Annotated in this window: 103 protein-coding genes, 2 tRNA genes and 3 pseudogenes (1 of these 108 running past the window's edge); 57 read left to right on the forward strand and 51 right to left on the reverse strand. The window is 73.1% G+C overall.

The genetic code is table 11. The features are described 5' to 3' along the window. A partial coding sequence (locus OP18_RS37655) for a sigma factor (protein ID WP_281179558.1) occupies positions 1-376 on the reverse strand: 376 nt, incomplete at its 3' end. A gap of 212 nt (positions 377-588) precedes the next feature. Then, entirely contained in the window at positions 589-1,851 is a 1,263-nt protein-coding gene (locus OP18_RS37660; protein ID WP_081971446.1) for a glycosyltransferase, read from the reverse strand. A gap of 187 nt (positions 1,852-2,038) precedes the next feature. On the opposite strand from OP18_RS37660, the gene OP18_RS37665 reads away from it, so the two are divergent. Beyond that, positions 2,039-4,606 (forward strand): SpoIIE family protein phosphatase, encoded by a 2,568-nt coding sequence (locus OP18_RS37665; RefSeq protein ID WP_033363959.1) that lies wholly within the window; start codon positions 2,039-2,041, stop codon positions 4,604-4,606. 12 nt (positions 4,607-4,618) lie between these two features. Here OP18_RS37665 and OP18_RS37670 read toward each other — a convergent pair whose 3' ends face one another. After that, on the reverse strand, positions 4,619-5,332 hold the full coding sequence (locus OP18_RS37670) for an NUDIX hydrolase (protein ID WP_033363960.1): 714 nt from the start codon (positions 5,330-5,332) through the stop codon (positions 4,619-4,621). Positions 5,333-5,491: 159 nt separating this feature from the next. Here OP18_RS37670 and OP18_RS58850 point away from each other — a divergent pair, with 159 nt between their 5' ends. Together OP18_RS58850 and OP18_RS58855 are read left to right on the forward strand one after the other, a co-directional pair. Further along, positions 5,492-7,195 (forward strand): hypothetical protein, encoded by a 1,704-nt coding sequence (locus OP18_RS58850; RefSeq protein ID WP_162189882.1) that lies wholly within the window; start codon positions 5,492-5,494, stop codon positions 7,193-7,195. Beyond that, on the forward strand, positions 7,192-8,124 hold the full coding sequence (locus OP18_RS58855) for a 5'-methylthioadenosine/S-adenosylhomocysteine nucleosidase family protein (protein ID WP_052387926.1): 933 nt from the start codon (positions 7,192-7,194) through the stop codon (positions 8,122-8,124). Before OP18_RS58850 ends, OP18_RS58855 begins: the two co-directional genes overlap by 4 nt. A 129-nt stretch (positions 8,125-8,253) precedes the next feature. On the opposite strand, the gene OP18_RS37685 is transcribed toward OP18_RS58855, so the two are convergent. Then, positions 8,254-8,862, reverse strand: a complete 609-nt coding sequence (locus OP18_RS37685) for a hypothetical protein (RefSeq protein ID WP_033363962.1) — start codon at positions 8,860-8,862, stop codon at positions 8,254-8,256. Between the two features lie 98 nt (positions 8,863-8,960). Here OP18_RS37685 and OP18_RS37690 point away from each other — a divergent pair, with 98 nt between their 5' ends. Both OP18_RS37690 and OP18_RS37695 read left to right on the forward strand, forming a co-directional pair. Next, the gene (locus tag OP18_RS37690; protein ID WP_245635661.1) at positions 8,961-11,108 is read left to right on the forward strand and encodes a TRAP transporter permease; all 2,148 of its coding nucleotides are present in this window, start codon (positions 8,961-8,963) and stop codon (positions 11,106-11,108) included. Next, positions 11,105-12,112: a TAXI family TRAP transporter solute-binding subunit gene (locus tag OP18_RS37695; RefSeq protein ID WP_052387927.1), complete on the forward strand. Its 1,008-nt coding sequence runs from the start codon at positions 11,105-11,107 to the stop codon at positions 12,110-12,112. The genes OP18_RS37690 and OP18_RS37695 overlap by 4 nt, the downstream gene beginning before the upstream one ends. Before the next feature lie 67 nt (positions 12,113-12,179). On the opposite strand, the gene OP18_RS37700 is transcribed toward OP18_RS37695, so the two are convergent. Both OP18_RS37700 and OP18_RS37705 read right to left on the reverse strand, forming a co-directional pair. Further along, positions 12,180-12,512 carry a hypothetical protein gene (locus OP18_RS37700; RefSeq protein ID WP_033363963.1) on the reverse strand — a complete coding sequence of 111 codons (333 nt, stop codon included), beginning with the start codon at positions 12,510-12,512 and terminating at the stop codon, positions 12,180-12,182. A 1,017-nt stretch (positions 12,513-13,529) separates the two neighbouring features. Next, positions 13,530-15,854 (reverse strand): M28 family peptidase, encoded by a 2,325-nt coding sequence (locus OP18_RS37705; protein ID WP_313900927.1) that lies wholly within the window; start codon positions 15,852-15,854, stop codon positions 13,530-13,532. A 163-nt stretch (positions 15,855-16,017) separates the two neighbouring features. On the opposite strand from OP18_RS37705, the gene OP18_RS37710 reads away from it, so the two are divergent. Next, a complete protein-coding gene (locus OP18_RS37710; RefSeq protein ID WP_033363965.1) occupies positions 16,018-16,398 on the forward strand; it encodes a DUF6401 family natural product biosynthesis protein in 381 nt (126 codons plus the stop codon). Positions 16,399-16,414: 16 nt separating this feature from the next. On the opposite strand, the gene OP18_RS37715 is transcribed toward OP18_RS37710, so the two are convergent. The 3 genes from OP18_RS37715 to OP18_RS37725 are packed head-to-tail and all read right to left on the reverse strand — an operon-like array spanning position 16,415 to position 17,522. Continuing rightward, positions 16,415-16,693, reverse strand: coding sequence for a Smr/MutS family protein (locus OP18_RS37715; RefSeq protein WP_033363966.1), 279 nt, complete (start codon positions 16,691-16,693; stop codon positions 16,415-16,417). 5 nt (positions 16,694-16,698) lie between these two features. Further along, complete coding sequence (locus OP18_RS37720; RefSeq protein ID WP_211273805.1) at positions 16,699-17,073, reverse strand: rhodanese-like domain-containing protein; 375 nt, start codon at positions 17,071-17,073, stop codon at positions 16,699-16,701. After that, positions 17,067-17,522, reverse strand: a complete 456-nt coding sequence (locus OP18_RS37725) for a cysteine dioxygenase (protein ID WP_033363968.1) — start codon at positions 17,520-17,522, stop codon at positions 17,067-17,069. Before OP18_RS37725 ends, OP18_RS37720 begins: the two co-directional genes overlap by 7 nt. Positions 17,523-17,667: 145 nt before the next feature. On the opposite strand from OP18_RS37725, the gene OP18_RS37730 reads away from it, so the two are divergent. Both OP18_RS37730 and OP18_RS37735 read left to right on the forward strand, forming a co-directional pair. Next, positions 17,668-18,624, forward strand: coding sequence for a daunorubicin resistance protein DrrA family ABC transporter ATP-binding protein (locus tag OP18_RS37730; RefSeq protein ID WP_033363969.1), 957 nt, complete (start codon positions 17,668-17,670; stop codon positions 18,622-18,624). Continuing rightward, positions 18,621-19,412 (forward strand): ABC transporter permease, encoded by a 792-nt coding sequence (locus tag OP18_RS37735; RefSeq protein WP_033363970.1) that lies wholly within the window; start codon positions 18,621-18,623, stop codon positions 19,410-19,412. Before OP18_RS37730 ends, OP18_RS37735 begins: the two co-directional genes overlap by 4 nt. Here OP18_RS37735 and OP18_RS37740 read toward each other — a convergent pair. The 3 genes from OP18_RS37740 to OP18_RS37750 form a co-directional block, all read right to left on the reverse strand. Further along, on the reverse strand, positions 19,394-22,444 hold the full coding sequence (locus tag OP18_RS37740) for an AfsR/SARP family transcriptional regulator (RefSeq protein WP_033364126.1): 3,051 nt from the start codon (positions 22,442-22,444) through the stop codon (positions 19,394-19,396). The genes OP18_RS37735 and OP18_RS37740 overlap by 19 nt on opposite strands. A gap of 55 nt (positions 22,445-22,499) precedes the next feature. After that, entirely contained in the window at positions 22,500-23,534 is a 1,035-nt protein-coding gene (locus OP18_RS37745) for a S1 family peptidase (protein ID WP_033363971.1), read from the reverse strand. A gap of 116 nt (positions 23,535-23,650) precedes the next feature. Next, positions 23,651-24,439 (reverse strand): phosphatase, encoded by a 789-nt coding sequence (locus OP18_RS37750; RefSeq protein WP_211273799.1) that lies wholly within the window; start codon positions 24,437-24,439, stop codon positions 23,651-23,653. Positions 24,440-24,499: 60 nt separating this feature from the next. Here OP18_RS37750 and OP18_RS37755 point away from each other — a divergent pair, with 60 nt between their 5' ends. Next, positions 24,500-25,141 (forward strand): hypothetical protein, encoded by a 642-nt coding sequence (locus OP18_RS37755; RefSeq protein WP_033363973.1) that lies wholly within the window; start codon positions 24,500-24,502, stop codon positions 25,139-25,141. A gap of 167 nt (positions 25,142-25,308) precedes the next feature. Here OP18_RS37755 and OP18_RS37760 read toward each other — a convergent pair whose 3' ends face one another. Then, positions 25,309-25,905 carry a TetR/AcrR family transcriptional regulator gene (locus OP18_RS37760; RefSeq protein WP_033363974.1) on the reverse strand — a complete coding sequence of 199 codons (597 nt, stop codon included), beginning with the start codon at positions 25,903-25,905 and terminating at the stop codon, positions 25,309-25,311. A gap of 103 nt (positions 25,906-26,008) precedes the next feature. On the opposite strand from OP18_RS37760, the gene OP18_RS37765 reads away from it, so the two are divergent. Beyond that, complete coding sequence (locus tag OP18_RS37765) at positions 26,009-27,136, forward strand: FAD-dependent oxidoreductase (RefSeq protein ID WP_033363975.1); 1,128 nt, start codon at positions 26,009-26,011, stop codon at positions 27,134-27,136. Here the strand turns inward: OP18_RS37765 and OP18_RS37770 are convergent. From OP18_RS37770 to OP18_RS37780, 3 genes are read right to left on the reverse strand one after another with little or no spacing between them, the layout of a single operon-like run. Then, a complete protein-coding gene (locus tag OP18_RS37770) occupies positions 27,085-28,122 on the reverse strand; it encodes a winged helix DNA-binding domain-containing protein (RefSeq protein WP_033363976.1) in 1,038 nt (345 codons plus the stop codon). The two genes, OP18_RS37765 and OP18_RS37770, sit on opposite strands and share 52 nt — an antisense overlap. 18 nt (positions 28,123-28,140) lie before the next feature. Continuing rightward, positions 28,141-28,689, reverse strand: coding sequence for a Clp protease N-terminal domain-containing protein (locus OP18_RS37775; RefSeq protein WP_033363977.1), 549 nt, complete (start codon positions 28,687-28,689; stop codon positions 28,141-28,143). Further along, the gene (locus tag OP18_RS37780; protein WP_033363978.1) at positions 28,689-28,928 is read right to left on the reverse strand and encodes a hypothetical protein; all 240 of its coding nucleotides are present in this window, start codon (positions 28,926-28,928) and stop codon (positions 28,689-28,691) included. The genes OP18_RS37775 and OP18_RS37780 overlap by 1 nt, the downstream gene beginning before the upstream one ends. Before the next feature lie 62 nt (positions 28,929-28,990). On the opposite strand from OP18_RS37780, the gene OP18_RS37785 reads away from it, so the two are divergent. The 4 genes from OP18_RS37785 to OP18_RS37795 all read left to right on the forward strand — a co-directional run bounded on the left by OP18_RS37785 (position 28,991) and on the right by OP18_RS37795 (position 32,912). After that, on the forward strand, positions 28,991-29,965 hold the full coding sequence (locus OP18_RS37785; protein ID WP_052387929.1) for an isopenicillin N synthase family dioxygenase: 975 nt from the start codon (positions 28,991-28,993) through the stop codon (positions 29,963-29,965). Positions 29,966-30,081: 116 nt separating this feature from the next. Beyond that, entirely contained in the window at positions 30,082-30,207 is a 126-nt protein-coding gene (locus OP18_RS62085; protein ID WP_260709903.1) for a hypothetical protein, read from the forward strand. A gap of 388 nt (positions 30,208-30,595) precedes the next feature. Then, entirely contained in the window at positions 30,596-31,648 is a 1,053-nt protein-coding gene (locus OP18_RS37790) for an LCP family protein (RefSeq protein ID WP_052387930.1), read from the forward strand. Positions 31,649-32,063: 415 nt separating this feature from the next. Then, positions 32,064-32,912, forward strand: a complete 849-nt coding sequence (locus OP18_RS37795; protein ID WP_033363980.1) for an NAD-dependent epimerase/dehydratase family protein — start codon at positions 32,064-32,066, stop codon at positions 32,910-32,912. Between the two features lie 923 nt (positions 32,913-33,835). Here OP18_RS37795 and OP18_RS37800 read toward each other — a convergent pair. Then, the gene (locus OP18_RS37800; RefSeq protein ID WP_033363981.1) at positions 33,836-35,074 is read right to left on the reverse strand and encodes a M48 family metalloprotease; all 1,239 of its coding nucleotides are present in this window, start codon (positions 35,072-35,074) and stop codon (positions 33,836-33,838) included. 141 nt (positions 35,075-35,215) lie between these two features. Between OP18_RS37800 and OP18_RS37805 the strand changes: the two genes are divergently transcribed. From OP18_RS37805 to OP18_RS37870, 14 genes are all read left to right on the forward strand, one after another. Beyond that, complete coding sequence (locus tag OP18_RS37805; protein ID WP_245635662.1) at positions 35,216-36,865, forward strand: GspE/PulE family protein; 1,650 nt, start codon at positions 35,216-35,218, stop codon at positions 36,863-36,865. A 46-nt stretch (positions 36,866-36,911) separates the two neighbouring features. Beyond that, on the forward strand, positions 36,912-37,997 hold the full coding sequence (locus OP18_RS37810; RefSeq protein WP_052387970.1) for a type IV pilus twitching motility protein PilT: 1,086 nt from the start codon (positions 36,912-36,914) through the stop codon (positions 37,995-37,997). 5 nt (positions 37,998-38,002) lie between these two features. Then, on the forward strand, positions 38,003-39,235 hold the full coding sequence (locus OP18_RS37815; protein WP_033364128.1) for a type II secretion system F family protein: 1,233 nt from the start codon (positions 38,003-38,005) through the stop codon (positions 39,233-39,235). Positions 39,236-39,315: 80 nt separating this feature from the next. Further along, positions 39,316-39,813 (forward strand): prepilin-type N-terminal cleavage/methylation domain-containing protein, encoded by a 498-nt coding sequence (locus OP18_RS37820; RefSeq protein WP_033363984.1) that lies wholly within the window; start codon positions 39,316-39,318, stop codon positions 39,811-39,813. Positions 39,814-39,910: 97 nt separating this feature from the next. Further along, positions 39,911-40,687 carry a prepilin peptidase gene (locus OP18_RS37825; protein ID WP_033363985.1) on the forward strand — a complete coding sequence of 259 codons (777 nt, stop codon included), beginning with the start codon at positions 39,911-39,913 and terminating at the stop codon, positions 40,685-40,687. 21 nt (positions 40,688-40,708) lie between these two features. Next, positions 40,709-41,731: a type IV pilus assembly protein PilM gene (gene pilM, locus OP18_RS37830; protein WP_033363986.1), complete on the forward strand. Its 1,023-nt coding sequence runs from the start codon at positions 40,709-40,711 to the stop codon at positions 41,729-41,731. Continuing rightward, positions 41,728-43,869, forward strand: a complete 2,142-nt coding sequence (locus tag OP18_RS37835) for a PilN domain-containing protein (RefSeq protein WP_033363987.1) — start codon at positions 41,728-41,730, stop codon at positions 43,867-43,869. Before pilM ends, OP18_RS37835 begins: the two co-directional genes overlap by 4 nt. Beyond that, a complete protein-coding gene (gene pilO, locus OP18_RS37840; protein ID WP_033363988.1) occupies positions 43,869-44,414 on the forward strand; it encodes a type 4a pilus biogenesis protein PilO in 546 nt (181 codons plus the stop codon). The genes OP18_RS37835 and pilO overlap by 1 nt, the downstream gene beginning before the upstream one ends. 8 nt (positions 44,415-44,422) lie before the next feature. Beyond that, positions 44,423-46,147, forward strand: coding sequence for a prepilin-type N-terminal cleavage/methylation domain-containing protein (locus OP18_RS37845; RefSeq protein ID WP_033363989.1), 1,725 nt, complete (start codon positions 44,423-44,425; stop codon positions 46,145-46,147). After that, positions 46,144-46,752, forward strand: a complete 609-nt coding sequence (locus tag OP18_RS37850) for a hypothetical protein (protein WP_156090074.1) — start codon at positions 46,144-46,146, stop codon at positions 46,750-46,752. Before OP18_RS37845 ends, OP18_RS37850 begins: the two co-directional genes overlap by 4 nt. Continuing rightward, positions 46,749-48,314, forward strand: a complete 1,566-nt coding sequence (locus OP18_RS37855; protein ID WP_156090075.1) for an RICIN domain-containing protein — start codon at positions 46,749-46,751, stop codon at positions 48,312-48,314. The genes OP18_RS37850 and OP18_RS37855 overlap by 4 nt, the downstream gene beginning before the upstream one ends. Positions 48,315-48,419: 105 nt before the next feature. After that, positions 48,420-49,181: a phosphatase PAP2 family protein gene (locus tag OP18_RS37860; RefSeq protein ID WP_052387931.1), complete on the forward strand. Its 762-nt coding sequence runs from the start codon at positions 48,420-48,422 to the stop codon at positions 49,179-49,181. A gap of 16 nt (positions 49,182-49,197) precedes the next feature. Next, entirely contained in the window at positions 49,198-50,100 is a 903-nt protein-coding gene (locus OP18_RS37865; protein ID WP_033363992.1) for a methyltransferase domain-containing protein, read from the forward strand. Continuing rightward, on the forward strand, positions 50,097-50,657 hold the full coding sequence (locus tag OP18_RS37870; RefSeq protein ID WP_052387932.1) for a VanZ family protein: 561 nt from the start codon (positions 50,097-50,099) through the stop codon (positions 50,655-50,657). Before OP18_RS37865 ends, OP18_RS37870 begins: the two co-directional genes overlap by 4 nt. On the opposite strand, the gene OP18_RS37875 is transcribed toward OP18_RS37870, so the two are convergent. Both OP18_RS37875 and OP18_RS37880 read right to left on the reverse strand, forming a co-directional pair. Next, on the reverse strand, positions 50,589-51,464 hold the full coding sequence (locus OP18_RS37875) for a hypothetical protein (protein ID WP_033363993.1): 876 nt from the start codon (positions 51,462-51,464) through the stop codon (positions 50,589-50,591). The genes OP18_RS37870 and OP18_RS37875 overlap by 69 nt on opposite strands. Beyond that, positions 51,461-51,973 (reverse strand): SigE family RNA polymerase sigma factor, encoded by a 513-nt coding sequence (locus OP18_RS37880; protein ID WP_033363994.1) that lies wholly within the window; start codon positions 51,971-51,973, stop codon positions 51,461-51,463. The genes OP18_RS37875 and OP18_RS37880 overlap by 4 nt, the downstream gene beginning before the upstream one ends. A 75-nt stretch (positions 51,974-52,048) precedes the next feature. Here OP18_RS37880 and OP18_RS37885 point away from each other — a divergent pair, with 75 nt between their 5' ends. The 5 genes from OP18_RS37885 to OP18_RS37905 all read left to right on the forward strand — a co-directional run bounded on the left by OP18_RS37885 (position 52,049) and on the right by OP18_RS37905 (position 57,645). Further along, a complete protein-coding gene (locus OP18_RS37885) occupies positions 52,049-54,100 on the forward strand; it encodes a M3 family metallopeptidase (RefSeq protein WP_033363995.1) in 2,052 nt (683 codons plus the stop codon). 51 nt (positions 54,101-54,151) lie between these two features. Continuing rightward, positions 54,152-54,841: a hypothetical protein gene (locus tag OP18_RS37890; protein ID WP_156090076.1), complete on the forward strand. Its 690-nt coding sequence runs from the start codon at positions 54,152-54,154 to the stop codon at positions 54,839-54,841. 490 nt (positions 54,842-55,331) lie between these two features. Next, positions 55,332-56,057 (forward strand): FadR/GntR family transcriptional regulator, encoded by a 726-nt coding sequence (locus tag OP18_RS37895; RefSeq protein ID WP_245635663.1) that lies wholly within the window; start codon positions 55,332-55,334, stop codon positions 56,055-56,057. A gap of 110 nt (positions 56,058-56,167) precedes the next feature. Next, positions 56,168-56,995: a sterol desaturase family protein gene (locus OP18_RS37900; protein ID WP_033363996.1), complete on the forward strand. Its 828-nt coding sequence runs from the start codon at positions 56,168-56,170 to the stop codon at positions 56,993-56,995. Beyond that, positions 56,992-57,645, forward strand: a complete 654-nt coding sequence (locus OP18_RS37905) for a lysoplasmalogenase (protein ID WP_052387935.1) — start codon at positions 56,992-56,994, stop codon at positions 57,643-57,645. The genes OP18_RS37900 and OP18_RS37905 overlap by 4 nt, the downstream gene beginning before the upstream one ends. Positions 57,646-58,017: 372 nt before the next feature. Here OP18_RS37905 and OP18_RS58860 read toward each other — a convergent pair whose 3' ends face one another. Continuing rightward, positions 58,018-58,209, reverse strand: coding sequence for a hypothetical protein (locus tag OP18_RS58860; RefSeq protein ID WP_033363997.1), 192 nt, complete (start codon positions 58,207-58,209; stop codon positions 58,018-58,020). A 127-nt stretch (positions 58,210-58,336) separates the two neighbouring features. On the opposite strand from OP18_RS58860, the gene OP18_RS58865 reads away from it, so the two are divergent. Together OP18_RS58865 and OP18_RS37920 are read left to right on the forward strand one after the other, a co-directional pair. Beyond that, positions 58,337-60,178 carry a histidine kinase gene (locus OP18_RS58865; protein WP_052387936.1) on the forward strand — a complete coding sequence of 614 codons (1,842 nt, stop codon included), beginning with the start codon at positions 58,337-58,339 and terminating at the stop codon, positions 60,176-60,178. Further along, positions 60,175-60,834, forward strand: a complete 660-nt coding sequence (locus tag OP18_RS37920) for a response regulator (protein WP_033363998.1) — start codon at positions 60,175-60,177, stop codon at positions 60,832-60,834. Before OP18_RS58865 ends, OP18_RS37920 begins: the two co-directional genes overlap by 4 nt. Here the strand turns inward: OP18_RS37920 and OP18_RS51585 are convergent, their stop codons facing one another. From OP18_RS51585 to OP18_RS37940, 4 genes are all read right to left on the reverse strand, one after another. Then, positions 60,835-61,809, reverse strand: a complete 975-nt coding sequence (locus OP18_RS51585) for a DUF1996 domain-containing protein (RefSeq protein WP_156090077.1) — start codon at positions 61,807-61,809, stop codon at positions 60,835-60,837. A gap of 68 nt (positions 61,810-61,877) precedes the next feature. Next, positions 61,878-62,516, reverse strand: a complete 639-nt coding sequence (locus OP18_RS37930) for a LuxR C-terminal-related transcriptional regulator (protein WP_033363999.1) — start codon at positions 62,514-62,516, stop codon at positions 61,878-61,880. A gap of 61 nt (positions 62,517-62,577) precedes the next feature. Further along, complete coding sequence (locus OP18_RS53610; RefSeq protein WP_052387938.1) at positions 62,578-63,759, reverse strand: sensor histidine kinase; 1,182 nt, start codon at positions 63,757-63,759, stop codon at positions 62,578-62,580. Then, positions 63,759-64,403 carry a hypothetical protein gene (locus tag OP18_RS37940; RefSeq protein WP_033364000.1) on the reverse strand — a complete coding sequence of 215 codons (645 nt, stop codon included), beginning with the start codon at positions 64,401-64,403 and terminating at the stop codon, positions 63,759-63,761. The genes OP18_RS53610 and OP18_RS37940 overlap by 1 nt, the downstream gene beginning before the upstream one ends. A 182-nt stretch (positions 64,404-64,585) precedes the next feature. On the opposite strand from OP18_RS37940, the gene argS reads away from it, so the two are divergent. Beyond that, positions 64,586-66,271, forward strand: a complete 1,686-nt coding sequence (argS, locus tag OP18_RS37945; protein ID WP_033364001.1) for an arginine--tRNA ligase — start codon at positions 64,586-64,588, stop codon at positions 66,269-66,271. 23 nt (positions 66,272-66,294) lie between these two features. Here the strand turns inward: argS and OP18_RS37950 are convergent, their stop codons facing one another. Next, on the reverse strand, positions 66,295-67,503 hold the full coding sequence (locus OP18_RS37950; protein WP_033364002.1) for a glycosyltransferase family 2 protein: 1,209 nt from the start codon (positions 67,501-67,503) through the stop codon (positions 66,295-66,297). Positions 67,504-67,593: 90 nt separating this feature from the next. Further along, positions 67,594-68,688 carry a glycosyltransferase family 4 protein gene (locus OP18_RS37955; protein ID WP_033364003.1) on the reverse strand — a complete coding sequence of 365 codons (1,095 nt, stop codon included), beginning with the start codon at positions 68,686-68,688 and terminating at the stop codon, positions 67,594-67,596. Positions 68,689-68,862: 174 nt separating this feature from the next. Here OP18_RS37955 and OP18_RS53615 point away from each other — a divergent pair, with 174 nt between their 5' ends. From OP18_RS53615 to OP18_RS37990, 8 genes and pseudogenes are all read left to right on the forward strand, one after another. Continuing rightward, the gene (locus OP18_RS53615) at positions 68,863-69,258 is read left to right on the forward strand and encodes a hypothetical protein (RefSeq protein ID WP_156090078.1); all 396 of its coding nucleotides are present in this window, start codon (positions 68,863-68,865) and stop codon (positions 69,256-69,258) included. Beyond that, positions 69,258-70,382, forward strand: a complete 1,125-nt coding sequence (locus OP18_RS37965; RefSeq protein ID WP_033364004.1) for a sensor histidine kinase — start codon at positions 69,258-69,260, stop codon at positions 70,380-70,382. Before OP18_RS53615 ends, OP18_RS37965 begins: the two co-directional genes overlap by 1 nt. Continuing rightward, positions 70,379-70,657: pseudogene (locus tag OP18_RS62695) on the forward strand (response regulator); the annotation flags it as partial. The gene OP18_RS37965 and the pseudogene OP18_RS62695, both read left to right, overlap by 4 nt. A gap of 163 nt (positions 70,658-70,820) precedes the next feature. Then, positions 70,821-70,985 carry a response regulator transcription factor gene (locus OP18_RS62700; RefSeq protein WP_425388686.1) on the forward strand — a complete coding sequence of 55 codons (165 nt, stop codon included), beginning with the start codon at positions 70,821-70,823 and terminating at the stop codon, positions 70,983-70,985. 423 nt (positions 70,986-71,408) lie between these two features. Next, positions 71,409-72,821 (forward strand): DUF1996 domain-containing protein, encoded by a 1,413-nt coding sequence (locus OP18_RS37975; RefSeq protein WP_033364005.1) that lies wholly within the window; start codon positions 71,409-71,411, stop codon positions 72,819-72,821. A 96-nt stretch (positions 72,822-72,917) separates the two neighbouring features. Continuing rightward, positions 72,918-74,078, forward strand: coding sequence for a sensor histidine kinase (locus OP18_RS53620; RefSeq protein ID WP_156090079.1), 1,161 nt, complete (start codon positions 72,918-72,920; stop codon positions 74,076-74,078). Next, positions 74,075-74,722 carry a LuxR C-terminal-related transcriptional regulator gene (locus tag OP18_RS37985; protein WP_033364006.1) on the forward strand — a complete coding sequence of 216 codons (648 nt, stop codon included), beginning with the start codon at positions 74,075-74,077 and terminating at the stop codon, positions 74,720-74,722. The genes OP18_RS53620 and OP18_RS37985 overlap by 4 nt, the downstream gene beginning before the upstream one ends. Continuing rightward, positions 74,704-75,375 carry a carbohydrate-binding protein gene (locus OP18_RS37990; RefSeq protein WP_033364007.1) on the forward strand — a complete coding sequence of 224 codons (672 nt, stop codon included), beginning with the start codon at positions 74,704-74,706 and terminating at the stop codon, positions 75,373-75,375. Before OP18_RS37985 ends, OP18_RS37990 begins: the two co-directional genes overlap by 19 nt. A 19-nt stretch (positions 75,376-75,394) precedes the next feature. Here the strand turns inward: OP18_RS37990 and OP18_RS37995 are convergent, their stop codons facing one another. Continuing rightward, a complete protein-coding gene (locus tag OP18_RS37995; RefSeq protein ID WP_033364008.1) occupies positions 75,395-76,768 on the reverse strand; it encodes a DUF1996 domain-containing protein in 1,374 nt (457 codons plus the stop codon). An 80-nt stretch (positions 76,769-76,848) separates the two neighbouring features. Next, positions 76,849-77,271, reverse strand: a complete 423-nt coding sequence (locus tag OP18_RS38000) for a MerR family transcriptional regulator (RefSeq protein WP_033364009.1) — start codon at positions 77,269-77,271, stop codon at positions 76,849-76,851. A gap of 57 nt (positions 77,272-77,328) precedes the next feature. On the opposite strand from OP18_RS38000, the gene OP18_RS38005 reads away from it, so the two are divergent. Further along, positions 77,329-78,180 (forward strand): SDR family NAD(P)-dependent oxidoreductase, encoded by an 852-nt coding sequence (locus OP18_RS38005; RefSeq protein ID WP_052387941.1) that lies wholly within the window; start codon positions 77,329-77,331, stop codon positions 78,178-78,180. Here the strand turns inward: OP18_RS38005 and OP18_RS38010 are convergent. Both OP18_RS38010 and OP18_RS38015 read right to left on the reverse strand, forming a co-directional pair. Then, the gene (locus OP18_RS38010; RefSeq protein WP_211273807.1) at positions 78,161-78,802 is read right to left on the reverse strand and encodes a response regulator; all 642 of its coding nucleotides are present in this window, start codon (positions 78,800-78,802) and stop codon (positions 78,161-78,163) included. The two genes, OP18_RS38005 and OP18_RS38010, sit on opposite strands and share 20 nt — an antisense overlap. Before the next feature lie 179 nt (positions 78,803-78,981). Further along, positions 78,982-80,211: a sensor histidine kinase gene (locus OP18_RS38015; protein ID WP_245635664.1), complete on the reverse strand. Its 1,230-nt coding sequence runs from the start codon at positions 80,209-80,211 to the stop codon at positions 78,982-78,984. Between the two features lie 113 nt (positions 80,212-80,324). On the opposite strand from OP18_RS38015, the pseudogene OP18_RS61190 reads away from it, so the two are divergent. From OP18_RS61190 to OP18_RS38040, 6 genes and pseudogenes are all read left to right on the forward strand, one after another. After that, a pseudogene (locus OP18_RS61190) lies at positions 80,325-80,450 on the forward strand (transcriptional regulator); the annotation flags it as partial. 929 nt (positions 80,451-81,379) lie between these two features. Further along, positions 81,380-81,469: pseudogene (locus OP18_RS61195) on the forward strand (transcriptional regulator); the annotation flags it as partial. 1,386 nt (positions 81,470-82,855) lie between these two features. After that, positions 82,856-83,194: a VOC family protein gene (locus OP18_RS38025; protein ID WP_033364140.1), complete on the forward strand. Its 339-nt coding sequence runs from the start codon at positions 82,856-82,858 to the stop codon at positions 83,192-83,194. A 29-nt stretch (positions 83,195-83,223) separates the two neighbouring features. Continuing rightward, positions 83,224-85,158: a hypothetical protein gene (locus tag OP18_RS38030; protein WP_033364012.1), complete on the forward strand. Its 1,935-nt coding sequence runs from the start codon at positions 83,224-83,226 to the stop codon at positions 85,156-85,158. A 76-nt stretch (positions 85,159-85,234) separates the two neighbouring features. Further along, the gene (locus OP18_RS38035) at positions 85,235-86,614 is read left to right on the forward strand and encodes a UDP-glucose dehydrogenase family protein (RefSeq protein ID WP_033364013.1); all 1,380 of its coding nucleotides are present in this window, start codon (positions 85,235-85,237) and stop codon (positions 86,612-86,614) included. 52 nt (positions 86,615-86,666) lie between these two features. Further along, a complete protein-coding gene (locus OP18_RS38040; RefSeq protein ID WP_033364014.1) occupies positions 86,667-87,200 on the forward strand; it encodes a hypothetical protein in 534 nt (177 codons plus the stop codon). Between the two features lie 8 nt (positions 87,201-87,208). On the opposite strand, the gene OP18_RS38045 is transcribed toward OP18_RS38040, so the two are convergent. The 4 genes from OP18_RS38045 to OP18_RS38060 are packed head-to-tail and all read right to left on the reverse strand — an operon-like array spanning position 87,209 to position 89,184. After that, positions 87,209-87,733 (reverse strand): hypothetical protein, encoded by a 525-nt coding sequence (locus OP18_RS38045; RefSeq protein ID WP_033364015.1) that lies wholly within the window; start codon positions 87,731-87,733, stop codon positions 87,209-87,211. 2 nt (positions 87,734-87,735) lie between these two features. Continuing rightward, positions 87,736-88,161 carry a YbaB/EbfC family nucleoid-associated protein gene (locus OP18_RS38050; RefSeq protein ID WP_033364016.1) on the reverse strand — a complete coding sequence of 142 codons (426 nt, stop codon included), beginning with the start codon at positions 88,159-88,161 and terminating at the stop codon, positions 87,736-87,738. 13 nt (positions 88,162-88,174) lie between these two features. Next, positions 88,175-88,876, reverse strand: a complete 702-nt coding sequence (locus OP18_RS38055) for a hypothetical protein (protein ID WP_033364017.1) — start codon at positions 88,874-88,876, stop codon at positions 88,175-88,177. 8 nt (positions 88,877-88,884) lie between these two features. Next, positions 88,885-89,184: a hypothetical protein gene (locus OP18_RS38060; protein ID WP_033364018.1), complete on the reverse strand. Its 300-nt coding sequence runs from the start codon at positions 89,182-89,184 to the stop codon at positions 88,885-88,887. A 354-nt stretch (positions 89,185-89,538) separates the two neighbouring features. Between OP18_RS38060 and OP18_RS53625 the strand changes: the two genes are divergently transcribed. The 4 genes from OP18_RS53625 (at position 89,539) to OP18_RS38075 (ending at position 97,197) form a co-directional block, all read left to right on the forward strand. After that, positions 89,539-90,174 carry an Rv1352/Rv1906c domain-containing protein gene (locus OP18_RS53625; protein WP_156090080.1) on the forward strand — a complete coding sequence of 212 codons (636 nt, stop codon included), beginning with the start codon at positions 89,539-89,541 and terminating at the stop codon, positions 90,172-90,174. A 48-nt stretch (positions 90,175-90,222) separates the two neighbouring features. Further along, on the forward strand, positions 90,223-90,384 hold the full coding sequence (locus tag OP18_RS57985; RefSeq protein WP_156090081.1) for a hypothetical protein: 162 nt from the start codon (positions 90,223-90,225) through the stop codon (positions 90,382-90,384). 139 nt (positions 90,385-90,523) lie between these two features. Then, positions 90,524-95,440: an AAA family ATPase gene (locus OP18_RS38070; RefSeq protein WP_162189884.1), complete on the forward strand. Its 4,917-nt coding sequence runs from the start codon at positions 90,524-90,526 to the stop codon at positions 95,438-95,440. 92 nt (positions 95,441-95,532) lie between these two features. Next, on the forward strand, positions 95,533-97,197 hold the full coding sequence (locus OP18_RS38075; protein WP_156090082.1) for a hypothetical protein: 1,665 nt from the start codon (positions 95,533-95,535) through the stop codon (positions 97,195-97,197). Between the two features lie 55 nt (positions 97,198-97,252). Here OP18_RS38075 and OP18_RS53630 read toward each other — a convergent pair whose 3' ends face one another. The 3 genes from OP18_RS53630 to OP18_RS38090 form a co-directional block, all read right to left on the reverse strand. Next, a complete protein-coding gene (locus tag OP18_RS53630; protein ID WP_052387944.1) occupies positions 97,253-98,422 on the reverse strand; it encodes a hypothetical protein in 1,170 nt (389 codons plus the stop codon). After that, positions 98,415-98,936: an RNA polymerase sigma factor gene (locus tag OP18_RS38085; RefSeq protein WP_033364144.1), complete on the reverse strand. Its 522-nt coding sequence runs from the start codon at positions 98,934-98,936 to the stop codon at positions 98,415-98,417. Before OP18_RS38085 ends, OP18_RS53630 begins: the two co-directional genes overlap by 8 nt. A gap of 173 nt (positions 98,937-99,109) precedes the next feature. Further along, complete coding sequence (locus tag OP18_RS38090; protein ID WP_156090083.1) at positions 99,110-99,304, reverse strand: hypothetical protein; 195 nt, start codon at positions 99,302-99,304, stop codon at positions 99,110-99,112. A 69-nt stretch (positions 99,305-99,373) separates the two neighbouring features. Between OP18_RS38090 and OP18_RS57990 the strand changes: the two genes are divergently transcribed. Further along, a complete protein-coding gene (locus OP18_RS57990) occupies positions 99,374-99,514 on the forward strand; it encodes a hypothetical protein (RefSeq protein ID WP_156090084.1) in 141 nt (46 codons plus the stop codon). A 549-nt stretch (positions 99,515-100,063) separates the two neighbouring features. On the opposite strand, the gene OP18_RS38095 is transcribed toward OP18_RS57990, so the two are convergent. Further along, positions 100,064-100,137, reverse strand: a tRNA-Ile gene (locus tag OP18_RS38095). A gap of 92 nt (positions 100,138-100,229) precedes the next feature. Then, a tRNA-Asn gene (locus tag OP18_RS38100) sits at positions 100,230-100,302 on the reverse strand. Positions 100,303-100,545: 243 nt separating this feature from the next. Here OP18_RS38100 and OP18_RS38105 point away from each other — a divergent pair. Then, positions 100,546-100,899 (forward strand): hypothetical protein, encoded by a 354-nt coding sequence (locus tag OP18_RS38105; protein ID WP_033364021.1) that lies wholly within the window; start codon positions 100,546-100,548, stop codon positions 100,897-100,899. Between the two features lie 69 nt (positions 100,900-100,968). On the opposite strand, the gene OP18_RS38110 is transcribed toward OP18_RS38105, so the two are convergent. The 12 genes from OP18_RS38110 to OP18_RS38165 all read right to left on the reverse strand — a co-directional run. Then, complete coding sequence (locus OP18_RS38110; protein WP_033364022.1) at positions 100,969-101,976, reverse strand: sugar phosphate isomerase/epimerase family protein; 1,008 nt, start codon at positions 101,974-101,976, stop codon at positions 100,969-100,971. A 380-nt stretch (positions 101,977-102,356) separates the two neighbouring features. After that, on the reverse strand, positions 102,357-103,907 hold the full coding sequence (locus OP18_RS38115; RefSeq protein ID WP_033364023.1) for a ThuA domain-containing protein: 1,551 nt from the start codon (positions 103,905-103,907) through the stop codon (positions 102,357-102,359). A gap of 188 nt (positions 103,908-104,095) precedes the next feature. After that, entirely contained in the window at positions 104,096-105,274 is a 1,179-nt protein-coding gene (xylA, locus tag OP18_RS38120) for a xylose isomerase (protein WP_033364024.1), read from the reverse strand. Positions 105,275-105,359: 85 nt separating this feature from the next. Further along, entirely contained in the window at positions 105,360-106,496 is a 1,137-nt protein-coding gene (locus OP18_RS38125; RefSeq protein WP_033364145.1) for a Gfo/Idh/MocA family protein, read from the reverse strand. Between the two features lie 81 nt (positions 106,497-106,577). Beyond that, positions 106,578-107,630, reverse strand: a complete 1,053-nt coding sequence (locus OP18_RS38130; RefSeq protein ID WP_033364025.1) for a substrate-binding domain-containing protein — start codon at positions 107,628-107,630, stop codon at positions 106,578-106,580. A 144-nt stretch (positions 107,631-107,774) separates the two neighbouring features. Beyond that, the gene (locus OP18_RS38135; protein ID WP_033364026.1) at positions 107,775-108,833 is read right to left on the reverse strand and encodes an ABC transporter permease; all 1,059 of its coding nucleotides are present in this window, start codon (positions 108,831-108,833) and stop codon (positions 107,775-107,777) included. Beyond that, the gene (locus OP18_RS38140) at positions 108,830-110,389 is read right to left on the reverse strand and encodes a sugar ABC transporter ATP-binding protein (RefSeq protein WP_052387945.1); all 1,560 of its coding nucleotides are present in this window, start codon (positions 110,387-110,389) and stop codon (positions 108,830-108,832) included. The genes OP18_RS38135 and OP18_RS38140 overlap by 4 nt, the downstream gene beginning before the upstream one ends. Beyond that, entirely contained in the window at positions 110,386-111,504 is a 1,119-nt protein-coding gene (locus OP18_RS38145; RefSeq protein WP_389249047.1) for an ROK family protein, read from the reverse strand. Before OP18_RS38145 ends, OP18_RS38140 begins: the two co-directional genes overlap by 4 nt. 637 nt (positions 111,505-112,141) lie before the next feature. Then, entirely contained in the window at positions 112,142-112,606 is a 465-nt protein-coding gene (locus OP18_RS38150; protein WP_033364027.1) for a hypothetical protein, read from the reverse strand. Between the two features lie 317 nt (positions 112,607-112,923). Further along, complete coding sequence (locus OP18_RS38155; RefSeq protein ID WP_033364028.1) at positions 112,924-113,742, reverse strand: ABC transporter permease; 819 nt, start codon at positions 113,740-113,742, stop codon at positions 112,924-112,926. Further along, positions 113,742-114,509 carry an ABC transporter permease gene (locus OP18_RS38160; RefSeq protein WP_033364029.1) on the reverse strand — a complete coding sequence of 256 codons (768 nt, stop codon included), beginning with the start codon at positions 114,507-114,509 and terminating at the stop codon, positions 113,742-113,744. The genes OP18_RS38155 and OP18_RS38160 overlap by 1 nt, the downstream gene beginning before the upstream one ends. Continuing rightward, positions 114,509-115,343: the 3' portion of an ABC transporter ATP-binding protein gene (locus OP18_RS38165; protein ID WP_033364030.1), read on the reverse strand. 98 nt of this gene lie beyond the right edge of the window; 835 of the gene's 933 nt are visible here — the last part of the coding sequence; the start codon falls outside the window, past its right edge; its stop codon occupies positions 114,509-114,511. Before OP18_RS38165 ends, OP18_RS38160 begins: the two co-directional genes overlap by 1 nt.

A 115,343-nucleotide genomic window follows, 5' to 3' on the forward strand; every position in this document is an offset into this window, starting at 1 on the left:
AGTGCCGCTTCAGCTCGCCGACGATCATCGGGATGGCGTAGCTGGTGAACGCGGCGCCGCGGGCCGGGTCGTAACCGTCGACGGACTTGATGAGGCCGACGCCGGCGACCTGGACGAGGTCGTCGAGGGGCTCGCCGCGGTTGCGGAACCGCCGGGCCAGGTACTCGGCCAGGGGCAGGTGCAGCTCGATGAGCCGGGCGCGGACGCCGTCGCGTTCGGCGCCGCCGGCGGGCAGGTCCGCCAGCCGCAGCAGCAGCGCGCGGGCCTCCAGCTCCACGTCGCGGTACTGCGGGCGGGCGCCGGACCGGGCCCGTGGGCGCGCGGCGGCGACGGTGACGGTGGACTCGGTCGCGAACGGGTGGGTGGTGGCGGTCATGGGGGATCCCCCTGCCTGCTGCCATGGCCGTCCGCCACGGATTGCGGGCTGCGGCCACGTGAGGATTGTCGCCAGCTGACGCCCTGGTCTCGAACGTCCGGCGCACTCCGCCGGCGGCTGGTCGCGACTGTTTCACGACCGCGGCCTCATCGGCCGTTCAACCGATGCTGCGGGTCATACAAACGTACGCCTGTCGCTGGGTGATGACAAGGTTACGAACTGACGTCCGTCAGTGCCTCGTCGTCGGCGTCCGCGTCGCTGTCCGCCTCGCCGGTCCCGGCGCCCTGCCCCGTGACCGCCCCGTACACCCGCTCGACGTCGGTCGCGGTGCGTTCCCACGTGTACCGGGAGCGGACCCGGTCGATCGCGGCGCTGGCGTAGCTCATCCGGCGCACCTCGTCGCCGAGCAGCCCGCGCAGCGCGCCCGCCATCGCCGGCACGTCCCGCGGCGGCACCAGCAGCCCGGTGACGTTGTCGATGACGCTCTCCGCGATGCCGCCGACCTCGTACGCGACGACCGGCACCCCGCACGACATCGCCTCCAGCGGCGTGAGACCGAACGGCTCGTACCAGGGCGCGCAGGCCAGCACGTCGGCGGAGCGGTACCAGCCGGGCAGCTCCTGCTGCGGGACGGCGCCGATGAGCCTGACCCGGTCGCCGACGCCGCACCGGTCGGCGAGCTCCATCAGCCGGCGCGCCTGCGGGTCACGGTCGATGCGGTCCGGCGCCGGCCCGCCGACGACGACCAGCTCGGCTCCGGGGACGCGGCGCAGCGCCTCGACGAGGTCGGCGAAGCCCTTGCGCGGCACGAGCGGCCCGACGCTGAGGATCCGGCGCATGCCGGGGCGCAGGTGGTCGGCGCGGGGCCCGCTCGGCGCGAACAGCTCGCCGTCGACGCCGGACGGCACGATCACGGTGTCGGCGCGGCGGATGCCCAGCCGGCCGAGCTCGGTGACCTCGTCCTCGCACTGCGCGACGACCCGGTCGACCATCGTGCCGAGCGTGCGCTCCAGGCCGATGCGGGCCTCGGGGCTGCCGTCGTGGTCCTTGAGCACGCGCCGCTTCACCGTGCCCAGGCCGTGGTAGGTCTGCACGACGGGGATGCGGTGCTCGGCGGTGGCGGTCAGGGCGGCGAGGCCGCTGAGCCAGAAGTGGCTGTGGATCACGTCCGGGCAGGCCGCGTCGTCGCGCCAGCGGGCGGCGAGCGCGCGGCCGAAGTCGCCGACGAACGGCAGCAGCGCGTCGGCGGGCAGTTCCTCGGCGGGCCCGGCGGGCACGTGCTCGACGGTGACACCCTCGGCGGTCGTGACGACGTCGTCGAGGTCCGCGGCGGCGCGCCGGGTGTAGACCCGCACGTCGTGCCCACGCCGGCCGAGCGCCGCGGCGAGGGCGGTGACGTGGGTGTGCTGTCCACCGGTGCCCGAGCCGCCGAGCGCCAACGGGCTCGCGTGCACGGACACGATCGCGATCCTCAACCCGCACCCGCCCGCGACGAAGATGCCTCTTGCACTGCGCGCACCTCCACGTGGCCGACTGCGCTGACCTGCCAACGCCCCTACCCGGGCCCGATGGTGGTAAACATCAACGGTCGAGTCACAACCGGCTCGGTGACACACCGGATCCGCCCGTTCACGGCGGCTCGGGGCGAAGACGTTGGAGGACATGGTGGCCAAGCCGTCGGGCGCTGGTCGGTCGGGTGCCGGACCGGCCGGACAGGCGCGGCCGTCCACGTCGGCCGCGCCGACGCAGCCCGCCGCTCCCGCTGGTCCCGCTGCGGCGGCGGCCGACGGGGGCAGCGCCGAGCCGGCCGAGGCGCTCGCCGCGCTGGTGGCCAAGCTGCGCGCCGAGCTCACCGGCGTCCGGACCGCGATGCGCAACCGCGCCGTGATCGAGCAGGCCAAGGGTGTGCTCGTGGAGCGGCTCGGGGTCAGCCCCGACCAGGGGTTCGACCAGCTGGTCCGGCTGTCGCAGCGCACCAACATCAAGCTGATCGAGGTCGCCGCGGCGATCGTCGGCACCACGTCGCCCGACCCCGACGCACCCGATGTGGTGAACCTCATCGACGACGAGCTGCGCCAGCACGTCGCGCGCAGCCGCACCCGCGCCGCCGCCACCTCGGAGGCGCCCGCGCCGGCCGTGGAGAAGCCGCGCCGCCGGGCCAGCCGCACCCCGGAGGTCGAGGCGCTGCAGTCGCAGCACCAGCTGCTCAGCGCCCGCATCGCGGCCGCCCGCGGCTACGACGAGATCGCCGAGGTCCTCGGCACCGCGCCGACCGCGTGGCCCGGGCCGAGCTCCATCATGATCACGCTGCTCGACCCGGACGGGGCGCAGCGCGGCGTCGGCACGTACGGCATTCCCGGTGAGGTCCGCAGCCGCTGGTCGCGCATCCCTCCGGACCCGGCGCTGCCGCTGGTCGTCGCCGTGCAGGAGGTCGAGGCGATCTGGCTGGTCGGCGGCGAGGAGGTCACCCGCCGGTTCCCGGTGATGGACCAGCTGCCGTTCAGCGGCGACACCGTGCTCGCCTCGCCGTTGATCTCCGGTGAGCGGGTCCTCGGCGGCATCATCATGAGCTGGGCCGACGGCCTGCCCGACGGCGACGAGCTGCGGCGGTACGTGGCGGCGCTGCTGGAGCCCGTGGCCCGGCAGATCGACACGCTCATCGGCGACGAGATCGCCAGCGCCTGGTTCCACGTCGAGGGCGAGGAGACCGCGCAGGCCGCCCCGGCGCAGGTGTGGCTGCCGACCGTCGTGGACGTGCTGCACAATCCCGCGGCCCTGCTGTCCCCGGTCACCGTCGACGGCCAGCTCGTCGACTTCCGCGTCGAGTACGCCAACGTCATGGCCCGGCAGGTTTTCGCCGCCGCCAGGGTCGACCCCGACGAGGCGACGCTGCTGGCCGCGTACCCGACGCTGGGCAGCACGACCCTGCTGCCGGAGTTCGCCCGCATGCTGCACGACGGCCAGCCGCGCCGCCTGGAAGGGCTGCGCGCCGACCCGCGCACCGACGGGGTGCCGGCGGCGCAGACCATCTCCGTGCACGCGGTGCGGCTGTGGGACCGGGTGTTCGCGGTGTGGCGCATCGCGACCGAGGCCGACCTGCTCTACGACCAGCTGCTGCAGGCGGAGCGCATCGCCGGGGTCGGTTCGTTCTGCTGGGAGCTGCGCGACCCCGAGCCGCGCTGCTCACCGGAGCTGATCCGGCTGTTCCACGGCGGCCGCGACGCCGCCGGCGTCCCCGTCGACGAGCTCACCGCCAGCGTCCACGCCGACGACCTGCTCGCCGTGCAGGACGCGGTCCGGCGCACGGTCGTGGAGGGCAAGAACCTGCTGGCCGAGGTCCGCGGCGCCGGCCGCGTCAACGGCCGGCGGCTGCGCCTCACCGCCGAGCCGCTCTTCGACGACACCGGCAACGTGTACGCGGTGCGCGGCACCGTCCAGGACGTGACCGAGGAGCGCGCGATCGAGGCCCGGCTGCGCCGCGCCGAGGAGGCCCTGGCCGCGCAGCGGCACCGCCTCGCCGACGAACGCCGCGCCGCCCAGGCCCTGCAGAAGGCGCTGCTGCCCACCGACCCCGAGCTCGGCCACATGCAGGGCGTCGAGATCTGCGGGCACTGCCGCTCCCCCGAGCGGGTCGGCACCGTGGACGGCGACTGGTTCGACGCCACCTCCCTGCCCGACGGCGGCACCATCCTCGTCCTCGGCGACGTCGACGACCGCGGCCTGTCCTCCATGACGACGGCGGCGCGGCTGCGGTACGCGGTGCGCGCGTACGCGGCGCTCGACATGCCCCCCGGCGACATCCTCAGCGCCGTCAACGGGATGCTCTGCGCGATGGAGGTCGAGCACACCGCCTGCCTCGTCGTGGCCCGCTACTCCCCCGCGACCCGCGAGCTGCGCTGGGCCGCCGCGGGGCAGGTCGCGCCGGTCCGGTACACGGCGGCCGGGCAGGGCACCGTGCTGTCCGGCCCGCTCGGCCTGCCGCTCGGCGAGGTGACCGAGATGCGGTACTCCGACACCATGGTGACCCTCGACCCCGGCGACCGGGTCCTGCTCTACACCGGCGGCCAGGCCCGCGTCGACCGGCGCCGCGGCGGCGGCCTGGACCTGGTCCGCCGCGCCGGCGAGCACATCGACCTGAGCGACTTCGACGCGGTGGTCACCCACCTGGTCACCAGCCTCAACATCCCCGACGACGAGGACGTCTGCGCGATGCTCGTGCACGTGCCCTGACCCGGGCGGCGGTCAGCGGGGCCTGGCCTGCGGCTGCGGGCGCAGCATCGGCGGGGTGAGGACGGTGGCGGGTCCGCGGCGGTACAGGTTCGCGGGCCGGCCGGTCTCCGGGAGGCGCTGCTGCCCGGTCGCCTCCAGGAACCCCTCGGCGCCGAGCACCTTGCGGTGGAAGTTGCGGGGATCGACGGGCTGGCCCCACACCACCTCGTACACCTGCCGCAGGTCGCCGATCGTGAACTGCGGCGGGCAGAAGGCCGTCGCCACGGTCGTGTACTCCAGCTTCGCCCGGGCCCGCTCCACCGCGTCGCACAGGATCGCGTCGTGGTCGAAGGCGAGGCCGCCGCCGGTGAGGAACGGCTCGACCGGCCGCCAGTGCGCGTCGGCGGCGTCCGTGCCGGCGGACGGCTCCGGCAGGAACCCCTGGATCGCCAGGTAGGCGACGGTGACGACGCGCCCCCGAGGGTCGCGGCCCGGGGTCGCGTAGGTCCGCAGCTGCTCGAAGTACAGCCGGCCGGCGTCCAGGCCGGTCTCCTCGGTCAACTCGCGCGCGGCGGTGTCGTCAAGGTCCTCCTCGGCCCGGACGAACCCACCGGGTAGCGCGAGCTGCCCTCTGAACGGCTCGTTGCCGCGCTCGATCAGCAGGACGTGCAGGGTCCCGTAGCGGACAGTGAGCACCACAAGGTCGACGGTGAGTGTCGTTGCGGCCCGCCCGGCATGGTTGGTCATCGTCACACGATAGCTATACGTCATCTTGACGCGAACTCCGTCACGGGCTTAACGTCACTTGTACATAAAGACCGTGTGCGATGCGTTGCGGTGCGTGACGCGCCCACCCTGCGCCGGTCCGGCTCATCCGACGGCCCACCGACACGCTGTGGAGCAACGATGACGACCAGCACGCGCCCGCCACGCCAGGCCGGGCCACGCGACGAGACCCCCGCCCCGGCGGCACCGCCGATGGCGGCGACCCGACACCTGTGCGCCGGCACGTACCTCGATGAGGAGTTCTGCCGGCTCGCCCTGCGCGAGGTCTACGACCAGCCCCGGCGCCTCGTCGCGCCGTCCTACGGCTTCGACCTCGGCACCGTCCTCGGCCACGCCCGGCGGGCCGGCCGCGCCAACCTGATCCGCGACGCGGTCGTGACCGCCGCGTTCGCCATCGCGTTCTTCTCGATCATCGGCATCCCGGCGGTCCTGGCGGTCGGCAGCGGGCTCCTGCTGCTGCAGTGGGCCGTCATGCTGTGGCGGATCACCGTCACCGTCGTGCACCTGCTGCGCGCCGGCGACTACGCCGGACTGCTGCGGATCCGCTTCCGGATCTTCCTGGTCAGCGGCGTCACGGCCGTCGCCTTCTTCCTGGCGGTCACCGTCCTGCCGCTGGTGGGGGTCGCCGTCCTCGGCGCCATGTTCGCCACCAACGCCGGCGCCGGCGACGCCGACGTGACCACCGTCATGCTGCTGCTGCAGGGCAGCGTGTACGGGCTCATCGCCGCGGTCCTCGTCGGCGCGCTCGGCACCGGCATCTGGCGCCAGCAGCAGCTGGAGCACCTGGCACCGGGGATGGTCCCGGAGCCGCCCGCGCCGGCGCCGCGGTACGAGGAGATCTACCAGGAGCAGCAGGGCAACGTCACCGTGTTCGCCGGCCCCCGGCCGTTCGTCGGCTCCGGCGAGGACACCGGCACGTGGGGCACCGCGCTGCGGCTGCTGCGCGCCGACCGCGACCCGCTGCACCCGACCCCCGAACGGCAGCGGATCTTCAACCGCCTGCCGTTCACGACCGACGAGCTGCTGCGCGCGGTCCGCGGGCGGGTCGAGGCGCTGGCGCACCAGAGCGACCCGGCGCACCGGCTGCCCGGCCTCGCCGTCGAGCACCGGGTGTTCATGGCCGGCAGCGAGATCGCCGCCGCCGAGTTCCGGCCCGCGCTGCCGGCCGCCGAGGTCGCCGCGCTGGTCGCCGACCCGACCAGGCCGGCCCGCCTCTTCCTCGCCTTCCGGGTCGTGTCCTGGGACGGGCAGCTGGTCACCAACGTCTACGTGCACTGCGCGCTGCACGGCAACACCCTGTACCTCGAGGTGTCGTGCTGGGCGCTGCCGCCCTGCAAGTGGGCCTACCGGATCGTCGACGACGTGCGCGGCACCGGTCCCTTCGCGTTCATCCGGGCGGCCGTGCACAGCCTGGCCGACATGCCGCGGATGGTCGGCCGGGCCCCGCTCAACCTCGCGCGGCTGGCCCTGGACAAGATCGGCAACGCGTCGACGGGCGGCGGCGGCGCCCGCTCGCGGCGCTACGACTACGGCGCCGCGGTCAGCGTCCGCGAGGCCGGGTCCGACGAGTTCCTGGAGCACTCGCTGCACTGGCACGACGTGCAGAAGTACACGCGGATCATCGAACGGCAGGTCGTCGCCGCGGTGTACGACTTCCTCGACGAACACGACGTGGACCTGTCGGAGTTCCGGATGCGGGCCATGAACATCCTCAACACCGGCGTCTGGCACTCCGGGAAGGGCGACGTCAACATGGGCGGCGGCAACCTCTTCGGCGCCGGGCCCGCGACGCCCGGCCAGCCCGGCCGCGGGGAGCGGTCGTGACCACGCACAACTCGGGGGTCTCGCACTCCGGCACCGGCGACATCACCCTGGGCGGCGGCAACGTGTTCGGCGGCCGCGGCAACGCCGGCAGCCACAACCCGGTGTGGACCCGCGGCGCCCCGCGGGCCGAACCGCCGGCCGAACCCCCGGCACAGACGCGGGACCGCGCCGACGTCGGGGTGATCACGATCCTGAGCGAGGAGACCGAGGCGGTCGCCGAGGTGCTGCGCCGGCGGGTCACCGAGCTGCGGGCCTCGCGCGGTCCGGTGTTCTTCGACGGCCGGGTCCCCGCCGGCGACCGGTCGCTGCACGTCGTCGGCGTCCAGGCCGGCGGGCCGGGGCAGCACCCGGCGGCGGGCGCCTTCGCGCACCTGCAGCGCCACGCCGCGCCGCGCACCACCGTGGTGGTCGGCATCGCCGGCGGCATCCACCGGGACCTGCGCCTCGGCGACGTGGTGGTCAGCGACGACGTCCTGTACTACGAGGCCCGCAAGGACAAGCCCGGCGAGACCCTGCACCGGGGCCAGGCGCACACCGCGCCGCTGGTGATCCGCTGGGCGGTGAACGCGTTCTTCAGCGCCCGCGGCGAGCCGTTCCCGCTCACCGTGGACCGCAGGGAGTTCCGGGTGCACCACGGGCCGATCGCCTCGGGCGAGGCGGTGATCGCCGACGCGGCGTCACCGATCCGCCAGTTCGCGGTCGCGTACAACGACAAGATCGCGGCGGTCGAGACCGAGGTGTTCGCCGTGGCGCACGCCTTCCACGAGGCGGTCCCGCACGACCCGGACCTGGTCGGCTGGCTGACGGTCCGCGGCATCTCCGACCACGCCGACCAGGCGAAGGACGACGCGACCCACGTCGCGGCGGCCCGCCACGCGGCGGCCGTGTTCGACCTGCTGCTGCCGGCGCTGAGCCCGCCGTCCCGGTAGAGCCACCCCGGGGCGGGTCGCCGCCCGTCCCGGGGTCGGGCCCCGGCCCTGCGGCCCTCCGCGCCGCGGGGCCGGACAGGCCGGCCCGGACATCATGACCGAGGGGGGACGATGTCCGGGCCGGCCCGGTCACACGGTCCTGGTGTCCCAGTCCCACGGCAGGCCCAGGCCGTCGAACCGGCCGAGGGCGTCGCGGTGGCGGGCGGCCAGCACGACCCGGTCGGGGCCGAGGTGGCCGAGCAGGTCGTCGTCGCCGTAGTAGCGGGTCCGCGGGTCCGGCCAGCGCCACAGCGGGTCGTCCAGCTCGCGCAGGCGCAGCCGGACCTGGCGTAGCGCGTCCGGGGACGGGGACATGAGGACGAGGCCGTGCAGGGGCGCGTACGTCGCCTCGTACACCGCGGCGTACACGAGGAACCGCGACAGCGGCACGCCGGTGGCGGTCGTGTCGTTCTCCACGACGAGCGGGTCGGCGGGGCCCGGGGCGTAGGAGTACCAGTCCTCGGCGCCGACCCAGAAGCGGACCAGCCCGGCGGACTCGACGAGGTCGGCGGGGTCGAGCATCACGTGGTCGCGGCTCAGCGGCAGCGAGTAGCGGGCCGCGGCGCGGTGCCAGCCGGCGAGCGGCTCCGGCAGGTGGTCGGGCAGGTCGAGGTCGCGGCGGGGGCGGTCGGGCAGCCCGTACCAGCGGGCGACGAAGCGGCCGAGGCTGTCGTCGGCGATCACGTCGAGCTCGTACACGCCCCAAATCATGCCCGGTGACCCACCGTTGCCGTTTCGCGACCAAAACCTGAACTATCACGGTTACGAATATTTATGAAATCTTGTACTCTCCGCCCGTGCCGGAACCCGAGAGCCCCAGGCCGGACGTGGTCGAGCCCGGCTCGGCACCCGCCGCGCCGCAGACCGCCGCACCGCAGACCGCCGCGCCCGGGACCGCCGCGCCCCGGACCGCCGTCGCCGACGTCGACGCGACCCTCAAGGACGACAGCGTCCGCGAGCTCGCCGCCCAGTTCGAGGACGAGAAGCCCGGCCGCCGGCTCACCGGCGCCGTCGACACCGGGGTCACCGTCGCCGCCGCCGCGTCGGCGGTCCTCGTGCTGTGGCAGGTGTTCCGGCCCCTGGCCCAGGGCGGCCAGTACTACCTCGCGATCTTCCTCGCCTGCGTCCTGCCGCTGGTGTTCGTCGTGTACCCGTCCGGGGTGCGGCTTCGTCGTACACCGGCGGCGGACCCCGGCCGCGGGCCGACCCCCGGCGACTGGATCCTCGCCGCGGTGGCCCTCGCGGCGTGCGCCTACCCGCTGCTGCCGTTCGCCAGCGGCGGCTACGACGCGTTCCTGAACCGTCAGGGGCAGCTCGACCCGCTGGACGTCGCCATGGGCACGGCGCTGCTGCTGCTCGTGCTCGAGGCGTGCCGGCGCACCACGGGCTGGGTGCTGCCCGTGGTGTGCGGGGTGTTCCTCGCGTACGACTACTACGGCGGCTACCTGCCGCAGACCTGGTCGCTGGCGCACCTCGGGCTGGACTTCGACCAGATCGTCGACGCGCTGTACAACTCGCAGAGCGGCTTCTACGGCACCCCGCTCGACGTGGCCGCGTCGTACATCGTGCTGTTCACGATCTACGGGGCGGTCCTGGACGCGTCAGGGGCCGGCGCGTTCTTCGTGGAGCTGTCCGTGGCCGCGTTCCGCCGGTCGCGGTCGGCGGCCGGGCGCACCGCGGTCGCGTCCGGGTTCCTGCTCGGCACCGTGTCGGGGTCCGGCGCCGCGACCACGGTCAGCATCGGCGCGGTCACCTGGCCGATCCTGCGCCGGGCCGGCTACCCGGCGGACCGGGCCGGCGGGATGCTCGCCGCGGCCGGCGTCGGCGCGATCCTGTCCCCGCCGACGCTCGGCGCCGCCGCGTTCATCATCGCGGAGTACCTCGACGTGTCCTACCTGTCAGTGCTCGGCTGGGCCACGGTCCCGACGCTGCTGTACTACCTGGGCATCCTGCTCGCCGTCGAGATCGACGCGCGGCGGTTCGGGGCGCGGCCGGTGGCGTTGCGGGTCCGCTCCCCGTGGACGCTGCTCGGCCGGTTCGGGTACCACTTCGCGTCGCTGCTGGTCATCATCGTGCTGCTGGCGCTGGAGCAGCCGGCGACCCGCGCCGTCATCTACGCGACCCTCCTCGCGGCGCTGCTGTCGTTCCTGGACCGCCGGCACCGGCTCACCCCGCGGCGCCTCGTCGCGTCGCTCGCCGCCGGGATCCGCGGGGTGCTGCCCGTCGTCGCGGTCTGCGTCGCGGCCGGCATCATCACCGCCAGCACCACCAAGACCGGCCTCGGCCCGCAGCTGTCGGGGCTGATGGTCGACTGGGCGCAGTCGCTGGCGAGCGGGCACACGGCGGTGATCGCGTTGACGGCGGTGTTCGCCGCGGTCGCGCTGACCCTGCTGGGGCTCGCGGTGCCGGTGACCGCGTCATTCATCATCGGCTGGGTCATCATCGGCCAGGCGCTGCTCGAGCTCGGCGTCGACCGGCCCGCGACGGCGATGTTCATCTTCTACTTCGCGGTGCTGTCCGAGGCGACCCCGCCGACCGCGCTCGCGTCGGTGGCCGCCGCCGCCGTCACCGGCGGCAAGGTGTTCCCGACGATGTGGCAGACGCTGCGGTACGCCCTGCCGGCCTACCTCGTGCCCATCGCGTTCGTGGTCACCCCGGCCGGCCGGGGGCTGCTCGGCTTCGGCGGCTGGGACGACGTCGGGTTCGCCTTCGCCGCGTCCGCCGCCGGGGTGCTCGCGTTGTCCGTCGCCGCCGGCGGCTGGCTCATCGGCGCCGGCCCGGCCGGCCCCGCGGCCCGTGTCCTCGCCGGCCTCGCCGCGCTGGCGCTGCTGTGGCTCTCCCTGTGGACGGTGCTCACCGGTGTCGCGCTGCTGCTCGCCGCGGCGGTGCTGGTGCTCGTCCGCGCATCCCGTTCGACCCCGTCACTGGAGGAGGAACCCGCGTGAAACCCAGGATTCTGCTCACCGCCACCCTCACCGTCGTCGCGTTGGCCGGCTGCGGGGGCCGGCAGGACGCGAACACCAAGGACACCGACACCGCCGCGGCGATCACCTGCGAGGTCACCGCCGACACCCGCATCTCCATCGCGACCGGCAACACCACCGGCGTGTACTACGTCGTCGGCAACGCCCTCGCCACCCAGGTCACCAAGGCCACCAACGACAAGGTGAAGGCGACCGCGGCCGAGACCAGCGCCTCCGTCGCCAACATCCAGGGCCTCGACAAGGGCCAGTACCAGGTGGCGTTCTCCCTCTTCGACAGCGCCACCGACGCCGTGCAGGGCAAGGCCGCCTTCGACGGCAAACCGGTGAAGCTCGCGGCACTCGGCCGCATCTACGACAACGCCACCCAGGTCGTCGTCCGCAAGGACTCCGGCATCACGTCCGTGGCCGGCATGAAGGGCAAGCGGATCTCCACCGGCTCCCCCAACTCCGGCACCGAGGTCATCGCCAAGCGCATCCTCACCGCCGCCGGCCTCAACCCCGACACCGACATCCAGCCGCAGCGCCTCGACCTGCCCAAGACCACCGAGGCCATGAAGGCCGGCACGATCGACGCCTTCTTCTTCTCCGGCGGCCTGCCCACCGGCGGCGTCACCGACCTGTTCACCACCAGCGCCGACAAGGTCCAGCTGCTCGACCTCGGCAGCCTGCTGCCGGAGATGCAGAAGCTCGGCCCCGCCTACCAGGAAGGCACCATCCCCGCCGCCACCTACAAGACCACGGCCGACGTGAAGACCATCGTGGTGCCGAACGTCCTGCTCGTCCGCGAGGACATGGACGCCAACCTCGCCTGCGTCCTGACGAAGACCCTCATCGAGAAGCGCGACGAGCTCGTCAGGGCCAACGCCGCCGCCAAGGGCATCACCCTCGAAACGGTCCGCAAGACCGACCCGGTCCCCCTCCACCGCGGTGCCGTGGCCGCCCTCGACAAGGCCGGCGCGAAGTAGCGGCCTTGTGCGCTCCGGGCCGCTCCGCGCTCCCCCTGGCCGGAGCGGCCCGGCCGGCCACCTTCGCTCACCTCGCGGCCGCCCGGTGCCGCGCCACGATCGTGGACAGGGCGGCCTGGATCTCACGGGCGGCGAGCTCGGCCCTGCGCAGTGCGGCGAGGTCGTCGGCGTCAGCGGGGTAGAACGTCAGGCGGCCGTCGTCGTGCAGGGTCATCGGCACGTCGACGCGGTCGAGGATCGCGCAGAGCAGCTCCTGTCCGTGGCGGAGAGCGGCCGACGACCTGCGCAGCGCGTCGGCGGTCGCCCGGCGGTCGTCACGCAGCCGCAGGGCCGCCTCGTGCATCGCCCGCCAGTCGCCCCGCACCCGCCACACATCGTCGACGGTGATCGGCGCAGTCATGGGTTTGACGGTAGGTGTGGGCTTTTCCGGGTGGGAAGCAGCGATTTCCTCCTGTGGATAACCCTTGCGGTCCGCGTGCGGGACCGCTGCACCGTTTCCATGTATCTGTTCAGGCCAGGGGACTTCGTGGTTCCGCGCGGCCCTGCCGGCCGCGCGCATGGGCGGCGTGGTCGCTGTGGGTGCCGTGGTCGCGGTGATGTTCCCCGGCGCCCGTCCTCACCTGCCCGGCCGCCGTCGAGGGCATCATTCGGTGGTGCCACACCGCCGAGCGTTCCAGCACCAGGACATACCGCACTGAGGACAATCATTGCGGTCCGCGGTGGCCCTCAACGCCCAGCATCGATGGTCTTTCGTTCTTGAACCCACCACGGGTGGAACCACAGAATGACGACCTCGACGGCGGCCAAACACGTGAGAACGGCGCCCGGGGACCATCACCCCAGGCACGGCAGGCACCGGGACCACGCCACCCTGTCGCGCGGCCGCCCGGCCGCGCGGAACCACGAAGGCCGCAGCACTCGCCAGCGAAACACACATGGCGCAGCGGTCCCGCACGCGGACAGCAACCAACGGCCCACCCACCAGCTCAACAACCGACGGTCTTTGTTCTTGAAACTGCACGCGGAGTGGCACCACCGAACGACGACCTCGACGGCGGCCGACCATGTGAGGACGGCGCCCGGGGACCATCACCCCAGGCACGGCAGGCACCGGGACCACGCCACCGACGACGATCGCTGCAAGCCCGCGGCGCGGAGCCACAGCACGACGACCTCAACGGCGGCGGGACATGTGAGCACCGCGCCCGGCGACCATCAAGCCAGGCACGGCACCCACAGACGACGATCGCTGCAAGCCCGCGGCGCGGAGCCACAGCACGACGACCTCGACTGCGGCGGGACATGTGAGGACCGCGCCCGGCGACCATCACGCCAGGCACGGCACCCACAACGGCCACTCGCCAGCAATGACGCCTGGCGCAGGCGGGCCGCAGTCACAGCGGCCGGCCCGGGCGGCTCACACGGTGACGGTCTCGGCCACGGCGGCCAGCTCGCTCGAGTGGCTGCCGAACACCCCCACCGTCGGCGGTCGTGGCGTGAAGCCGGGCAGGTTGTCGAGCCCGTCGCTGCCGTCCACCACGCGCAGCCGCAGTGGGCCGGGGCCCTCCAGGACGAGGGTGACCTCGATGCCGTCGGTGGGTGGGCCGTGGAAGACGACGCCGAAGCGGTCCTGCTCGGTGAGGTACGGCACGGCGTCGCGGCCGGCGACCGTGGCCTGCTGGACGCGGCGGGAGCCGACCTCGCCGTAGAAGGAGACGAACCGGACCTGCCGCTGCGGGGCGAGCCGGAACCGCACGGTGCGCCGGTCGCCGCTGGTGGTGTCGGACAGGACGGTGACGGTCGGGGCGGGCAGCGCCGCCGTCTGGGCCGGGCCGACGGACAGCTTGCCGGCGGGCAGGACCGGGAAGCGCTGGTCGAGTGCCTGCCGGTCGCGCACGTACCGGGAGGTCCAGGCGCCCGGCGACTGCTCCAGGCTGACCCATTGGGCGGTGCCGGTGTCGCGGTCCAGCGCATACATGAGGTGGGTCGGCTCGGGGTGCCCGGCGTCCCAGCGGTCGACGACCATGCCGGTGGTGGTGCAGGCGAGCGCGACCACGAGCGCGGCGGCGGCCGGGGCGGCGCCGAGGGGGCGGTGCCGGTCGGCGCCGGCGGGGCGGAAGAGGGGCTCGAACGCGGGCAGCGCGGCGAGCCCGAGCAGGGTGGCGAAGAGCGCCGGGGCGGCGCCGGTGGCGAGGCCGAGCGCGGGGAAGAACAGCGCGACGGTCGGGGCGAGGATCAGCACGGCGACGGCGGCGCCGGCGGTGAGCACGGCCGTGGCGAGCCACGGCTTCGGCACGTACAGCGCGGCGATGCCGGCCAGGGCGCCGGCCAGGGCGGGCAGGGCGACGAGGTAGGAACCGCCGGGGATGGCGGCGGCGAAGACCAGGCCGAGGACGGCGAGCAGGCCGAGGGCGCCGGTGGCGAGCGGGACGGGGCCGAGCCGGCGGCGGGTCAGCGCATACCAGGCGAGCAGGACCGCGGCGGTGAGCGCGACGACGCCGAAGCGGAACCAGGTGGGGCGGGCCGGGTCGAGCAGCTCGCCGTAGCCGGGGCGCAGCGCGACCAGCAGCGCCCACAGCACCTGGGCGGCGACGGCGACGGCGACGAGCGGCACCAGGGCGAGGCCGAGGCCGGCGAGGCTGCGCGGCACGGACGTGAGGCCGCGGCGGCGGGCCAGGAACACCAGGGCGGCGACGGCGAGCAGGGCCAGGACGGCGATCGGCCAGGTGAGCGCGGCCGGGTAGCGCACCAGCAGCCCGGCGAACGGGAAATACACCGCGTCGCCGGCGGCGGGGCGCAGCAGCGGCGGCAGGTCGGCGCCGCCGAGCGTGCGGGCCAGGGCGAGGGCGTTGTCGCCGTGGTGCTGCAGGCTCGCCTTGTCCATCGTCGAGGGCCGGTCGAACGGGCTGTGGTAGACGCTGGAGCCGTCGATGTAGGCGGTGTTGAGGCCGGTGAAGCGCGACTGGCCCAGGAACGGGGTGAAGTCGGTGTCGTTGGACAGCAGCCGGTAGACCTCGACGGCGAGGCTGGTGCCGACGGGGTGCGGGGTGCGCGCGTAGACGTCGATGAGGTCGGCGTTGCCGACGGAGGTCTGGAACATGACGGCGGGGCCGCTGCTGCCGCGGGCCTCGAAGTTGAGCACGACGGACGGTTTCTGGCCCAGCGGGTGCCGGCTGACGAACGCCTCGGCGCCGCAGAGGCAGGCCTCCTCGGCGTCGGTGAACAGGAACACGACGTCGTTGCGGGGTGGCGCGCCGGTGGTCAGGGCGCGGGCGACCTCCAGCAGGGTGCTGGTGCCGGCGCCGTCGTCGTTGGCGCCGTAGCTGACCTGCACGGAGTCGTAGTGCGCCATGAGGACGACCTGGCCGGTGGAGGCGGCGCCGGGCAGGACCGCGACGACGTTGCGCACCCGGGCCATGCCGCCGTCGCCGAACTTGCCCGCGTTGACCCCCACGGTGTCCTGGACCTCGGGGCGCAGCCCGTAGCCGGTGAGGGTGGCCACGATGTGCTCGCGGACCCGGTCGGCGGCGGGGCTGCCGGTGACGTGGACCTCCTGGCCGATCCGCTCGACGTGGGTGAACGCGCGGGCGGCGGAGAAGTCACCGGCGGGTGCCGAGGCGGAGCGGGGCGCCGGCGGCTGGACGTCGGCGATGCTCAGCACGGCGAGCAGCGCCAGCGCCACGAGGGCGGCGGCGGCCGCCAGGGGTCGCCGCGACGGTGCGGCGAAGCTTCGGTCGGACAAGGTGGGCCTCCTGGGGGGTGCCCACATTCTGCACGCCACCACCGACAGAAACACCGCGGGAACGCAAGGCCGGTCGCCCGGACGGAGTGCAGTGGGTCATGATCGGGTGCCGGATGGTTGTTGGGGATCCCACGGGGCCCGTGACTGCCTAGCGTCATCGTCCATGAGCAACGAACGCACCCCCGCCGTCCCGACCGCCTTCGACGCCAGCTACCTCGCGACCGCCGAGCTTGACGCCAGGTTGTACCTGGACCAGGTCATGGCCATGGTCGGCGTCGACGGCCTGGTGGAGGCCCTGGCGCAGCCGTTCCTGCTGGCGAAGGTCGACCAGCACGCGGCCGCCGTCCGGCAGAGCATCACGGCCGCCGGGAAGCCCATCGACTCGATCTCGCTGGCCGGCTACGCCCGCAGCGTCATCGCCGTGCACCAGCGGCACGGCCGGCCCCTGCCGACGCCGGACAGCGTCGACTGGAGCGACGCGGACTGGACGGTGCTGCGCCTGGTGTCGGTGTGCTCGCTGGCCGACGCCGCCGACGCGTTCTGACCGCCGGCGGCGGCGGTCAGCGCCGACCGCGGCCGGTGGACTCGTTCCAGCGGAAGTGCACGAAGAGCCGGCCGAAGTTGTCCGAGTCCTTCTCCACCCGGTGGTACAGCGCCTTGATCTCGCGCTGGTCCAGGAAGCGCAGGACCCGCTTCTTCAACGCCCCCGACCCCTTCCCGGGGATGATCTCGACGAGGGTGGCCCGTTTGGCCACCGCCTCGTCGATGATCCCCTTCAGCGCGCGGTCGATGTCGCCGCTGCGGTTGAAGATGTCGTGGAGGTCCAGCTTCAGCTTCACACGCTCTAGTTTGACACCGGCAGCCCGGCGTGTTTCCACGCCTTGAAGCCGCCGGCCAGGTCGGTGGCCCGGTGCAGGCCGAGGTCCTGCAGGGACGCGGCGGCCAGCGACGACGTGTAGCCCTCCGAGCAGAAGACGACGACGGGCAGGTCGAACCGGTCGGCGATGGGCAGCCTGGCGTCGCTGCGGGGGTCGAACCGCCACTCCAGGACGTTGCGCTCGACGATGATGGCGCCCGGGATCCCGCCCTCGGCGGCGCGCTGCGCGGCGGGGCGGATGTCGACCAGGACGGCGCCGTCGGGCACCTCGTGCGGCGCGAGGCGGTGCAGGCGGGCGCGGGCGTCGGCGAGGATGTCGTCGATGGAGCGGCCGGTCACCAGTCGGCTCCCGCCCGGGAGATGGATTCGACGCTGAGGCGGCCCTCGTGCAGCCGGTAGCGGGTCATGACGGAGAGCGCCGGGCTGTAGGCGTGCACGGTGACGGCGGGGCGGGTGCCGGCGTTGACGACGCGGTGCACGTGGTGGGCGCCGAAGCGGCGGCCGCTGCCGGCGGTCATCGTGGTGTTGCGCAGGGAGCCGTGCTGCACGGTCTGCTCGACGATCTCGCCGGACACGACGGTGAACGCGCCGCCGGCGCCGCCGTGGTCGTGCAGGTCGGTGGCCTGGCCGGGCAGCCAGGTGAGCAGCCACACCTCGTGGTCGTCGGCGGCGTGCAGCCGCCCGTACCAGCGCTGGCGGGGGTCGAAGCGGGGCTCCAACGGCCACGCCTGCGGGTCCTCGGCGTGCCAGCGGGCGACGGAGAGCAGGTCCGTCCGGGTCGCGACAGTCATGGCAAATACTCCATTATTCTCATCTCCTAAGTAGGAATTACTATCACACGCCGCCCCGCCGCGCGACGGCAACAGGCGGATGTGCGTGAAATGACAGCGGCGTACGGCACCCTGGCGGAGGACACACCAAAGGGGGAACACCACCATGAGCTTCGCTTTCCAGGCCACCGGCCTGGTCAAGCGCTTCGGCCGGACCACCGCCCTGGCGGGCGTGGACCTCGCCGCCGAGCCCGGCACGGTGCTCGGGGTCCTCGGCCCCAACGGCGCGGGCAAGACCACCGCCGTGCGCATCCTCGCCACCCTGCTGCGCCCCGACGCGGGCACCGCGGTCGTCGGCGGGTACGACGTCGTCAAGCACCCCGCCGCGGTCCGCCGCATCAGCGGGCTGACCGGGCAGTTCGCCTCCGTCGACGAGGACCTGACCGGCACCGAGAACCTGGTCCTCATCGGCCAGCTGCTCGACCTGCGCCGGCGCGACGCCAAGGCCCGCGCGGCCCAGCTGCTGGCCGACTTCGACCTCAGCGAGGCCGGCGACCGGCCGGTCAAGACCTACTCCGGCGGCATGCGGCGCCGCCTCGACCTGGCGGCGAGCCTCGTCGGGCGGCCCGCGATCGTGTACCTCGACGAGCCGACCACCGGCCTCGACCCGGCGAAACGCGAGGACGTCTGGAACATGGTCCGGGCCCAGGTGCGGGAGGGCACCACGGTCCTGCTGACCACGCAGTACCTGGAGGAGGCCGACGCCCTCGCCGACGAGATCTCCGTGATCGACCACGGCAAGGTGATCGCGCACGGCACGCCGGCGCAGCTCAAGCACATCGTCGGCGGCCAGACGATCAGCGTGCGCCCGGCCGACCCGGCGCACCTGGAGACCGTCTCCACCATCCTGGCGAAGATCTCCGGCGGCCAGGTCGAGTCCCGCGGGCGCGGCGTGCTGTCGGTGCCGGTCGACGACGGCCGGGTCCTCGGCACCGTCGTGCGGCGCCTGGAGGAGGCCGGCATCGACGTCATCGAGCTGTCGCTGCACCTGCCGAGCCTCGACGAGGTCTTCTTCACCCTGACCCGCGGCACCGCCGCCACGCACCAGGAGGTGCCGGTATGACCACATTGACCGCGGCGGTCCCGGGCCGGCCGTTCGGCCTGGTCAGGCACAGCCTGGTGATGGCCCGGCGCAGCCTCATCAAGACCATGCGCACCCCCGAGCAGCTGCTGGACGTGACGCTCCAGCCGATCATCTTCATCGTGCTGTTCGTGTACCTGCTGGGCGGCGCCATCGCCGGTTCACGCCACGACTACCTGCAGTTCCTGCTGCCGGCGCTGCTGGTGCAGAACGTGCTGTTCGCCTCGGCGCCGACCGGCGTCAGCCTCAACACCGACATCAAGACCGGCGTGTTCGACCGGTTCCGCAGTCTGCCGATCGGCCGGTCCGCGCCGCTCATCGGCGGCGTGCTCGGCGACATGATCCGGTTCGTGGTGTCGATCGTGGTGATGCTCGGCTTCGGGTACCTGCTGGGCTTCCGCTTCGGCACGAACCCGCTCGCGGTGATCGCCGCGTGCCTGCTGGTGATGTTCATGGCGTTCAGCTTCAGCTGGATGTTCGTGCTGCTGGGCATGCTGGTGCGCGAGCCCGGCGCGGTGCAGGGCCTCGGCTTCGTGATCATGTTCCCGCTGACGTTCGGCACCAACGTGCTCGTCCCGACGAACACGCTGCCCGGGTGGCTGCAGGCGTGGGTGAAGGTCAACCCGGTCGCCGACGCGATGCAGGCCGCCCGCGGGCTCATGGTCGGCGGGCCGGTGCTCGACGCCGTGGTCAAGACCGTGCTGTGGTCGCTGGGCATCCTCGCGGTGTTCGCGCCGCTCGCGGTGCGCGCCTACCGCCGCAGGACCTGAGCCTGCACGAACGCCAACGCCGCGGCGCGGTCCAGGGCCGCGCCGCGGCGCACCGCCTCCTCGAACCCGTCGGCGCCCAGCACGTCACGCAGCGCCGCGGACTGCGCGACGAGGTCGGCGTTGGACAGGTCGTCTCCCCCGGCGAACCCGCGGGCCACGCCGAGGATCCGCGCGGCCGTCCCCGGCTCGCCGCGGGCCGCGGCGACGGCCGCCGCGCCGATCGCGACCTGCGCCACGACTGGCATGTCCCGCACCGGCACCGCCAGCTCCAGGGCCTGCGCGATGTGCTGCCCGGCCGCCGGCAGGTCACCGCGGCGCAGGTCCAGCTGCGCCATGGCGACCTGCACCAGCGCCCGGTACTGCGGCGCCACCAGCGGCGACTCGGCCTGCCACCGCCACGCCTGCAGGTAGCAGCGCTCCGCCTCGTCGAGGTCACCGGCGTAGCGGGCCAGCTGGCCGAGCTCCAGCATCGCGTGCGACACGTCGCGCGGCAGCGCCGCCGGGTCCTCGGCGAACCTGCGCAGCTCGGCGCGGGCCGCGTCCACCCCGTCGGTGTGCCGGCGGATCGCGGCGAGCTTGATGCGCTGGTACGCCTGGCCGGTCCGCAGTCCCAGCTGGCGGTGCAGGTCGATCGACTCGGCGAACAGCGCGGCCGCCGTGGCGAAGTCGCCGCGCCGGGCCCGCACGTCGGCGATCGACGCCAGGGTCATCGACAGCCCCCACCGCTCGCCGACCTCGCGGAACGCGGCCGCCGCCGCCTCGTGCGCGGTCAGCATGCCGGTGATGTCGCCGTCGTTCTCCCGCAGGTACCCGAGGATCGACAGCAGCATCCCGCGCGACCACGGCTCCAGCGGCCCGGCGAGGCGGCGCCCGACCGCCTCGGCGCCCCGGACGCTGTCGTCGCCGAACATCAGCACCACCGGCTCGACCAGCTCGACGAACGGGTGCCCGGTGCCCGGCGGCACCTGCGCGGCGAGGCGCAGCACCTCGTGCAGCAGCTCGACGTCGAACTGGAAGTCCCCGGCGAAGCCGCTGTTGATGAGGTACACGGCGAGCACGACCGTGCGCACGTCCGCCGGCACGTCACCGGGGACCTTGAGGATCCGGCCGAGCTGCCCGGCGGCCTCGGCGTGGTTGTCCTCGAACGTCCAGAACCAGCCGCACGCGGCGCCGAGCCGGAACGCGGTGGCGGCGTCGGCGTTGTCGCAGGCGTGCGCGACCGCGGCGTGCAGGTTGGCCCGCTCCGGCCGCAGCCGGGCCAGCCAGTCCAGCTGGGCGGCGGTGCGCAGGTGCGGCTCGGCCCGCTCCGCCAGGGCCAGGTAGTGCGCGGCGTGCGCGGACCTGACCTGCCCGGCGCGGCCGGTGCGCAGCAGCTCCTCCAGGGCGAACTCACGGATCGTCTCCAGCATCCGGTACCGCACCGTCGCGCCCGCCACGACCTGCAGCAGTGACCGGTCGACGAGCAGGTCCAGCAGCGGCCCGGCGTCGGGCACTCCGGACACCGCGGCGGCGGCGTCGGCGTCGAACGTGCCGGGGAACACCGCGATCGCGGCCGCGAAGTCCCGCTCCGGCGCCTCCAGCAGGTCCCAGCTCCAGGCGACGACCGCGTGCAGGGTCCGGTGCCGCGGCAGGGCGGTGCGGCTGCCGCCGGTGAGCAGCCGGAACCGGTTGTCGAGGCCGGCCGCGAGCTGCTCGGTGGTGAACGAGCGCAGCCGCGCCGCGGCCAGCTCGATCGCCAGCGGCAGCCCGTCGAGCCGGCGGCAGATCTCCGCCGCGGCCGGGGTCACCACGAACCCGGGGCGCACCGCCTCGGCCCGGTCCCGCAGCAGCCGCACCGCCGCCTGCGGGTCGAGGGGCCCGACGGGGAACAGGGTCTCGCCGAGGATGCCGAGCGGCTCCCGGCTGGTCGCCATGATCCGCAGCTTCGGGCAGCGGCCCAGCAGGTCCTCGCTGAGCCGGGCGGCGGCCTCCACGACGTGCTCGCAGTTGTCGAGCACGAGCAGCGCGGCGGCCGGGGCGAGGATCTCGGCGAGCCGGTCGGTGGCGTCGACCCGGCGGGTCCACTGCGGCGCCTCCAGCTGCCCGCCGCTGTCCAGCGCCCGCAGGACCGCGGCCGGCACCTCGGCGGCCTCGGCGACCGGGGCCAGCTCCACCAGCCACGCCGGGTGCGGGTCGCGGGCGGCGACGGTGGTGGCGAGCCGGGTCTTGCCGGCGCCGCCCGGGCCGACGAGGGTGACCAGCCGGCGGTCCAGGATCTGCGTGGCGAGCCGGTCCACGTCCTCGTCGCGGCCCACGAAGCTGGTCAGCGGGGTGCGCAGGTTACCGCCGGGACGGTCGGTGAGCGCCAGCAGGTGCGCCTGGCGCAGCTGCGGCGACGGGTCGACGCCGAGCTCCTCGGCGAGCCGCTGCCGGCACTCCTCGAACGCGGCGAGGGCCTCGGCCCGGCGGCCCTGCGCGTGCAGCGCCGTGACCAGCTGGGCGGCGAGCCGCTCCCGCAGCGGGTGCGCGGCGGTCAGCTCCCGCAGCCGCGCCACCAGGCCGGGTGAGCGTGGGCCGGCCGCCTCGACGTGGTCCTCGATCGCGGTGAGGCGCAGCTCCTGCCAGCGGGCGGCGAGCGCGTCGTCGACGTCCGGGGCGCCGCGCCACAGGTCCAGGGCCTCGGTGAGCAGCGCCGCGGCGCGGGCCGGGTCGCCGTCGCGCAGCGCCCGGCGGCCCTCGCCGGCGAGCCGCTCGAAGCGGTGCGCGTCGACCGCGTCGGCGGGGACGTCGAGGCGGTACCCGCCGGCGCCGGACACGAGCGCCGGGTGCCCGCCGAGGGTTTTGCGCAGCCGCGACACGAGCGACTGCACGGCGTTGGCCGGGTCGCTCGGCGCGGCGTCGGGCCACAGCGCCGCGGCGAGCCGCTCCACCGGGACCAGCCGGCCGGGCTCGCAGGCCAGGCGGGCCAGCAGGGTCCGCAGCCGGGCGCCGGTGACGTCGACGGGCCGCCCGTCCACCTCGACGGTCAACGGCCCGAGGATCCCCACCCGCATGCGCACCACTGTGCCACCCGCCCGTGACGGCGGGTGGCACAGGTGGGGGTGGTGCCTAGTAGACGCTGACGCCGTACACGCTCAGCGGCTCGGTGACCGGCTGGAAGTACGTGACGCCGCCGCTGCTGCAGTTGCCGCTGCCGCCGGAGGTCAGGCCCAGGGCCACCGAACCGGCGAAGAGCGAGCCGCCGCTGTCGCCGGGCTCGGCGCAGACCGTGGTGCGGATCAGGCCGCTGACCTGGCCCTGCGAGTAGGTGACGGTCGCGTTGAGCTGCGTCACCGAGCCGCTGCGCACGCCGGTGGTGGAGCCGCTGCGGCGCACCGACTGCCCGACGGTGGCGTTGCCGGCGGAGGTGATGTCCTGGAACGAGCCGTTGTACAGCGACACGTTGCCGGGGTGCGCGACACCGGAGGCGTAGCGCACGATGCCGTAGTCGTTGCCGGGGAAGCTGGTGCCGGCGCGGGTGCCGAGGACCGAGCCGCCGCTCGTCGTCCAGGTCGAGCCGATGTTGGTGCAGTGCCCGGCGGTCAGGAAGTAGTACGTGCTGCCGCTGACCACGTTGAAGCCGAGCGAGCACCGGGAGCCACCGCTGTAGATCGCCTGCCCGCCGGAGATGGTCGAGCGCAGCTCACCGGGGAGCCGCTCGATCTTCGCGGCGCTGCCGAACGACGCGACGGTCGCCTCGATGGTCTTCACGTGCTCCGCCGTGACCGTCGGGTCGATGGAGACGACCACCTGGTTGGCGACCGGGTCGACGGCCCAGGCGGTGCCCGGGACGGAGACCTTCGCGCCGAGCGTCGCGGTGATGCGGGCCAGCTCGGCGCCGCTGTGCTTGACCTTGCGGGCGACGGCGCCGGTCGACTCGACGCTCTTGGCGGTGTTCGCGTCGGTGACGGTGACGACCATCTTGCCGAGCTGGGCGTCCCAGTAGGCGCCGGCGGTGGCCAGCCCGAGCTGCTCGACGAGCGCGTCGGTGCTGCCGATCGGCGCGGCCTGGGCCGGCGACGGCGTGAGGAACGATCCGGCGACGAGGGCGGTGCCGGCGGCGATGACCACGGCGCGACGGAGTCTGGACCTTGTGAGTCTCACGTGAGCCTCCCCTATATCGGAGCCGATAAATATCGGCCGCGACCGATGCTGTCATCGGACGGGGAGGCACACAAGATTCGAGGTCCAAATTGCCCCATAGCACCCGTGTCATATCACTAAGCGACTATCCCTTCTAGGAGGTATGCGCTGATCGGTCCGTACAGGTGCGGCTGGACGTTGTCGTCGATCGGCACCGTCACCGACACCCGGCCCTCGGCCTCACCGATGAACAGCGCCGGGTCGTTGCTGTCCGCGAACGACACCACGTCCAGCCCCGCGGCGGCCGCCGCGCCCGCGAACCCGTGGTCGGCGAAGACCAGGTCCGGCAGCGGCTCGCCGCGCCGCTCCAGGTCGGCCAGCATCGCCCGCATGCCGTCCGGCGAGTGCGTGTGCCACAGGGCGATGCCCCGCTCCGCGGCCATGGCGACGCCACCGACATACCGCAGCGCCAGCGGGAACTCACGCCCGTCGTAACGGCCCGGACGCTCGAACGGCTCCCCCGCCGCCGGGGTCAGGATCTCGCACCCGGCCGCCCGCAACGCCGCCACGACCGCCAGGTGCACCTCGACGACACCGGCCGGGTGCCCGGACGCCACCAGGACACGCTCCTTGCGGCGGGCCGCCAGCCGCAGCCGCTCCCGCATCCGGTCGAGCGCCGCGACCGTCTTGTCCGGGTCGATCCTGTCGACGCCCGTGGAACGCTCCGGATCGGGGTCGATGCCGACCCGCTCCGCCATCACACTCAGCACCTGAGCGACGGTCCAAGTCTTCAGCGGCGCGAGACCGAACAGGTAACCCTCGTGACCGTCGGCGAACGCCGCGGCGTTGCCGTAGTTGGAGTCCCGGGTGGTCTCGACATCGCCGGCGAGGAGTGCTTCACGAAGATAACTCACAAGCTCAGGCATATGACCCATGGTAGGCAAGCACCCCTGCGGCGCCGAGGAAAGCGGCCTAAGGTCACAGTCATGGCCGACGTGTATCTCGAGATCAGCGACAAGAAGGTGTTCGCGGCGAGCCTCGACTGGCCCGGGTGGGGACGCTTCGCCAAGACCGAGGACGACGCGCTGCAGGCCCTGGCCGACTACGGCACCCGGTACGCGCCGATCGCCACCGCCGCGGGCTACAGCTTCCCGGCCGCGCCGACGTTCAAGGTCGTCGAACGCTGCCCGGGCACCTCCGCCACTCAGTTCGGCGTCCCCGATGCCCACCCCGAGGCCGACGGCCGCGCCGTGACGAAGGCCGTCGCCGACCGGCAGAAGAAGCTGCTGACGGCCGCTTGGGCCGCCTTCGACGCGTTCGCCGCGACCGCCCCCGCCACGTTGCGCAAGGGCCCGCGCGGCGGCGGCCGGGACCGCGACAAGATGATCGACCACGTCGTCGGCGCCGAGGCCGGGTACGCCCGCAAGCTCGGCATCAAACACCCCCAGCCGGCGATCACCGACACCGCCGCGATCGCCGCGCTGCGCGAGGACATCCTCAGCGTCCTGGGCCGCCCCCACGACGGCGGCCCCGTCGTCGACAACGGCTGGACGTCGCGCTACGCCACCCGCCGGTACGCCTGGCACGTCCTGGACCACCTCTGGGAGATGCAGGACCGCGCCGAGTAACCCCACCTCGCCGCCCTGGCCGCCGTCTTCGCCGCCGAGCAACGCGACGGCGGCCGGCCACGGTGTGCGGCGCTGGCGGTGCGAGCGCCAGCGAGCATGGGGCTCCGGGTGGGAACCCCCGGCCGCCCCCGGCCGCCCCCGGCCGCCCCCGGCGGCAGCCGGCGGAGCTAGGAACCGCCCAGGCCGCGCAGCAGCAGGGCGGTCAGGGTGTCGATGGCCTCGTCGTCGGGGACGCGCGGCTCCGGGGCGGTCAGGTGGGCGTAGGCGAACATCGCCAGCATCGACCCCATCGCGTCGGCCACGACCGCCGGCCGGCCCGGGAGCCGGTGGCCGCGTGACTCCATGAGCTCCAGGTGCCGGCGGAGCATGTCGGTGTCCTCGGCGAGCCGGGTGCGGGCCAGCCCGGTGAACGGCGCCTCCAGCATCGAGGACTGCAAGAGCGCCACCATGACCGGCAGGTGGGTCCGGAACGTGTGCCAGGCGGCCGCGACGTGGGCGCGCAGCTGGACCTCGTCGGACAGGTCGTGGTCCGGGTCGTGATCGGGCAGCGCCTCGTCGGCGGTCCGCCGCATGTCGGCCAGGAGGGCCCGCAGCAGCTCCTCCTTGCTCGCGAAGTGGTCGTAGAACGAGCCCACCGCGCGGCCCGCCTCGGCGGTGATGTCGCTGATCTTGGTGTTGAGGTAGCCGCGGGTGGCGAAGAGGTGGCGGGCGGCGTCCTTGAGGGCGGCCGAGGTCTGGGCCGCCTTCTCCCTGCGCGTCGCCATCAGGTCCCACCTTGTCACGCCCGGCGTGTTGACGACCGACCGTAGCAGCCCGTAAAACTGAATCGTAATTCACCGAATACAGATTCACTAAGGGGCGTGGGGCATGGAAGCCGTGGTCATCGGTGGTGGGGTCGCGGGGCCGGTCGCGGCCATCGCGCTGCGCCGGGTCGGGTGGGACGTCACGGTGTACGAGGCGTACACGGACCCGGCCGGGGACGTCGGGTCGTTCGTGAGCCTCGGCGACAACGGGCTGCGGGCCCTGGAGGCGATCGGCTGCCGGGCCGCCGTCGCCGCGCGGGGCACCGCGTTGCCCCTGCTGCGGCTGTACAGCGGCAGAGGCAGCCGACTCGGTGAGGCCGCGCGGGGCCGGGTCACCCTCATGCGGGGGCATCTGGTCGAGACGCTGCGCGACCTCGCGCGGGAGGCGGGGGCGACGGTCGTCACCGGGCGGCGGCTGGTGGACGCGGGCGGCGGCACGGCCACGTTCGCCGACGGCGGCACCGCGGGCGCGGACCTGATCGTCGGCGCCGACGGCATCCACTCGCGGCTGCGCACGGTCATCGACCCGGATGCGCCGGTCGCGCGGTACGCCGGGCTGTGGACCGTCGGCGGGCACTCCGCGCACCCCGTGGAGCCGGGCGCGTTCGGCATCCTGTTCGGGGCGAGGGCGACGATGGTGTACGCGCCGACCGCCGAGGGCACGCTGTGGGCCGCCCAGGTGCCGGCGGCCCGGCCGCCGGAGGCAGCACCCGGTCAGGAGGCGCTCGCGGCGCTGTTCGCCGGGGACCGCGGGCCGGCCGCGGACCTCGTCAGGGGCACCACGCGGTGGCATCCGCGCACGCTGATGCAGGCGATGCCGGGTGGTGTACCGCGCTGGCACCGCGACGGCATGGTCGTGCTCGGCGACGCGGCCCACCCGATGGGGGCCGGGCAGGGCGCGAACCTCGCCGTCGAGGACGCGGTCGTCCTCGCGAAGTGCCTGCGCGACGAGCCGTCCGTCGGCGCGGCCCTGCGGCGGTACGAGCAGCTGCGCCGCCCCCGCACCGACCAGATGCTGAAGGTGGCCGGCGCCAACCGCGACGCGAAGGTCGCCGGGCCCGTCGCCGCCCGGCTGCGCGACGTGATGATGCCGTTCTTCTTCAAGCGGTTCGCGCAGCGGGGCAGCGCCTGGATGGACGACTACGACGTGGCGTGGAACGCGGTCAGCGCGCCGGCCTCGGCGTCGACCTGACGGCGGACCCGGGCGGGCAGCGGCGCGAACGGCTCCCAGACGACCGCGCCGTCGCGCCACGACCAGGTGCCGGCGACCTGGCCGTCGACGAGGAACGTGCCGATGGACTGCGGCATCCGGACGTGGAACACCTTGGTGCGGTGCTCCTCCGGCAGGATCAGGGTCCGGCGGGCGTGCGCGAGCAGGGTCGCGTCGTAGGTCGGCAGGAACCGCACCGGCGCCGGCGTGTCGGGGTCCGGCAGCGGCTGGTCGGGCAGGTCGACCAGCTCGCGGCCGCGCTCGTCGCGGAAGCGGCGCAGCTCCATCGGCGCCAGCACCTTCGCGACGTCGGCGACGCTCAAGCCGGCCCAGTCGGCGATCTCGGAGCGGTGCGCCGGGCCGAAGCCGCCGAGGTACCGGCGCACCAGCAGCTCACGGGCCTCGGCGACGGTGACGCCGGTCGGCGGGACCCAGTCCTCCGCGAGCCCGAAGAGGTCGGCCCGGCGGCGGGACCACGTGCCGGACGGCGGCACCCGGACCATGTCGAGATACATGCCGACCCCGCCGCGGACCTGTGCCCCGTACAGCTGGTCGATCTCCGCCCGCCGGACCGGCCGCTGCCGCAGCAGCTTCCGCAGGCCCTCGGCGGCCTCGGCGAGCTGCGCCGGTCCGACGTTGTTGCGGATGACGCGGTGGTACCAGTCGCGCCGCGCCTCGCGGACGGCGACCACGAACGGCCAGAAGTCGGCCCGTGACACGAGGTGGATGGTGGCCCGCAGCAGCGTCGCCTGCACCACCTCGCGGTCCTCGAGCAGCCGGGTCAGCGACTCCCGCTCGAAGCCCTCGATCCGGGTCCACAGCCCGATGTACATCGACGGCGCGTACTGGGCCTGCAGCCCGGCCATCCGCTCCAGGACGGCCGGCGGGTCGGCGGGCACCCGGGCGAGCAGGCACTGCCGGGCCAGGAGTGCGCGGTTGAGGTCCCGCCACGTGAGGGTCCGCTCCATGGGCCCCCACGCTAGTGCCTACGCCACGTTGCGCAGCGCCGCCCTGACCAGCTCCATGGTGCGCTCGTAGGTCATACCCTGCTCGCGCAGCAGGCGGCCGCCGGCGCCGCGCTCGTCGCGCAGGACGCCCAGCAGCAGGTGCTCGGTGCCGATGTAGTTGTGCTTCATCGACAGCGCGACCCGCAGCGACAGCTCCAGGGCCTTCTTCGCGTCGTTGCCGAACCGGCCGGACAGCTTGGTGCGCCGGAAGAAGAACCCGCCGCGGCGGGGCGGCTCGGCCCGCTCCAGGGCACCCGGGCCGAACGTCTCCTCGACCTTCTCGCGCACCGCGTCCAGGTCGATGCCGACGGAGCGCAGCGCCGCCGCGTCGTCGGCGCCGGCGACCGTCGCGCGCAGCTGCTCGGCCTCCACGCCGCAGGCGCGAAGCACGTCGGCGGCGATCCCGCCGGCGGTGAACATGGCCAGCACCAGGTGCTCGGTGCCGACGGTGCGGTGGCCGAGGGCGTCGGCCTCCTCGTGCGCCGACTGGACCACGGTGCGGGCCCGAGTGGTGAACCGCTCGAACATCACTGCTCTCCCATCTGCGAAATCACTGGGGTCCGGCCGGCGTGCTTCTTGTGCACCGCCTGGCGCGTCACGTCGAGGGCGTCCGCGATCTCCTGCCACGACCAGCCGTGCCGGCGCGCGTTGTCGACCTGGAGGTTCTCCAGCGCGTCGGCGAGGCGGCGCAGCGCGACCGCGGCGCGGAGGCCGATCCGCGGGTCAGGGCTGGCCGCGGCGTCGGCGAGATCACCTGCTTCCGTCATGCGTCAACCATAGTTGACAACGCCGAGCGCGTCAACGTTGGTTGACAGTTAATCTCCGTCGCATGGACGCGCTGCCGGTCATCGACATCTCCGACCTCGCCACCGCCGCGCCGCAGATCGAGGCGGCCTGCCGCCGCAGCGGCTTCTTCTACGTGACCGGCCACGGCGTGCCGGCCGAGCTGACCGACCGGCTCGACGCCGCCGCCCGCGCCTTCTTCGCGCTGCCCGAGCAGGACAAGCTGGAGATCGCGATGGCCCGCGGCGGGCGGGCCTGGCGCGGTTTCTTCCCGGTCGGCGCGGAGCTCACCTCCGGCGTCCCCGACCGCAAGGAGGGCCTCTACTTCGGCACCGAGCTCGGCCCCGACGCCCCGCAGGTGCGCGCCGGGCTGCCGCTGCACGGCGCCAACCTCTTCCCGCGGCAGGTGCCCGACCTGCGCCCGACGGTGCTGACGTACCTGGAGCGGATGACCGGCGTCGCGCAGCGCGTCCTGCGGGGTGTGGCGCTCAGCCTGGGGCTGCCCGAGGATTACTTCGCCACGTCGTACACCGCCGAGCCGACCGTGCTGTTCCGGATCTTCCACTACCCGCCCTCGGAGCCCGGCAGCGACGACTGGGGCGTCGGCGAGCACACCGACTACGGCCTGCTGACCCTGCTGCTGCAGGACGGCAACGGCGGGCTGCAGGTGCGCACCCCCGACGGCTGGCTGGACGCGCCGCCGGTGCCCGGCACCTTCGTGTGCAACATCGGCGACATGCTCGACCGGATGACCGGCGGCTGGTATCGCTCGACCCCGCACCGGGTGCGCAACACCAGCGGCAACGAGCGGCTGTCCTTCCCGTTCTTCTTCGACCCGGACTTCAGCCAGGAGGTGCCGCCGCTGCCGGCCACCACCCACGACGCCGGGCAGCGGTGGGACGGACAGGACCTGCGGGCGTTCACCGGCACGTACGGCGCATATCTGGTGGGCAAGGTGGGCAAGGTGTTCCCAGAGCTCATCGAGGACACCCGTCACCAGGAGGCCCCTCGCATCGGTTAGACCTGTGGTCAGGCGCCGCTCCGGCGCCGGGTCGGGGCGCTGGCACGATGACGGGAGCAAACCTGCGCGCGGTGTACCTACCGTTTGAGTCACCACACCGCAACAGGAGGCCCCCGATGACCACCCCGACCTCGACCACCACGCGCAAGATCACCAACCTCGACAGCGAGCAGGGCATGCTGGTGTTCCTCGCCGTGCTCGTCCTGATCAGCGTCATCGGCGTCATCGTCGTCGGCGGTTGAACTCCCAGGTGACTGTGAGGCACACCGCAGTGCAATCACTGGCGCCCTTCATACCGTCTTGGGGGTATGACCTCCGACGCCTCGCTCGAACAGGAGCTGCGGGACGTGTTCCAACGACACGAGCATCTCGCCGAGGACCTGCACCTCGACGACCGGCCGGCCGACACACCGTCGAGCCGGCCGTCGTCGCGGGGCCGACGCCCGGCGCCCCGCCCCGGCTCCCCGAAGCAGCGGTCCGGCCGCTCGAGCCGCCGCACCGGAGCCACGGGCGCGGCTGGCGCTTCGGGCGCTGCCGGTCCGGGCAAGGTGGGCGCTGCCGGTCCGGGCAAGGTGGGCGCTGCCGGTCCGGGCAAGGTGGGCGCTGCCGGTCCGGGCAAGCAGCGCGTTCGTGGCGAAGGACCTGGTCCTGGGGTACGCCACGGGCAGCGTCAAGCAGGAGGACCTGATCGTGCCCGCCGCCGAGCAGCAGGGCCGGCACGTAACGATCAGCGGCGCGAAGAACATCCTGCTCATGGGCATCGACCCGCGCCCCGGCCAGGACCCGTCGGAGGCGATCCGCTCCGACTCGATCATCATCCTGCACATCCCCGCCAGCCACGACCAGGCGTACCTGGTCTCGATCCCCCGCGACACCTGGGTGAAGATCCCCAAGTTCGACAACGGCAGGAAGAGCTACCCCGGCGGCCACGACAAGATCAACGGGGCGTTCGCGGTCGGCGGGCTCGGCACCACGGGCAAGGAGCAGCGCAAGTTCGGCGTCACCCTGCTCGCCGACACGATCAAGGAGAACTGGGGCGTCACGTTCGACGCCGCCGCGATCATCGACTTCACCGGCTTCCAGAACGTGGTCAACGTCCTCGGCGGCGTCGACATGTACGTCGACCAGGAGGTCAAGTCGGTCCACATCGGCCACGACGCCAAGGGCAACACCAAGGTCCCCTACATCCAGCGGGACAACGGCCGCGGCGGCACCGAGCTGATCCCGATCGCCGGGGTGACCCCGCAGACGTACCGCGTCGGCTTCCAGCACCTGGAGCCGTGGCAGGCGCTGGACTACGTGCGCCAGCGTGAGACGCTGCCCAACAGCGACTACGACCGGCAGCGCCACCAGCAGCAGTTCATCAAGGCACTGTTCAAGCAGATCCTGAGCAAGGACGTGCTGACCGACCCCGGCAAGCTCAAGAAGGTCCTCGACGTGATCGGCCAGTCGATGACGATCGACTCCGGCGGCATCGGCCTGGACGACTGGATCTTCGCGATGAAGGGCATCAGCGGCGAGAACCTGCTGACCATCAAGACCAACAACGGCACGTTCTACTCGTCGTCGGAGAACCCGGGCGCCGAGGCCCTCGACCCGACGACCCTGGACCTGCTCGCCGCGATCAAGGGCAACACGGTGCAGAGCTTCATGCAGGAGCACACGAACCTGATCTCCAGCTAGGCGCTTCGCCCTGCGGCCGCCACGACGGACGACGCCACGGGCCGGGGGCGACGCGCCGGGACCCGGCGACGGACGGCGGCCGCGACGGGCCGAGGGGCGCGACGGACGGCGGCCGCGACGGGCCGAGGGCGCGACGGACGGCGGCCGCGACGGGCCGAGGGCGCGACGAGCCGAGGGCGCGACGGGCGGTGGACGTGACGGGCCGAGGGGGCGCGACGGACCGCGCCACGGCCGGCACCCCTGGCCGAAGGCGGCCGAGGACCTCGGGTCGAGGGCGCGACGGGTGGCACCGCGGGTCGAGGACGCGGCGGACAGCGGCCCGGGGCGAGCGGGCTGGGGCGGCGCCTGGTCAAGATCGCGGCGAGCGGTGCCCCGGGTCAGGGGCGCGACGGGCGGTCAGGGTAGAAACATCCGTATGGCACGGATCGTCGTCACAGGAGCACACGGCAAGACCGGGCGGGCGGTCGTCAGCGACCTGCTCGCCCACGGCCACCACGTGGTCGCCACCGACGTCACGGGACCGGCCGGCCACCTCAGCCGGCTCGGCACGCCGATGATCGTCGCCGACCTGACCGACTACGGCCAGGCCGTCGAGGTGCTGCAGGACGCCGACGCCGTGGTGCACCTGGCCAACATCCCGGCGCCCGGCATGTATCCACCGGCCGTCACGTTCAACCGCAACACGGCGATGAACTTCAACGTGTTCCACGCCGCGCAGCAGGTCGGCATCGGCCGGGTCGTGTGGTCCTCCAGCGAGACGACCCTCGGCCTGCCGTTCGACACGCCCCCGCGCTACGCCCCGGTCGACGAGGAGCACTTCCCGTTCCCCACGACCACCTACGCGCTGTCCAAGGTCGTCGGCGAGACCCTGGCCCGGGAGCTCTCCGCGTGGAGCGGCATCCCGTTCGTCGGGCTGCGCCTGTCCAACGTGCACGCCCCCGAGGACTACGCGGCGGTCCCCAGCTACTGGTCCGACCCCCACTCGCGCAAGTGGAACCTGTGGGGCTACGTGGACGTCCGTGACGTCGCCGCCGCCTGCCGGCTCGCCCTGGACGCCCCGGTCACGGGCGCCACGTCGTTCGTGATCGCCGCGGCCGACACGATCATGGACCGCCCGTCGGCCGACCTGATGCGCGAGGTCTTCCCCGACGTGCCGCTGACCCGGGAGCTGCACGGCTTCGAGACCCTGCTGGGCATCGACCGGGCCCGCGAAGTCCTCGGGTACGCCCCGCAGCACACCTGGCGCACCGAGCTGCAGCGGTAGCGCGGTGCGCGGCCGCCCGGGTTGCCGCCGGCGGGGGCCTCCACCCGGCATACCTCATAGGCCCCACGCACAGGGCTGCACGCCCTGGCGCACCGAGCTGCGGAGGTAACGCACACCACGGGCAGCCGGCACACCCCGCACACCACGCAGGGCTGCACGCACCCACGCGCCGAGCCGCCCGCCCTGGCTCGCCGAGCTGGAGCAGTAACGCACACCCCGCGCCGCCAGAGCGCACCTCGGACACCACCGGCACGGGCCGCACGCACCTGGCGCACCACCCCGCACGCCCTCGCACACCACCCCGCACGCCCTGGCGCACCACCCCGCACGCCCTGGCGCACCACGCCGCACGCCCTGGCGCACCACCCCGCACGCCCTGGCGCACCACGCCGCACGCCCTCGCACACCACGCCGCACGCCCTGGCGCACCCCGGCGCAGCGGGCAGACACCCGCGCACCCGCGCAGCGGGCAGACCCCGTGCAGCGGGCAGACCCCGCGTGCCCGTCGCGGGCACACCCCGCACACCCCCACACCCCACACCACGGAGCATCGGCTGCACCCACCTGGCGCGCTGCACCGCATGCCCTCGCGTGCCGAGCTGCGGCGGTGAACCTGGGGCGGCCGGTCGGGACCGAACCGCAGCGGTAACTCGGTGCGGACCGGTCGGCCAACCGAACGCGTGCACCACCGGGGCTGGGGGCTGCCCGGCCGCTTCACAAGCAACCCTAGACCACCGTAGGAAATTGATCTCCGACGTCGGTACTTTCCGTAGTTTACCCTGCACCCGCCCTCCCCCGATCGAGATCACTCGACCGCCGCCGGCCGCCCGCCGGCCCCGAGCCCGGCGGGCGGCCTCGGCCGCGGATCGATCACGCGTGACCCGGCCCGTGGCCAAGGTGGGCACGGCGGCGGGACGGGAGGGTCAGACCGGTGGGGCGGCGAGCAGGGCGAGCAGGTCCGGCAGCGCCGCCGGGGAGACGGCCAGCTCGTGCAGGTTGCACTCGATGCCCGACTCCGAGACCAGGACGCCCGGGGTGGCCGGGTGGACGCGGCGCCAGCCGCGGGAGGTCAGGGCCGCCTCCATCACCACGATCACCGACGGGGTGGCGTCGAGCTCCTCGGGTTCGATCGGTGGCTCCGGCTGGGCCGGCCAGTTCGCCGCGATCAGCTCGTCGAGGCGGGTCAGCAGCACTTCCACGACCTCCGCGGGGCTGGTGGCCTGGCGGCCCAGGAGGGTCGCCACCTGGTCGTGCACGGCGCGGGCCTGGCGCACGACCCAGCCGGGCCAGGCGGTGGCCGGCACGGCGGCGAAGGTGGTCCACTCGGCGGGTGAGCGGCGCAGCACGTGCCGGGCGAGGGCGCGCTCGTCGGCGGCCGGGAGGGGGTCGACGGGCACCAGGTCCGTGGCGCGCAGCGTGACGTGCGCGGCGGTCAGTGGTGCGATCGCGCCGGCGAGGTTGGGGTGCCGGCTCATGAGCGCGGTGCGGGTGTCGTCGTCGACGGTGGCGATCACGGCGCCGGCGCGGATCGCGGCCCGCCAGCCGTCGTGGACGTCCTGGATGGCGGCGGCGGCGTGCTGCCACACCTGTTCCTCCAGGTCGAACGCGAGGTCGGCGAACTCGAACTCGGCCAGGTCGGCCTTGACCACGGCCCGGGCCGCGGTGTGCAGCCCGGAGGCGCTGCTGGCGGCCTGGTCGGCCTTGCGTTCCAGGGCGCTGGCGAACTCGCGGGTGGCGCGCAGCACGGCCGCGGCGCGGGGTGGCAGCTCGACGCGGGACGGGTCGGCGGCCTCCTCGTACAGGTCCCGCAGCCGCGCGACGAGGTGGGCGCGGCGGTGGTCGACCACGGCCAGCTCGTGTGCGACGAGGGCGCGGACCTCGTCGACGGTGAGGCAGTACAGCAGCGGCAGTCCGACGAACAGCAGGCGCCGGCGGCGGCTGGCCCAGGAGCGGATGACGCCGTGGCCGGTGAGCAGCACGGCGTCCGGTGCGGCCACGCCGACCCGTGCGGCGACCTCGGTGACCAGGGTGAGCAGGTGTCCGGTGGCGGCGACTCCCTCCGGTGGGGGTTCTGGGGGACGGCCGTAGCGCATCAGGACCCATCTGGCGCGCCACACACTGATCTTGCCGGGCAACGGATCTTCGACGACGGCAACCGACACAGCGATGCATCCTCATGATGGCGGCGGGGCGCGTCAACGAGCGTCGTCCATCCGGCGTGGGTGAATCCCGAAAGTCACCCTGATCGGTGCCGATGATGCCCCTGAAGACTCGGGGGTGAGATGTACCAGACGTTCAGTCCGTTGCTGGACGCGCTGAAGCAACGTGGGGCGGACCCGGACGCGGTCGACCGGGCGGCGGCGGAGGCGGAACGCACCGGGCGGTCGATCCGGGCCGTGCTGATCAACGATCACATCGTCACCGAGGATCAGCTGACCGAGGCGTCCGCCGACGCGTACGGGATCCAGACGCTGGACCTGGTCGGGTACCCCATCGATCCGGCCGCGATCACCAAGATCCCGATGGCGCTGGTGCTGAGGCACCGGGTGCTCGGCATCGCCCTCAACGATCACGAGATCACCGTCGGCATCACCGACCCGGGTGACGTCCTGGCGTTGGATGACGTCCGCGCCGCGACGGGGCTCACGGTGCGGCCGGTCGTCGTGGCCCGCTCCGAGCTGCGCAAGATCATCGACCGGTTGAAGCGGGAGGAGAACGACCTCGGTGAGGTCGCGGAGAGCCTGCGGGCCGAGGCCGCGCCGGCGGTGTCGAACCTCACGACGCTCAACGAGGACGCGCCGATCGTGCGGTACGTCAACTCGCTCATCGAACAGGCGATCGTGAACCGGGCGTCGGACCTGCATCTGGAGCCGGGCGAGCACAACATGCGGGTGCGGTACCGCATCGACGGCGTCCTGCACGAGGTCGACACGGTGCCCAGGCACGTGCAGTCGGCGCTGATCTCCCGCCTGAAGATCATGTCGAATGTCGACATCACGGAGCGGCGGGTGCCGCAGAACGGCCGGATCACCGTCGAGATCAACCAGCGGGCGGTCGACCTGCGCACCGCGACGCTGCCGACGGTGTGGGGCGAGAAGATCGTGCTGCGGGTCCTGGACACCAGCGGGATGGACCTGAAGCTGGCGAAGCTCGGCTTCAGCAAGGCCAACGCGGAGCGGTTCGCGGCGTCGTACAGCAAGCCGCACGGCATGCTGCTGGTGACCGGCCCGACCGGCTCGGGCAAGTCGACGACGTTGTACGCGACCCTGGCCGAGATCAGCAAGCCGACGGTCAACATCATCACCGTCGAGGACCCGGTCGAGTACCGGCTGCCCGGCATCAACCAGGTACAGGTGGACCACAAGGCGGGCCTGACGTTCGCGGCGGTGCTGCCGGCGATCCTGCGCTCCGACCCCGACGTCGTGCTCATCGGCGAGATCCGGGACCGCACGACGGCGCAGCTGGCGGTCGAGGCGGCGCTCACCGGCCACCTGGTCCTGTCGACCCTGCACACGAACGACGCGCCGAGCGCGGTCACCCGGCTCGTGGAGATGGGCATCGAACCGTTCCTGGTCGGTTCGTCGGTGGACTGTGTACTGGCGCAGCGGCTCGCCCGCCGGCTGTGCGACTGGTGCCGCACCGAGTACGAGCCGACCGAGGCGGAGCTGGTCGGGGCGCGCTGGCCGTTCGACCTGCTCGGCCCGCCGGAGCGGCTGTGGCGGCCGGTCGGCTGCCGGTCCTGCGCCAACACCGGCTACCGGGGGCGGATCGCGCTGCATGAGGTCATGCCGGTGTCCGCGGAGATCGAGAAGCTGGCGATCGACCGGGCCTCGGCGCACGAGATCCAGGCCGTCGCCCGCCGGGAGGGCCTGATCGACCTGCGCCTCGACGGGCTGGCGAAGGCCGCCGAGGGGCAGACCTCGATCCCCGAGGTCGTCCGCGTCGCCGTGTAAGCCTCAACACGGCGCGGCGCCTGCCGATGGGCCGCGTGTGGAGACCATGGTGACCAGCGACGAGCGTGCCTCGCTCGACGCGATGCTGGTGTCGCTGGTGCGGGTCGGCGGCTCCGACCTGCACCTGACCGTCGGGGCCCCGCCGACGGTACGGATCAACGGCGGGCTGCGGTACCTGCCGGGCTACGACGACCTCACGCCCGCCGACACGGAGATGCTGGTCCGCGCCGCGGTGCTCAACGAGAGCCAGTGGAAGCACTTCGAGCAGGTGCAGGAGCTGGACTTCGCCTACGCGATCGAGGGCGTGTCACGGTTCCGGGTCAACCTGTACGCGCAGCGCGGCTCGTTCGGCGCGGCGTTCCGGGCGATCCCGCACACCATCAAGCCCCTCGACCAGCTCGGCGTGCCGGAGCAGGTGGCCCGTTTCGCGCACCTGCACCGCGGCCTGGTGCTCGTGACGGGCCCGACCGGGTCGGGCAAGACGACGACGCTCGCCGCGATCCTGGACCTGGCGAACCGGACCCGGTCCTCGCACATCGTGACGATCGAGGACCCGATCGAGTTCCTGCACGAGCACAAGCGGTGCCTGGTGAACCAGCGCGAGGTCGGCGCCGACACGACGTCGTTCTCGATGGCGTTGAAGCACGCGCTGCGCCAGGACCCCGACATCATCCTCGTCGGTGAGCTGCGCGACCTGGAGACGACGTCGACGGCGCTGACCGCGGCGGAGACCGGTCACCTGGTGCTGGCGACGCTGCACACGCAGAGCGCGGCGCAGACCGTCGACCGGGTCATCGACATCTTCCCGCCGCACCAGCAGCAGCAGATCCGGGCGCAGCTGTCCAACGCGCTGCAGGGTGTGGTCACGCAGGCGCTCGCGCCGCGCGCCGACGGGCAGGGCCGCACGATCGTCACGGAGATCATGTTCGCGACCCCAGCGATCCGGAACCTGATCCGTGAGGGCAAGAACCATCAGATCCCGTCGTTCATGCAGTCCAGCGGCAACGACGGGATGCTCTCGTTCGACCAGCACCTGGCCGAGCGGGTCCGTCAGCAGCTCGTCACGTACGAGACGGCGCTGGAGCTGTGTCACTCGGCGGAGGAGTTCCGCCGTCTCGCCGGGCGGATGTGAGCGTCATGCCAGCTACCAAAACGTACGACTACCAGTCGATCGACCACGACGGCAAACGCACCAAGGGCAAGATCGAGGCGTCCAACGAGCTGGCCGCCGCGCAGCTGCTGCGCCAGCAGGGCCTGACCCCGCTCGCCATCACCGACGCGGACACGCTGATGCGGCGCGACATCCGCGTCCCCGGCCTCGGTGACCGGACGTCGTTGAAGGACCTGTCGGTGTTCTCCCGGCAGTTCGCCACGATGGCCCAGTCCGGCATGTCGCTGCTGCGGTCCCTGGCGGTGCTGGAGGAGCAGGCGCAGAAGGAGAGCCTGAAGAAGGCCATCGGCGAGGTCCGGCTCGACATCGAGGGCGGCATGTCGCTGTCCGGGGCGCTGGGCAAGCACCCCAAGGTGTTCCCGGCGTTGATGGTGGCGATGATCCGGGCCGGGGAGACCGGCGGTTTCCTCGACAGCGCGCTGGACCGTATCGCGACCAACTTCGAGAAGGACGCGCAGCTGCGCGGAAAGATCAAGAGCGCGCTCACGTACCCGGTGATCGTGCTGATCTTCACCGCCGTGATGATCAGCGCGGTGCTCATCTTCATCGTGCCGATCTTCGAGAAGATGTTCAAGCAGCTCGGCGGTGAGCTGCCGCTGCCGACGCAGATCATCGTCAACGCCAGTCACACCCTGTTCTGGCTCGGGCCGCTCGTCATCGCGGTGCTGGTGGTGTCGACGGTGACGCTGCGCAAGCTGATGGCGGCGAACCCGGCGGTGCGGCTGCGGGTGGACAGGATCAAGCTGAGACTGCCGGTGTTCGGCCCGCTGTTCACCAAGATCGCGCTGAGCCGTTTCTCCCGCAACCTCGGCACCCTGCTCGGCGTCGGCGTGCCCGTGCTGCAGGCCCTGGACGTGGTGGGCGCCACCACCGGAAACGCTGTCATCAGCAACGCCATGGCCGATCTGCAGACCGCCGTGCGCGAGGGCCGGCCGATGTCCTCGCAGCTCGGCGCGCACAAGGTTTTCCCATCGATGGTCGTGCAAATGGTTGAGGTCGGCGAAGAAAGCGGCCAAATCAGTCAGATGCTCGAAAAGATTGCCGATTTCTACGACCGAGAGGTGGACAGCGCGGCCGATGCGCTCACCGCGTCCATCGAACCGATCATGGTGCTCGTCATGGGTGGCGTGGTCGGCGGGATGATCATCTGCCTCTACCTGCCGATGTTCTCGATCTACCAGAACATCCAGAGCAACTGAACACACCGACGCACATGACTGGCGCCAGGCAGTGGAGCCTCGCCACCACCACACCCCATGCAGGAGCAGGAGGCTCACCCATGAAGGAAACGCTGCGCAGGATGCAGAAGAAGCGTGCCGCCGGAGACAGCGGCTTCACGCTCGTCGAGCTCCTCGTCGTCGTCGTGATCATCGGCGTGCTCGTCGCGATCGCCGTGCCGATGTACCTGAACTACCGCAAGGGCGCGGCGAACAAGTCCGCCGAGTCCGACGTGCGCGCCGCCGTCAGCGCCGTCGAGCAGTTCTACACGGAGAACGGCAACAAGTACCCGGATGACATCGTCGCGCCGGGCACCGCCGGCGCCAGCGTCGTGTTCAAGATCGGCGCGGCGACGACGGGCCAGCAGGTGGCGACCCTCTCGCCCGGTAACACCCTCGTCTACAAGCAGCTGACCACCGGCACGTACCGCATCTGCGGGATGAACGAGGACGGCAAGGTCGTGTACAAGTACGAGAGCGCCGTCGGCGGATCGGTGAAGAAGGCCACCGAGACCGACCTGGACACCTGCATCAAGGCCGCCGCGCCGGCCACCCCCTGACCCTGCCGTGACCGGCACTGTGGCGGCCCGCGATGACGTGGGCCGCCACACCCGGCTCTGATTCCACGACACCGCCGCTGCGGAAAGGAGCACGGTGATGCTGTACGCGCTCGTCGGCGTGCTCGGCCTGGCGATCGGGTCGTTCCTCAACGTCGTCATCCACCGCGTCCCCCGCGGCGAGTCGCTGCTGCGCCCGGCGTCGCACTGTCCACAGTGCACGGCACCGGTCCGGCCGTGGCACAACGTCCCCCTGCTCGGCTGGCTGCTGCTACGCGGTCGGTGCGCCGACTGCGCCGCCCCGATCAGCGTCCGCTACCCCCTGGTGGAGCTCGGCACGGCCACGCTGTTCGTCGCCGTCGCCGCCCGGTTCGGCTGGTCGGCGGCGCTGCCCGCGTGGCTGTACCTCGCCGCGATCGCGGTCGCCCTCGCCCTCATCGACCTCGACGTGCTGCGGCTGCCGAACGCGATCGTCCTGCCGTCCTACCTCGTGGTGCCGACGCTGTTCCTGCCCGCCGTGATCCTGGAGCGGGACTGGTCCTCGGGCCTGCGCGGGCTGGTCGGCATGGCGGTGCTGTTCACCTTCTACCTGCTGCTGTCCGTGGTGTACCCGGGCGGCATGGGCTTCGGCGACGTGAAGCTCGCCGGCGTGCTGGGGCTGTACCTCGGCTGGCTCGGCTGGGCGCCCCTCGCGGTCGGGACCCTCGCGGCGTTCCTGCTCGGCGGGGTCACCGGGATCGCGCTCATGGCCGGCGGCCGGGCCGGGCGCAAGACCGCGCTGCCGTTCGGCCCGTCGATGCTCGCCGGGGCGCTGGTCGCGCTGTTCGCGGCGGCACCGATCGCGGACTGGTACACCTCCATCCTCCTGCCCGCCTGACGGTCCTATCTAAGGAGCACGATGCCTGCCGTCAACCTGATCGGACTGGACATCGGCACGACGTCCATCCGCGCGGCGGAGACCAGCAACAGCAAGGACGGGCCGGTCATCAGCAACTTCGGCCACATCCTCCTGGGCCCCGGCGTCGTGCTCAACGGCGCCGTGCAGGACGAGCACGCCGTGACGGTGGCGCTCAAGCAGCTGTGGTCGACGTGCAGATTCCGCAGCCGCAAGGTCGCCCTCGGCGTCACCCACCAGCAGGTCGTCGTCCGCGAGACCACGGTGGCGAACCTGCCGGCGAAGGAGATGCGCAAGGCGCTGCCCTTCCAGGTCCGCGACGCGCTGCCGCTGCCCCCGGAGAAATCGCTCATCGACTTCTACCCCCTCGCCGAACCCGACGGCGACACCGTGCGCGGGCTGCTCATCGCCGCGCCGAAGGAACCGGTCCTCGCCGCGATCCGGGCCATCGAGGCGGCGAAGCTGCGCGTGGTGCGGGTCGACCTGTCCTCGTTCGCGCTGCTGCGCGCCGCGTCCCGCCTCGACGAACAGGTCGAGGCGCTGGTCGACATCGGCGCCCACGCGACCAGCGTCATCGTGCACCACGACGGCGAGCCGCTCATCGTGCGGACCATCCCCCGCGGCGGCAACGAGATCACCAGGACCGTCGCCGACCGGCTCGACATCCCGGCCGAGCAGGCCGAGGAGGTCAAGTGCCGCGTCGGCCTGCGCACCGACACCGACGGGCAGACCGCCGCGGCGCTCAAGGACGCGGTGCGCCCGCTCATCAACGAGATCGGCAGCTCGTTCGCGTACCTCACCGCCGGTGGCCGGCAGGCCCGCGTCAGCCGGCTCGCCCTGTCCGGCGGCGGTTCGATGCTGCCCGGCCTCCTCGAGGCGCTGCACGCCCAGCTGCGCGTCGAGGTGATCGCCGTGGACCCCGTCATGCGGGTGCGCGGCCTGCGCCGCGTCCGGCACGGCAGCCTCGAGCAGGTCCGCGCCTCCGCCGCCGTGTCGGTCGGCATGACCCTGGCGGGCGCCTCGTGAGCGGCACCTGGTGGGAGGACGAACCGGAGCGCAAGCTCACCGGCATCGTGCTGCCCTCATGGGACGACGACCCGGACGACGACGACCGCGCCCCGGGCCCGTCCGCCCCAGGCCCGTCCGCCCCGGGCCCGTCCGCCCCGGGCCCGTCCGCCCCAGGCCCGTCCGCCCCAGGCCCGTCCGCCCCGGGCCCGTCCGCCCCAGGCCCGTCCGCGCCGCCCCGGGCCGCCTGGCGGCCGGCGCCGCCGACCGGTGACCGGCACCCCGACCCGCTCACCGACCCCCTCACCGGCCCCCTCACCGGCCCGCTGGACCGCCCGCTCGACGGCCCACTCACCGGACCGTTCGACGGTGGCTGGCGGCAGGAGCCGGCGGCCGCGCCGTCGGAGCGTCTCGTGCCGGTCGTGCCGTCAGGCCCGCCACCTATGTGGCCGCCGACAACGCTCGAAGCCACTGAAGCCGTCACCGCGCACCCTTCGCCGCAGGCGCGCGTCGACCTGTCACCGATCGCCGGTGCTTCTCCGGCCGCCGAGGCTCCCGAAGCGGCACTCGTCGCGCGGGCGGCGGAGACGGCCGCGCCACGGCGGGCGTTCCCCCGGTACATCGCCGGCGAGTTCGTCATGCCCGGGCCCGACGCCGCCCTCGACGCACGCACCCAGCCCGTCGAGACCGGCGACCGGCCCGGCGACCCCCTGACGCGGCCGGCCGAGACGTGGGCGCCGCAGCCGACCTCCCCACCGACCTCCCCGCCGACGGCAACGCCGGACGCCGGCCGATACGCCGCGCCACCCCCGTACACCGCGCCACCCCCGCACGCCGCGCCACCCCCGCACGCCGCGCCACCGGTGCCGCCCGTGGCGACGCCACCCGTGACGCCCGCTCCGGTGCCCGCCCCGCAGGCGGCGCCGGAGGGGACCGACGCGCCCGCGGACGTCACCAGGCCGCTGCCCGGCGTGCAGTTCACCGCGCCCGCGAAACCGCGCCCAGCCCCCGCCCCCGCGGCCACCGAACGAACCATGCCACCCGCGACCATGCCACCCACGACCATGCCACCCACGACCATGCCACCCACGACCATGCCACCCGCGACCATGCCACCCGCGACCATGCCACCCGCGACCATGCCACCCACGACCGTGCCGCCGGACGGTGTGCCGGCCGCGACCGCCCCGCACCCCGGCCTCCCGCACCCGGTCGCGCCCGGGATCCCGGAGGCCAGCGTGCCGCCGCCACCGCGACCGGCCCCGCCGTCCGTCCACCCCGCCACCGGGCCCGCGCAGGCTGCCGCGCCCGTGGTGCCGCAGGCCGCGCACCCGGTGGCACCCCTCGGCGCGGACGCCCCGACCGCGGTCCAGCGCGCCGTGCCCGCCGTGGTCCACGCCGCGCAGCAGGGCGCGCCCGGCACCGGACAGGACGGGCCGGCGCCGCCCGTACCGGCGAAACGGCAGCGCGAAGGTGCGCCCCACCCGGCGTTTCCCGAGGCGACGGCGCGCACCATGCGGATCCTGCCGATCGCCGCCGACCTGCTGCCCCTGGAGATCACCGACCTGCGGCGGCTGCGGATGGTGCGGCGGCTGGTGATCGCCGGGGTCGCGGTCTGCGTCGCGCTGCTGCTCGGCTGGTACGTGGTCGCCGACGGCCAGACGGACGAGGCGCAGTCGGAGCTGACCGCGGTGCAGGACCTCCGGCGCGACCTGAACCGCAAGAAGGCCACGTACACCCAGCTGGAGACGACCCGCCAGCAGATCAAGGACATCACCACCCAGCTGGGGATCCTGATGGAGCGGGACATGTCGTGGTCGGCGCTGCTCGGCTCGCTGCGCAAGGCGGCGCCGAAGAACGTCACGGTCGCGAACGTGACCGGCTCGCTGCACCTGGAGGGCACCGGCGCCACCGCGGGCACCTCCGGCGACGTGGTCGGCATGCTCACGCTGTCGGGCACGGCCCGGACCAAGGACGAGGTCGCCGCCTACGTCGACACCCTCGCCACGGTCCCCGGCCTGGCCAACCCGTTCCCCTCCGAGGCGACCCAGGACGACTCCGGGCTGCACTTCACCATCCGGGTCGACATCACCAAGGCGGCGCTCGGCGGGCGGTTCACCTCACCCAGCGCGGCCCCGAGCGCGTCAGGAGGCAAGTGATGCGACCCGAGCGGCTGTGGATGCTCGGCGGCGTGTTCACCGCCGCCATCCTGCTGGTCGTCGGCTACTACTTCGTCATCCGGCCGCGGTACCAGGAGGCCGACGACCTCCGGACGCAGGCCAACGACACGACCATCGAGGTGGCGAAGCTGCGCGCCCGGATCGCCGACCTGGACAAGGACAACCAGAACCTCCAGCAGTACACCGCGCAGCTCGACAAGGACCTCGACGCGCTGCCGGAGTCGGACTCGGTGGCGGCGCTGCTGCGCGAGGTGCAGAACGCCGGCGACCTGACCGGGGTCGCCGTCAGCGGGGTCAGCGTCGGCGGTGCGACCGACGTCGACGTCGCCGGGCCGTTGAAGGTGTACGCGCTGCCGATCAGCCTGACGGCCGCGGGTCCCGCCGCGAAGATCGACCCGTTCCTCGACCAGCTGCAGAAGGTGCAGCCCCGGGCGCTGCTCATCGGTGCCGCGAACCTGGCCACGACCGAGGGGCGCACCTCCCTGACCCTGACCATCCAGGCGTTCTACGCCACCGGGAAGTAGCGGGCACCATGCGACGGACCCCCCCTTCCGACGCCGGGTTCAGCCTCGTCGAGACGCTCACGTCGATCGCGATCATCGGCGTGGTCATGACGGCGCTGACCACGTTCTTCGTGCGCACGACCACGACCCTCAACACGCAACGCGGCCTGCAGAGCGCGGTCCGGCTCGCCCACGACGGCGTCGACCTGGTGAAGTCGCTGCCGGGCTCGACGATCGTCGCGGGCCGCGGCGGGCTGGACGCGGCGCAGCAGCTCGACGACCTGAAGGCGGGCACCATCCCCGGCCTGCGGCTGCCGGGGCTGCGCAGCCTGCTGGACACGATGACGCCGGCGTTCGACCCGGACCTCGGCCTGCTCGGCAAGAGCGTGGCGGCGCCGGCGCTGCCGATCGCGCCGGAGGTGGACACGGTCAACAACACCGAGTTCAAGCGGTACTGGTTCGTCGGCTCCTGCAACATGCCGCTGGGCAACCTGTCGGTCCTGCGCCCGGAGCAGCTCGGCGTGTGCAGCCTGACGTCGCTGCCCGGCATCCTCGTGCCGTACTACCGGGTGATCGTGGCGGTCACCTGGAACAACGACCGTGGGTGCGCGAACACCCGGGGCGTCTGCCACTACGTGACGCAGACCCTGGTCAGCGCGGCGGCGACGGACCCGGTGTTCAACCCGAGCGTGACCGTCACACCGCCGCTGCCGGACAACCCCGACAACCGGACCGACGAGGTGACGGTGCCGCTGGCGGCGCCGCTCACGTTGACCGCGACGACCGCGTACCCGCCGCTGACCTGGGCGGTGGAAGGGCTCCCGCCGGGGCTGACGTGGACACCCGCCGGCGTCATCAGCGGCACCCCGACGACCGCCGGCTCCTACGTGGTGCGCATCGTCGTCACCGACGCCATGTCGTCCAACGACGCGTCGTTCACCTGGACGGTGGCCCCGCTGCCGGCGCTCGCGCCGGCCGCCCAGGCCTGGGACCCGGGCCTGCCCGTGTCGTACCAGGTGCCGTTGACCGGCGGCGTCGCGCCGTTCACATGGACGGCGACCAACCTGCCGCCCGGCGTGACGATCAACCCGGCCACCGGCCTCATCTCCGGCACCAAGACGGCGGCCGCGCCGGCGACGAACGTGGCGATCAAGGTGACCGCGGTCGACAAGAACCAGCAGAGCGCCACGGCGACGTTCCAGCTGAACTGGAAGGTGGCGGTGCAGTTCCCGAACTCCACGACGCCGATCGCGTTGGACAAGAACGCGCAGTACACCGGGAACGTCGTCGGGTACGGCGGCACCGCGCCGTACACGTGGAGCGCGGACAACATGCCGTCCGGGCTGTCCATCGACAGCACGGGGAAGGTCACCGGCAAGGTGTCCGGCACGACCCGCTACGTGGTCAAACTGATCGTCACCGACAGCAAGGGCGTGACCAACTCGACGCTGGTGCCGGTCAACGTCACGGCGACCTCGGGGCTGCGGGTGACCTCGCCGTCGCTCGACCCGAAGGTCTGGACGGACCCGGTCGGCCCCAAGGGCACCGCGGTCACGTTCCCGGCCCTCGCCGCGACCGGCGGGACCGGCGCGCTGACCTGGACCCAGAGCGGCCTGCCGACCGGTGTGACGCTGAGCGGCACGAAGATCTCCGGTACGCCGACGACGGCCGGCACCTACCCGGTCACCCTGACCGTGACCGACGGCAGCGGCACCAAGTCGGTCTTCATGTTCGTGTGGACGGTGACCGCGTGAGCGTGCTGCCCGGGGCCCTGGCGCGGCTGCGCCGCGACGACGGCGTCACCCTCGCCGAGATGGCCGTGACGACCGGCATCATGTCGGCGGTGATGGCCATCTTCACCACCGGCGTGGTGCAGCTGTTCCAGGCCGGCAACAACAACGAGCTGGTCGCGATGACCCAGTCGCAGCTCAACACGGCGTTCCTGCGGCTGGACCGCAACGTGCGCTACGCGGCGGGGATCAGCCGCGAGCACACCAACGCCGCCGGCAACCAGGTCGTGGAGTACCTCAACACGGAGGTCGCGTCCGGCCAGCCGGAGTGCGCGCAGCTGGAGCTGCACCGGGCCACGAAGGTGCTGCGCCGCCAGGTGTGGCCGCAGGCGACGAACCCGCCCGGCAGGTGGGTCGTGCTCGCCAACGACATCGACGTCGCCAACAGCTCGTTCAAGCTGCTGGATCCGGGACCGAACACCGGGTTCCAGCGGCTGCGGATCACCCTGACCACGGCCAGCAACCCGGGTCGCGGCCAGGCGCAGGCGAAGACCGCGATCACGTTCACCGCACTGAACTCCACCAGGCTCACGAAGCCGACCGACGTCTGCCCGGAGGCGAGCAAATGAGGCTGTCCAGGTGGTGGCGTCCCCGCGACGACCGGGGGTCGCTGCCCCTCGCCATGATGCTGACCCTCGTCGGGACGTCGCTGTCCACGCTGATGGTGCCGGTGGTGATCACCCAGCTGCGGGACACCGCGGCGACGGTCGACCGGGCGCAGGCGCTGCACGCCGCCCAGGCCGGCATCGACGTCGTGATGGGCCGGATACGCGGGTCGCTGGGCAGCATCGCCAACCTGGTCTGCGTCCCGGCCGCCACCCCGCTGCGCGGCACGGTCGGCGCCACGGTGGCCGGGGTCACCGACGTGTTGCCCGGCCGGTACCAGGTGTCCGTCGAGTACCAGGACGCGGTGAACACGACCGTCCCGTGCGTGCAGACGGCGGCCGGGATCCTGACGGTCCAGAAGGCACCCGCGTACGCCGTCATCACCGCCCTGGGCACCGACACGCCGGGCGGGGCCACCGACCCGATCGACCCCAGGGACAGCCGCACCCGGACGCTGAGCGCCACGTACGTCTTCCGGTTCACCAACGAGAACGTCGACGGTGGCCTGCTGCGCCTGCTGGGCGGCACGTACTGCCTGGACGCCGGCTCCGGTTCGCCCGCGACGGGCACGATCGTCACCACCCAGCCGTGCAACACCGGCAGCTCGCGGCAGACGTTCGCGTACACGAAGGACCTGACGCTGCGGCTGGTCTCCTCGATCACCGCGAAGAACCCGCTGGGCATGTGCATCAGCTCGAAGGCCGACCCGGTCGTCGGTGACCTGCTGCAGTTCCAGACCTGCGGGGTCAGCCCGGTCATCCCGTACTACCAGCGCTGGAGCCTCAACGACAGCTCGAGCTTCCAGAACACCGCGAACACCGGCACCACGCTCGGCACGCTGTGCATGCACGCGAAGGCCGCCGCCACGAAGGGCGCCTTCATGGAGCTGGTCACGTGCGGCGGCTCGGACAACACCCGCACGTTCGCGCCGGACGCGACCGTCGGCGCCGGCGCCGCCGGCGCACCCAACCAGCTGGTCAACTTCCAGCAGTTCGGCCGGTGCGTCGACGTCACCAACTTCAACGTGAACCTCGGGTTCCTCATCGTGTGGCCGTGCAAGCAGGCGCCCGTCATCACCGGCGTCGGCTGGAACCAGCGCTTCGTGGTGCCGCTCGCCCCCGACGAGAAGGGCACGGTCACCGGCCGGATCACCACGTACGACAGCACGAACAAGAAGACCTACTGCCTGACGACGTTCAAGGAGGGCGACCCGTCGCACTTCGTCACGATGAAGGCCTGCCCGGCGCCCACCGCGAGCGACGAGGAACGCGACGCCGTGGAGTGGAAGGTCTCGTACCGGGAGAGCACCTACGGGACGAGCTACGTCATCGTCGACGCCTACGACCGGTGCCTGAGCCCGACGGACCTCGACAACCCGAAGCTGAAACCCGAGGACGTCTTCAAGGGCAGCACCGTGGTCAGCAAGCTCACCACCGCGGTGTGCGACGGCGGCAAGCTGCAGAAGTGGAACGCGCCGCCGAACATCGCCAACCCGACACCCCTGAAGAACGTCGGGGAGAAGTGACGATCCCGTAGGGGAAGTCCTGACACCGGTCCGCGGCATAGATCAGGGTCGCGTCCGTGCATCGCCTGGATGGCGTGCGGCCTCCCGGTGACGAGGCTGGACGCCATGACCATCACCTGGGAGAAACCCGCCCTGCGACCGGTGGGGCTCGGCCGGCAGGTCGGCATCGTGGCGGCGGCGGTGACCGCGTACTTCGGGGTCCGGGGCGCCACGGAGGCGGCGACGGACACCGCCCTGGCGAACGCGGCGGCCGTCGTGCGGTTCGAGAAGTCGGTGGGGCTGTTCCACGAGTCGTGGCTGCAGTCGACGCTCGCCGGTGCACCCGCGGTGGCGACGTTCTTCAACTGGATCTACATCTACGGGCACTGGCCGGTCATCGTCGCGACCCTCGTCTGGCTCGCCCGGACCAACCCGGTGATCTACTACCGCACCCGCAACGCGATGCTGCTGTCCGGCGGGATCGGCCTGGTCGTCTTCATGCTCTTCCCGCTCGCCCCGCCGCGGCTGGCCGAACTCGGGCTGGTCGACACCGTGACCCAGTCCGACGGCGCGTACCGGGTGCTGCAGCCGACGATGTTCACCAACCAGTACGCGGCGATGCCGAGCCTGCACGTCGGCTGGGACCTGCTCATCGGCCTGGCGATCCTGGCCGCGGCGCCCAGGTCCGCCACCAGACCGCTGCTGCGGGCGTTCGGCGCGGCGATGCCGGTGCTGATGGTGGCGGCCGTCGTGCTGACCGCCAACCACTACATCGTCGACGCGATCGCCGGTGCCACCCTCACCACGACCTGCTGGTTCGTCATGCGCGCCCAGGAGCGGCGCCGGCCGCACGGCTATGCCGGATGGGACGGTCTGGTCGTGCGGTAGGGCCTACGCTTTGCACATGGAACACCTCGACCTGGAACACCTCGGGTTCCCGGCGGACGTGATCCCGCTGCAGTACCAGGCGCTGCTGCTGTCCGACGAGCGCCGGATGGCGGCGTTCTCCACCGCGATCGCGCACGCGGTGCGGCCCGGCGCCAGGGTGCTCGACCTCGGCTGCGGGACCGGCGTGCTGTCCTACTTCGCCGCCCGGCAGGGCGGCACCGTCACCGCGATCGAGCGGGAGCCGCGGGTCTTCGCCACCGCCGAGGCGGCGTTGCGGGCCAGCGCCGGCGACGCCGTCACCGTCCTGCACGCCGACGCCCGCGACTACCTGCCCGAGGAGCCGGTCGACGTGGTGCTGTGCGAGATGCTGCACGTGGGGCTGCTCCGGGAGCGCCAGATCGAGGTCATCAACAGCTTCAAGCGGCGGTATCTGCGCCACATCGGCGGGCCGCTGCCCCGGTTCGTGCCCGAGGCGTGCGTGCAGGCGGTCCAGCCGGTCGAGCAGGACTTCACCTACTTCGGTTACACGGTGCCGGCGCCGGTGTTCCAGCTGCCGGAGAGCTTGCAGCCGCGCACCGTGGAGGCCGCCGCGCCGCAGGTGTTCCAGCAGTTCTTCTACACCGACCCGCTGCCGCACCACTGCACCGGCGACCTGCGTTTCGTCGCCGAGCGGCCGGCGCTGGTCAACGCGGTAAGGGTGGTGACGAAGAATCTGCTCTGCCTGCTGTATGAGCCGCCCGGCAGCATCGACTGGACCATGAACTACCTGGTGGTGCCGCTGCGCGAGCCGGTCGAGGTGCTCACCGGCGACGAGGTGCGGATCCGGTTCGACTACTGCCCCGGCGACGAGATCACCGTCCTGGCCGACAGCCTCACCGCGAGCGTGCTCACCGCCGCCGCGCCGGTGCCCGCGCGTTGACGCTGCTGCGCTGGGGCGCGGTCCTCGCCGCGGGCGCCGCCCTGGGCGTCGTGTGGTGGCTCGCCGCGGGCCGCCGCACCGCCGACCGCCGGCCCGCGTTCGGCCTGGTGGCGACGGTCTGCGGCACCCTGCCGTGGATCTGGATGATCCTCACCCCGTCGCCGGCGCCGCGCCGGGTGCAGCTCGACCCGGTCGAGGGCCTGGCGGGGGTGCTGCACGGCGGCTTCGGGACCGCCGCCGTGCAGCTGGTCGGCAACCTGCTCGTCTTCGCGGCGTTCGGCGCGTTCGCGCCGCTGCGCTGGCCGCGGCTGACCCTGTGGCGGGTGCTGGCACTGGCCGCGCTCGGCTCGGCGACGGTGGAGGTGCTGCAGTACGCCCTCGACCTGGGCCGGGTCAGCGCCACCGACGACGTGCTGGTCAACACCCTCGGCGCGGGCCTGGCGTACGGCGCGGGGCGGTGGCTGCTGCCGCCGCCCCGCGCCGCCGGCTCAGCTCGCTTTGATGTGGAACCGTTCGTCGGCGACGAGGGCGGCGAGCCGGTCCTCGGTCAGGGGTAGCGCCGCGAGGGGCTTGTCGCCGCCGCCGGGGCGGTCGTCGTCCTTCTGCTGGGCCACGAACACCACGGTGCCGTCGGCGTGCCGGTAGGCGGCCCACTGGTCGAAGTCGCCCTTGGTGCCGGTGGCGAGGCCCACGGTGACGCCGGTGCCGGTCGTCACCAGCCGGCAGCTCGCCGGGGCGGTCCAGAACGCGCCCGCCACCGCGCAGGCGTCCCCGGTCACGGTGATCAGGCCCGGCTCGTACACGGTGACCAGCAGCTGGCCGACCCCGCCGTCCTTGCCGAGCTGGGTGCTGGCCAGATACGACCACGCGTCACGGTCGCCGACCTTGTTCTCGAACTGGGCCTGCGCCATGCGCGACGCCACGAGCTGGTCCGTGCCGGGGTTGTCCAGCGCCGTGTAGCCGGCCGGCACGACGGCGAGCAGGTCGGTCATGAGCTGCTGGCCCAGGTCGTACTTGGTGCCGGCGCGGGCGGTGCGGTCCTGCTGCGGCTCCCCGTTCGGCTGGGTCGGCCAGACCGGCTTGTCGGTGGGGACCGGGGCCGGCGCGGTGCCGCCCGGTGTCGGTGTGCCGCCTGGCGCGCCGACCTGCTGCGGTGCGGCCGTGCCGAGCCCGCCGCCGGCGACCGCGACCGCCACCGCGGCCACGACGGCGGTCACCGCGACCGCGGCCCCGCCGGCGAGCAGGTTCCGGCGGCGCACGGCGCGGCGCCCGGTGCTCACGGCCACGGCCGGCGACATCGGCGGCGGTGGGGTGGCGCTGTCGAGGGCGTCGCGCAGCGACACCCGGAAGTCGTCCTCGTTCATATCCGATTCCTCGTGGCATGCGAGTGGCTGCTGGTTTCCAGATGGGTGCGTAGGGTCTGCAGCCCCCGCGCGGCCTGGCTCTTGACGGTGCCGGTCGTACAGCTGAGCAGGCTCGCCGTCTCCTCGACGGACAGGTCCTCCCAGTACCGCAGGATCAGGACGGCCCGCTGCCGGGCCGGCACGGCGGCCAGGGCGGCGATCATCGCCATCCTGTCGTCGGGTGACCGGTCGTGGGTGGCGCCGTCCAGCGGCAGGTCCGTCACCCGGACCCGGTGCCACCAGCCGAGCCGCCGCTCGTCCAGGAACGCCCGGAACAGCACCTGCCGGACATAGCCGTCGAGGGCCTCGTGCCGGCTCACCCGGTCCCACGCCAGGTACAACTTGGTGAACGCCACCTGGGTGAGATCCTCGGCCCGGTGCCAGTCGCCGCACAGCAGGTACGCCGTGCCGCGCATCGCGTCCGAACGCGCGGCGAAATACTCGGCGAACGCCGTGTCCCGATCCGTCATGCGTTACTCACGGGCCCGGCAGTCGGATCGGTTGCACAGACTTCCGGAAAAACCCCGCCCCGATACAGTCGGTAGGTGACCACGGACAACCCGTTCTTCGCCGCGAGTGACCTGCCGTATCAGCTGCCGCCCTTCGACCGCATCGAGACCGGGCACTACCTGCCCGCGTTCGAGCGGGGCATGGCCGAGCAGCGGGCGGAGGTCGAGGCCATCGCCACCCTGACCGAGCCGCCGACGTTCGACAACACCCTCGTGGCGCTGGAGCGCTCGGGCCGCGTCCTGCAGCGCGTGTCGGCCGCGTTCTTCAACGTCACCAGCTCCGACACCAGTCCCGACCTGCAGCAGATCGAGTCGCAGGTGGTGCCGCTGCTGTCCGCGCACGGCGACGCGATCATGCTCGACCGCCGGCTCTTCGCCCGCATCGAGCAGCTGTACGCCGAGCGCGACACCCTGGCCCTGGACGGCGAGTCGGCGTGGCTGCTGGAGCGGTACCACACCGAGTTCGTCCGCGCCGGCGCCCGGCTGTCCGAGGACGAGCACGTCCGGCTGCGGGAGCTCAACGCCGAGCTGGCCGCCCTGGCCACCGAGTTCGGCAACAAGGTCCGCGACGAGATGAAGGCCAGCGCGGTCGTCGTGCAGGACGCCGAGGAGCTCGCCGGGCTGTCCGCCGACGCGGTTGCCGCCGCCGAGGTCGCCGCCCGCGACCGGGACCTCGAGCGGGGCTATGCGCTGAACCTGATCCTGCCGACCGCGCAGCCGGCGCTCGCGTCGCTGCACAACCGGGAGGTCCGGGAGCGGCTGCACGCCGCCTCCGTCGGGCGCGGTTCCAGCGGCGGCGAGCACGACACGACCGCCCTCGTGCTGCGCATCGTGCGGCTGCGGGCGGAGCGGGCCCGGCTGCTCGGCTTCGAGCACCACGCGGCGTACAACATCGCCGACAACACCGCCCGCAGCGTCGGCGCCGTCCAGGAGATGCTGGCGAAGCTGGCCCCGGCCGCCGTCGCCAACGCCCGGCTCGAGGCCGAGGACCTGCAGGAGACGATCGGCGACGCGTTCACCCTCCAGCCGTGGGACTGGGCGTACTACACCGAGCAGGTCCGCCGGGAGCGCTACGCGATCGACGAGGCCGAGCTGCGGCCGTACTTCGAGCTGGAGCGGGTCCTGCACGACGGGGTGTTCTTCGCCGCCGGCCGGCTCTACGGCATCCGCTTCCAGGAACGGCCGGACCTGCCGGCGTACCACGCCGACGCCCGCGTCTTCGAGGTCTTCGACCGCGACGGCGGGCCCCTCGGCCTGTTCATCGGCGACTTCTTCACCCGCCCGTCGAAGCGCGGCGGCGCGTGGGCCAACGCCCTCGTGCCGCAGTCGCGGCTGTTCGGCACGGCACCGGTCGTCGTGAACAACCTCAACATCAACCGGGCGCCCGACGGCGAGCCGACGCTGCTCACCCTGGACGAGGTCCGGACCCTGTTCCACGAGTTCGGTCACGCGCTGCACACCCTCTTCTCGCAGGTGCACTTCCCGAAGTTCGCCGGCACCCGGGTCCCCCGCGACTTCGTCGAGTATCCGTCGCAGGTCAACGAGGTGTGGATGCTGTGGCCGGAGGTCCTGGCCAACTACGCCACGCACCACCGCACCGGCGAGCCGCTGCCGGCCTCCGTGGTGGAGCGGCTGCGGGCGGCGGAGCAGTTCAACAAGGGCTTCGCGACCACCGAGTACCTGGCCGCGACGCTGCTCGACCTGGCCTGGCACACGCTGACCGTCGAGGAGGCGGCGGCAGTCACCGACGTGCTCGCCTTCGAGGCTCTTGCGCTGGAGCGGGCCGGCGTCGCGGTGCCGTTCGTGCCGCCGCGGTACCGGACCACCTACTTCGCGCACATCTTCAGCGGCGCCGCGTACAGCGCCGGCTACTACTCCTACATCTGGAGCGAGGTCCTCGACGCCGACACCGTCGACTGGCTGACCGAACAGGGCGGGCTGCGCCGCGAGCTCGGCGACACGTTCCGTGACGGCCTGCTCGCCAAGGGCGGCAGCGCCGACTCGATGGAGGTGTACCGGGCGTTCCGCGGTCGCGATCCGTTGATCGAGCCGCTACTCAAACGTCGCGGATTGATCAGTGTTCCTTAGGTTTTGTTAAGACGTCTTCCGGTCGGGGCGCCGCGTCCATAAGCTGTCGCGGTGCGTGGCGCCACCCCCCGGCGGACGCCCGCTGCCGCACGCCGCCTGCATCTGAGCAGGTTCGCGTTGCTCGCCGCGGTCAGTCTCGTCGCCTCCCTGATCAGTGTCGGTGTCTCCTGGGCGATCTTCCCCAACGAGCCGGCGGCGGTCACCGACGACACCGCGTTCGACGCCGCCAAGTTCTACGAGACCCACGCCCGGGCCAACGCCGCCCGCGGGGTCGAGCTGGCCTCCGCGCCCGGCGCGTCCCTCGTCCCGAAGCCCGTCGCCGGCCTCACCCAGGCGGCGACCAACAACGCCTTCATCGTCATCGAGGTCGGCCGCCAGATGGGCCTGCCCGAGCGCGCGTACGTCGTGGCCATCGCGACCGCGTTGCAGGAGACGTACCTGAAGAACCTCGCCAACCCGAAGGTCCCGGCGTCGCTGAAGCTCCCCCACGAGGGCACCGGCACCAACTACGACTCCGTCGGCATCTTCCAGCAACGCGTCAGCATCTGGGGCACCGTCGAGCAGCTCATGGACCCGGCCTTCGCCTCGGCCAAGTTCTACACCAAGCTGATGAAGGTCTCGGGCTGGCAGTCCATGAGCATCACGGGGGCGGCCCAGGCGGTGCAGCGGAGCGCTTTCGCCAGCGCGTACGCCAAGCACGCCACCACCGCCCAGAAGATCGTCGACCAGCTGACCGACTGACCTGAGCCGAGCGTTTCACGGAGCCGGCGGCACGCGTCACGGCCGGGGTTTTGCGCCGGTCGTGCGCACGGCAACCACCCGCCCACCACGGGCAACGCCGAGCAGCCGATCACACCGGCGTCCCACGTGCGGCGGGCCGCGATCCGCCACGGACCCGGTCCCTGGTCAGTGCCGGACGCGACCCGCCACCAGCGACGCCTCCACAACTCCGCCACCACCGCCCGGCCACCACGCGCACCGCACCACCACCGCGACCTGTCGCCGCCCGCCGCTTACTACCGCGACCTGTCGCGGCCCGCCGCCCACCACCGCGCTCTATTGCCGCCCGCCGCTTACCTCCGCGACCCGTCGCCGCCCGCCGCCCACCGCCGGGACCCGGCACCAGCCCGCCGCACACCGCGAGCCGCAGTCATCAACTTCGCTACTGGTCCAACCAGTTGATGTGTGAGACAGTCACCCGGTGACGTTGACGCCGGCTCCTCGTAGCAACGTGTCCGACCATGTGTTCGCGCAGGTGCGCGATGCGATCCTCAGCGGGGCGTATCTGCCCGACGCGAGCCTGCCGAGTGAGCGCGAGCTCGCCGCTACGTTCGAGGTCAACCGGCACGCGGTGCGCGAGGCGCTGCGCCGGTTGCAGCAGCTCGGCCTCGTCAAGGTCAGCCAGGGCGGCGCGACCAGGGTGCTGGACTGGCGGCTGCACGCCGGGCTCGACCTCGCCATGTCCACCGCCATCTCGGCCGGCGACGCGCTGCCGGTCGGCACGCTCGTGCGCGACATGATGGAGATGCGCGCCTGCATCGGGGCCGATTCGGCCAGGCTGTGCGCGCTGCGGGGGACGGCGGCCGCGAAGGAGCAGATCGCCGCCAGGGTCGACGACCTCGCGGCCGCCGCGCCGGACCTGGACCGCATGGGCGAGGCCAACGTCGCGCTGTGGCGGGCGGTCGTCACGGGCAGCGGCAACACGGCGTACCTGCTGGCGTTCAACAGCCTCGTCAGCGGTGCGCTCGCGGTCGGGCACGTGCCGCCGCGGCTGCGCACCGCCGAGCTGCTCGACGTCGCCGGGCACCGGCTCCTCAGCGACCACATCGCCGGCGGCGCCGGCGACCTCGCCGAGGCGCAGGCCCGGGCGCTGCTGACCGCGTCGCTCCCGGCACCGCTCTCCGCCCGGACAGGCAGCTCCGCCGCGCGGAAGGACAGCTCCACCACGCGGAGCTAGGACCCGCGCCGAGACAACCCCGCCCCGCCTCAAGCCCACCCCGCCCGAAGACCATCCCACCCCGCCCCGCGCGAGGAACACCCCGCCGCCGCGCGAAAGGAAAGCCGAGCATGATCCCCGCCGTGCTCTACGCCGTGCCCGCGTTCCTGCTGCTCATCGTGATGGAGGCGGTCTCGTACCGCTTCCTGCCCGACGACGACGAGCGCGGCTACGAGGTCCGCGACACCACCACCAGCCTCTCCATGGGACTCGGCAGCCAGGTCATCGGCGTACCGTGGAAGATCGTGGTCGCGCTCGCGTACGCCGGCCTCTACGTCCTCACCCCGCTCAAGCTGGACCCCCACAGCCCGTGGACGTGGGTGCTGCTGTTCTTCGCCGACGACCTCGCGTACTACTGGTTCCACCGCCTGCACCACGAGGTCCGGCTCTTCTGGGCCGGCCACGTCGTGCACCACTCCAGCGTCTTCTTCAACCTGTCCACGGCGCTGCGGCAGAGCTGGACCCCGATGACGGGCACGCCGTTCTGGCTGTTCCTGCCGCTGCTGGGCATCCCGCCGTGGATGGTGTTCCTGCAGCAGTCGATCAGTCTCGCGTACCAGTTCTTCCTGCACAGCGAGCGGATCGACCGGCTTCCCGCCGTCGTGGAGTGGTGCTTCAACACCCCGTCGCACCACCGCGTCCACCACGGCGCCAACGCCGAGTACCTGGACCGCAACTACGGCGGCATCCTCATCGTCTGGGACCGCCTCTTCGGCACGTTCGAACCCGAACGAGCCCGCGTCGTGTACGGGCTGACGAAGAACATCACCACGTACAACCCGTTGCGTGTGGCGACCCACGAGTACCGCGACATCTGGCGCGACGTACGGACCGCCACCTCCTGGCGCCACCGGCTGCGCTTCGTGTTCGGCCGCCCCGGCTGGCAGCCGGCCGCATGAGACTCCCCCTGTGGCTGTTCGCCTGCGCCGCCGCCGAGCTCACGGGCGTCGCCCTGTCCTGGGAGCCGTTGCAGTGGGTGGCGAAGCCGCTCCTTGCTCCTTTGCTGCTCTGGTACCTGCTCAGCACGGCCGGCAGGTCCGCGCTCGGCTGGGGCCTGGTGTTCGCGTGCGCGGGTGACGTGGCGCTGCTCGTGCCGGGTACAGCAGCATTCCTGATCGGCATGGCGTGCTTCCTGGGCACCCAGGTCTGCTTCCTGGTCGCCTTCCTGCGCCGGGCTCCCCTGCACCGCCCGGCCGCCGCCGGCTACGCGGTGCTGTGGGCCGCGCTCAACGCCCTGCTCTGGCCGTCGCTGGGCGCGTTGCGGGTGCCGATTCTGGTGTACAGCCTCGCTTTGAGCGCCATGGCCGCCGCCGCGTACGCGGTCTCCCGCCGGGTCGCCGTCGGCGCCGCGCTGTTCCTGCTCTCGGACCTGCTGATCGGCCTGGGCGCCGCCGACCTGGACTTCCCCGGCCGGGACCTGGTCGTCATGGCCACGTACATCGCCGCGCTCTTCCTCATCACCACCGGCTTCGCCGTTCTACCGGAGGGTACCGGGGTGGTTGCTGCGCGTAGCGGCGCTGGACGGGGTGGGGTGGGTCCGGGAGAATGAGGTGCGGCGCCTACCGGGGGGAGGCGGCACATGCCACGACCGTACTTTTCTTTGGACGCACCAGATTCCGGGACGTTCACGTCGTTCGACTCGATCGACTGGGAGTCCCGTTTCGCGGCCGCCCGAGCCGACCGCGCCCGCCGGCGCGAGGAGCGGCTGAGGGTCAGGGCGGAGTTCGCCGAGGCGCGCCGGCACGGGTTGGTCGCCCGCCACGCCACGAAGCTCGCGCGGCTGCGGTCGGCTCAGGTGCCGGCGGCTGGACCTGGTGCGGCATCAGCGGATCCGCGTGGCGCGGCCGCGGGCGGGCCGGCCGTGCGGCCACCGGCCTGTCCGGCACATGCCGCTACGACACCGGCGCCGAGCCGGCCGGGGTCACAGCATGCCGTGCTGGACGATCCAGTCGAAGGAGGCGGTCTCCTCGTAGGAGAACTCCAGCGCCACGATCAGCGTGAAGCGGCGGTCGATCTGGTACGGGGTGAAGCGGTGGACGGCGCACTCCATCCAGATCGGGATGCGCGACGCCGGGTTGGCCAGGACGGCGTGTTTGCCGCAGCGGTGCTCCATGGGCCGCAACGTTATCGACGGTGGCGCGATCGCATCAGCCTGCTGCCTGATACTCCATATGGTGTACGAGACGGTGCCTCCGCGCGGACGACGACCTGGCGAGCTGCCGCCCCTAGCGTTCGACGGCATGACGAAGACGAAGATGGTCGCCGCGTTCGCCGCGGTCACGTTCATCGCCGTGCTGAGCGGCAGTGGGGACCGGCTCGCCGAGGGGTCGTTGCCGTTGGCGACCTGGCTGGCGGGGCTGGTCTGGGCGCAGGTGCGGTGGCCGCTGACCGGGCTGATCGCCGGGATCTGCGGCGTCCTGGCGATGCGGATCGCCGACCTGACCACCGGTGGCTGGCTGTGGCCGGTGACGCTGCTGTACGTGTCGGTGGTCATCGGGCCACGGCCGCGGCTGCGGCTGGTCGTGGGGATCGCGGCCGTGCACGCGGTGTGCGCGTTCAACCTGGAGTGGACGGTGCTGCAGCACAGCGCGAGCCGGACGTTCGCGGGTGTCGGCCCCGACGTGCTGTGGCTGACGGCGGCGCTCGCGGTGACCGTGGCGGTCGGCAGCTGGCGGCAGTGGACCCAGGCCGCGCTCCACCAGCAGCAGGCCGAGACCGACCGCCAGCGCGCCGAGGTGGAGCGGCAACGCGCCGAGACCGACCGGCAGCGCGCGGAAGCCCAGCAGCAGCGGGCCGAGGCGGAGCGGCAACGCGCCGAGACCCACCGGCAGCGCGCGGAAGCCCAGCAGCAGCGGGCCGAGGCGGAGCAGCAGCGCGCCGAGACCGACCGGCAGCGGGCCGAGGCTCAACGGCAGCGGGCGGAAGTGGAGCGGCAGCGGGCCGAGGCGGAGCAGCAGCGGGCGGAGGTGGAGCAGCAGCGGGCACAGGAGCGGTTGCGGGTGGCGCGGGAGGTGCATGACACGGTGGCGCACACCCTGGCGGTTGTCGGGGTGCACCTCAACGTCGCCGTGGATGCGCTGGACACGGCGCCGGAGGAGGCGCGGGCGGCGTTGCGGCTGGCGCAGGACGTGCGGCGCAGGGCGATGGGTGACCTGTCCTCGCTCGTCGGGGTGCTCCGCGAGGACCTGCGGCCGACCGCCGAGCCGCTCGACCTGGAGGCGCTCGTGGCGCAGGTGCGGGCCGCCGGGCTCGACGCGCGGCTGTACGTCCACGGCGCCCCGGGCGCAGCCACCGCCAGCGGCGACGGCCGACCTGACAGCCGACCCGACAGCGGACCCGACAGCCGACCCGACAGCCGACCCGACAGCCGACCCGACCGCGGACCCGACAGCCGACCCGACCGCGGACCCGACGGCGGACCCGACGGCGGACCCGACGGCCGACCCGACGGCCGACCCGACGGCCGACCCGACGGCCGACCCGACGGCCGACCCGACGGCGCGGCCGGAGACGGCGGCAGAGACAGAGAGCGAGACAGAGACACAGTCGGACACGACGGCAAGGGCGGACATAGCGGCGAAGACAGCGCCGGCGAAGACCGGGACGGCGGCGAACGCGGCGACAGACGCGAAGATGGCCCCGACAGCAGCCGCGAAGACCGGGCCGGCGGCGACCGTGAAGGCACGGACAACGGCGGCAGCCGTGACCGTGAGAGCGCAGGCGGGGACGGCAGCCGCGGCGAGCGCGGAAAAGGAGGCGAGGGCGCGGGCCACGGCGGCGGGCCAGGCCAGGGCGGTGGCGCGGGTGGGCACGAGGTGTCGCTGCCCACGCGGATCGCGGTCGGGCTCATCGTGCGGGAGGCGCTCACCAACACCGTCCGGCATGCGGCGGCGCGGGTGGTCACGGTGGAGGTTCACTACGGGGCGACGACGCGGGTGTCCGTGGTGGACGACGGCAGGGGGTCGACGGCGCCGGAAGGGCACGGGTTGACGGGGATGCGGGAGCGGGTCGAGGCGCTCGGGGGCAGGCTGACGACGAGTGGGGCCGGGGGCTTCGCCGTACACGCGACAATTCCGTCATGACGGTGCGGGTGTTGCTGGCCGACGATCAGGCGCTGGTCCGCGCCGGGTTCGGCAGCCTGCTGCGGCGCACGCGGGACATCACGGTCGCCGGGGAGGCGTCGACCGGGGACGAGGCGGTCCGGCAGGCCCGGCGGCTGCGGCCCGACGTGGTGCTGATGGACATCAGGATGCCGGGGCTGGACGGGATCGCGGCGACCGCGCAGATCGTCGGCGACCGGGACCTGGAAGGCACGAGGGTCGTCATCCTGACCACGTTCGAGACGGACGAGCACGTGTTCGCGGCGCTGCGGGCCGGGGCGAGCGGCTTCCTCACCAAGGAGGTCGAGCCCGACGAGCTGCGCCGCGCGGTGCGGGTCGTGGCGGCCGGGGAGGCGCTGCTGTCGCCGAGCGTGACGGCCCGGGTGATCGGCCAGTTCGCGCACCGGCCGGCCGGGCCGGCGGGCGACGGCGGCGACCGGCTCGCCGTCCTGACCCCGCGGGAGGTCGAGGTGGTGCGCCTGGTCGCCGCCGGGCTGTCCAACGATGAGATCGCCCGGGAGCTGTTCATCAGCCCGCTGACCGCGAAGACCCATGTGACCCGGGCGATCACGAAGGTGGGGGTACGGGACCGGGTCCAGCTGGTGATCCTCGCGTACGCGTCAGGACTGGTCAGCTGATCACGGCTTGTGCTGGTCGACGCCGAAGCCGTTGCACTGGCGGCCGCCGTTGATGCAGTGGCTGACGAGCGTGGCCTGGCGGGCGGCGTCCCAGCCGTTCATGAAGTCGTAGTGGAACGACGAGCCGTTGCCCGACGAGTACGCCAGACCCGACGTGTTGCCGCCGGGCAGCTTGTACGGCACCTTCATCTCGAACATCGGCAGCGGCACCGGGTTGCTCGCCGGGCAGACCCCGCTGACCGGCCACACCACGTGTGACTTGTGGTCGGCGCTGTCCAGGCTGCGGCCGTCCCAGCAGCTCGGCGCCTGCATCCGTACGATCAGCGACGACCCGGCCGGGCACGACGGCGGGATGGCCTTGCCGAGGTAGTCACCGCAGTTCCAGGTGCCGCTGAACTGCGCGGCGTCCTGCAGCCGCATGTCGCCGACGATGAGCCGGAACCCGGCGGGGAACGGCTGCACGGTCCGGTAGTCCTTGACCCCGGACTTGTAGTAGATGGTGACCCGTTCCGGCTGCACGACGACGCCGTTCTGGGTCAGGGTCGGGAACCAGTACGACGACGCGTCGAGCGTGTCCTCGCACGAGGTCCGGCCCTTGAGCAGCGACTGCGGGGTGGAGGTCGCGTTCGCGGCGGGGTTGCCGACGAACGTGTGGTTGTGGGCGGCGCCCGCGAGGCCGGGGAAGACGATCGGGTCGTCGCTGAGCCGGTGCGTCTCGGTGCAGTTGGCGTGGAACTCGCGGTACTGCGCCTGCGGCGGCTTGTCGGTGAACGTCTTGACCGGCGCGGCGGTCGCGGTCGGCACCGGGCTCGACGGGGAGGCCGGGGAGGGCGGCGGGGAGGACAAGGACGGCGCGGCGCCCGAGGGCACGGCCGACGACGGCGCCGGCTGGGAGATCACCACCGGGCCCTGGTTCGGATCGCACGCGGCCAGGAACAGGCCGGCTGCCAGCAGGAACCCAAGACGTCTGCGCACGGTTGCGGTGCCTTTCGAGATCGACGGTGCCACCCACCGCCGAACCTATGACCGCCCCCGCCGCACGGTCATGAGTCGAAAGTCCCAGCCCGCCACCGGACCACCGCCTCGGTGCGGCTGCCGACCTGCAGCTTGCCGAAGGCGTTGTACAGATGGTTCTTCACGGTCTTCTCGGTGAGCCCGAGCCGCTCGGCGATCGCCGCGTTGGACAGCCCGTCGCACAGCAGGTCGAGCACGTCCCGCTCGCGGTCGGTGAGGCCGGCGCGGTCCCGGGCCAGGCGGCGGGCCCCCTGCTCGCGCAGCGCCGACGCGGCCACCGACGCGGCCACCGGCGACAGCCAGCCCTGCCCGGCGGCGACGGCGAGGACCGCGCGCAGCAGGTCGGGCGGGTCGAAATGGCCGTGCACCAGGTACCCGCGGGCGCCACCGCGCAGCATCGAGGCGATCACGCCGGGGCTCGCGTCGCTGGTGAGGGCGAGCACCGCGGTGTGCCGGGCCAGGTCGTCCACGATGGACAGTCCGTCGGCGATCGGCATGCGGTGGTCCAGCAGCGTCACGTCGGGCCGGTGCCGCAGCGCGAGGGTGAGCGCGTCGCGGCCGTTGCCGGCCTCCCCCACGACCCGCACGTCGTCGCTGAGCTCCAGCACGCCGCGCAGCGACTCCCGCACGACCGGGTTGTCGTCCACGACGAGCACCGTCACCGTCACGCCGTCGCCTCCGCCGCGCCCGCCACGACGAAACCGGCCAGAACGACGAGCACCGTCACCGTCATACCGGCGCCTCCGCCGCCCCGACCGGGGTGACCACCACGAGCTCCGTGCCGCCGCCCGGCACCGACGACACCCGCAGGGAGCCGCCGACGGCGCGGGCCCGCTCCGCCATGCCGACGATGCCGAGGTGCCCGTCGGCCTGCAGGTCGGCCAGGTCGCGCGGGGTGAAGCCGCGCCCGTCGTCGCGGACCCGCAGCTCCAGCCGGCCGGGGCCGCTGCGGACCGTGACGTCGACGTGCCGGGCACCGGCGTGCCGGGCCACGTTGTGCAGCGCCTCGGCGAGGATGCGGACCAGCTCGTACCGCACCTCGACGCCGGGCTCCACCGGTGCCGCGTCGACCCGGACCGGGATCCGCCAGCGGTCCGACCAGTCGTACGCGGTCGCCCGCACGGTCTCGGCGAACCCCAGGTCGAGCTGGTCGATGCGCAGGCCCTCGAGCAGCTGCCGGGCCTCCCGGGCGGCGGCCTCCGCGCCGCGGGACACGGTGCCGGCGAGCTGCTCGGCGAGCGCCGGGTGCCGGCGCAGCGACTGCGGCAGGGCGAGGGCGGCGAAGGACACGCCCCGCAGCGTCTTGGCGACCGAGTCGTGCAGCTCCCGGGCGAGCCGGGCCCGTTCGGACGCGGCCGCCGAGCGCTGCGCGGCGCCGATCACGTCGACGGCGAGGTCCAGGTGCCGCTGCAGGGCCGTGGTCGCGGCCGCCGCGCCGATCCCGGCGAGGACGCTGACCATCGGGAACGCGACGATGAACGCGGCCACGTCCGGCGGCGGGTCGTTGGCCCGCAGGACCGCGCCCGCCGCGGCGAAGCCGAGCGCCGCCTGCGCCGCCCACAGCGGCAGCGCCCGCATGCCGAGCAGCGCGCCGCCGAGCGCCGCGGCGCCCGCGACGTAGCAGAAGAACGCCATCCCGCCGCGGCTGAGCAGCAGCACCGCCACGGCGACGCCGAGGTCCGTGGCGAGGGCCGGCCACGGGTGACGGGTCACCGCGGGCCAGCGCGTCAGGACGCTCACCTCGGCGACGGTACCGGCGGCGACGACCGCGACGACGGCCAGGATCCGCCACCAGTCCTCGACGAGCAGCAGCCCGGCGGCCGCGGCGGTGGACGCGATCGCGGCCCGGCCGAGCAGGACCGCCCGGGCGATGGCGGCCGGGGCGGCGGCGGTGACGGCGAGCGGGCCCATCAGCGCAGCTGCAGGTCGTCGACGAAGAAGCGGTACGCGTTGGGCAGCATGTCGGTCGCCACGACCAGGTCGATGCGGCGCACCGGCCGGCCCGGGGCGAGCTCGCGCAGGTCGAGCTCGAACGGGGTCCACACGTCGACCGGGGCGGTCAGCACGACCGGCGGCACCCCGGACGGCTGGGTGGTCGCCGACACCGTGACCCGCAGGACGGTGCCGTGGACGCGGCCGCCGTAGACGCGCAACGTCAGGCGCGTCGCGGTGACCGGTCCGGCGGCGACGAGGGCGACGGCGGCGGTCTTCTCCTTCGGCTCGACCCGCAGCGCGACCTGGTCGGTGCCGGGCACGACCCCGTTGGTGACCACCTTGACCCCGACGCTCTGCACCGTCCAGCCGGTGCCGACCGCGGCGCCGTACACGGTGCACGACGGCCGGGCGCTGCCACCGGTCCCGCACGGCGGCGCCGCGGGGCTCGCGGTCGGACTCGCGGCGGGGCTCACGGGCGGGCTCTGCGATGACGGCGACACGGTGGGCGGCGCGGCGGGCGGTGACGTGGTCGGCAGGGCGGTGGGCGCCGGGTCGTGGTCGCGCGGCAGCAGCAGCGGTGGCACACCGACCGTCACCAGGCCGATGGCGACCGCCAGCACGCTGAGCCTGGTCCGTCGCGAGAAGATGCGGCCGAATCTACTGGAATTCGGTTGCCGCGCACCCGCGGTGCCCCGGTACGGTGGGCGGACCATGACTGCGACGAGGACTGCGGCTTCGCGACGACGACGGTGACACCCCACCGTCCGTCCCGTCCTGCCCCGCTCCCGTCTGGAGTCCCACGATGGTCGTGCCGTCGTTCGCTGCCCTGCTCACCGACCGGTTCGCCGCCGCGCTGCCCGACGCCGGCTTCGACCCGCAGATCCGCCTCTCCGAGCACGCCGACCTGCAGGCCGACGGTGTCCTCGGCGCCGCCCGGGCGCTGCGGCGCGACCCGCGGCAGCTCGCCGCCGAGGTCGCCGCGCGGCTCGACGGCGACGGGCTCATCGCCGGCCTGCGGGTGACCGGGCCCGGGTTCGTCAACCTCACGCTGAGCACCACCGCGCTGCTGGAGCGGGTCGCGGCACGGCTCGCCGACCCGCGACTCGGGGTGGGGCTGCCCGCCGCCGGGGCGCGGACCGTGCTGGACTACTCGCACCCGAACGTGGCGAAGGAGATGCACGTCGGGCACCTCCGCTCGACGATCATCGGGGACGCCCTGGCCCGGGTGCTGACCCATCTCGGCGGCACCGTCGTGCGGCAGAACCACATCGGCGACTGGGGCACCCAGTACGGGATGCTCATCCAGTACCTCGACGAGCACCCGGCGGACACGTCGGCGCTGACCGTGCGGTACCGGACCGCCTACGCCCTCTTCCAGCGCGACCCGGCGTTCGCGCAGCGGTGCCGGCGGCGGGTGGTGGCGCTGCAGGGCGGCGACCCGGCCAGCCTCGCCGCGTGGCGGGCGATGGTGCTGGAGTCGACGCGGTACTTCTCCGACGTGTACGAGCGGCTCGGCGTCCTGCTGACCGATGCCGACATCGCCGGTGAGAGCAGCTACAACCCGATGCTGGCCGGGGTCGCGGCGGACCTGGAGCGGCTCGGCGTCGCCCGGGTCAGCGACGGCGCGCTGTGCGTGTTCGACGCGGGCGACCCCGGTGCCGCGCCGCTCATCGTGCGCAAGAGCGACGGCGGGTACGGCTACCCCGCCACCGACCTGGCGGCCGTCCGGCACCGGGTCGCCGCCCTGCACGCCGGCCGGATCGTGTACGTCGTCGACGCGCGGCAGGCGCCGCACTTCCGGATGGTGTTCGACGCCGCGCGGCGGGCCGGCTGGCTGCCGCCGGAGGTCGAGGCGGTGCACGCCGCGTTCGGCATGGTGCTCGGCGCGGACGGCCGGCCGTTCAAGACCCGGTCCGGGGACACGGCGCCGCTGGTCGGGCTCCTCACCGAGGCGGTCGAGCGGGCCGCGGCCGTCGTCGCGGCGAAGAACCCGGCGCTCGGCCCGGACGACGTGGCGGCGCGGGCCCGGGACGTCGGGATCGGCGCGGTCAAGTACGCCGACCTGTCCACCAGCCGGACCCGCGACTACCTGTACGACCCGGACCGGATGATGGCGCTGACCGGCAACACCGGCGTGTACCTGCAGTACGCGCACGCCCGGCTGTGCTCGATCCTGGCCAGGGCCGGCGACCCGGCGCCCTTCGACCCGGCCGGCGGGGCGTTGCAGGACGTGGAGCGGGCGTTGATCCTGCGGCTGGACGGGTTCGGCGACGTGCTCACCGGCGTCGCGGGCGGCTGCGAGCCGCACCGGCTGTGCGCGTACCTCCACGACCTGGCGCAGACCGTGACGGCGTTCTACGAGCGGTGCCCGGTGCTGAAGGCCCCGCCGCCGCTGCGGGCGCAACGGGTCGCGCTGTGCGCGCTGACGGCCCGGACCCTGGCGACCGGCCTCGGGCTGCTCGGGATCGCCGCCCCGCCGCGCCTGTGACGGCGGGCCGGTCGCGGCCCGGGTCAGCCCTGCTCGGCCCCGACGAGGCCGCCGGCAGGCCGCTGCTGGTCGGCGCCGGTGCCCGGGTCGCCGGCCGGGACGGCCTGGTCGGCGTCGTCCGCGTCGGCGCCCGCGGCGGCCTGGATCGCCTGGGTGGCCTGGACCGCGGCGGGCACCGGGACGGCGGCCGCGGCGTCGCGCCACGGGCGGCCGCGGCGGTCGTCGCGGTGGCGGTCGGCGGCGCGGGCGGCGCGGTACAGCCGGACGTACAGCGCGGGGGCGAGCCTGATCAGCAGCACCCCGGCGGCGAGCAGCGGCTGCCGGTGACGCAGCGCGGTCCAGGCGTCGCGGGGGCGCACGGCGCGGCGGGCGGCGCAGACGGCGTCCCACGCGGGCACGGACAGCTCGCCGGGTGTCGAGCGGGCCGCGGCACCGGCGACGGCGAGGGCACCGGCGCGCAGGCGGAAGTGCAGCCGGGCCGCGGGCGACCCGGCGCCGGCGAGGACGAACAGCGCCTCGTCGACGGCGGCGGCCCGGTCGGCGACGCGCGGGTCGTAGCCGGCGACGGGGCGGCGCAGGTGGAAGTACGCGGGGCCGGCGACGTACGCGACGGTCCGCGCCCGCAGCAGCAGCCACGCCATGACGGCGACGTCCTCGTGCCGCGGGCCGGTCGGGAACGACAGGCCGTCCAGCAGGTCCCGGCGGATGAGCTTGTTCGTCACGCCCGCCCGGATGCGCTGGTACAGGAACTCCTCGACGGCCTGCGGTCCGGTCCACACGGCGCCGGTGGCGCGGCGGGGCAGCGGCGGGCCGGTGACGCCGTCCTCGGTCACCGGCACCGTGCCGGCCACCACGATGTCGGCGTCCGGCGTCGCCGAGGTGAGCGCGGCGAGCAGCCCCGGGTCGACCCAGTCGTCGCCGCCGACGAACCAGACGTAGTCGCCGGTCGCCGCGGCCAGCCCCGTGTTGCGGGCGGCGGACCGGCCGCGCGGCACGTCGTGGCGCAGGACCCGCACCGGGAACGGCGCCCCGCCCCGCACGGCCGCCAGGGCGGTGGCCGCGGCGGGGGTGGCGTCGTCGACCACGAGCAGCTCGACGGTGACGCCGTCGGGCACCCGCGTCGCGAGCACCGACCCGAGCGCCCGCCCGACCTGCCCGGCGTCGCCGGCAGGACCGCCCGGCGATCCGGCGGGGTCGTGGACGGGCATGATGACGCTGACCGTGACGCTCACCGGCCGACCACCTCCGCGGAACCGTGCTGACGGCACCGAAGGCGCCCCTGAACCGGCACAACGACCCGGGCCGGCGCCGGGACGCGCACGTCAACCCACCCGGGTGAGCGGCGGGGCCGGGACCGGGCCGAGCACGCGGGCGTACGCGTCGGCGAGGGCGGCCGCCTGCGCCTGCGGGGTGTGCCGGGCCGCGAACGCCTCCTGCAGCCGGGGGCGGCCCGGGCGGCCGGTGGTGAGGACCGTGCCGAGCTCGGCGGCGACCGCCTCGGCGGAGCCCAGGTCCGGGTCGAGGCCGAGGGAGTCCAGCGCGGGGATGCTGCGGGCGACCAGCGGCAGCCCGGCCGCGGCCGCCTCCAGCAGCGGCAGCGGGCAGCTCTCCCAGGCGGCGGTGTGCAGGTACACGTCGGCGGCGGCGAGATGGTTGCGCACCTCGGCGGGTGACCGCCAGCCGGTCACGCGGACCCCCGCGGCGCGCAGGGCGGCCTCCCCGCGCGGATCGCCACCGCCGACCCAGGTCCAGGTCACGCCGCTGCCGGCGAGCCGACCGTCGCGGTCGAGCAGGGCCTTGACCCGCAGCAGGAAGGCGGGATCCTTCTGCGCGCAGACCCGGCCGACGGTGACGATCGAGCCGTCGTGGCGGTGGCGGTCGGGCCGGGCGGTGCGGGCCCGGGTGGTGTTGGGCACGACGACGGCCGGCATGCCCAGCTCCTCGGCGAGCCGCGCCTCGCGGGGGCTGACGCAGACGGCGAGGTCGGTGGAGGCGGCCACGGCCCGCTCGGCGGCCCTTCGCAGGTGCGTGACGAGCGCCGGCACACCGGTGCGCTCGAAGCTGAAGCAGTGCGGCGTGAACAGGATCGCCGGCCCGGTCGCGGAGCGGGCCACCGCCGGGATCACGGTCCTTCCGACCAGTCCGGCCCAGGTGCCGTGCAGGTGCACGACGTGCGGCGCGACGGCGGGCAGCGTCTCGCGCAGCGCCCGGGCCAGGCGGACCTGCCCCGCGCCGGCGTCGCGGCTGCCGGCGAACAGGTCCTCGTACCGGACCGGGACCTCGCTGCCGGGCCGCCGCCGGAACACCAGGTGGTGCTCGAACTGCGGGGTCGACCGGACGAACTCGACGACCGCGCCGGCGACGCCGCCGCCCATCGCCCCGGTGACGTGCAGGATGCGCTGGATCTCACGCCGCATGTCTCGTCCTCCGTTCGCGCCCCGATGACCAGCCGTCGAACCACCTATACGGAACGTATCAGCGTAAACACCCTGTGTGCGTACATCCGACGCATATCACCCGGGCAGAACGCACGGGGATCCGGTGACACCGCGCACCTGCCCCGTGCCGCCGCCGGGGCGCACCGTCAGGGCATGACACGACTCCTGCACCGCCCCGGCGTGCACGCCGGCGTCCTCCTCGGCGTGCTCGGCCTCGCCGACCTCGGCCCGTTCGACCCCAGCGGGCCGATCACCTGGATCCTGCCGCTCGTCGCGCTCGGCTACCTCGTCGCCGCCCACCTGCGCCGCGCGCCCAGGCGCCGGCAGCTCGCCGGGTTGGCGATCTTCACCGGCGTCGCGGCCGTCACGCTGCTGCTCGACCCGGTCGTCGGCCAGTTCGTGCTCGCCGCCGGCTGGGTCGGCCACGCCGCCTGGGACTGGGCGCACCGCGACGGTTCGGTGGTGCCGCGCTGGTACGTCGACTGCTGCCTGCCCTTCGACCTGCTCGTCGCCGCCTCCCTGGTGGCCGCCGCCGTTAGCATCGGCTGATGGCGACGCGACCCGCAGACCGGCGGCTGCGCCGGGCCCGGCACGTCGCGCTCGCCGCGCTCGCCACCGGCGTGGCCGGCAGCCTCCTCGCGCCGGGGTGGGTCGTGCTGCGCGGAGGCCACCAGGTGCCGCTCGCGCTCGCCGGGGTCCTGGCCTTCGCCGCCGCGCACGCCGCGGCCCTGCACGCGGCGCTCACCCCGTGGCTGCCGGAGACGACGAGGACCCGGCGGCTGCTGTGGTACGCGGCAGCCGCCGCCCTCTCCGTCCCGCTGGTCGGCGCCACGGCCGGCCCGCGCGCCTGGGCGTGGATCGGCGCCACCGTCGTCGGCACCGCCCCGCTGCTCGGCCACCGGGGCGCCGCCCTGCTCGCCGCGCTCGCCCCGCCGCTGGTCGCCGCGGGCCTCGGCGGGTGGCGGCACGACGTGGCCTGGCCGGTGCTGCTCACCGCCGCCGTCGGCGCGGCCGTCGCCCTCGTGAACCGGCTGCAGCTGTGGTTCTGGGACCTGCTGCTCGACCTCGACCAGGGCCGGACCGCCCAGGCGTCGCTCGCCGCGGCCGAGGAGCGGCTGCGCTTCGCCCGTGACGTGCACGACCTGCTCGGCCACAGCCTGACCGTCATCGCGCTGAAGGCGGAGCTCGCCGCCCGGCTCGCCGCCGTCGACGCCGGCCGCGCCGCCCAGGAGGCCGCCGAGGCGCAGCGCCTCGCCGCCGGGGCGCTCACCGACGTCCGCGCCGCCGTCCACGGGTACCGCGACAGCGTGGACCTCACCGCCCAGCTCGACGACGTCCGCCGGCTGCTGGACTCCTGCGGCGTCCGCTGCACCGTCACCGCCCGCGGCACCGTGCCGCCGGCACCGGCCGCCCAGCTCGCCGCGGTGCTGCGCGAGGCCGTCACCAACCTCCTGCGGCACAGCAGCGCCACCTGGTGCACCATCGACGTCGCGGCCGGCCCGCCCGGCACCACGCTCACGATCACCAACGACGGCGCCGGAGCACGTACCCAGGACGGCGCCGACCCGCACGGTCACGGCCTTCGCGGGCTGGCCGAGCGCCTCGCCGAGGCCGGCGGCACCATCACCCACCGGGTCGACGGCGACCGGTTCGAGCTGCGGGCCACCGCGTGATCCGGGTCCTGCTCGCCGACGACGAGGAGCTGATCCGGGCCGCCCTCGCCGCGCTGCTCGGCCTGGAGGCGGACCTCGACGTCGTCGCGCAGGCCGCCGACGGCCGGGCGGCCCTGGACGCGGCCCTGGCGCACCGGCCCGACGTGGCCGTCGTCGACCTGGAGATGCCGGCCCTCGACGGGCTGCAGGTCACCGCCGAACTGACCCGGGCGCTGCCGGAGTGCGCGGTGGTGATCCTCACCGGCCGGGGCCGCCCCGCCCACCCGGCCCGGGCACTCGCCGCCGGCGCGAAGGGCTTCCTGGTGAAGGGCGCCCCGGGCGGCGCCCTCGCCGACGTGATCCGCCGGGTGCACGGCGGCGGCCGGTACGTCGACCCCGCCCTCGCCGCCGACGCCCTCGCCACCCCGCCGTGCCCGCTCACCCCCCCGCGAGCTGGACGTGCTGCGGCTCGCCGAGCACGGCACCCCGACCGCGGTCATCGCCCGCCGGACGAACCTGTCCGCCGGCACGGTCCGCAACTACCTGGCCGCCGCCACCCAGAAGCTCGGCGTCGCCGACCGCGCCGAGGCGTACGCCCTCGCCCACCGCCACGGCTGGCTGTAAACCGCCGTCCGTCACAGGCCCGACCGGCGGCAGCAATGCGACGGGGACGTAATCCCGCGAGGGGCTCGGTGCGGTGGTGCAGCACGGACCGCGACCACGCCACCCAGTCGCGCGGCCGCCAGGCCACGCGGAACCACGAAGGCCGCAGCACTCACCAGCGAAATACACATGGCCCATCGGTCCCGCACGCGAACCACAACCAACAGCCCTCAGCGCACCGAGAACCGGAGAGCGCTCTCCATCCAAGGCTTAAATTCCCCTGAGCTAGGGGCGAAATGTCCAACTTCGCACCGGCAGGACGTCGGAACGTATTGACGGACCGGCCAGGCGGGCGCAACATTTGGGAGAGCGCTCTCCAAAGCGGCGCTTCCCGCCACTGGTTCCCCGCCGGAGCCGGCACCCGCCCACACCCCTGGGAGCTCCATGAACACAAGACGGCTCAGAAGAATCCTGACCCCCATCGGGGTCACCACCGCGGTGGTCGCGTCGATGGTCGTCGGCGCGATCCAGCTCACGGCCGCCGACGCCGCCGACACCACCCTGCTCTCGCTCAACAAGCCGGCCCTCGCGTCCTCGCAGGAGCTCGGCGAGTCGCCGCCGGCCGGCGCGTTCGACAACAACCCGGGCACCCGCTGGGGCAGCCAGTGGAGCGACCCGCAGTGGCTGCGCGTCGACCTCGGCGCCACGGCGAGCATCACCCAGGTCGTGCTGCAGTGGGAGAACGCGTACGCCAAGGCGTTCCAGATCCAGACCTCGCCCGACGGCAACGCCTGGACGAGCATCTACAGCACCACCACCGGCACCGGCGGCACGCAGACGCTCAACGTCAACGGCTCCGGCCGCTACGTGCGGATGTACGGCACGCAGCGCGGCACCGGCTACGGCTACTCGCTGTGGGAGTTCAAGGTGTACGGCACGTCCACCGGGACCCAGCCGCCGACCAGCGGCCCCGGCTGGGTCGACGCCCCGAACCCGGTCATCGGCGTGACCCCGTCGACGGCGACCCCGCCGGCGACGAACCCGCCGACGACCCACCACGAGTTCCAGGCCAACTGCGCGGTCAGCCGCAGCAACCTCAACGACGACCCGATCGTGTTCTTCGGCCTGCCGGGCGCGTCGCACTCGCACACCTTCATGGGCAACACCACCACCAACGCGAACACGACCCTGCCGTCGCTGCAGGCCGGTGGCACCGCCTGCATCACGCCGGGCGACAAGACCGCGTACTGGATGCCGACCCTGCTCAACAACGGCGTCGCCGTGCAGCCCGTCGGCCGCCAGGTCATCTACTACAAGAGCGGCGTGCTCGACTACCGCAGCGTCCGCCCGATGCCGGCCGGTCTGCGGTTCGTCGTGGGCAGCCCGTCCTCCACGCTCGACCAGTTCAAGAACCACCCGGGCGCGGTCGAGGGCTTCGAGTGCGGTGACCTGGTCCGCCAGTGGGACATCCCGGCCAACTGCGCCGTGGGCAGCCAGCTCAACGTCCGGTTCCAGGCCCCGAGCTGCTGGGACGGGCTGCACCTGGACTCCCCCGACCACAAGGCGCACATGGCCTACCCGGTCGTCGGGGTCTGCCCGTCGTCGCACCCGGTCGCGGTCAACATGATCGAGTTCAAGATGGCGTGGCCGGTCAGCGGCAACATGGCGAACGTGGCGTTCTCCAGCGGCCGCGGGTACTCGTTCCACTACGACGTGTACAACGCCTGGGACGCGCCCACCCTGGCCGCGCTGACCACCCACTGCATCAACGGTGGCCTGCAGTGCGACCCGCGCGGCTACGACCAGTACAAGCCGGAGCGGGGCGCGGCGCTCAACGCGGACTACGTCCTGCCCTAACCGCCGGACGCACGGCCCGGCGCCCCACCCGCACCACGGGTGGGGCGCCGACTCGCGTCTATGTCCGGCGGCGCCGCGGGGCGTAGAGTCCCGGCCGTGGGGCAGCATGTCGACAGGGTGGTGGCACCGGCCGCCCTCGGACGTGCGGTGCTGCTCGGCCGGGCGGCCGTCACGCTGACCGCCGGCGCCGCCGGGCTGCGGCTGGTCGCCGACCCCCGCCCGCTGCTGGCCGCGCTCGCCCTCGTCGCGGTGACCACCGCCGCCGGGCTCGCCGTGCTGTCGCGCCACCCGCACGTCGCCGGCCACCCGGTGCCCGTGCTCGCCGCCGACACCGCCGCCGTGCTCGGCGTCCTCGCCCTCGACGGGGGCGGCGTCACCTACTCCTGCTGCGCCGTCGGCGCGTCCGCGCTCGCCGGGGCCCTCGCCGGCATGTGGGCGCTGCTGCCCGCGGCGGCGCACACCGCGCTCGGCTACACCGTCGCCGCCGCGGTCCTGCCCACCGGCGCCGACCCGCGCCTCGCCGGCTTCGTGCTGGCGTTCCCGATCGCGTGCGTGCTCGCCGCGGCCGGGGCCGCCGTCGCCACCGCGGCGCTGCGCCGGTACATGGAGCTGTCGGTGCGGGTGGTCGCGTCGGCGCAACGTACCGCGGCCGCCTCCGAACGCGCCCGCCTCGCCCGGGAGCTGCACGACTCCGTCACCAAGACGCTGCGCGGCGTGTCCTTCGCCGCGCTCGCCCTGCCCCAGTCGCTGCGCCGCCACCCGGACCTGGCCGAGCAGCTCGCCGGCACCGTGTCCCGCGGCGCGGAGGCCGCCGCGCAGGAGGCCCGGGAGCTCGTCGACGGCCTGCGCCTCGACACGCCCGACGGCGACTTCGCCGGCATCGTCGAGGAGATCTGCCGGCGGTGGTCGCAGGCGCACGGCATCCCGGTCCGCCTCGCCGCGGCACCGGTCGACCCGCCGGTCGCGGTGCGGTACGAGCTGTGCCGCATCCTGCAGGAGGCGCTGCAGAACGTGGCCCGGCACGCCTCGGCCCGGCAGGTCGGCGTCGCCGTCCGCGGCGTCCCGGGCCGGCTGGAGCTGCGGGTCCACGACGACGGGCGCGGCTTCGGGCTGCCCGCCGACCTGGCGCAGCTGCGCGCCGCCCGGCACTTCGGGCTGATCGGCATGTACGAGCGGGCCGCCACCGTCAACGGCAGCCTGCACGTCGCGTCCTCGCCGGGCCGCGGCACGACCGTCGAGGTGACGGTGCCGGCATGATCGACGTGCTGGTGGTCGACGACAACCCGATCGTGCGGGCGGCGCTGCGCGGGTACCTCGACGGGCTGGACGGTGTACGCGTGGTCGCCGAGGCCGCCGACGGGCGCGAGGCCGTCGCCCGGGCCCTGGCGCACCGGCCGGCGGTGACGCTGCTGGACCACCGGATGCCGGTCGCCGACGGGCTCTCCGCCCTCGAGGAGCTGAGCCGGCTCACCGGCGTCCTCGTCATCACCAGCGACGCCGGCGCCGACCTCATCGGCGCGATGCTGCGCGGCGGCGCCCGCGGCTACCTCGTCCACGGCGCGTTCGACCCCGACGAGCTGCGCCGGGCGGTGCTCGCCGTCGCCGCCGGGCAGGGGTGGCTGTCGCCGGTCGCGGCGGCCGTCGCCACCGCGACCGTGCGGGCGCAGGCGTCCCGGGAGGACCTCGCCGAGCGGCAGGAGCGGACCCTCGCCCGGTTCCGGCTGACCCGCCGCGAGCGCGACGTGCTCGACCTGCTCGCGGAAGGGCTGTCCAACGCGGCGATCGCGCACCGCCTGCTGCTGACGGAGAAGACGGTGAAGAACCACCTGCACCACATCTTCACGAAGCTGGGCGTCAGCGGCCGCATGGAGGCCGTGCTGCTGTGGACCGGCCGCCGGTGACCGGCGACGCCACGGTGCACGCCGAGGGGCGGGTGTGGCCGCGCCGGCTCGGCTGGGCGGCCCTCGCGGCCGCGGTCGCGGCGACGGCGACGTTCGTGCCGCCGCTGGTGCTGCCGGACGGCCGCGACCACCCGCCGGCCGCGACCGCCCCGACACCCCCGCGCACCTCCCCGCCGGCCACCGAACCGGCGGCCACGCCGTCCCCGGCGGCGGGCGGCACCACGCCGGCGGTGGTGCCACGCACCCCCTCCGCGAAGCCGTCGGCGTCGGCCGGGTTCGCCCCGATCAGCCTGCACGCGGCCGACGAGGCCAACCTGCGCAACGGCGCCCGGATCATCGAGTGCCCGACCTGCGTCGGCGGCAGCCGGGTCGGCTACATCGGCGGGCCGAACACCCTGGCGATCCGGGTCGCGGACGTCCCGGCGGCCGGCGAGCGGACCCTGACCGTCACATACGAGACGGCGGAGACCCGCACGCTGCGCGTGTCCGTCGGCGACGGGCCCGTGCACACCCTGACCCTCAGCGGCGCCGGCGACTGGCGCATCCCGGCGAGCGTGTCGCTGCGGGTACACCTGCCGGCGGGCACCAGCTGGGTCAGGTTCTTCAACGACGCCGGACCGGCCCCCGACGTCAACCGCATCGAGCTGCGCTGACGCCGGGGGACGGCTCAGGTCAGAACGTGCCGGCGGTGTTGCACTTGGCCCGCTGCACCACGCAGTTCTTCACCCGCTTGCCGAGCGCGGTGTTGTCCCAGGCCAGGAACGCGTCGCCGTGGAACGACGAGGCCATCCCCGACGACAGCGTGAACCCGTCGGCGGAGCCCGGCGTCGGGTACGCGATGACGAACGACACCGACGGGATCGCCACCGGGAACGCGGCGGGGCAGGTGCCGTCGTTGGTGTAGGCGACGTGCCCCTTGTGGGTCGGGCTGTCCAGGTGCACACCGTCCCAGCAGTCCTGGAAGACGAGCTGGAACAGCAGCGACGCGCCGGGCGCGCACCGGGGCCAGTTGCCGTCGGCGCTGCGGCCGGCCTCGCCGCCGGGGCCCGCGCAGTAGAACTGGTTGACCGTGCCGGCCGGGGTCGGCGCCTGCAGCTTCGCGTCGCCGGCGATCATCCGGAAGCCCTGCGGGAACGGCACCGTCCGGCTGGAGTCGGTGAGGCGGGAGCCGTAGTAGACGACGACGGCCTTCGGCTCGACGGGCTGGCCGTGCTCGTACAGCGTCGGCACCCAGTACGCGGAGAGGTCCGGCGCCGGCGCGCAGCTGGTGCCGGCGTTGGCCAGCAGCGTGTCCGTGGTGCTGTTCGCGTCGGTGCTGCGGTTGCCGATGAAGCTGTGCATGTGCGACGCGCCCGGCAGGCCGGGGAAGACGATCGGGTCGTCCTTGCGCGAGTGGCTGTACGTGCACGACGCGTTGAACTCCGGGACGCGCACCGCGTCCGCCGGCGCCGGGTCCATCGGCAGCGCGTTGAACGCGGCCAGTTGCGCGTTCCACTTCGCCTGGTCGACCCGTACCCAGCCGGTGCCGGACGCGGAGGCGGACGGGGTACCGCTGCCGCCGACGCCGGTGAACGAGAACCAGTTGATGTTCACGAAGTCGGCGCCGCTGCCGGCCCGCACGACCGCGAACACCGCCTGCGGGCCCGCCGTCGCGTGGGTGCCGGTCGCGGACAGCGTCGTCCACGCCTGCCAGCCGCCGGTGGGCGCGATCGGGAACTGGGCGAGCAGCGGCCCGCTCACCGAGCCGGTGCGCAGCTCCACGGTGCCGGAGCCGGTGGCGGAGGCGACCCGCGCCGTGACGGTGACGCCGCCGGCCGGGCCGAGGTCGACGCCGTCGAACCGCATCCAGTCGCCGTTGGCGAGGTACGCGACGTTCTGGCCGCCGCCGGTGTCGACGGTGGTCTCGACCTGGACGCCGGACTGCGCGGCGTACGCCTCGGCCTGCACGACGACCGTGGTCGCCGCGTCGGCCATGGTGACCGCGGTGACGGTGACGCCGGCGAGCGCGACGGCGAGGACGCCGGCCGCGCGCCTGAGTCTGGACATGATGCTCCTCCTGGCGGGAAGGGGAACGGGATGCGTTCCACGCTAGGAGCCGCCGCCGGTGGGCACCTGAGTCCAAAGGTTCAGTCGGGGGGCCCAATTCCCGTCCACAGGTCCGCGGCGGTGCCGACGTCGACGTGCCGCTCGTACGTGGCGACCTTCCCCGCGATCAGGCCGAGACAGTCGTGCAGCTCGGCCAGCTGCCGCTCGATCCTGCCCTGGTGCTCGCGCAGCAGCTCCAGGCGCTCGGACTCGTTGCCGGGGCCGGCCTTGACCAGCTCCACGAACCGCCGGATCGACTGCAGCGGCATGCCGGTCGCCCGCAGCTTCGTGCACACCTCGAGCCAGTCCAGGTCGGCCTGGCAGTAGACCCTCCGGCCGGTCGCGGAGCGGCGGACCTCCGTGGTGAAGAGCCCTTCCCGCTCGTACATGCGCAACGTGTGGACGCTGAGTCCGGTGCGCTCGGCGACCTGGCCGATGCTCAGCGCCGTGTCGAGGACCGTCATGGCTGGCAGGGTACCGCCGTTGACCTAGACCACGGTCTAGGAAATAGCGTCCGCCGCATGACCCATCCCACTGCGGACGACGTCCTGCGCGGCGTCGACCTGACCGGCCGGACCGCGATCGTCACCGGCGGCACGTCCGGCATCGGCCTGGAGACCGCGACCGCGCTCGCCCGGGCCGGCGCCCGCGTCGTCGCCGGCGCCCGCGTCGTGACCTCGGTGCCCGGCGTGGAGGTGCGCCGGCTGGACCTCGCCGACCTCGACCAGGTCCGCGAGTTCGCCGCCGGCTTCGACACCGTCGACATCCTGATCGCCAACGCCGGCATCATGGCGTGCCCGCTCACCCGCGTCGGGCCGGGGTGGGAGGCGCAGTTCGCGATCAACCACCTCGGGCACTTCGCGCTCGTGCACCACCTGTGGCCGGCGCTGCTGCGCGGCCGGGACGCCCGGGTCGTCGTGGTGTCCTCCAACGCGAAGCCCGACGCGCCGATCCGCTGGGACGACCCGCACTTCACCACGGGCTACGACAAGTGGGCCGCCTACGGGCAGTCGAAGGCCGCGAACGCCCTCTTCGCCGCGCAGCTGGACGTGTTCGGTCAGGCGGCGGCGGGTGTACGGGCGAGCTCCACCCATCCCGGCGCGATCCTGACCCCGCTGCAGCGGCACCTGACCCGGGACGAGATGGTGGCGGCCGGCTGGATCGACGAGGCGGGACGGGCCGCGCCGTACTTCAAGACCACCGCGCAGGGCGCGGCGACGCAGGTGTGGGCGGCGATCACCCCGGAGGCCGCGGGCCGGCACTGCGACGACTGCGCGGTGACACCGTTCCGGCCGTCGCCGGACGACGCCGCGCGCCTGTGGACGATGTCGGCGGCGATGACGGGCCTGCCGGCTACGCCCGCAGGTACGTGAGGACGGCGAGCACGCGACGGTGCCCCTCGTCGGCGCCGGGCAGGTCCAGCTTCGCGAAGATGTTGCCGATGTGCTTGGCGACGGCGGCGTCACCGATGTGCAGCGCCCGGGCGATCCACGCGTTGGACCGCCCCTCCGCCATCAGCCCCAGCACCTCCCGCTCGCGGGGCGTCAACCGGTCCAGCGGGTCGGTGGTGCGCTGCCGCGTCAGCAGCTGCCGCACCACGTCCGGGTCGATGACGGTCTCCCCCGCCGCGACCCGCGCGACGGCGTCGGCGAAGTCGGCGATGTCACCGACCCGGTCCTTCAGCAGGTAACCGACGCCGGCCGTCCCGGCGGGCGCGAGGAGCTCGGCGGCGTAGGCGGTCGCCGTGTACTGCGACAGCACCAGCACCGCCGGCTGCGGGTCACCGGCACGCAGCGCGATGGCGGCGCGCAGCCCTTCGTCGGTGTGGGTCGGCGGCATCCGTACGTCGGTGATGACGAGATCCGGCCGGTGCCGCTCGGCGGCCGCGAGGAGCGCCTCGGCGTCCCCGACGGCGGCGGCGACCGTGTGCCCGAACCGCTCGAGCAGGCTCGCCACCCCTTCGCGCAGCAGCACGGCGTCGTCGGCGAGCACGATGCGGTACCGGCCCGCCGGCGCGCCGGCTGGGGTGGCGGCCGGATCGGCTGGCGTGACGGCCGGGTCGGGTGGCGTGACGGCCGGGTCGGGTGGCGTGCCGGCCGGGCCGGCTGGGGTGTCGGTTCGGCCGGCTGGGGTGTCGGTCGGGCCGGCTGGGGTGGCGGTCACGCCGGCTGACGTTAGGTCAGGGCGCACGGCAGGTCCACCCGCAGCGTCGTCGGTCCGCCGGCCGGGCTGGTCACGGCGAACGTGCCGTCCATCACCGCGGCCCGGTCGGCGAGGCCCCGCAGCCCGGTCCCGCCGGCCGGGTCGGCGCCGCCCGCGCCGTCGTCGGTGACCGCCACCGTGAGCCGCCCACCGGTGACCCGCCCGCTGACCGTGACCCGCGACGCCCGGGCGTGCCTGACCGCGTTCGTCAGCGCCTCGCACACGACGAAGTACGCGGTCGTCTCCACCGCCGCCGGCAGCCGCCGCGGCAACGGCAGGTCGACGAGCACCGGCAGCCGGCAACGCTCGGCGAGCTCACCGACCGCGGCCGGCAACCCCAGGTCGGTGAGCACCTGTGGGTGGATGCCGTGGATCAGCTCCCGGATCGCGGCCAGGGCCTGCCGGGCCTGCCGCTGCGCGTCGTCCAGCAGGGCCGCCGCCCGGCCGCCCTGGTCCGGCGCCAGCTCCAGCCGGGCCAGCCCCAGCGTCATCGACAGCAGCACCAGGTGCTGCTGCGCACCGTCGTGCAGGTCCCGCTCGATCCTGCGACGCTCGGCCTCGAACGCGCTGACCAGCCGCCCGCGCGAGCGCGCCAGCTCCTCGACCCGCCGGTTGAGCTCCGCGTCGCGCGGCGCGAGCAGCCACCGGGCGAACGCCGCCTGCGTCCCGGCCAGCGCGGCCAGGGCGTACAGGCACACCACCGTCGCCGGCACCGCCAGCACCATCGCGACCAGCGCCTCGTCGCGGGTGTCCGCGACGAACGGGCCGAACACCAACGGCTCCCCCATCGCCACGATCGCCGGCGCCGCCGCCACGGCCAGGCAGTTGAGGAGCAGCCCGAGGCTGACGAGGTCGCCGATCAGCAGGACCGAGGCGAGGGCCAGCACGTACCCGAGCTCCCGCCACGTCGCCCCCTCCCCGAGCCGCGCCCTGAGCCACCCACCCAGCCCGGGCGGCGGCGTCGCGTGCGGGCTGGCCACCGGCACCGGGTCGAGCACCCGCAGCCGCCGCCGCTCCAGCGCCCCCACCGGCAGCCCCAGGAACACCACCACCGGCGGGAACAGCAAGCCGGCCACGAGCCCCATGAGCAGCCCGACCCCGACGGCGACGCTGCCCACCAGGTACAGCAGGCACCGCAACGGCCAGCTCGACAGCAGGAACCGGTCCGGTCGCCCCGCCATCGCCTGCCACACTCCAGTCACGCCCCCGACCCTACGGCTGCGGCTGTTGTGCGCTCACGGGTGCGCGCTGGACGCCTTCCGGTAGACCTGGCTCTACCGTCTTTTTTGTCGTACCTGGTGGTTAGGGTGGCGGCGTGAATCGGACGGACAGGTTGTATGCGCTGGTCGAGGAGCTGCGCGCGGTCGCCCCTCGCCCGCGCAGCGCCCGCTGGCTCGCCACCCGCTTCGAGGTCTCCACCCGCACCGTGGAGCGCGACATCAGCGCCCTGCAGCAGTCCGGCGTCCCGATCTGGGTGTCCCTCGGCCGCTCCGGCGGCTATGCCCTCGACCGCTCCCACACCCTGCCCCCGCTGAACATGACCCCCGCGGAGGCGGTCGCGATCGCCGTCGCCCTGCACCGCCTCGACGGCACCCCGTTCCACCACGCCGCCCGCGCCGCCCTGCACAAGCTCCTCGCCGTGATGCCCGCCGCCGACGTCCGCCGCGCCGAGGACCTGGCCGCCCGCATCCACCTCGTCCAGGGCGCCGACCCCGGCCCCGCCCCGTTCTCCCGCGCCGCCACCGGCGGTTCGCCGGCAGGCTTCCCTTCCAGGGGCGCCTGCTCGGGCGGAGCTTCGTCCACGGGCGTCTCGTCGGGCGGGGCTTCGTGCACGGGCGTCATGTCGGGTGGGGCTTCGTCCACGGGCGTCATGTCGGGTGGGGCTTCGTCCGCAGGGGCCCTCTCAGGGAAAGCCGCCGCCGCAGGCGCGTCCTCGGGCGGAGCTTCCGCCGGCGCCCTCCCAGACGGCGCCTCTTTCGCAGACGCCCCCTTTGCCGATGCGTGCTTCAGTGGCGCCCCGCCCGCCAGCGTCCCGTCCACTGGCGCGCCCTCCGATCGGGCCTGCTCCACCGGCGCGCCCTCCGATCGCGCCTCCTCCACCGGCGCGCCCTCCGCGCCCGGCACCTCGCCCGCCGGCGCCTCCCCTGACAACGTCCCGTCCGGTGACGTGTCCTCCGGGCACGCCTCGTTCACCGGCACCTCGTCGACCCGCGCCTCCTCCGCCAGCGCCACGTCCGTCAGCGCCACGTCCGTCAGCGCCACGTCCGTCAGCGCCACGTCCGTCAGCGCCACGTCCGTCAGCGCCACGTCCGTCAGCGCCACGTCCCACCCGCCATCGTCGAGGCGTTCACCACCGGCCGCGTCCTCGACATCGCGTACGCCGACCGCTTCGGAGTCACCACCCGCCGCCACATCGAGCCCGCCGGCTACCTGGGCGGACCGGCCGGCTGGTATCTGCTCGCCTGGTGCCGCTTGCGGGGCGGACTGCGCTCGTTCCGCGTCGACCGCATCCACGAGGTGGTGCCGACAGCAGAGCTCGCCGCCCGCCGCCCGTTGCCGGACTGCGCGCTCGACATCCCGGGGCACCTGGTGAGGCGGCTCGCCATGGCCGCCTGACACTGCGGGAAGCCACCAGTCCGGGTCCGGTTCCGGTTTCCCTCGCTTCCCCGGTTTGCGTCCAGTGCGCCGGCTGCCCGTGTTGGCGCCGCGGCTGTCAGGCATGCCACTCCCGGGAACCGGGCCGAGGCAACGTCACGAGTCGCTGCTGCCGCCGCGCTCACCGTTCATCGTGCTGTCTATACGGTGGCGGTTCGCCGTTGCCGTTCGTGGCACCGTCCATGCGCTGAGTCCGTCACTGGGCGCCGTCGCTGGCCCCCATTGCCGGCCTCCATCGCTGGCCGCGCCGTTCGGTCCGCCATCGCTGGCCGCGCCGTTCGGTCCGCCATCGCTGGCCGCGCTGTTCGGTCCGCCACTCGTGCCGTCGTGGTGCAACCCGCGGCGTTCGTGAACTTCGCACGACGGAGGCTGTTGCCGCTTGCGGTTCAGGCTGCCATTCGGGCCTTGGCGGTCTGTCCTCTCCGTTCAGATGAGGGAGGGCACGGTCGCCGTTCGCGCTTCGCAGCCGCGCCGCCTCTGCCGCCGCTGGCCCATCGCTGCCTGTCCTGTCTCCCCCCGTCTCGCCCCCCGTCTCGCCGCCGTCTCGCCGCCGTCTCGCCGCCGCCATCTCGCCGCCGCCATCTCGCCGCCGTCCCGCCGCCGCCGTCTCGTCGCCGCCATCTCGCCGCCCCCATCTCCCTGCCGTTTCGCCGCCGCCATGTCGCTGCCGTCTCGCCGCCCCCATCTCGCTGCCGTCTCGCCGTCGCCGTATCGCCGTCGCCGGTGCCACGCCCACCTTCGGTGCCGCGCCCACCTTCGGTGCCGCGCCCACCTTCGGTGCCGCGCCCACCGTCGGTGCCGCGCCCACCGTCGGTGCCGCGCCCACCGTCGCCCGCCGCTGCCGGCCGGTGCCTTGTCGCCGTTGTGTCTCGTGCCCCCGTGCTTTCTGGCGACCGCCGGCGTCACGGTCCCCAGCTGTCACCGTCGTCCGAGCGGCGCCGGAAGGCTGGTGACCGTTGCCGTGCCGGGGGCGGCGTCCAGCACGACCAGCCGATCGGCGACGTGCCCGACGCCGCACCACCACACCGTCGAACCTAACGACCGGGTACGACACTTTCGCGGTGGTGGGCGGGGCGGTGGAAAACAGCTCGGAAATGCCGACAGGACGGTGTCGGGCGACGGGAGGACGGTGGGGGCACGTGGCCGGGGGTGTTGCCCGGCCGGAGCGGACCGACGGGAGTACGGGTGACGATGAACGGCATTGGGTGGTTTCAGATCGGGGTCAGTGACGCGCAGCTGGCGCACCGGTTCTACGGGGAGCTGTTCGGGTGGACGTTCGCGGAGGATCCGGCGTACCAGATGATCACGACGCCGGATGAGGGGTCGATCAGGGGTGGGCTGGCGGTCGGGCAGCCGGGGCACGCGGTGTTCTGCGTGGTGGTCGAGGACGTGCCGGGGGTGTGCGAGAAGGCGGAGGCGGCCGGGGGCAAGGTGCTCGTGCCGCCGACGACGAGCGACGACGGGCTGGTGTTCGCGAACATCACCGACCCCGAGGGCAACCACTTCGGGATCTTCCAGCCGCGGGCGTGACCGGCGGCGGGGTCTGGTAGATCTACCGGATGCTCCTGACCTCGGACGCGCGGGCCCTCGCCGCGGCGCGACGGCCCGCGTGGTTCCGGTTCGTGCCGGGCGTGGTGCTGCTGGTCGCGGCGGCGGTGCTCGGCGGGCTGCACGCGACGTTCGACCTGGTGCCGTTGTGCACCGACGCGGAGCCGTGCGCGCCGGCGCCGTTCGGGGCGGTGGCGGTGGGGCTGGCGTTCGCGGCGCCGTTCGCGGCGCTCGCGTCGACCCGGGTCGCGGCGGGGCTGGCCTGCGGGTTCCTGGCGACCGACATCGTGGGGCAGCTGACCGCGCCGCAGCCGCAGGAGCAGGCCGTCTGGTTGTGGCTGCTCGACGCCGGGTACGCCGCACTCGCCCTGATCGTCGCCCTCGCCGCCGGGACGCGCCGGCCGGGACGGGTCGAGGCGGCGTGGACGGCGCGGGCGGAGCACCGCACGCCACCGGGGACGCGGCCGGGGGTGCGGCGGCACGGGTTCGGGTGGCGGCTCGCCGCGGTGGCCCTGTTCGTGGTGGCGGCCGGGATCGCCGCGGTGGCCCTCGCGGCGCAGGCCGGCGCGCAGGCGCAGCAGGAGTCGGCGCGGCGGGTCGCCGGTGAGGTGACCGGGCACCCGGACGAGTTCACCGTGCAGGTGCGCCTCGCGACCGGTGACGTGGCCCGGATCGAGGTCGTCGACGTGCGGTCCCACCCGGTCGGCGCCCGCCGCACCGTCCTGGTCGACGACGAGGGGCTGCGGCAGCTGGCCGCCGAGCCGTACGACGCGACCGGCTGGCTCGCCCTCGCCGTGATCGCCGCCGGGGTGGGTGTGGCGCTGCTGACCCCGGCGCGGGAGCCGGGCGCGGCGATGCGCGCGCTGTTCACCCGGGAGCAGCCGGCGTCGCGGGTGTACGTCCGGCCGGCGGCCGACCGGGTCGCGATCTACGCCGCCGACGCCCGCCCGGGCGAGCCGGCCGTCCTCGAAATGGACCTGGAGACAACCGCCGAAGACGACGATCACGACCCAACCGACGATCACGACGAAAACAACGATCAACAGGAAGCCGACGAAGACGACCAAGACGACGACGAAGACGACCAAGACGACGACGAAGACGACGAAGACGACGAGGTCGCCATGACCGCCGTCCGCCCCGCCGTCCTGTACGGCGTCCCCGCCCCCGGACACTGGTGCGCGGTCGAGGTCGACGGCCGCGTCCTCGTCCCCCGCAGCCCGGTCCGCGTCCCCGCCCTCGCGCCCGCGTTCACCACCCCGCCGCCCGACGGCACCCCGATCGAGGTGGTGCCGCTGAACGTCGCCATGCCCCGGCCCGAGACGCTGCCGCTGCGGCCCGAGGAGGTCGCGGCGCTGCGCCCCGAGGACCGCGACACCGACCCCGACCTGATCCGGACCCACCGGCGGGGCCCGCTCACCGTGTACGGCTTCGTCCTCGTCGCGCCGCTGTCGCTGTGGGGCACGCGGCAGTGGCTGCCGGACTGGCCGGTGCCGGTGTGGGTGCTGGTCGCCGCCGCGGCCGTGGCGCTCACCTGCTACGGCGGTTGGCGGGTGTACCTCCGCCCGGCGCTGAGCTGGAACGGTGCCGGCATCAGCGCCGTCGGCGTGGCCGGGGCGGGACTGCTCACGTGGAACGGCGTCGACGCGGTCGAACTGGACACCGACGGCTCGGTCCACGTGCGCTCCGGCGACGGCGGGTTCCTGGTCACCGCGCACCAGGGCGGCCCGCTGGCCCGCCTGCTGCACCACGGCGAGCGCAGCGGCACGCAGCTCGTCGCGGCGCTGCGGCTGGCGCAGCGGCGGGCCCGGGAGCGGGAGGAGGCCGGCGAGCGGGACGTCACCACGCTGCCCCCGCCGCCGGCGGTGTCGCGGGCACCCGTCGTGCTGTGGTGCCTCGGGCTCGCCGAGATCGTCGCGTACGCCTGGCTGCTGTCCTCGATGTGACCCCACCGGCACTGTCGCCGAAGCCGAGGGTTTTCGCCGGGCCGGCCGCAGGTCACGACTGTGTATCATCGCCCCGGTGAAGGTATGCGTCGTCGGAACCGGATACGTCGGCCTCACCACCGGCATCTGCCTGGCCTACCTCGGTCATGAGGTCACCTGCGTCGACCTCAACCAGGAGAAGGTCGACCTGCTGCGCGGCGGGCGCTCCCCCATCTACGAGCCGTTCCTGGACGAGCTCATGCACGAGGCGGCGCACAACCTGACCTTCACCACCGACTACGCCGAAGGCGTGCCCGGCGCCGAGGTCGTGTTCGTCGCCGTACAGACGCCGTCGCAGCCGGACGGGCAGCCCGACCTGCGGTATCTGCGGATGGCCGCGGAGAGCATCGGCCGCACGATCGACGGCGAGTTCACCGTCGTGGTCAACAAGTCGACGGTGCCGATCGGCAGCGGCAACTGGGTCGAGTCGATCCTGCGGGAGTCGTTCGAGCAGTTCCACTCGCGGCGGGCCGCGGGCGAGTTCGCGGTTGCCTCCAACCCGGAGTTCCTGCGCGAGGGTTCCGCGATCCACGACACGCTCTACCCGGACCGCATCGTCATCGGCTCGGACAACCCGCGCAGCCTCGACGTGCTCAACCGGCTCTACCGGGCGGTGCTCAACCAGTCGTTCACGGCGCCGACGTTCCTGCCCCGGCCGGAGGAGGTCGGCGCGGTGCCGCTGGTCTCCACCGACCTCGCCTCCGCCGAACTGATCAAGTACGCGGCCAACGCGTTCCTGGCCCTGAAGATCAGCTACATCAACGAGATCGGCAAGCTGGCCAACAAGGTCGGCGCCGACATCAACCAGGTGGCGCGGGGCACCGGCCTGGACGCGCGGATCGGCTCGCGGTTCCTGCAGCCGGGCGTCGGCTGGGGCGGGTCGTGCTTCGGCAAGGACACCGCGGCGCTGATCGCGACCGCCGCCGAGTACAGCTACGACATGCCGATCGTCGCCGCCGCCCGCGAGGTCAACCGGCGCCAGCGCGAGGAGGCGGTCAACAAGCTCCTCGACGAGCTGCGCATCCTCAAGGGCCGCAAGATCGGCCTGCTGGGCCTGGCGTTCAAGCCGAACACCGACGACCTGCGCGACTCCCCCGCGATCGACATCGCCCGGCTGATGACCGCCCGCGGCGCCCGGGTGAAGCTGCACGACCCGATCGCCGCCGAGCGGTTCCGGGCCGAGGAGCCGGAGCTCGCCACGAGCCTGTGCGAGACGGTCGACGAGGTCTTCGACGACAGCGACGCCGTCGTGCTGGTCACCGAGTGGCCGCAGTACCTGGAGCTCGACTGGGGCAAGTACGTCGGCCTCATGCGCACCCCGGTGGTCCTGGACGGCCGCAACGTGCTCGACCCGCAGCGGCTGAGCCGGCTCGGCTACACGTACCTGACCATCGCCGGGCGGCCCGTCGGCCTCTGAGGCCGTACGCCGGCGCCGGGTCACTCGTCGGGCGGATGAAGGGCGCGGACAGATGGGCACGTCGTACGGGCCGGGGATCGTCCACCTGGTCGCCGAGGCCGACCTGGGCACGGAGGCCGACCCGGGCGGGGACGACGCGGGCGGCGGGCCGGTCGTCGCCTGGCTGCTGGAGATCGCCGCGCTCGGGCTGAGCCGCCGCTTCCGGGACCTCGTCGGCGACCGGGTCGCCGAGTTCACGCACGACGGCGGGCGGGTCGCGTGGCGGTGGCTGAGCGACGAGGAGGCGGCGCCGATCCTGGACGCCGGCCCGTCGTTCGGTGACACGCACGAGGAGTGGCCCGCGGCGATGGACCACGACCTGTTCGTGCCGAACTGCACCGCGGCCGGGCCGGGCAGCGTGGCGGCGGACGGTTCACCGGTCGACGGCTGGTACTACACACCGGTCGAGCCGGTCGTCGAGCGGCTGCGCGAGCTGCTCGCCGAGATCGACCGCGGCGGCTACGACGGCGACCCGGAGACCGTCACGGAGCTGCTCGAACGCCTCGAGTTCTGCCGCCGGCACGACCTGTTCATGGTCGTGGCCTAGCGCCGCCGTCAGACCCGTGGTCCCCGGTACTTTACGCCGAGGTGCGCCCTGGCGACCGCGGCCACGGGCGCGTCGCCGCCGGGGTGCCAGCCGAGCCACGCCTCCCGGCGGCCCTGCAGGCCCAGCCGTGGACGGCGCGGCATCGGGACGCCGGTGCGCACGCGGTACAGGTGACCGCCGGCGGACGGCACGGCACGCAGCTCATCGACGTCGATCCAGCCGATGGTCGCCGCCTGCCCGCCGCCGCGCAGCACGATGCCCCGGTCGGTGACCTCGGTGGCGCCGGTCAGCCAGGGCAGCTCCAGCGCGACCAGCGCGGCCGCGGCGAGCGCGGACAGCGCCGCGAGGACCGCCCACGTCCAGCGCAGCCCCGCGGTGAGCCCGTCGAGGAACCCGGGCAGGTCGGCGCCGCCGGTGATCGTGGCCTGCAGCGCGCCGTACCCCGTCAGCCCCAGCAGGACCGCGAGCAGCAGCAGGGTCGGCCAGTGGCTGCGGTGCAGCGCACGGGCCCGCCGCAGCACGAGCGGGGCCACGGTCAGTAACCACCCTGGCGGCGCAGCCGCTCGAGGGTCTCCATGGCCTCGTCGGCGGACATCTGGAAGCGCTGCTCGGCCTCGGCGACCAGCTTGCCCGGGTCGCCGGTGCCGTCGACGGCGGCCATCACGTCGTCGCCGAGGACCTCGCGCATCGCCTCCATGGTCTGCCGCCGCAGGTCCTCCAGGGCACCCTGGGCGGCGCGGAGGGTGGCCTCGCCCAGGTCCTGCGACGAGGTGCGCATCGCCCGCGGGTCGATGGTGATCTGCGACAGGCCCGCGTCGCCGCGCGCCTCGGCGGTGACGAGCCCGTCGAGCGCCTCGCCGCGGCCGATCATCGCCGCCGAGCGCCGCTGGAAGTCCTCGACCTGCCGCATCTGCCGCAGCGCGTCCTCGACGAGCTTGTCCGGGTCCACGTTCGGGTCCACAGCTGTTCCTATCTCACTTCGCCGGTCCGGGCAGCTCGCGCCGCGGCGCGACGTACCCGTTGCCGCCGTTCAGCGGCGTGTAGTCGATGGTGATGACCTTGAAGTCGGCGCCTTTGACGCCACCCGGCTGCGACTGGAACGCCTTGGCCAGGGCCACGCCCGCGAGCAGGATCGCGGTGGCGCCGCCGGCGATCGCGGTGATCGTCTTCGCGGCCGCACCCGCGGTGATCGCCACCGCCGACACCGCCGCCTCGGCCGCCGCCCGCACCGCGGGGAACGCCGGGGTCGCCATCGCCAGGCCGACCGCCACGGCGCACGCGAACGCGAACGTCCCGGCCACGATCGCCATCACCGCGAACGCGTAGTACGCCGCGGCGACGGCCTGCAGGCCGGTCCCCACGTTCTCCAGGTACTTCTTCAGGTCGTCGACCTCCTGGTTGTACACCGTGACGGCGTTGAGGTAGGCGTCCTTGTCCTCGGCGATCCACTGCGGGCCGACCTTCGCGTTCGCGTTGACGATCCGCGCCTTGACCACCTCGAGCTGGTTGGCGGCCTGCTTCCACTCGTCGCCGGCCTGCCAGATCGACCCGGGGTTGGACACCCCGAGCCCGACGGCGATGCCGAGACGCACGGCGCTGGACACGAACGGGGCCGCCCCGAACGACGAGCCCAGCGCGAAGCGCAACATGATGACACCAGAGGTGAACGGGTTCATGACGCCTCCTACCGGTACATGACCTGGTTGGTCGACTCGGCCTGCTCCCAGGTGGTCGCGATGCCGTCGAGCTTGTCGCGGAACGTGCTGAGCTGCGCCTTGCCCGCCGCGACGTAGTCGGCGAGGTATCCCTGCGCCGAGTCGTACGCCCCCTGCAGCGCGAACCCGAGCAGCCCGAACCCGGGCCCCTCGATGACCGCCTCGGCGACCTGCCGCGCCACCGGGTCGAACGCGGGCGCCGCGTCCTCCACCAGGTCCTTGCCGAGCTGGCGGATCGCGTTGGACGTGACGTGGATGTCCTGGGCCATCGACCCTCCCCGAATCGTTGCGAAGCACCGACTGTAGCGGTTCCCGCCGGCGCCGGCCCGGCCGCACCGAGGCCACGCGCCGGACCGCCGGCGAACGTCCACCGCCGCGGTCCGCCGTCCCGGCGGTGCCCGGTCGCCGGTCGGCGCCGGATCCGGCCGGTTCGGGGGCGCGGCCGTGCCCGCGGAACCAGCGACCGGACACCGGACGGGTCCCGCCGCGTGCGCGTGTCGCCGCGCGGGCGACCGCTCCGCCGGGGTCCGGCGGACATCGTCGGGCGTCGCGCCCCCGAACGGCGCCGGACACAGCATCCATCACCCGATGTGACAGCACGGTGACGGCGACACACTGCGGGCATGACCAACGCCGCCACCCCGCCACCCGTTCCCTTCGTCCCGGGGCCACCGGGCGGACCCGAACGGCCCGCCCCGGCGATGCCGGCGCAGGGATATCCACCGCCGTTCCCGCCGCCCCCGGGGCCGGCCCGACGCACCGACCGCAGGCCGCTGCTGTTCGGCGCGGGCGGCCTGCTCGTCGGCCTCCTCCTGGGTGCGATGTGCGGTGGCGCCGTCGCGGGGTCCGGCGACAGGCGCCCGGTCGCCGCGACGGCCGGTCCCCCGGCGAGCACTGCGCCGGCCACGACGGCGGCCGCTGCGGCCGCGACCACCGCGGCGGCCCCGGCGACCACCGCGGCGTCGACCGCCGCGGCCCCGACCACCGCCGCCGCCCCAACCGCTGCCGGACCGAAGACGTCGTTCGGCGACGGCACGTACGAGGTCAACGTCGACATCGCACCCGGCACGTACAAGACGACCGTCCCCGACTCCTCGATCAACTGCTACTGGCAGCGCTCGAAGGACGTCAGCGGCGACTTCGACTCCATCATCGCCAACGCCAACTCCGCCCCCGGCTCACCGGTGGTGGTGAAGATCCTCAAGTCCGACGCCGGCTTCACCTCGCACGGCTGCGGCACCTGGACCAGGTCGGGCTGAGCCGGGCGGCTGTCGGGTCGCCGGCGTCCGTCCGCCAACGCCACCGACGTGGCGATCGGGGACCTGACCACCGTGGAGAGCGCGATCACCGTCGCCGGCCGCACGGGCGACGCGTCCGCGACCAGCACCGTCGAGGTGCACATCGTGCGGGCGCGTCGCGGCCGGAGGGCCCGGTGCCCCTCGGCCGCGACCGCCGCCGGGAAGGGATGACTTGAGCGATTAAGTCTCATCCGCACGGAAAGTGGGCATGGGCGGGATATAGGGTTGTTCCGGCGACCGACCTGGAGGTGTCGGGATGGGAGCAGGCAATACGCTGCTCTGCCGAAGCCCGCCCGCCACAGGCGAAACGGTGCACGAGAGTGAGCGCACGCGGGTGACCCGGCTGTACGTCGCGGGACGCCCGGTCGTATGCAAGGAGCCGCTCGGACCCGACGCCGAGAGCCGGCTGCGGCACGAGACGGCGATCCTGGAGCGGCTGCGCGGTGTCGTCGGGGTCCCCCAGCTGGTGGAGGCACCGCAGCACCTCGGGGCGGCGGTCGTCGTGCACGACGTCGACGGCGTGAGCCTGGCCGAGCGGGCGACGCCGTTGCCCGTCGACGACCTGGTCAGCGTCGGGGTGGGCGTGGCCCGGGTGGTGGCGGAGGTGCACCGGCGGGGGGTGATGCACCGGGACATCACGCCGGCGAACATCCTGATCTCCCGCCGCGACGGCGCACCGTGCCTGGTGGACTTCGCCCTGGCGACGCCGCTCGCTGAGCTGCGGCCGGAGTTCACCCACCACACCGAGATCGTGGGGACGTTGCCGTACCTGGCGCCGGAGCAGACGGGGCGGACCGACCGGCCGGTGGATCAGCGCGCCGACCTGTACGCCCTCGGCGCGACGCTGTACGAGCTGGCCACCGGCGCGCCGCCGTTCGGTTGCGGGGACCCGCTGCGGCTCACCCACGCGCACCTGGCGCGCGTGGCCGTCCCACCGTCGGACATCAATCCGGCGGTGCCGGCGCCGCTGTCCGAGATCGTGATGCACCTGCTGGAGAAGGAGCCGGACAACCGGTACCAGACGGCCGAGGGCCTGCTGCACGACCTGGAGCTGCTGCGCGTCGCCGGGCCGGGCGCGGCCGGCCGGCTCCGGGTCGGCGAGCGGGACGTCCCGCTGCGGCTGCTGCCGCCGTCGCGGCTGGTGGGGCGCGACGACGCGGTGGCGGTGCTGGAGGCGGCGTTCGAGGACGCGCTGGCCGGCCGGTGCCGCGGGGTGCTGGTCTCCGGGGCGCCGGGGGTGGGCAAGACCGCGCTGGTCGACAAGCTGCGGCCGGTCGTGACCGGCAGCGACGGCTGGTTCGTCGCGGGCAAGTTCGACCAGTACCGCCGCGACCTGGACTTCGACGCGGTGCTGCAGGCCTTCCGCGCGCTGGGCCGGCTGCTGCTGGCCGAGCCGGAGGACGAGCTGGCGCGGGTCCGCGAGCGGATCCGCACGGTGGTCGGGCCGAACGTGGGCCTGCTGACCGCGGTGGTCCCGGAGTTCGCCGCGCTGCTGGCCGTGCCGCCCGACCCCGGCGATCCGCTGACCGCGCAGGTACGGGCGCAGCGCACGGCGGTGGACCTGCTGCGGGCGGTCGTGTCGCCGAAACGGCCGCTGGTGCTGTTCGTCGACGACCTGCAGTGGGCGGGGCGCACGCCGATCGGGTTCGTCGACGCCGTGCTGAGCGAGGAGCAGATCGACGGCCTGCTGCTGGTGGGGGCGTACCGCGACGACGACGTGGACGCGACGCATCCGCTGGCGGCGCCGCTGACCCGCTGCCGGGAGCAGGCCACGGTGCGGCGCCTGCCGCTGGGCGGCCTGCCGGCGTCCGGCGCCGTCGCCATGGTGGCCGAGATGCTGCACGCGGACCCCGCCGCGGTGGCGGACCTGGTCGAGGTCGTCAGCGCGTGTACGGCCGGCAACCCGTACGAGATGGTGGAGGTCCTCAACGCGCTGCGCCGCGACGGCATGCTGTCCGCGACGACCGACGGGTGGCGGTGGGACGCGGCGGCGGTGCGGGCCCGGCTGGGCCAGGCCGAGGTCGCCGAGCTGCTGGCGACGCGGGTGGCGGCCCTGCCGGAGCCGTCGCGGGAGGCGGTGGAGGCGATGGCGTGCTTCGGCGGCCGGGCCGAGGTCAGCGCGCTGCAGACCGCGACCGCCGCGCCGCCGGGCATGGTGGAGCAGCGGCTGGCGCCCGCCCTCGACGAGGGCCTGCTGGTCATGGAGCCCGGGAAATGCCACACCGTACGGTTCCGCCACGACCGCATCCGCGAGGTGGTCCTGCGCGGGCTGGATCCGCTGCGCCGGCGCGCCGTGCGGCTGGCGATGGCCCGGCGGCTGGCCGGCGTGCCGGCGCGGTTCTCGTGCGCGGCCGAGCAGTACCTGCCGGTGATCGACGCGCTCGACGACCCCGCGGAGCGGCGCATGGTCGTGGGGCTGCTGCGGCGCGCCGCCCGCCAGGCGACGCTGATCGGCAACCATGCGCTGGTGAGCTCGCTGCTGACCGCCGCCCTGCGGCTCGTCGAGCCCGGCGACACCGGCGCGCTCGTCGAGCTGCACACCGGCCGCCACACCGCCCTGTACAGCATGGGGCAGCTGGAGGAGGCCGACGAGGAGTACCGCACGATCGAAGGGCTCCGCACCGGCACGCTGGACCTGGCGGACGCGACGGTGGTGCAGACGGCCAGCCTGACCTACCGCAACCGGTTCGCGGAGGCGATCACGCTGGGGGTCCGGTCGCTGCGTGCGCTCGGCATCGCCGTGCCCGGCGAGGACCGGCTCCCAGGTGAGCTCGACCGCCAGTTCGACCACCTGTACCGGTGGCTGGAGGACGGCGACGCCGCGGACGACCTGGCCCGCCCGGAGCTCACCGACGCGAGGCTGCTCGTCGCGGCCCGCCTCATCAACGCGATCCTGCCGGCGTCGCACATCGGCGCCGACCACGCCACGCTCGCCTGGCTGAGCCTGGAGGCGCTGCGGATCTGGACCGGGCACGGCCCCGCCGCCGCGCTCCTCGGGCCGGTGAGCCACACCGCGTTCGCGGCCGGCACCGTGCGCGGCGACTGGGCCGCCGGGTGGCGGGCGATGCGGCGGGTCCTGGCGCTGGGCGAGGCCCGCGGCTACGAGCCGGCCACCTCGCAGGTGCGCTTCCTCGCCACGCTCATGAGCTGCTGGTTCGAGCCGATCGAGTACGGTGTCCGGGCGGCCCGGCGGGCCCGGGAGGGGCTGATCGCCGGGGGCGACCTGGTCTACGCCGGCTACACGTACCACTCGGCCATCGGGGGCCTGCTGGACAGCGCGCCGGCGCTGGAGACCTACGCCGCCGAGGTGGAGGCCGGGCTGGACTTCGTGCGGCGGACCGGCGGCCGGCAGATCGGCAGGTCGTTCGACAGCTACCGGTGGCTGGCCGGGGTGCTGCGCGGGGACAGCGCCGTCGTGGCCGGCACGGCGGTCACCGCCGACCGGTTCACCGACAACGTCCAGGCGCTGCTGCACGCGCGCGCCGCCCGCGCCCTCGCCGCCGCCGTCTTCGGCGATCAGGTCGCGCTGGCCCGGCACACCACGGCGGCGATGCCGCTGCTGCCGAACGCCGCCAGCCTCCACACGATCGCCACGATGCACCTGCTGCACGGGCTGGCCCTCGCCGGGCAGGCCCGGGACAGCCACGGCGACGAGCGCGGCACGCTGCTGCGCGAGCTGGACGGCGTGACCGGGTGGCTGGCCGAGCGGGCCGCCGGCGCGCCGGACAACTACCTGCACCTGCTGCGGCTGCTGGAGGCGGAGCGGGCCTGGGCCGCCGGCGACTTCCGGGCCGCCGTGCTCGCCTTCGACGCCGCCCGGGACGAGGTCGCCGACCGGCAGCGGCCATGGCACCGGGCCCTGATCACCGAACGCGCGGCCCGCTTCTACCTCACCCACGGTGTCGAGCACGCCGGCTACGACCTGCTCGCGCTGGCCCGGCACGAGTACCTCGCCTGGGGCGCGACGGCCAAGGTCGACCAGCTCGACTGGGCGTACCCGACCCTGCGGCCACCGCTCGACGCGACCGCCGGCCGCCTCTGCGACGTCCGCCGCCGCTCCACCGTCACGACCGGCACGCTCGACCTGCTCGGCATCCTGTCCGCGTCGCGGGCGCTGAGCTCCGAGACCGGCATCGAAGGGCTGCACTCCCGCCTGGTCGAGGTGCTCAGCGCCATGACCGGTGCCACCGCCGTGCGCCTGCTGCTGTGGAGCGACGACCGGCAACAGTGGCTGCTGCCCGACGGCGACGGCGCCGTCGCCCCGCTCGGCGGCACCGGGCAGGAGCTCACCGTGCCGATGTCCGTGCTGCGGTACGCCCAGCGCAGCTGCGAGCCGCTGGTCGTGAGCGACGCCACCCGGGACGACCGCTTCGCCCGTGACCCGTACTTCACCGACGTCACCTGCTGCTCGCTGCTGGCCGTGCCCATCCACAACCGGGGGACGCTGCGGGCGGTGCTGCTGCTGGAGAACCGCCTCATCCGCGGCGCGTTCGCCACCGAACGGCTCGGCGGGGTCAAGCTCATCGCCGGACAGCTCGCCGTCTCCCTCGACAACATCCAGCTGTACGCCGCGCTCACCACGTCCCGCGCGCGGATCGTCGCCGCCGCCGACCAGACCCGCCGGCGCATCGAACGGGACCTGCACGACGGCGCCCAGCAACAGCTGGTCGCCCTCGCCCTGGAGCTGCGCACCGTGCAGGCGGCGGTGCCGCCCGAGCTCGTCGAGCTCCGCGCCCAGCTCGACCGTCTCGTCGGCGGCGCGGCCGACGCCCTCGACGCGCTGCGCGAGATCGCCCGCGGCATCCACCCCGCGATCCTCACCGAGGGCGGCCTCGGCCCGGCCCTGCGCACCCTCGCCCGCCGCTCCCCCATCCCGGTGCGCCTGGTCATGCGGGTGGAGGGGCGGCTGCCGGAGCGCGTCGAGGTCAGCACGTACTACGTCGTCGCGGAGGCCCTGACCAACGCCGCCAAGCACGCCCACGCCTCGGCCGCCACGGTCACCGTCGAACCCGACACCACCGACGGCGTCCTCCGCGTCGCCGTGCAGGACGACGGCGTCGGCGGCGCGGACCTCGCCCGCGGCACCGGCCTGGTCGGCCTGAAGGACCGCGTCGAGGCGCTCGGCGGCCACATCGTCCTGGACAGCCCGCCGGGGGCGGGGACCAGCCTGCGGTTCACGCTGCCCTTCGCCGCGGCGGGCGCCACGCAGTGCCGCGTCCCGGGCTGACCCTCGGACCGGTTGCACCCGGTTTCAGTGCGCATCTGCTGTTCTGACCGGCGGGACGACGCAGTTGGTTGCGTCGATGGTACAAATTCGCCATGATCTCCCTCTTTGCCCGCGGAATCGTCCGCGGGGCGGTGACGCTGGCGGTTGCCGCCACCGCGATCACCAGTGTGACGTCCACGGCGCAGGCCGCTGGACCGGGCGGAAAGCTGTCGCTGTCCGCGTTGTCGTTCGCACAGTCCACTGTGAACTCCACCGCCGGGGCCGTCGCCGACGACCTCACGTGGACCGTCAAGGACTCCAACCAGGCCGCCGTCCAGGTGTCCGGGCACGTGACCATCCGGATGTACGACAACGCCGCGGGGGCGTTCGTCGGACACGACTACGTGATCCCGTTCTCGTACGGCAACACCTGCTGCGGCGACGTCGGCAGGTACGTGGACGGCTCCCCGCAGGAGTCGACCTACACCTACACGTTCGTGGTCCCGCAATGGGCCAGCTCGTCGTCGGTGACCTGGAAGGTCACGAAGGTCACCCTCGAGGACGACCTGGGCACCACCGCGACCGTCGGCGCGGCCAAGCTCGAGACCTTCGGCTCCACCATCGCGACCACCGCCGCGGTCGACTCGACCGCCCCGACCATCAGCGAGCTCAGCCTGTACCAGAACCTGTCGCCGCTGCGCCCGTACGTCTACGTCAACGGCACCAGCGCCGAGGTGACGTACACGTTCACCATCCAGGACGCGCAGACCGGCTTCTGGAAGGGCTCGTTGAAGCTCGCCGGGCCCTCCGGCCAGAGCGTCACCACCCCCTTCCAGTACACGAAGTCCGACTCCAGCACCGCGGTCACCTGCGGCGGCGGCTTCAGCGGCGGCGACGTGTACTACCTCTTCTGCGGCGTCACCGTGACGCTGCCGGCCGGCGCCGCCGCGGGCAGCTGGCGGGTCGCGCAGATCGTCGTGGTCGACAACGCCGGGCGGCAGTCGACCTTCAAGAACCCGGCGGCCCAGTCCGTGACGGCGACGTCGAACGCGGCCATCACCGCGAGCGGCTTCACCCTCACCCCCAACCCGGTGAACAACTGGCGCGGCGACGTCATGGGGGCCCTGACCCTCTCGGTCGCCGGCGCCACGAAGGGCGTCTCCGCGGTCCACGTCAACTTCGACGACAACAGCTGCACCCCGTGGGGCGCCACCACCGTCAACGCCGACGGCACCATCTCGGTCCCGGTGCGCATCTTCTCCTCCAGCGACGGCTGCGCCGTCAACGGCATCGCCGTCGTGGACGGGGCGGCGAACGTCTCGCTGTACGGCAGCATCTACAACGCGCCCGACCCGGGCCTGGCCTACACGCGGGTGCCGGACACGACGCCGCCGGTCGCCACCAGCGCGTCGCTGAGCACGACCTCGATCCCGCTCAGCGAGCTGAGCCAGACCTCGGTGCGGCTCGTCGTCAACGCCGAGATCCTGACCGCCCCGATCACCAGCTTCAGCTACTACGTCTACAACGCCGCCGGCGACGTCGTCAGCCAGTCCACCGGCGGCACCAGCCAGGCCCCCGACGGCACCGTCACCATGTACCTGTACCTGCCGTGGTGGAACGGGATGGGCCCGGGCGAGTACCGGGTCGGCTTCTCCCTCAGCGACGCCGGCCGCCTGTCCACCTTCTACGACATCCTCGGCGACCCCCGCAGCAAGCCGCTTCCGGGCGGTCCGCTGACCTTCACCATCGTCGACGACTCAACCCCGGCCGCCGCCTGACCAACCACCGATGAGGCCGGCCGCCCGGGTACGGTACCCGGGCGGCCGGCGCGTTTCAGCTCGCGCGGATCCGCACGGTGACCTGGTTGTTGCCCGGCTTCGGATCCTCGATCCAGTGCGTGTCCTTCAGCCCAACCGCCTCCAGGATCGCCTCGAAGGTCCCGCCGGTGAAGTCCGCGGCCACGGTGACGGTGACCGTCTCGCTGACCTGCTGGCCGGCGGCGAGCGGGGCATGCGGGGCGTCGTAGCTGCCGAACGCCCAGAGGTCGAACGCGCGAGGCTCGGCCGCGCACGCGAACGAACAGTTGACCAGGCTGACGCGGAAGCGGCCGGACGGGTTCGGGCCGTCGTTGTGCACCGTGAACTTCACCGTGCCGGAGCGCCGGCCGTCCACGACCGGGCCGAGGACCACCTCGGTGGCGGTCAGCCGCAGGTCCGTCACCCGGCCCGGGTCGCCGAACACGGCCGGCCCGGCCAGCTGCCGGAACTTCGTGCCGTCCCAGCCGTACTCGCGCTGCTGGTGCCGCTCGTCGTCGGCTGACGCGCCGCAGCAGGCAATGAAGTCGGTGACGTCGGCGACGATGCCGCCGCCGTTGCGGACACTGATGTCGCGGATCTTGGCCGTCCCGCTCACCGGGACGACGGCACCGAGGACGACGATGTTGCCGGTCGCGTCCCGGTCGAAGGCCACGACCTGGCTCGCCGGCGTCTCGCCCGGCTGGCACAGGACCAGCGCGGCCGTCTCGAGCGCCGCGTCGCCGTCGAGGTCGGTGTGCACGACCTTGCCGACCCACGGCTTGCCGAGCCCCGGCCTCGCCGTCGCGAGCCGGACCTGCGTGGTCGGGCACCAGTCTCCGCCGAACGACGGGACGGTGACCTTGACCGCGCCGATCTGGGCGGCGGTGAGCCTGCCGTCCGGTGGCGGAGTGGACGGCGAGGTCGACGGCGAGGTCGACGGTGACGCCGGCTCCGGCGCCGGGACCGTCGTCACCGTGACGCCCGGGACCGGCGGTGGGTTGTTGCCGTGCGGGTCCGCCGCGAAGGCCGCGATCGGCGCGGCGATCAGCAACGCGCCCAGCACGCTCATCGTGGTGAGCCGCACCGTGCGGCGCCGCTTGACCGTGGCCCGCACCGCGGCCGCGCCGGGTGCGAACGTCGCGGTGCTTGCCTCGGCGTCGCGGAAGTCGTCCAGTGCCCCGTTGATCAGGTCGTCGAACTCAGCCATTGCTCCTGCCTCCCTTGCGCTCCGCCAGCTGCTCGCCGAGGGCCGCCCGGCCCCGGCTCAGCCAGCTCTTGACCGTTCCTTCCGCGACGTCCTCCTGCGCCGCGATCTCGGCGACGGACAGCTCGCCGATGTAGTGCATGACCACCGCCTTGCGCAGCTGCACCGGGATCTTCGCCAGCGCCGCGACCAGAGCCATCCGGTCCGGCGAGGGCCCTTCGGCGTGCTCCTCGCGCTGGTGGTGCAGGAAGTTCAGCGCGGTCCGGCGGCGGCGGAAGCGGCTCGTCGCCACATTCCACGCGACCCGCCTGACCCAGGACATCGGGTCCTCGTACGTGCTGATCGTCTTCCACTTGCTGAACGCCCGGCAGAACGCCTCCTGCACGACGTCCTGCGCCTCGGCGCGGTCGCCGAGATACGCGAAGAGCTGCGACCGCAGCATCGGGAACGCCGCGGCGTAGAACTCGTCGAAGTCGCGTTGCACATCGACGCGAGGCAACGCATCACCGCGTGTCATCGTCTGGTTCACACTGTCCTTCCTCCCCTGTGTGCCGCCCCATGTCGGGCGGGCACCATCGACACGCCCGAACCCCCGTGCCGGTTGCGAAGATCTTTTACCGACCTTTTTCGCGAGGTCGGAAACGGGGCGCCGACCCGGCGGTCGTGGAGCCGCCGCGACGGCCCGGAGAGTCACCCGGCCGGCAGGTCAGCCACGTCATCGACGTGGTACGTCGCCGGCTCCCCCACGCGGCACGCGACACCATCGGCGGTGAAGCGTCGCGGGCCGCGCGGGCTGAAGGTCGGGCTGCCCGCCGACCACGCGGCGGGCCTGCCGGCGGTGCGGCTCAGCGCCGCCAACGCGGTGCGGCGGATGGGCGTGGTCAAGGCCACCCGCAACCTGGTCGCGCCAGTTCGAGCGTCCACCCGCTCAGCCGACGTCCTGCGGCCCAGGTGGTGGCCGACACCGTCGCCTTCCTGCGGGCCTGCGCTGAGCGACTCGCCACCACCGTCCGACCGACCGATTCACTCGACTTCCTCGACGACGAGAACGGTGCCGCTCCCGACGTCGAGGTTGATCTAGTGGACGAATCTTGACCGACGCCAACCGCCGATGCTGGAGCTGGCACAGGCGCCACACGGTGGTGCTACGTGGTACCTCTACGAGGCATCGCCCACCTCAGCAAAGTGTCAGATAGGGTCACCGCCCTCAGCGGGACCAGCCGAGGACAACAAGCCCAACCCGCAATGGGGTTGAGGGGGTGGGGGTGGTGCGACGAGAGCACCCCGAGACGGGGGGTGTGGGTGGAGCGAAGCTCCCCCACCGGGGAGCACGGCGAAGCCGTGCGCGGGGAATCCCACCGACCCGTGGCGAGCCGAACCGAAGGTCCGGCGAACAGGGTCCACCCAGGTCGGTGGAGCGCGCGATGCACGACGCGAACCGGTCGGTCCAAGTCGAGGGGCAACCGCTCACCACCGACACGCCCAGCACCCGACGCGACAAGAGCACCCCGAGACGGTCTTGAGGGGGTGTGGGTGGAGCGGGGCTCCCCCACCGGGGAGCACGGCGAAGCCGTGCGCGGGGAATCCCACCGACCCGTGGCGAGCCGGACCGAAGGTCCGGCGAGCAGGGTCCACCCAGGTCGGTGGGGCGGGCGGGACTCGAACCCGCGACCGAGGGATTATGAGTCCCCTGCTCTAACCCGCTGAGCTACCGCCCCGAGCGTCGCAAGCTTACCGACCTGCGCAACCGGGACGCCGCCCGGAAAGGGGTCCGGGCGCTAAAATGGCCCCGGTAAGGGGCCGTTTGGAGCTCCCGCGATAGGACTCGAACCTATAACCTGCCGGTTAACAGCCGGCTGCTCTGCCAATTGAGCTACGCGGGATTGCAGCACCCCCCGGGCGAACCCGGTGAATCAGGGCGACCGGGAAAGAGTACAGCACACCCCCGGGTGGCGCGCCAGCGGGTTGTGCCCGGCGCGGCGCGCGGCCATCCCATCGTGTGCCAGATCTCGGCAAACGGGGACGCGATCGATGTGTCGGAACGAGGATGGACGGGTAACCCACAGGACAGGACGGCGCTAAGACGCAACGATGACCGGGCGCCGCTCAGAAGGAGGTTCGTCGCTATGCGCGGCAAGCTACTGTTCCTCGGCGGCCTGGCCGCGGGCTTCGTGCTCGGCGCCCGGGCTGGTCGGGAGAAGTACGAAGAGCTCAAGGCGACTGCTCTGAAGATCAAGGAGAGCCCGACGGTGCAGGAAGCCGCCGGGGTCGTCCAGGAGCAGGCGACGCGGCTCTACAGCGAGGGTAAGACCAAGGTGACCGACAAGCTGGCCAACAGCCGGTTCGCTGAGAGCGATCTCGGCCAGCGGCTGATGGGGTCGTCGGAGACCACCACCACCACGCCCGCGATCGAGCGGGACATGCTGGCGACGACCGGGTCGTCGTCGAAGACGACGCCCAGCGGAGGCACCAGCTTCTGACGGCGCCTGAAAACACCGTTGAAAGGCCGGCCCGGGACACCGGGCCGGCCTTTCAGCGTTCAAAAGATCTCAGGACGACGAGGAGAACGCGGCGTCGAAGGCGGCCGCCGGCGCGTCGAACGCCAGCCGCCGCACGAACGCCAGCGCCTCGGGGGCGCCGACGAGGCGGTCCATGCCGGCGTCCTCCCACTCGATGGAGATCGGTCCGTTGTACCCGATCGCGTTGAGCGCCCGGAAGCAGTCCTCCCACGGCACGTCGCCGTGGCCGGTGGAGACGAAGTCCCAGCCGCGGCGCATGTCGGCCCACGGCAGGTGGGAGGCGAGCCGGCCGCGGCGGCCGTCGCCGGTGCGGACCTTCGCGTCCTTGCAGTCGACGTGGTAGATGCGGTCGGCGAAGTCGAAGATGAAGTTCACCGGGTCGAGCTCCTGCCACACGAAGTGCGACGGGTCCCAGTTGAGGCCGAACGCGGGCCGGTTGCCGATCGCCTCGAGGGTGCGCTTGGTGGTCCAGTAGTCGTACGCGATCTCGCTGGGGTGCACCTCGTGCGCGAAGCGGACGCCGACCTCGTCGAAGACGTCGAGGATCGGGTTCCACCGGTCGGCGAAGTCCTGGTAGCCGTCCTCGATCATCTGCGGCGGTACCGGCGGGAACATGGCCAGCGTGTGCCAGATGGACGAGCCGGTGAAGCCGATGACGGTGTCGACGCCGAGCTTGCGGGCGGCCCGCGCGGTGTCCTTGATCTCGTCGGCGGCCCGCTGGCGGACGCCCTCGGGTGCGCCGTCGCCCCAGATGCGGGCGGGCAGGATGCCCTGGTGGCGCTGGTCGATCGGGTGGTCGCAGACGGCCTGGCCGACGAGGTGGTTGGAGATCGCGAAGACCTTCAGGTTGTGCTTGGCCAGGGTCTCCAGCTTCCGGTCCACGTAGGAGTCGTCGGAGACTGCCTTGTCGACCTCGAAGTGGTCGCCCCAGCAGGCGATCTCGAGGCCGTCGTAGCCCCATTCCGATGCCAGGCGGCAGACCTCCTCGAACGGCAGGTCGGCCCACTGGCCGGTGAAGAGCGTGATTGGACGCGCCATGCTGTTCCTCCGGTGCTACGGCGGTGATTGAGCACTGTGGGTTCAGGCGCGAGGGAGACCTGCGAACAAGACCGACGGCACGAGGACACGAAAAACGGCGCGGGTGGGTTGCGCCTCCCACCCGCACCTGTCCAAGGGCCGATCAGGTGCTGAGCCCATTTTAGGAACGAGCCTCAGCCGGTACAAGCCGCAAAAAGCAGGCGACCCGTCCGCCCGGATCGCACCCGCTCGGTCACGGGGGGAGTCGGCGTCACCACCCGGGACGTTGTGCAGGTGCTGTGGTGCTTCCGAGCGGACGGGGCCCGGACGGCGGGGCCGGTCGGCGTCGCGACCCCGCCACCCGTCTGTCCAGCCGCGGGTGGCGTTCCCGCGGCTGCGGTTCAGGTGTTGTACAGCGTGAACTCGTCGACGTCGAAGAGGGATCCGCTGCCACCGCGGAACACCAGGTACAGCGTGGTCGAGGCGTTCGTCGTCAGCGGCACCGACGCCGTGCGGAACGTGTCCCAGCTGCCGGTGTTGGCGACCGCGAGGCTGCCGAGCAGCGCGCCGGTGGCCGAGCCGGCCCGGAACTCGATGGTGCCGCCGGCACCGGCCGAGGACCACTTGACCCGCACCCCGGCGGCGGTGCCGAGGGTCAGGCCCGAGTAGGCGGCCCAGTCGTTGTTGTCGATGTACCCGGCGGTCTGGCCGCCGGTGGCGGTGCTGTGCGCGGCGACCTGCAGGCCGCTGGTGGACGACCACGCCTCACCCTGGCGGGTGGTGGCGGCGCGGGTCAGGGTGAGCTGGTCGAGGTCGAACAGTGAGGTGCCGGTGCCCTTGAACACCAGGTACAGCGTGGTGCTGGTGCTGGTGGCCAGCGGGGTGAACCCGTCGCGGAAGGTGTCCCAGCTGCCGGTGCTGCTGACCGCGACGCTGCCGAGCAGGGTGCCGGTGGTGCTGCCGGCGCGCAGCTCGATGGTGCCGCCCGCGCCGGCGGAGGAGGTCCGGGCGACGGCGCCGGTGACGGTGGAGAGGTTCACGCCGGTGAACGAAATCCAGTCATTGTTGTCAATGTACCCGGCGGTCTTGCCGCCGACGGCCGTGGCGTGGTTCGCGACCTGGACGCCGCCGGTGGCCGACCACGCCTCGCCCTGGTAGACGCTGCCGGACGGGGCGACGGGGGCGGCGCAGTCGCCGTCGACGCGCTTGGCCGTGTACCGCAGCGCGCCCAGCAGCAGGTTGCGGAAGTTCGCGTCGGCGTAGCTCTCCTCGGTGTGGCCGAAGCCGGTGTAGAACGACCGGCCGCTGTCGATGGTCTTGCACCAGGTGATCGGGTGGTCGCCGCTCATCGAGCCACCCGAGTACGACGACTCGTTGAGCGAGGCCAGGACGTGTGCCGTGGCCCGCGGGTTGGTCTGGTAGTTGTACCACTCGTCGGTGCGGGTCCAGGTGGCGCCGAGGTGGGCCGTGGCCGGGTGGGTGCGGTCCTCGACGTTGACGACCGCCTGCTGGATCGCCGGGTGCGAGGCGAACCAGGCGCCGACGAGCGTGCCGTAGAACGGCCAGCCGTACTCGGTGTCGGCCGCCGCGTGCACGCCGACGAACCCGCCGCCGCCGCGGATGTAGGACTCGAAGGCGGTCTGCTGGGCGTCGTTGAGCACGTCGCCGGTCGTCGACATGAACACCACCGTCTGGTACTGGGCCAGGTTGGCGGTGGTGAACGCGGTGGCGTCCTCGGTGGCGGTGACGGTGAAGTTGTTGGCGGTGCCGAGCGACTGGACGGCGGCGATGCCGGTGGCGATCGACGAGTGGCGGAAACCGGCGGTCTTGGAGAAGACGAGGACCTTGTACGGGGCGTCGGCGGCGCTGGCGGGCGCCGGGGTGAGTGTCGCCGCGGCGAGCAGGCCCGCCGTAGCGGCGGCGAACCAGTTCCGGACTGAGCGTCTGGTCATGACAGTTCCTTCACGATGGGCGTGAGCGCGCGCCGTCGCGCCGTCATGGTGGTGCTTCAGTTGTGCCCGTCCGCCGGCGCGGCACACATGTCGCGTGCCGCGCCGGCCTGACGGACCCTTCCTCGCCGGCCACCCCGGCCGCGGGGCGCAACCGCGGCCGGGCCCTCGCCGCCGGCGAGGAAAAGCTGTTATCCCCTGATCCCGAGCAGGTGTTCCATGGCGAGCTGGTCGAGGCGCTCGAAGGCCATCCCGCGGGCGGCCACCGCGTCGACGTCGATCTCCTCGGCGCGCAGCGACGCCAGGGCCTCCCCCGGCATCAGCGTCGGCACCGACAGCTCGTCGACACGGGCCGCCGCGAGGGCCGCGGAGACCTCCGGATCGTCGCGGAACGCCCGGACCTTGTCCTTCAGGATCAGGTAGTTGCGCATGCACGCCGCGGCGGTGACCCACACCCCCGCGGCGTCCTCGGTACGTGGTGGCTTGTAGTCGAAGTGGCGGGGTCCCGCGTACGCCGTGGGGTAGCCGGAGCTGTTCTCCAGCACGTCGACGGTCCAGAACGCGCCGCGCAGGTTGCCCGCGCCGAAGCGCAGGTCCTGGTCGAAGCGCGGACCGTGCTGGCCGTTGAGGTCGACGTGGAACAGCTTGCCGTGCCACAGCGCCTGGGCGATGCCGTGGGCGAAGTTGAGCCCGGCCATCTCCTCGTGCCCGACCTCCGGGTTGAGCCCCACCCGCGACGGCTCATCCAGGGTCGAGATCAGTGCGAGGGCGTGGCCGATCGTCGGCAGCAGGATGTCGCCGCGCGGCTCGTTGGGCTTGGGTTCGATGGCGAGGCGGATGTCGTACCCGCGCTCCCGGATGTACGCGCACAGGGCGTTGATCGCCTCGCGGTACCGGTCCAGCGCGGCCCGCATCTGCTTGCCGGCACCGGACTCGGCGCCCTCGCGGCCGCCCCACAGCACGTAGGTCGGCGCGCCGAGCTCGGCGGCCAGGTCGATGTTGCGCAGCACCTTCTGCAGCGCGAAGCGGCGCACGGCGCGGTCGTTGGCGGTGAACGCGCCGTCCTTGAAGATCGGGTGGCCGAACAGGTTGGTGGTGGCCATCGACACCACCAGGCCGCTGGTGTCCAGGGCTTCCCGGAAGCGGCCGACCAGCTTGTCGCGGGCGGTCTCGTCGCTGCCGAACGGGATCAGGTCGTCGTCGTGGAAGCTCACCCCGTACGCCCCCAGCTCCGCCAGCCGATGCACGGACTCGACAGGGTCGAGCGCCGCGCGGGACGCCGAACCGAAGACGTCCTGGGCCTGCCAGCCCACGGTCCAGAGCCCGAAGGAGAACCGGTCGGCGGGAGTGGGGGCGTAGGGATCGTTCATTCCGTCGCCTCCGCTGCGCTCCAGCGCCGGCCTGAACCAGCACTGAGCCCATGATGAGCGAGTCCTCCGCTGCGCTGCGGCTCGCTCATGCCAGCACGCTGACCCAGGACGCGTCGGACTTCTCCACGGCCTCCAGCACGAGCTGGACCTGCAGCGCGTCCTCGAACGAGGGCGTCGGGTCGGTCCCGGTGGCGACCGCCTCGATGAAGTCCCGCATCTCGTGCGTGAAGGAGTGCTCGTACCCGATGATGTGGCCCGGCGGCCACCAGGCCGAGACGTAGGGGTGCTCCCCCTCCGTCACCAGGATGCGGCTGAAGCCCTGCTCGGCCGTGGGCCTCGTGGCGTCGTAGTACTCCAGCTCGTTGAGCCGCTCCAGGTCGAACACCAGCGAGCCGAGCTCGCCGTTGATCTCGACCTTGAGACCGTTCTTGCGGCCGGTCGCGAAGCGGGTCGCCTCGTAGGTGGCCAGGCCGCCGCCGGACAGGCGGGCGACGAAGACCGCCGCGTCGTCCACGGTGACCTCACCCGTCGCGACGCCCGCGCTGGCGCTCAGGCCGCTGGACGCCTCCGGCAGCGGGCGTTCCTTGATGAACGTCTCGGTGATGCCGGTGACGCCGGTGATCTGCTGGCCGGTGACGAACTGGGTCAGGTCGATGATGTGCGCGCCGATGTCGCCGAGCGCGCCCGAGCCGGCCTTGTCCTTCTGGAGCCGCCAGACGAGCGGGAAGTTCGGATCGGTGATCCAGTCCTGCAGGTAGACGGCTCTGACGTGCCGGATCGCGCCGAGCCGGCCGTCGGCGATGAGGTTGCGCATCAGCGAGACGGCGGGGACCCGGCGGTAGTTGAACCCGCAGGCGGACCGGACGCCGAGCGCCCGGGCCTTCACCGCCGCCGCGACCATCGCGCGGGCCTCCTCGACCGTGTTGGCGAGCGGCTTCTCGCACAGCACGTGCTTGCCCGCTTCCAGCGCGGCGATGGCGATCTCGGCGTGGCTGTCGCCCGGGGTACAGACGTCGATGACGTCGATGTCGTCCCGGGCGATCAGCTCGCGCCAGTCGGTCACCGCTTCGGCCCACCCGAGCCGGCTCGCGGCTTCCGCCACCTTCGCCCCATCGCGGCCGCAGACGGCGACCATGGTCGCCCGCGCCGGCAGGTCGAAGACCCGGTTCACGGTGCGCCACGCCTGTGAGTGCGCGGCGCCCATGAACGCGTAGCCGACCATGCCGACGCGCAGCTCCCCGCTGCTGCCCTGAGTGGACACTTGGCGGTTCCTTTCTGGTGGTTGGCTCTACCTGACGACCTGCTAGGACTTGAAGCCGAGCGGCAGGTACTTGTCGACGTTGTCCTTGGTGATCGTCTCGGACTGCAGGACGATCAGCTTCGGCACCTGCAGCTCGACCAGGTCGCCCATGCCCTTGCCCTGGGCGGCGAGGCGGGCCAGGATGATCGCCGAGGAGGCCATCGACGGCGGGTACGTGACCGTCGCGGTCAGCACCGTGTCGCCCGCCTTGATGTGGTCCATCGCGTCGCGGGAGCCGGCGCCGCCGACCATGAAGAACTCCTTGCGGTTCGCCTGCTGGATCGCGGCGAGGACACCGACGCCCTGGTCGTCGTCGTGGTTCCACACGGCGTCGAGCTTCGGCGCGGCCTGCAGCAGGTTCGCCGCGGCCTTCTGGCCCGACTCGACCGTGAAGCCGGCCGCCACGCGGTGCTTGACGGTCAGGCCGTAGGTCTTGAGCGCGTCGGCGAAGCCCTTCGACCGGTCCTTGGTCAGCTGGAGCTCGTCGATGCCGGGGATCTCGCCGATGACCGCGTCGGTCTTGCCCTTGAGCTTCTCGCCGATGAAGTGACCGGCGGCGATGCCCATGCCGTAGTTGTCGCCCTTGATCAGCGAGAACGACGCGGCCGGGTCGGAGAACTCACGGTCGAGGTTGATGACGATGATGCCGGCCGCGGTGGCCTTGCGGCCGATCTCCGTGAGCTGGGCACCGTCCTGCGGCAGCAGCACGATCGCGTCGGGCTTCGAGCCGATCAGGGTGTCCAGCGCGGCGATCTGCGCCGGGGCGTCCTTACCGGCGTCGACGACCTTCAGGGTCACGTCGGAGAACTTGGCGGCCTGCGCCTTGGCGTTGGCGGTGATGGCACCGATCCAGCCGTGGTCGGCGGCCGGCGCGGAGAAGCCGATGGTGACGGCCTTGCCGGGCGCCTCGGTGGCCGCGTTGACCTTGGTGTTGGTGCCGGTGTCGGAGTCCTTGGTGTCGTTGGACGTGCAACCGGCGAGCAGTGCGCCGGCGCCGAGCGCCGCCCCGCCGAGGAGAAGCTTGCGGCGGGACATGTCACCCGAGGATGCGCTCATCACGACCTCCTGGTCGTCTGTGGGATTGGGGGTGTGTGTACTGGTTCGGTGCGTTTTTGGGCGTGTTGATCAGCACTGCCGTCGCAGCTGGACGGCGGCGTGGTGTCGGCGGTGAGCTGCCCTATGTGGTTGGGGCTCTGGTGCCTATCTGTTGAGCCGGGTCCTGAAGAACGACCCGACCCGGAACTGCTGGATGAGAACCGCGACGACGATGATGCCGCCGTTGATGATCCGCTGGACGTCCAGCTGCAGGTTGTTGACGATGAAGAGGTTCGTGATCTGGGTGAAGATCAGCACGCCGAGCAGCGAGCCGACGATGGTGCCGCGGCCGCCGGTGAGGGCGGTCCCGCCGATGATCGCGGCGGCGATGGCGTTGAGCTCGTACAGGTCGCCGTGCGTGTTGCTGCCCGACGTCGTCTGGGACACGATCATCAGCGCGGCGATGCCGCAGCAGACCCCGGACAGCACGTACAGCAGCATGGTCTGCAGCCGGACGTTGATGCCGGCGAGGCGGGCGGCCTCGGCGTTGCCGCCGATCGCGATGGTGCGCCGGCCGAAGGTGGTGCGGTTGAGCAGGACCCAGCCGATCACGACGACCGCCAGGAAGATGATGACCATGTACGGCACCCCGAGCAGCCGGTCACCGGCGAGGCTCTTGATGAAGGGGTCCGACGTGATCTGCGTGTGCGACCCGGAGATGTTCTGCGCCAGCCCTCGGGCCGACAGCATCATCGCGAGGGTGGCGATGAACGGCACCAGCTTGCCGTAGGCGATGAGCCCGCCGTTGACGAGACCGGCGACCGCACCGACGGCGAGCGCGGTGAAGACCATCGCCGCGGGGCCCATGTCCTGGGTCGCGACGGTGGTGCACCAGACGCTGGCCAGGGCGAGCAGCGCGCCGACCGACAGGTCGATGCCGCCGCTGATCATCACGAACGTCATGCCGACCACGATCACGCCGATGCTGGACGCCTGGGTCAGCACGGTCAGCTCGTTGGACCAGAGGCGGTCGAGGTCGAGGAAGATGTCGGAGCGGGTGATGGCACCGATGATCAGCAGCAGGACCAGCACCCCGATGAGGGCGAGGTTGCGCTTGGCGGAGTCGGCGCCGTCCCGCTGCCACCAGCTCTGCCCGGCGGCTGGGCTCGCCGTGCCCTTGCTCAGCTCCACCGGATCGGCGGACGGTGTGGTCGCGGTGCTCATGCTGCGGTCCCTTCAGGGGCGGTGCTCGCCAGGTCGGCTCCGTCCAGCAGCGAGCCGGCCATCACCAGGTCGAGCACGGTGTCTTCGTCGAGTTCGTCGGCGGGCGCCTCGCGGACGAGCCGTCCCTCACGCATGACGAGCACGCGGTCGGACAGGCCCAGCACCTCGGGCACCTCGCTGGACACGAGCAGCACACCGACACCCTCGTCGGCGAGTCTGCGGATCACCTGGTACAGCTCGGCACGGGCACCCACGTCGACGCCCCGGGTGGGCTCGTCGAGCAGCAGGAGGCGGGTGCCGCCCAGCAGCCAGCGGCCGACGACGACCTTCTGCTGATTGCCGCCGGACAGGGTGCGCACCGGGCGCCGGACGTCGTTCGGGCGCAGGTCGAGGCCTTGGGTGATCTTCTCGGCCTCGGCGCGCTCGCGTCCCGAGTCGGTGAAGCCGACCCGCGCGAAGCGGGTGAAGCCGGCCAGGGTGACGTTGCGGTAGATCGGCTCGCCGAGCAGCAGGGCCTGGCTCTTGCGCTCCTCGGGGGCCATGCCGATGCCGGCCTTCACCGCCGCGTTGACGCTGCCCCGGCGCAGGGTCCGGCCGCCGACCGCCACCGTGCCGGCGGTCGCCCGGCGGGCGCCGAAGACCGTCTCGAGCACCTCGGACCGGCCGGAGCCGACCAGGCCGGTGATGCCGACGATCTCCCCGGCGCGCACGGTCAGCGAGATGTCGCTGAACCGGCCGTCCAGCGAGAGCCCTTCGACCTCCAGGAGCTTCTCGCCGTACTCCCGCGCCGCGGGCTTCTCGGGGAAGACGTACTCGATGGTGCGGCCGGTCATCCGGCTCACCAGCTCGCGGGTCGGCGTGGTCTTCGCGTCGAGGTTGGCCGCGGTGGTGCGGCCGTCCTTGAGCACCGTCACGCGGTCGCCGATCTCGCGGATCTCCTCCATGCGGTGGGAGATGTAGATGACCGCGATGCCCTGCGCGGTCAACGCGCGGACCATGCGGAACAAATTCTGCACCTCGTCATGGGCGAGCACGGCGCTCGGCTCGTCCATGATGAGCAGCCGCGCCTCGCGCGACAGTGCCCGGCCCATGCTGACGATCTGCTTCGCCGCCGCCGGCAGCTTGCCGACCTCGCGGCCCACGGGGATCTCCGCGTGGCCGAGCCGCGCGAGGATCTCCGCCGCGCCGCGGCGCATGGTGCGCCGGGCGACGAACCCGGCGCTGTGCGGCTCGTGACCGAGGTAGATGTTCTCCGCGACGCTGAGCCCGTCGACGAGGTCGAGCTCCTGGTAGATCGTAGCGATGCCGGCCTTCATGGCCGTCTGCGGGCTGTTGAACGCGGCCGGCTGGCCCTGCCACAGGATCTCGCCCGAGTCGGGGGTGTGCGCGCCGGAGAGCACCTTGATCAGCGTCGACTTGCCGGCACCGTTCTGCCCGAGCAGGCAGTGCACCTCCCCGGCCCGCACCTCCAGCTGCACGCCGTCGAGCGCGCGGACACCGGGGAAGGTCTTCACCACATCGGTAAGTTTGAGGACGATGTCGTCCGTATTTGTCATGATGGCCGTCCATATGCGAGTTCGCTGGCCAGCACCGCGGCGCCAACAACGCCGGCGCGGGGGCCGAGCTCGGACAGGACGACCGGCAGATTGCCGGTCGCGAGGGGCAGCGAACGCCGGTAGACGACGCTGCGGATCTCCGCCAGCAGGATGTGACCGAGGCCGGCGAGACCGCCGCCGATCACGATCATCGACGGGTTGATGAAGCTGACCAGCCCGGCCAGCACCCCACCCACCCGGCGCCCACCGTCACGGATGAGACGGATGCACGTGACGTCACCCTCGGCCGCGCCGTCGGCGACGTCCTTGGCCGTCACGACGCCGTTGGCGTTGAGCCGCTCCGCGAGGGCCGGCGAGGCGCCACTGCGCGCCGCCGCCGTCGCGTCACGGGCCAGTGCACCGCCGCCGAACAGGGCCTCAAGGCAGCCGACGTTGCCGCACGAGCACACCGGCCCGTGGCTGTCGACCTGGATGTGCCCGATGTCGCCGGCGCACCCGTCGGTGCCCCGGTAGACCTCGCCGTTGAGGTAGATGCCGCACCCGATGCCCGTGCCCACCTTGAGGAACAGCAGGTTGTCCACCGAGTGCGCGACGCCGCCGTAGCGCTCGCCGATGCTCATGATGTTCACGTCGTTGTCGACGACGACCGGGCAGTTGAACTCGCGCCCCAGCACCTCCCGCACCGGGAACCTGTCCCAGCCCGGCATGATGGGCGGCGAGACCGGCACCCCGTCACGGAAGCTGACCGGCCCGGGCACGCCGATACCGATGGCGTGCAACCGCTCGAACGAGCCCTCCGCACGGAACTTGTGCAGGATCTCGTTGACCCGCTGCAGTATCACCTTCGGCCCCGACCTGATGTCGGCGGGCTCGCCGTACGCCGTGACCGGCTCCAGCCGCCCGTCGGTGATCTCCACGTCGATCGAGCTGGCCCCCAGGTCCACCGCGGCGAACCGCAGGTCCGGGTTGAGCTCCACCAGCGTCGAGCGCCGACCGCCCCGGCTCGCCGCGGGCCCGGCCTCACGGATCAGCCCGGTCGCGACGAGCGCGTCCAGGTCCGCGAGCAGCCGCGGCCGCGGCACCTCCAGGCGGTCCGCCAGCTCCGCACGCGACAACGCACCGGTGTCCCGCAACAAGCGGAGCAGGCGCGACTGAACAGGACCGTCCACCGCACTGACCGTGTTCACAATGGCACCTCCTCATCTGGTCGCAGGCAGGCGTCCGCGACACGCGGCTACACCACCACACCTCCGCTGAGGTGCTGGTTGCCGGGTCGTGTGCCGTGCGTTACACCCGTGTTGCGTCGAGACTTTAGGCCCTTCACCGCCCCACGTCTAGGTCTTCTATCTCCCGTTACCAAACTTTTGCTGAATCCAACGGAAGTTCGCCCACTTTCGAACGTTTCCTCATTTTCGCAGGTGAACGGGGTTGCGGGCGCTCCTGCAAAGCGCTCCGTAGCGGACAAATCGCACGGCGATGAGTGCCATGCTCGGCGGCGCTTGATGGTTTCGGGCGGCGTCCGGCGACGGAACGACCACCCCGGCCGTCCGGCCGCCGCGGCCTACCGCACGCCCGGATCGGTTCCCCCACGAGGGGCAGGCTGGCACCCGGGTCTCATGCTCGGACGGCGACCCGGCCAAGTGATCAGGTGCGCAGTGTTCGCTGCTGCGACGGCCGTGGCGGTGGATCAGAAGCGCATCACCGCGGCCGGGAAAGGGCCGTCCGGCGGCGGACCATCGGCATCCAAGCCTGTTAGCAGCACAACGGGGTGGCCGCCGCGGGCTCGTTCCTCCGGCCCCACACAGCAGCCGACGTTCCCGGACCGCACGACCAGCAGCCGGCGCAGCGACCAGCAGCGGAGGCGGCGGCCGCACCAACCAGCAGCAGACACAGGGGCGCAGTGACAGCCGGCACGACGAGCAGCAGCCGGCCGACCATGGCCAGCGCTTTCGACATCTCGGGCGTCATCGAAGCGGAACGCATCACGACCAGCGCCTTCGCCGCACCCACCGCCAACACAACCCCGGCGAACACCCCGACCGCCAAACACCCTGACCAGCACCCATGGTGGCCACCGCCGCCGAGGCCGCCGCGTTCGCTCACATGAACGACGAAATGCATCACCGGCCCAGCCGCACGCACCAGCGCGGCACACGCGGCGGAAACGCTGCCGTCGACGGCCAGGAGTAGCCGCAGCGAGCGCAGGACCGCCGACACGTCGGCACGACGAGCAACAGCCGGCCGACCATGGCCAGCGCTTTCGACATCTCGGGCGCCATCGAAGCGGAACGCATCACGACCAGCGCCTTCGCCGCACCCACCGCCAACACAACCCCGGCGAACACCCCGACCAGCGAACACCCTGCCGGCCGGCACCGTTGACGAACCGCCTGGGCTACCGGATCGCAGACGCCCACCGTCGGCGAACCGCCTGGGCCGCCGGATCGCGGACGCCGCAATGCCTCCTGCTCCACGGACGCCCGGCGCGGCGCAATCCCGCGATCCGCCCCGGCACAGACCCCGCAGGCAGCCCGCTACTTCAGCAGCAACCTCCCCATCCGCCGACTCGCCATGGTCAGGCCGACCACCGTCAGCGCCACCAGGTATCCCGCGTGCCACAGCATCGACCAGTCAGGCGAGCCGGTCGTGATCGCCCGGAGCAGGGCGACCCCGTGATACAGCGGGGTCAGCTCGATCAGGACCTGCAGCGGCACCGGGAAGTCCGACGGCGGGGAGAACGTGCCGCTGAACAGGAACAGGCCGAACTGGGTCACGTTGATGTAGTCGAAGTCCTGCCACGACCGCAGCAGCGTCGACAGGCCCATGCCGAGCGCGCCGAACGCGAACCCGACCAGCAGCGTCACCGGCAGCGCGACGAGGGCCCAGCCCCAGGTGGTCAGGTCGAGCGCGGCCATGACGACGAGGAAGACGGCGGAATACACGCCGCCGCGGCACATCGCCCAGATGAGCTCGCCCACGGAGACCTGCATCGGGGTGATCGGGGTGGCGAGCGTCGCATCGTAGATGCGCATGAACTTCAACTTGCCGTAGAAGTTCATCGTGGTCTCGGCGAGGGCGCCGTTCATGGCGGACGCGGCGAGCATCGCCGGCGCGACGAACTGCGCATACGTCACCAGCCGCCCGTCGGGCAGCGCGATGTCGCCGACGAGCCGCCCGACCCCGAGGCCGATCGACAGCAGGTACAGCAGCGGCTCGACGAAACCGGACAGCAGCACCCACCAGTACGCGGCGTGCCTCGCCGCGGCGAGGTTACGCGCAGTGACCGACAGCGCCCTTGAGGCACGGTGGTCGAGGCGGGACATCGCCCGCGGGAAGATCAGCGTCGTGACCATCAGTCGCCCAGCTTCCGGGTGAACGCGCGCAGTGCCAGTACATAACCGGCGGCGCACCACAGCAGCAGCACCGCGGTGTGCGCGGGCACCCCCCACGCGGTCGCCGTGCCGAGGGTCGCCGCCCGCGACAGCTCGACGCCGTGCCACAGCGGCGACACCCACGCCAGCAGGCGGGCAGGCACCGGCAGGCTCTCCACCGGGAAGAACACGCCCGCGAACAAGGTCATCGGGACCACCCCGACGCGGAACAGCACCGCGAACGCGCCGTCGTTGTCGGCCCGCGCGGCATACGCGAAACACGGCGCCGCGCACGCCGCGCCGAGCAGGACGCAGATCAGCGGGGTGGCGAGCGACCACCACGAGTGCAGCGCGCCGAACAGCAGCAGCACCACCAGGAACGCGGCGCCGGACAACGCGACCCGCGCCGTGACGAACAGCAGATGTCCGCGCAGCATGTCACCCACCGTGAGCGGCGAGGCCCGCATCGCGTGGTAGACCCGGGTCCAGTGGAACCCGCCGTAGACCGGCCACGTCGAGTCGCCGACCGCGACCTGCAGCGCGGTCGAGGCCAGCAGCCCCGGGCCCAGGTAGTCCAGATAGGGCACGCCGATCGTGGTGGACCGCGCGTCGATGTAGTGCCCCACGGTGATCCCCATCGCGACGAGGAACATCGCCGGCAGCGCGAACGAGCTGAACACGCTCGACCGCCACGTGCGCTTGTAGGACACGAGGTGATACTCGAGCGCCAGTGCCGTCGGATGCGCCATCAGTCGACCAACGTCCGGCCGGTGAGCTGCAGGAACACGTCTTCGAGCGACCCGCGGCGGACCAGCACGCTGGACGGTGTCAGCCCCCGGTCGTGCACCTGCGCCGCGGCCGCGTCGCCGTCGTCGGTGTAGACGAGGATGCGGTCGGGCAACACCTCGGCGCGCTCCCCGATCCCGTCCAGCTTGTCGGCGAACCGGTCCAGCGGCTCGGCGCCGAACCGGACCTCGAGCACCTCCCGCGTCGAGTGCCGCTCGATCAGCTCCCGCGGCGAGCCCTCCGCGACGATCCGGCCGGCGTCCATGACGACCAGGCGGTCGCACAACTGCTCCGCCTCGTCCATGTAGTGCGTGGTCAGCACCAGCGTGACGCCGCGCTGCTTGAGCCGGAACAGCCGCTCCCAGACCAGGTGCCGCGCCTGCGGGTCGAGGCCGGTCGTCGGCTCGTCGAGCAGCACGATCTCCGGCTCGTTGACCAGGGCCCGGGCGATCGTCAGCCGGCGCTTCATCCCGCCGGACAGCGGCTCGACCTTGTCGCCGGCACGGTCGGCTAGCTGCACGAAGTCGAGCAGCTCCATGGCCCGCGCCCGCGCCACCTTGCGGGGGATGTTGAAGTAGCGCGCGTAGACCGTGAGGTTTTCCAGGACCGTGAGCTCCAGGTCGAGCGAGTCCTGCTGCGGGCAGACCCCGAGCCGGGCCCGGATCTTCGCGCCGTCCTTCGCCGCGTCCATGCCCAGGATCCGCAGCGAACCCCCGGTCGGCCGGGACACGCAGCCGATCATCCGCATCGTCGAGGACTTGCCCGCCCCGTTGGGCCCGAGGAAACCGAACGCCTCC

This window comes from Dactylosporangium aurantiacum (assembly GCF_000716715.1).
GTDB lineage: Bacteria > Actinomycetota > Actinomycetes > Mycobacteriales > Micromonosporaceae > Dactylosporangium > Dactylosporangium aurantiacum.

Coding starts and splice junctions, on each gene's coding strand:
- pilM (WP_033363986.1), top strand. CDS start 40,709: ATGCCTGCCGTCAACCTGATCGGACTGGACATCGGCACGACGTCCATC.
- OP18_RS37920 (WP_033363998.1), top strand. CDS start 60,175: ATGACGGTGCGGGTGTTGCTGGCCGACGATCAGGCGCTGGTCCGCGCC.
- OP18_RS37855 (WP_156090075.1), top strand. CDS start 46,749: ATGAGGCTGTCCAGGTGGTGGCGTCCCCGCGACGACCGGGGGTCGCTG.
- pilO (WP_033363988.1), top strand. CDS start 43,869: ATGCGACCCGAGCGGCTGTGGATGCTCGGCGGCGTGTTCACCGCCGCC.
- OP18_RS38030 (WP_033364012.1), top strand. CDS start 83,224: ATGCTCCTGACCTCGGACGCGCGGGCCCTCGCCGCGGCGCGACGGCCC.
- OP18_RS37955 (WP_033364003.1), bottom strand. CDS start 68,688: ATGCGGCGTGAGATCCAGCGCATCCTGCACGTCACCGGGGCGATGGGC.
- OP18_RS37860 (WP_052387931.1), top strand. CDS start 48,420: ATGACCATCACCTGGGAGAAACCCGCCCTGCGACCGGTGGGGCTCGGC.
- OP18_RS37900 (WP_033363996.1), top strand. CDS start 56,168: ATGATCCCCGCCGTGCTCTACGCCGTGCCCGCGTTCCTGCTGCTCATC.
- OP18_RS58850 (WP_162189882.1), top strand. CDS start 5,492: ATGACGACCAGCACGCGCCCGCCACGCCAGGCCGGGCCACGCGACGAG.
- OP18_RS53630 (WP_052387944.1), bottom strand. CDS start 98,422: ATGGCTGAGTTCGACGACCTGATCAACGGGGCACTGGACGACTTCCGC.
- OP18_RS37985 (WP_033364006.1), top strand. CDS start 74,075: ATGATCGACGTGCTGGTGGTCGACGACAACCCGATCGTGCGGGCGGCG.
- OP18_RS37815 (WP_033364128.1), top strand. CDS start 38,003: ATGCCAGCTACCAAAACGTACGACTACCAGTCGATCGACCACGACGGC.
- OP18_RS37880 (WP_033363994.1), bottom strand. CDS start 51,973: ATGACGGATCGGGACACGGCGTTCGCCGAGTATTTCGCCGCGCGTTCG.
- OP18_RS58865 (WP_052387936.1), top strand. CDS start 58,337: ATGACGAAGACGAAGATGGTCGCCGCGTTCGCCGCGGTCACGTTCATC.
- OP18_RS37875 (WP_033363993.1), bottom strand. CDS start 51,464: ATGAACGAGGACGACTTCCGGGTGTCGCTGCGCGACGCCCTCGACAGC.
- OP18_RS38135 (WP_033364026.1), bottom strand. CDS start 108,833: ATGAGCACCGCGACCACACCGTCCGCCGATCCGGTGGAGCTGAGCAAG.
- OP18_RS37995 (WP_033364008.1), bottom strand. CDS start 76,768: ATGTCCAGACTCAGGCGCGCGGCCGGCGTCCTCGCCGTCGCGCTCGCC.
- OP18_RS38160 (WP_033364029.1), bottom strand. CDS start 114,509: ATGGCGCATCCGACGGCACTGGCGCTCGAGTATCACCTCGTGTCCTAC.
- OP18_RS38000 (WP_033364009.1), bottom strand. CDS start 77,271: ATGACGGTCCTCGACACGGCGCTGAGCATCGGCCAGGTCGCCGAGCGC.
- OP18_RS38105 (WP_033364021.1), top strand. CDS start 100,546: ATGCGCGGCAAGCTACTGTTCCTCGGCGGCCTGGCCGCGGGCTTCGTG.
- OP18_RS53625 (WP_156090080.1), top strand. CDS start 89,539: ATGACCAACGCCGCCACCCCGCCACCCGTTCCCTTCGTCCCGGGGCCA.
- OP18_RS38005 (WP_052387941.1), top strand. CDS start 77,329: ATGACCCATCCCACTGCGGACGACGTCCTGCGCGGCGTCGACCTGACC.
- OP18_RS37810 (WP_052387970.1), top strand. CDS start 36,912: ATGGTGACCAGCGACGAGCGTGCCTCGCTCGACGCGATGCTGGTGTCG.
- OP18_RS37750 (WP_211273799.1), bottom strand. CDS start 24,439: ATGCCTGAGCTTGTGAGTTATCTTCGTGAAGCACTCCTCGCCGGCGAT.
- OP18_RS38085 (WP_033364144.1), bottom strand. CDS start 98,936: ATGACACGCGGTGATGCGTTGCCTCGCGTCGATGTGCAACGCGACTTC.
- OP18_RS37755 (WP_033363973.1), top strand. CDS start 24,500: ATGGCCGACGTGTATCTCGAGATCAGCGACAAGAAGGTGTTCGCGGCG.
- OP18_RS37795 (WP_033363980.1), top strand. CDS start 32,064: ATGGCACGGATCGTCGTCACAGGAGCACACGGCAAGACCGGGCGGGCG.
- OP18_RS37665 (WP_033363959.1), top strand. CDS start 2,039: ATGGTGGCCAAGCCGTCGGGCGCTGGTCGGTCGGGTGCCGGACCGGCC.
- OP18_RS62085 (WP_260709903.1), top strand. CDS start 30,082: ATGACCACCCCGACCTCGACCACCACGCGCAAGATCACCAACCTCGAC.
- argS (WP_033364001.1), top strand. CDS start 64,586: ATGGTCGTGCCGTCGTTCGCTGCCCTGCTCACCGACCGGTTCGCCGCC.
- OP18_RS38075 (WP_156090082.1), top strand. CDS start 95,533: ATGATCTCCCTCTTTGCCCGCGGAATCGTCCGCGGGGCGGTGACGCTG.
- OP18_RS37770 (WP_033363976.1), bottom strand. CDS start 28,122: ATGGAGCGGACCCTCACGTGGCGGGACCTCAACCGCGCACTCCTGGCC.
- OP18_RS37765 (WP_033363975.1), top strand. CDS start 26,009: ATGGAAGCCGTGGTCATCGGTGGTGGGGTCGCGGGGCCGGTCGCGGCC.
- OP18_RS37725 (WP_033363968.1), bottom strand. CDS start 17,522: ATGACTGTCGCGACCCGGACGGACCTGCTCTCCGTCGCCCGCTGGCAC.
- OP18_RS38110 (WP_033364022.1), bottom strand. CDS start 101,976: ATGGCGCGTCCAATCACGCTCTTCACCGGCCAGTGGGCCGACCTGCCG.
- OP18_RS38155 (WP_033364028.1), bottom strand. CDS start 113,742: ATGGTCACGACGCTGATCTTCCCGCGGGCGATGTCCCGCCTCGACCAC.
- OP18_RS37735 (WP_033363970.1), top strand. CDS start 18,621: ATGACCACATTGACCGCGGCGGTCCCGGGCCGGCCGTTCGGCCTGGTC.
- OP18_RS37865 (WP_033363992.1), top strand. CDS start 49,198: ATGGAACACCTCGACCTGGAACACCTCGGGTTCCCGGCGGACGTGATC.
- OP18_RS38025 (WP_033364140.1), top strand. CDS start 82,856: ATGAACGGCATTGGGTGGTTTCAGATCGGGGTCAGTGACGCGCAGCTG.
- OP18_RS37775 (WP_033363977.1), bottom strand. CDS start 28,689: ATGTTCGAGCGGTTCACCACTCGGGCCCGCACCGTGGTCCAGTCGGCG.
- OP18_RS37825 (WP_033363985.1), top strand. CDS start 39,911: ATGCTGTACGCGCTCGTCGGCGTGCTCGGCCTGGCGATCGGGTCGTTC.
- OP18_RS38130 (WP_033364025.1), bottom strand. CDS start 107,630: ATGAGCGCATCCTCGGGTGACATGTCCCGCCGCAAGCTTCTCCTCGGC.
- OP18_RS37740 (WP_033364126.1), bottom strand. CDS start 22,444: ATGCGGGTGGGGATCCTCGGGCCGTTGACCGTCGAGGTGGACGGGCGG.
- OP18_RS38125 (WP_033364145.1), bottom strand. CDS start 106,496: ATGGTCGGCTACGCGTTCATGGGCGCCGCGCACTCACAGGCGTGGCGC.
- OP18_RS53610 (WP_052387938.1), bottom strand. CDS start 63,759: ATGGGCCCGCTCGCCGTCACCGCCGCCGCCCCGGCCGCCATCGCCCGG.
- OP18_RS37700 (WP_033363963.1), bottom strand. CDS start 12,512: ATGACTGCGCCGATCACCGTCGACGATGTGTGGCGGGTGCGGGGCGAC.
- OP18_RS37780 (WP_033363978.1), bottom strand. CDS start 28,928: ATGACGGAAGCAGGTGATCTCGCCGACGCCGCGGCCAGCCCTGACCCG.
- OP18_RS37785 (WP_052387929.1), top strand. CDS start 28,991: ATGGACGCGCTGCCGGTCATCGACATCTCCGACCTCGCCACCGCCGCG.
- OP18_RS37975 (WP_033364005.1), top strand. CDS start 71,409: ATGAACACAAGACGGCTCAGAAGAATCCTGACCCCCATCGGGGTCACC.
- OP18_RS58860 (WP_033363997.1), bottom strand. CDS start 58,209: ATGGAGCACCGCTGCGGCAAACACGCCGTCCTGGCCAACCCGGCGTCG.
- OP18_RS38140 (WP_052387945.1), bottom strand. CDS start 110,389: ATGACAAATACGGACGACATCGTCCTCAAACTTACCGATGTGGTGAAG.
- OP18_RS38060 (WP_033364018.1), bottom strand. CDS start 89,184: ATGGCCCAGGACATCCACGTCACGTCCAACGCGATCCGCCAGCTCGGC.
- OP18_RS37965 (WP_033364004.1), top strand. CDS start 69,258: ATGGCGACGCGACCCGCAGACCGGCGGCTGCGCCGGGCCCGGCACGTC.
- xylA (WP_033364024.1), bottom strand. CDS start 105,274: ATGAACGATCCCTACGCCCCCACTCCCGCCGACCGGTTCTCCTTCGGG.
- OP18_RS38040 (WP_033364014.1), top strand. CDS start 86,667: ATGGGCACGTCGTACGGGCCGGGGATCGTCCACCTGGTCGCCGAGGCC.
- OP18_RS38055 (WP_033364017.1), bottom strand. CDS start 88,876: ATGAACCCGTTCACCTCTGGTGTCATCATGTTGCGCTTCGCGCTGGGC.
- OP18_RS37820 (WP_033363984.1), top strand. CDS start 39,316: ATGAAGGAAACGCTGCGCAGGATGCAGAAGAAGCGTGCCGCCGGAGAC.
- OP18_RS37905 (WP_052387935.1), top strand. CDS start 56,992: ATGAGACTCCCCCTGTGGCTGTTCGCCTGCGCCGCCGCCGAGCTCACG.
- OP18_RS37760 (WP_033363974.1), bottom strand. CDS start 25,905: ATGGCGACGCGCAGGGAGAAGGCGGCCCAGACCTCGGCCGCCCTCAAG.
- OP18_RS38115 (WP_033364023.1), bottom strand. CDS start 103,907: ATGACCAGACGCTCAGTCCGGAACTGGTTCGCCGCCGCTACGGCGGGC.
- OP18_RS37710 (WP_033363965.1), top strand. CDS start 16,018: ATGAGCAACGAACGCACCCCCGCCGTCCCGACCGCCTTCGACGCCAGC.
- OP18_RS53615 (WP_156090078.1), top strand. CDS start 68,863: ATGACACGACTCCTGCACCGCCCCGGCGTGCACGCCGGCGTCCTCCTC.
- OP18_RS37730 (WP_033363969.1), top strand. CDS start 17,668: ATGAGCTTCGCTTTCCAGGCCACCGGCCTGGTCAAGCGCTTCGGCCGG.
- OP18_RS37845 (WP_033363989.1), top strand. CDS start 44,423: ATGCGACGGACCCCCCCTTCCGACGCCGGGTTCAGCCTCGTCGAGACG.
- OP18_RS37670 (WP_033363960.1), bottom strand. CDS start 5,332: ATGACCAACCATGCCGGGCGGGCCGCAACGACACTCACCGTCGACCTT.